Annotated in this window: 85 protein-coding genes, 3 pseudogenes, 2 riboswitches and 2 other annotated features (1 of these 92 running past the window's edge); of the genes and pseudogenes, 19 read left to right on the top strand and 69 right to left on the bottom strand. The window is 31.0% G+C overall.

The window, feature by feature from the left end; translation table 11 throughout:
- The 7 genes from ACI48Q_RS13710 to yabG all read right to left on the bottom strand — a co-directional run.
- Window positions 1-678 carry the 5' end (the start) of a peptidoglycan binding domain-containing protein gene (locus ACI48Q_RS13710; protein ID WP_474919681.1) on the bottom strand. The gene continues 708 nt to the left of window position 1, outside the view, so the window shows 678 of its 1386 coding nt (coding positions 1-678); its start codon is at window positions 676-678; its stop codon lies off the left edge, out of view.
- A 153-nt stretch (window positions 679-831) separates the two neighbouring features.
- The gene (locus ACI48Q_RS13705) at window positions 832-1683 is read right to left on the bottom strand and encodes a cysteine ABC transporter substrate-binding protein (RefSeq protein WP_474919680.1); all 852 of its coding nucleotides are present in this window, start codon (window positions 1681-1683) and stop codon (window positions 832-834) included.
- A 24-nt stretch (window positions 1684-1707) separates the two neighbouring features.
- Window positions 1708-2433, bottom strand: a complete 726-nt coding sequence (locus ACI48Q_RS13700; protein WP_474919679.1) for an amino acid ABC transporter ATP-binding protein — start codon at window positions 2431-2433, stop codon at window positions 1708-1710.
- Window positions 2434-2452: 19 nt separating this feature from the next.
- On the bottom strand, window positions 2453-3130 hold the full coding sequence (locus ACI48Q_RS13695) for an amino acid ABC transporter permease (protein WP_474919678.1): 678 nt from the start codon (window positions 3128-3130) through the stop codon (window positions 2453-2455).
- The gene (locus ACI48Q_RS13690) at window positions 3111-3776 is read right to left on the bottom strand and encodes an amino acid ABC transporter permease (RefSeq protein ID WP_474919677.1); all 666 of its coding nucleotides are present in this window, start codon (window positions 3774-3776) and stop codon (window positions 3111-3113) included. The genes ACI48Q_RS13695 and ACI48Q_RS13690 overlap by 20 nt, the downstream gene beginning before the upstream one ends.
- A gap of 114 nt (window positions 3777-3890) precedes the next feature.
- Window positions 3891-4135, bottom strand: a binding site (T-box leader).
- Window positions 4136-4335: 200 nt separating this feature from the next.
- Window positions 4336-5709, bottom strand: coding sequence for an APC family permease (locus tag ACI48Q_RS13685; RefSeq protein ID WP_474919676.1), 1374 nt, complete (start codon window positions 5707-5709; stop codon window positions 4336-4338).
- Between the two features lie 469 nt (window positions 5710-6178).
- On the bottom strand, window positions 6179-7084 hold the full coding sequence (yabG, locus tag ACI48Q_RS13680; RefSeq protein WP_474919675.1) for a sporulation peptidase YabG: 906 nt from the start codon (window positions 7082-7084) through the stop codon (window positions 6179-6181).
- A gap of 375 nt (window positions 7085-7459) precedes the next feature.
- Here yabG and adhE point away from each other — a divergent pair, with 375 nt between their 5' ends.
- Window positions 7460-10084 (top strand): bifunctional acetaldehyde-CoA/alcohol dehydrogenase, encoded by a 2625-nt coding sequence (gene adhE, locus ACI48Q_RS13675; protein WP_474919674.1) that lies wholly within the window; start codon window positions 7460-7462, stop codon window positions 10082-10084.
- Between the two features lie 124 nt (window positions 10085-10208).
- Here the strand turns inward: adhE and ACI48Q_RS13670 are convergent, their stop codons facing one another.
- A complete protein-coding gene (locus tag ACI48Q_RS13670; RefSeq protein WP_474919673.1) occupies window positions 10209-11219 on the bottom strand; it encodes a CotS family spore coat protein in 1011 nt (336 codons plus the stop codon).
- A 90-nt stretch (window positions 11220-11309) separates the two neighbouring features.
- Here ACI48Q_RS13670 and ACI48Q_RS13665 point away from each other — a divergent pair, with 90 nt between their 5' ends.
- Window positions 11310-12440: a glycosyltransferase family 4 protein gene (locus ACI48Q_RS13665; RefSeq protein ID WP_474919672.1), complete on the top strand. Its 1131-nt coding sequence runs from the start codon at window positions 11310-11312 to the stop codon at window positions 12438-12440.
- A gap of 149 nt (window positions 12441-12589) precedes the next feature.
- On the opposite strand, the gene ACI48Q_RS13660 is transcribed toward ACI48Q_RS13665, so the two are convergent.
- The 4 genes from ACI48Q_RS13660 to ACI48Q_RS13645 are packed head-to-tail and all read right to left on the bottom strand — an operon-like array spanning window position 12590 to window position 15629.
- The gene (locus tag ACI48Q_RS13660; protein ID WP_474919671.1) at window positions 12590-13600 is read right to left on the bottom strand and encodes a CotS family spore coat protein; all 1011 of its coding nucleotides are present in this window, start codon (window positions 13598-13600) and stop codon (window positions 12590-12592) included.
- Complete coding sequence (locus ACI48Q_RS13655) at window positions 13587-14375, bottom strand: hypothetical protein (protein ID WP_474919670.1); 789 nt, start codon at window positions 14373-14375, stop codon at window positions 13587-13589. The genes ACI48Q_RS13660 and ACI48Q_RS13655 overlap by 14 nt, the downstream gene beginning before the upstream one ends.
- 10 nt (window positions 14376-14385) lie before the next feature.
- Window positions 14386-14601 (bottom strand): hypothetical protein, encoded by a 216-nt coding sequence (locus ACI48Q_RS13650; protein ID WP_474919669.1) that lies wholly within the window; start codon window positions 14599-14601, stop codon window positions 14386-14388.
- Between the two features lie 23 nt (window positions 14602-14624).
- Entirely contained in the window at window positions 14625-15629 is a 1005-nt protein-coding gene (locus ACI48Q_RS13645; protein WP_474919668.1) for a CotS family spore coat protein, read from the bottom strand.
- Window positions 15630-15925: 296 nt separating this feature from the next.
- Between ACI48Q_RS13645 and ACI48Q_RS13640 the strand changes: the two genes are divergently transcribed.
- Window positions 15926-17047, top strand: coding sequence for a glycosyltransferase family 4 protein (locus tag ACI48Q_RS13640; protein ID WP_474919667.1), 1122 nt, complete (start codon window positions 15926-15928; stop codon window positions 17045-17047).
- A 670-nt stretch (window positions 17048-17717) separates the two neighbouring features.
- Here the strand turns inward: ACI48Q_RS13640 and ACI48Q_RS13635 are convergent.
- The 4 genes and pseudogenes from ACI48Q_RS13635 to ACI48Q_RS13620 all read right to left on the bottom strand — a co-directional run bounded on the left by ACI48Q_RS13635 (window position 17718) and on the right by ACI48Q_RS13620 (window position 22859).
- On the bottom strand, window positions 17718-17846 hold the full coding sequence (locus ACI48Q_RS13635) for a hypothetical protein (RefSeq protein ID WP_474919666.1): 129 nt from the start codon (window positions 17844-17846) through the stop codon (window positions 17718-17720).
- 48 nt (window positions 17847-17894) lie between these two features.
- On the bottom strand, window positions 17895-19187 hold the full coding sequence (locus ACI48Q_RS13630; RefSeq protein ID WP_474919665.1) for a helix-turn-helix domain-containing protein: 1293 nt from the start codon (window positions 19185-19187) through the stop codon (window positions 17895-17897).
- A 433-nt stretch (window positions 19188-19620) separates the two neighbouring features.
- Window positions 19621-20442 (bottom strand): annotated as a pseudogene (locus tag ACI48Q_RS13625) (mannose-1-phosphate guanylyltransferase); the annotation flags it as partial.
- Window positions 20443-20537: 95 nt separating this feature from the next.
- Complete coding sequence (locus tag ACI48Q_RS13620) at window positions 20538-22859, bottom strand: immune inhibitor A domain-containing protein (protein ID WP_474919664.1); 2322 nt, start codon at window positions 22857-22859, stop codon at window positions 20538-20540.
- 306 nt (window positions 22860-23165) lie between these two features.
- Between ACI48Q_RS13620 and ACI48Q_RS13615 the strand changes: the two genes are divergently transcribed.
- Window positions 23166-23825 carry a YczE/YyaS/YitT family protein gene (locus ACI48Q_RS13615; protein WP_474919663.1) on the top strand — a complete coding sequence of 220 codons (660 nt, stop codon included), beginning with the start codon at window positions 23166-23168 and terminating at the stop codon, window positions 23823-23825.
- Between the two features lie 44 nt (window positions 23826-23869).
- On the opposite strand, the gene ACI48Q_RS13610 is transcribed toward ACI48Q_RS13615, so the two are convergent.
- From ACI48Q_RS13610 to ACI48Q_RS13575, 8 genes are all read right to left on the bottom strand, one after another.
- Entirely contained in the window at window positions 23870-24700 is an 831-nt protein-coding gene (locus ACI48Q_RS13610) for an energy-coupling factor ABC transporter ATP-binding protein (protein ID WP_474919662.1), read from the bottom strand.
- The gene (cbiQ, locus tag ACI48Q_RS13605) at window positions 24700-25488 is read right to left on the bottom strand and encodes a cobalt ECF transporter T component CbiQ (protein WP_474919661.1); all 789 of its coding nucleotides are present in this window, start codon (window positions 25486-25488) and stop codon (window positions 24700-24702) included. The genes ACI48Q_RS13610 and cbiQ overlap by 1 nt, the downstream gene beginning before the upstream one ends.
- On the bottom strand, window positions 25485-25802 hold the full coding sequence (locus tag ACI48Q_RS13600; RefSeq protein ID WP_474919660.1) for an energy-coupling factor ABC transporter substrate-binding protein: 318 nt from the start codon (window positions 25800-25802) through the stop codon (window positions 25485-25487). Before ACI48Q_RS13600 ends, cbiQ begins: the two co-directional genes overlap by 4 nt.
- A 5-nt stretch (window positions 25803-25807) precedes the next feature.
- Window positions 25808-26548: an energy-coupling factor ABC transporter permease gene (locus tag ACI48Q_RS13595; RefSeq protein WP_474919659.1), complete on the bottom strand. Its 741-nt coding sequence runs from the start codon at window positions 26546-26548 to the stop codon at window positions 25808-25810.
- 151 nt (window positions 26549-26699) lie between these two features.
- Window positions 26700-26878, bottom strand: a riboswitch (cobalamin riboswitch).
- Window positions 26879-27092: 214 nt separating this feature from the next.
- Window positions 27093-28634 (bottom strand): recombinase family protein, encoded by a 1542-nt coding sequence (locus ACI48Q_RS13590; protein WP_474919658.1) that lies wholly within the window; start codon window positions 28632-28634, stop codon window positions 27093-27095.
- Window positions 28635-28820, bottom strand: a complete 186-nt coding sequence (locus ACI48Q_RS13585) for a hypothetical protein (protein WP_474919657.1) — start codon at window positions 28818-28820, stop codon at window positions 28635-28637.
- Between the two features lie 436 nt (window positions 28821-29256).
- Window positions 29257-30144, bottom strand: coding sequence for a DMT family transporter (locus tag ACI48Q_RS13580; protein WP_474919656.1), 888 nt, complete (start codon window positions 30142-30144; stop codon window positions 29257-29259).
- 211 nt (window positions 30145-30355) lie between these two features.
- Entirely contained in the window at window positions 30356-30628 is a 273-nt protein-coding gene (locus ACI48Q_RS13575; RefSeq protein ID WP_474919655.1) for a sugar phosphate nucleotidyltransferase, read from the bottom strand.
- A gap of 176 nt (window positions 30629-30804) precedes the next feature.
- On the opposite strand from ACI48Q_RS13575, the gene ACI48Q_RS13570 reads away from it, so the two are divergent.
- The 3 genes from ACI48Q_RS13570 (at window position 30805) to ACI48Q_RS13560 (ending at window position 34633) form a co-directional block, all read left to right on the top strand.
- On the top strand, window positions 30805-31851 hold the full coding sequence (locus ACI48Q_RS13570) for an LCP family protein (protein WP_474919654.1): 1047 nt from the start codon (window positions 30805-30807) through the stop codon (window positions 31849-31851).
- Between the two features lie 325 nt (window positions 31852-32176).
- Window positions 32177-33238, top strand: coding sequence for an LCP family protein (locus ACI48Q_RS13565; protein ID WP_474919653.1), 1062 nt, complete (start codon window positions 32177-32179; stop codon window positions 33236-33238).
- A gap of 297 nt (window positions 33239-33535) precedes the next feature.
- The gene (locus ACI48Q_RS13560; protein ID WP_474919652.1) at window positions 33536-34633 is read left to right on the top strand and encodes an LCP family protein; all 1098 of its coding nucleotides are present in this window, start codon (window positions 33536-33538) and stop codon (window positions 34631-34633) included.
- A 208-nt stretch (window positions 34634-34841) separates the two neighbouring features.
- Here the strand turns inward: ACI48Q_RS13560 and ACI48Q_RS13555 are convergent, their stop codons facing one another.
- The 6 genes from ACI48Q_RS13555 to rfbD all read right to left on the bottom strand — a co-directional run bounded on the left by ACI48Q_RS13555 (window position 34842) and on the right by rfbD (window position 42965).
- Window positions 34842-36569 carry a phospho-sugar mutase gene (locus ACI48Q_RS13555; RefSeq protein WP_474919651.1) on the bottom strand — a complete coding sequence of 576 codons (1728 nt, stop codon included), beginning with the start codon at window positions 36567-36569 and terminating at the stop codon, window positions 34842-34844.
- A 121-nt stretch (window positions 36570-36690) separates the two neighbouring features.
- Window positions 36691-38124, bottom strand: a complete 1434-nt coding sequence (locus tag ACI48Q_RS13550) for a lipopolysaccharide biosynthesis protein (RefSeq protein ID WP_474919650.1) — start codon at window positions 38122-38124, stop codon at window positions 36691-36693.
- Window positions 38125-38149: 25 nt separating this feature from the next.
- Window positions 38150-38890 carry a DapH/DapD/GlmU-related protein gene (locus ACI48Q_RS13545; RefSeq protein WP_474919649.1) on the bottom strand — a complete coding sequence of 247 codons (741 nt, stop codon included), beginning with the start codon at window positions 38888-38890 and terminating at the stop codon, window positions 38150-38152.
- Between the two features lie 175 nt (window positions 38891-39065).
- Window positions 39066-39713, bottom strand: a complete 648-nt coding sequence (locus tag ACI48Q_RS13540) for a hypothetical protein (protein WP_474919648.1) — start codon at window positions 39711-39713, stop codon at window positions 39066-39068.
- A gap of 136 nt (window positions 39714-39849) precedes the next feature.
- Entirely contained in the window at window positions 39850-41985 is a 2136-nt protein-coding gene (locus ACI48Q_RS13535; RefSeq protein WP_474919647.1) for a cell wall-binding repeat-containing protein, read from the bottom strand.
- 104 nt (window positions 41986-42089) lie between these two features.
- Window positions 42090-42965: a dTDP-4-dehydrorhamnose reductase gene (rfbD, locus tag ACI48Q_RS13530; protein WP_474919646.1), complete on the bottom strand. Its 876-nt coding sequence runs from the start codon at window positions 42963-42965 to the stop codon at window positions 42090-42092.
- Between the two features lie 259 nt (window positions 42966-43224).
- On the opposite strand from rfbD, the gene ACI48Q_RS13525 reads away from it, so the two are divergent.
- Both ACI48Q_RS13525 and ACI48Q_RS13520 read left to right on the top strand, forming a co-directional pair.
- Window positions 43225-45699 carry a WG repeat-containing protein gene (locus ACI48Q_RS13525; protein WP_474919645.1) on the top strand — a complete coding sequence of 825 codons (2475 nt, stop codon included), beginning with the start codon at window positions 43225-43227 and terminating at the stop codon, window positions 45697-45699.
- A 137-nt stretch (window positions 45700-45836) separates the two neighbouring features.
- Window positions 45837-46325 carry a type II secretion system protein gene (locus ACI48Q_RS13520; RefSeq protein ID WP_474919644.1) on the top strand — a complete coding sequence of 163 codons (489 nt, stop codon included), beginning with the start codon at window positions 45837-45839 and terminating at the stop codon, window positions 46323-46325.
- Window positions 46326-46876: 551 nt separating this feature from the next.
- On the opposite strand, the gene ACI48Q_RS13515 is transcribed toward ACI48Q_RS13520, so the two are convergent.
- The 26 genes and pseudogenes from ACI48Q_RS13515 to ACI48Q_RS13390 form a co-directional block, all read right to left on the bottom strand.
- A complete protein-coding gene (locus ACI48Q_RS13515) occupies window positions 46877-49177 on the bottom strand; it encodes a hypothetical protein (protein ID WP_474919643.1) in 2301 nt (766 codons plus the stop codon).
- Window positions 49178-50267: 1090 nt separating this feature from the next.
- Window positions 50268-52664, bottom strand: a pseudogene (gene secA, locus ACI48Q_RS13510) (preprotein translocase subunit SecA); the annotation flags it as partial.
- Between the two features lie 162 nt (window positions 52665-52826).
- Window positions 52827-53708: an SLAP domain-containing protein gene (locus tag ACI48Q_RS13505; RefSeq protein ID WP_474919642.1), complete on the bottom strand. Its 882-nt coding sequence runs from the start codon at window positions 53706-53708 to the stop codon at window positions 52827-52829.
- Window positions 53709-53719: 11 nt separating this feature from the next.
- Window positions 53720-54730: a hypothetical protein gene (locus ACI48Q_RS13500; RefSeq protein WP_474919641.1), complete on the bottom strand. Its 1011-nt coding sequence runs from the start codon at window positions 54728-54730 to the stop codon at window positions 53720-53722.
- 174 nt (window positions 54731-54904) lie between these two features.
- Window positions 54905-57913: an Ig-like domain-containing domain gene (locus tag ACI48Q_RS13495; protein WP_474919640.1), complete on the bottom strand. Its 3009-nt coding sequence runs from the start codon at window positions 57911-57913 to the stop codon at window positions 54905-54907.
- 676 nt (window positions 57914-58589) lie between these two features.
- Entirely contained in the window at window positions 58590-61385 is a 2796-nt protein-coding gene (locus tag ACI48Q_RS13490; protein WP_474919639.1) for a hypothetical protein, read from the bottom strand.
- Window positions 61386-61607: 222 nt separating this feature from the next.
- Window positions 61608-65051 (bottom strand): hypothetical protein, encoded by a 3444-nt coding sequence (locus ACI48Q_RS13485; RefSeq protein ID WP_474919638.1) that lies wholly within the window; start codon window positions 65049-65051, stop codon window positions 61608-61610.
- A 1013-nt stretch (window positions 65052-66064) separates the two neighbouring features.
- The gene (locus ACI48Q_RS13480) at window positions 66065-66976 is read right to left on the bottom strand and encodes a glycosyltransferase family 2 protein (protein ID WP_474919637.1); all 912 of its coding nucleotides are present in this window, start codon (window positions 66974-66976) and stop codon (window positions 66065-66067) included.
- A gap of 536 nt (window positions 66977-67512) precedes the next feature.
- Entirely contained in the window at window positions 67513-68817 is a 1305-nt protein-coding gene (locus ACI48Q_RS13475; protein ID WP_474919636.1) for a hypothetical protein, read from the bottom strand.
- Window positions 68818-69003: 186 nt separating this feature from the next.
- A complete protein-coding gene (locus ACI48Q_RS13470; protein WP_474919635.1) occupies window positions 69004-70095 on the bottom strand; it encodes a glycosyltransferase family 4 protein in 1092 nt (363 codons plus the stop codon).
- An 85-nt stretch (window positions 70096-70180) separates the two neighbouring features.
- Complete coding sequence (locus ACI48Q_RS13465; RefSeq protein WP_474919634.1) at window positions 70181-71614, bottom strand: lipopolysaccharide biosynthesis protein; 1434 nt, start codon at window positions 71612-71614, stop codon at window positions 70181-70183.
- Window positions 71615-71876: 262 nt separating this feature from the next.
- Window positions 71877-72554, bottom strand: a complete 678-nt coding sequence (locus ACI48Q_RS13460; RefSeq protein ID WP_474919633.1) for an acyltransferase — start codon at window positions 72552-72554, stop codon at window positions 71877-71879.
- Window positions 72555-72860: 306 nt separating this feature from the next.
- Entirely contained in the window at window positions 72861-73910 is a 1050-nt protein-coding gene (gene rfbB / locus ACI48Q_RS13455; RefSeq protein ID WP_474919632.1) for a dTDP-glucose 4,6-dehydratase, read from the bottom strand.
- Window positions 73911-73933: 23 nt separating this feature from the next.
- On the bottom strand, window positions 73934-74491 hold the full coding sequence (rfbC, locus tag ACI48Q_RS13450) for a dTDP-4-dehydrorhamnose 3,5-epimerase (RefSeq protein ID WP_474919631.1): 558 nt from the start codon (window positions 74489-74491) through the stop codon (window positions 73934-73936).
- Between the two features lie 34 nt (window positions 74492-74525).
- A complete protein-coding gene (gene rfbA, locus ACI48Q_RS13445) occupies window positions 74526-75395 on the bottom strand; it encodes a glucose-1-phosphate thymidylyltransferase RfbA (protein WP_474919630.1) in 870 nt (289 codons plus the stop codon).
- A 351-nt stretch (window positions 75396-75746) separates the two neighbouring features.
- Window positions 75747-76601, bottom strand: coding sequence for a glycosyltransferase family 2 protein (locus ACI48Q_RS13440; RefSeq protein WP_474919629.1), 855 nt, complete (start codon window positions 76599-76601; stop codon window positions 75747-75749).
- Window positions 76602-76620: 19 nt separating this feature from the next.
- A complete protein-coding gene (locus ACI48Q_RS13435) occupies window positions 76621-77754 on the bottom strand; it encodes a mannose-1-phosphate guanylyltransferase (RefSeq protein ID WP_474919628.1) in 1134 nt (377 codons plus the stop codon).
- Between the two features lie 13 nt (window positions 77755-77767).
- Window positions 77768-79024, bottom strand: coding sequence for an O-antigen ligase family protein (locus ACI48Q_RS13430; RefSeq protein WP_474919627.1), 1257 nt, complete (start codon window positions 79022-79024; stop codon window positions 77768-77770).
- A 76-nt stretch (window positions 79025-79100) separates the two neighbouring features.
- The gene (locus ACI48Q_RS13425; RefSeq protein WP_474919626.1) at window positions 79101-80600 is read right to left on the bottom strand and encodes a lipopolysaccharide biosynthesis protein; all 1500 of its coding nucleotides are present in this window, start codon (window positions 80598-80600) and stop codon (window positions 79101-79103) included.
- An 87-nt stretch (window positions 80601-80687) separates the two neighbouring features.
- Complete coding sequence (locus tag ACI48Q_RS13420) at window positions 80688-81668, bottom strand: glycosyltransferase family 2 protein (RefSeq protein WP_474919625.1); 981 nt, start codon at window positions 81666-81668, stop codon at window positions 80688-80690.
- Between the two features lie 80 nt (window positions 81669-81748).
- Window positions 81749-82792 carry an alcohol dehydrogenase catalytic domain-containing protein gene (locus ACI48Q_RS13415; protein WP_474919624.1) on the bottom strand — a complete coding sequence of 348 codons (1044 nt, stop codon included), beginning with the start codon at window positions 82790-82792 and terminating at the stop codon, window positions 81749-81751.
- Window positions 82793-83506 carry a 2-C-methyl-D-erythritol 4-phosphate cytidylyltransferase gene (gene ispD / locus ACI48Q_RS13410; RefSeq protein WP_474919623.1) on the bottom strand — a complete coding sequence of 238 codons (714 nt, stop codon included), beginning with the start codon at window positions 83504-83506 and terminating at the stop codon, window positions 82793-82795.
- A gap of 25 nt (window positions 83507-83531) precedes the next feature.
- On the bottom strand, window positions 83532-84665 hold the full coding sequence (locus ACI48Q_RS13405; RefSeq protein ID WP_474919622.1) for a CDP-glycerol glycerophosphotransferase family protein: 1134 nt from the start codon (window positions 84663-84665) through the stop codon (window positions 83532-83534).
- A gap of 75 nt (window positions 84666-84740) precedes the next feature.
- Window positions 84741-85508 carry a DUF4422 domain-containing protein gene (locus ACI48Q_RS13400; RefSeq protein ID WP_474919621.1) on the bottom strand — a complete coding sequence of 256 codons (768 nt, stop codon included), beginning with the start codon at window positions 85506-85508 and terminating at the stop codon, window positions 84741-84743.
- Window positions 85508-86614, bottom strand: coding sequence for a UDP-galactopyranose mutase (gene glf / locus ACI48Q_RS13395; protein WP_474919620.1), 1107 nt, complete (start codon window positions 86612-86614; stop codon window positions 85508-85510). The genes ACI48Q_RS13400 and glf overlap by 1 nt, the downstream gene beginning before the upstream one ends.
- A 155-nt stretch (window positions 86615-86769) precedes the next feature.
- On the bottom strand, window positions 86770-87435 hold the full coding sequence (locus tag ACI48Q_RS13390) for a sugar transferase (protein WP_474920180.1): 666 nt from the start codon (window positions 87433-87435) through the stop codon (window positions 86770-86772).
- Window positions 87436-87745: 310 nt separating this feature from the next.
- Here ACI48Q_RS13390 and galE point away from each other — a divergent pair, with 310 nt between their 5' ends.
- A complete protein-coding gene (galE, locus tag ACI48Q_RS13385) occupies window positions 87746-88744 on the top strand; it encodes a UDP-glucose 4-epimerase GalE (RefSeq protein ID WP_474919619.1) in 999 nt (332 codons plus the stop codon).
- A gap of 343 nt (window positions 88745-89087) precedes the next feature.
- On the opposite strand, the gene ACI48Q_RS13380 is transcribed toward galE, so the two are convergent.
- From ACI48Q_RS13380 to ACI48Q_RS13355, 6 genes are all read right to left on the bottom strand, one after another.
- Entirely contained in the window at window positions 89088-89453 is a 366-nt protein-coding gene (locus tag ACI48Q_RS13380) for a four helix bundle protein (protein ID WP_474919618.1), read from the bottom strand.
- 240 nt (window positions 89454-89693) lie between these two features.
- On the bottom strand, window positions 89694-91424 hold the full coding sequence (locus ACI48Q_RS13375) for an alginate O-acetyltransferase AlgX-related protein (protein WP_474919617.1): 1731 nt from the start codon (window positions 91422-91424) through the stop codon (window positions 89694-89696).
- 15 nt (window positions 91425-91439) lie between these two features.
- Window positions 91440-92867, bottom strand: a complete 1428-nt coding sequence (locus ACI48Q_RS13370; protein WP_474919616.1) for an MBOAT family O-acyltransferase — start codon at window positions 92865-92867, stop codon at window positions 91440-91442.
- Window positions 92868-93086: 219 nt separating this feature from the next.
- Window positions 93087-94544: a carbon starvation CstA family protein gene (locus ACI48Q_RS13365; RefSeq protein WP_474919615.1), complete on the bottom strand. Its 1458-nt coding sequence runs from the start codon at window positions 94542-94544 to the stop codon at window positions 93087-93089.
- Between the two features lie 143 nt (window positions 94545-94687).
- Entirely contained in the window at window positions 94688-95476 is a 789-nt protein-coding gene (locus ACI48Q_RS13360) for a LytR/AlgR family response regulator transcription factor (RefSeq protein ID WP_474919614.1), read from the bottom strand.
- Window positions 95477-95479: 3 nt separating this feature from the next.
- Complete coding sequence (locus ACI48Q_RS13355; RefSeq protein ID WP_474919613.1) at window positions 95480-97120, bottom strand: LytS/YhcK type 5TM receptor domain-containing protein; 1641 nt, start codon at window positions 97118-97120, stop codon at window positions 95480-95482.
- Between the two features lie 728 nt (window positions 97121-97848).
- Here ACI48Q_RS13355 and ACI48Q_RS13350 point away from each other — a divergent pair.
- The 4 genes from ACI48Q_RS13350 (at window position 97849) to ACI48Q_RS13335 (ending at window position 100116) form a co-directional block, all read left to right on the top strand.
- Complete coding sequence (locus ACI48Q_RS13350) at window positions 97849-99339, top strand: 4Fe-4S dicluster domain-containing protein (RefSeq protein WP_474919612.1); 1491 nt, start codon at window positions 97849-97851, stop codon at window positions 99337-99339.
- A 225-nt stretch (window positions 99340-99564) separates the two neighbouring features.
- A complete protein-coding gene (locus ACI48Q_RS13345) occupies window positions 99565-99747 on the top strand; it encodes a hypothetical protein (protein ID WP_474919611.1) in 183 nt (60 codons plus the stop codon).
- A 17-nt stretch (window positions 99748-99764) separates the two neighbouring features.
- Window positions 99765-99968 carry a four helix bundle protein gene (locus ACI48Q_RS13340; protein ID WP_474919610.1) on the top strand — a complete coding sequence of 68 codons (204 nt, stop codon included), beginning with the start codon at window positions 99765-99767 and terminating at the stop codon, window positions 99966-99968.
- On the top strand, window positions 99919-100116 hold the full coding sequence (locus ACI48Q_RS13335) for a four helix bundle protein (protein WP_474919609.1): 198 nt from the start codon (window positions 99919-99921) through the stop codon (window positions 100114-100116). Before ACI48Q_RS13340 ends, ACI48Q_RS13335 begins: the two co-directional genes overlap by 50 nt.
- A 263-nt stretch (window positions 100117-100379) precedes the next feature.
- On the opposite strand, the gene ACI48Q_RS13330 is transcribed toward ACI48Q_RS13335, so the two are convergent.
- Complete coding sequence (locus ACI48Q_RS13330) at window positions 100380-101372, bottom strand: LacI family DNA-binding transcriptional regulator (RefSeq protein ID WP_474919608.1); 993 nt, start codon at window positions 101370-101372, stop codon at window positions 100380-100382.
- 25 nt (window positions 101373-101397) lie between these two features.
- Window positions 101398-104499, bottom strand: a complete 3102-nt coding sequence (ileS, locus tag ACI48Q_RS13325) for an isoleucine--tRNA ligase (RefSeq protein ID WP_474919607.1) — start codon at window positions 104497-104499, stop codon at window positions 101398-101400.
- 119 nt (window positions 104500-104618) lie between these two features.
- Window positions 104619-104841 (bottom strand) — a binding site (T-box leader).
- 337 nt (window positions 104842-105178) lie between these two features.
- Between ileS and ACI48Q_RS13320 the strand changes: the two genes are divergently transcribed.
- The gene (locus ACI48Q_RS13320) at window positions 105179-105808 is read left to right on the top strand and encodes an MBL fold metallo-hydrolase (protein ID WP_474919606.1); all 630 of its coding nucleotides are present in this window, start codon (window positions 105179-105181) and stop codon (window positions 105806-105808) included.
- A gap of 259 nt (window positions 105809-106067) precedes the next feature.
- Here the strand turns inward: ACI48Q_RS13320 and nrdG are convergent, their stop codons facing one another.
- Entirely contained in the window at window positions 106068-106589 is a 522-nt protein-coding gene (nrdG, locus tag ACI48Q_RS13315) for an anaerobic ribonucleoside-triphosphate reductase activating protein (RefSeq protein WP_474919605.1), read from the bottom strand.
- Between the two features lie 281 nt (window positions 106590-106870).
- On the opposite strand from nrdG, the gene ACI48Q_RS13310 reads away from it, so the two are divergent.
- A complete protein-coding gene (locus ACI48Q_RS13310; protein WP_474919604.1) occupies window positions 106871-108325 on the top strand; it encodes an SH3 domain-containing protein in 1455 nt (484 codons plus the stop codon).
- A 72-nt stretch (window positions 108326-108397) separates the two neighbouring features.
- Here ACI48Q_RS13310 and nrdD read toward each other — a convergent pair whose 3' ends face one another.
- A complete protein-coding gene (gene nrdD / locus ACI48Q_RS13305) occupies window positions 108398-110512 on the bottom strand; it encodes an anaerobic ribonucleoside-triphosphate reductase (RefSeq protein WP_474919603.1) in 2115 nt (704 codons plus the stop codon).
- 432 nt (window positions 110513-110944) lie between these two features.
- On the opposite strand from nrdD, the gene ACI48Q_RS13300 reads away from it, so the two are divergent.
- The 3 genes from ACI48Q_RS13300 to thiT all read left to right on the top strand — a co-directional run bounded on the left by ACI48Q_RS13300 (window position 110945) and on the right by thiT (window position 112498).
- Window positions 110945-111145, top strand: a complete 201-nt coding sequence (locus ACI48Q_RS13300; RefSeq protein WP_474919602.1) for a cold-shock protein — start codon at window positions 110945-110947, stop codon at window positions 111143-111145.
- 255 nt (window positions 111146-111400) lie between these two features.
- The gene (locus tag ACI48Q_RS13295; RefSeq protein ID WP_474919601.1) at window positions 111401-111580 is read left to right on the top strand and encodes a hypothetical protein; all 180 of its coding nucleotides are present in this window, start codon (window positions 111401-111403) and stop codon (window positions 111578-111580) included.
- A 56-nt stretch (window positions 111581-111636) separates the two neighbouring features.
- Window positions 111637-111735, top strand: a riboswitch (TPP riboswitch).
- 133 nt (window positions 111736-111868) lie between these two features.
- Window positions 111869-112498, top strand: coding sequence for an energy-coupled thiamine transporter ThiT (gene thiT, locus ACI48Q_RS13290; RefSeq protein WP_474919600.1), 630 nt, complete (start codon window positions 111869-111871; stop codon window positions 112496-112498).
- 88 nt (window positions 112499-112586) lie between these two features.
- Here the strand turns inward: thiT and ACI48Q_RS13285 are convergent, their stop codons facing one another.
- From ACI48Q_RS13285 to ACI48Q_RS13275, 3 genes and pseudogenes are all read right to left on the bottom strand, one after another.
- On the bottom strand, window positions 112587-113393 hold the full coding sequence (locus ACI48Q_RS13285) for a YhfM domain-containing protein (protein WP_474919599.1): 807 nt from the start codon (window positions 113391-113393) through the stop codon (window positions 112587-112589).
- A gap of 63 nt (window positions 113394-113456) precedes the next feature.
- Window positions 113457-114035: a hypothetical protein gene (locus ACI48Q_RS13280; RefSeq protein ID WP_474919598.1), complete on the bottom strand. Its 579-nt coding sequence runs from the start codon at window positions 114033-114035 to the stop codon at window positions 113457-113459.
- A 215-nt stretch (window positions 114036-114250) separates the two neighbouring features.
- Window positions 114251-115343: pseudogene (locus ACI48Q_RS13275) on the bottom strand (hypothetical protein); the annotation flags it as partial.

Genomic DNA, 115343 nt, shown 5'->3' with positions numbered 1-115343 from the left:
TATTGAAGATGCATATTTGTTAAGTGTATTATTAACTTGAATAATTTCTTTTGACTCTGAAGTATATTGCGGTTTCTCATAACAATTAATTGCCTCTAGATCTATGGTGGTTTCCTTATTAAGAATTGCATTTATCACATGGTTATATAAAATATCTTTATTGATTTTATTTCCTTTAACTCTCTCTACAATTACATATCCACCATTCGTATATTCAAAGCTAGGATTTTCAGGTTCAATTATATTACTACTATGGAAATAAGATAGATTATCAATATTTTCTTTTAATAACTTTTCATCATAAGAAGCCATTTCGGACAGCTTATAATCTCTTTCATTAAAAAGTCCATAAATCCATAAAAATGGATTCTGACTATGTTTTAAGTCTTGGATTTTATCCTGTGAATTATATTTCAAACCAATATCAACTGCTCTAATTTTCTCTTTTCCACCATCTCTCGCTTTTAACTTTAGTGTATACGTGCCAAAATCATCTTCCATATACTCATTTACTTCCTCTACAGTTTTGCCTGAAACATCAATGCCATTAATTATAGATCCTGGATAAAAATGATTTGTAAAATATATAAATATCCCCAAATATATCATAAGTAAACATCCAAAAGAAATTATAATACCTATAATAATTTTGCTGCGTTTATTTTTGGGTTCTTCCATAATAATTAATCCCCCCATATTATTAAATAAAACTGAACTTTTATAAAGTTATCTCCATAAACTTTTTTGTTCAGCTATTCTATAATATGAGGGATGATTCATCTTTGATACCAAATTTTTATTTTACTTCAATTGCCGGCTCTTGTTAAAATATTATTCTTCAATAATTATATCTTCTGCCTTTACTGAATCTCCATAAGCTGGTAATAATGTCTTATTATAAGCTTCTCTTATTGACCCATCTTTTCCCATGGCTGCTATTTCATCGTTAATCCAATTTACCAATTCTGTATTGCCTTTTTTTACAGCGGGGGCTATTGTGTCTTGATTTCCAAGCGATGATATACTTACTGAGTATCCTTCATTTGCCCTTGCCCAAGCAAATAATAATGTATTGTCATGTGCTAAAGCTGCACCTCTATTGTCTTTTAATGCTTCAAACGCCTCTGTATTATGTTCATATTTTAATAGTTTTATATCTGGATGATTCTTTGTAAAATAAGCCTCTGCTGTTGTTCCCTTATTTACTATTAGTGTTTTACCTTTTAGTTCATCCACTGATGTTATGGGTGATCCATCCGGTGATACTATCCCTAATGCAATCTTCATATAAGGATTTGCAAAGTCTACTTTTTCTTTTCTCTCATCAGTTACTGTAAAGTTGGCTAATATAATATCAACCTTATTTGATTGTAGATATTCTACTCTATTTGCTGCTTCAACAAGTACAAATTCAACCTTAGATTCATCACCAAGTAAATCCTTAGCCAATCTCTTTGCTATTTCAACATCATAACCTTGACTTACACCATTTTCATCTACATATCCAAATGGTGGTTTATCACTAAATACTCCAATCTTTATTATTCCATTTTTTTTAATCTGTTCAATTGATCCTGTTCCGTTATTTGCTGTGTCTCCTTTGGAGTTACCATTAATATTGCAACCTACTAATACCCCTGATACTAATACTAAGCTCATTAATATTGATAATAATTTTTTCATTTTCTTCCTCCTCATTCTCTAATTTTAGTATTTAAATATATTAAGAAAATTTTTTGCCCTTTCAGTTTTAGGATTGGTAAAAAAGTCTTCTGGATTACCTTCTTCACAGATTTCACCCTTATCCATAAATATAATTCTATCTGCTACTGCCCTTGCAAAATCCATTTCATGGGTGACGATAACCATAGTCATACCTGATTTGGCAAGACTAAGTATCACATCTAAAACTTCTCTAACCATTTCTGGATCTAACGCTGCAGTTACTTCATCAAATAACATAATTTCTGGATTCATGCATAATGCTCTCACTATGGCAATTCTCTGTTTTTGTCCTCCTGATAACTGCCTTGGAAATGCATCTTTTTTTTCTAATAGTCCTACCTTTGTTAGTAGTTCCTCTGCTTGCTTCAGCACTTCAGTTTTCTCTCTTTTTTGAACTTTAGTTGGTGCAAGTAGTATATTATCTATTACACTCATATGTGGAAATAGTTCATAACTTTGAAAGACCATTCCTATGTGTTGTCTTACTTCCTCCCACTTTGCATCCTTTTCTACTTGTCCATATTTATCAAATCTAATTGTTCCTTTACTTATTTTTTCTAACCCATTTATACATCTTAATAATGTACTCTTTCCGCAACCAGAAGGTCCCAATATAACTAGAACTTCACCTTTATCAATTTCTAGGTTTATATTTTTAAGTACTTCTATATCATCATATTCCTTAACCAAATTACTAATTTTTAACATAATCATTTCCACCTCTTTGCTAGTAGCTCCATTTTTTCTCTAAACCCTTTGCAGCTAGTGATAATGGATAACAAATCATAAAATATAAAATAAATATGAACCCATAAATCCAAAATGAGGCCATAGGATCCTTCAACACTGATCTCTCAATTATTTGCTGACCTACTTTTACCACTTCAACTACTCCAACTAATATTACTAAGGGTGTGGTTTTTATAATCCTTGTACTTAAGTTTATAGCTCCTGGAATCATTCTTCTCACTGCTTGAGGAATCAATATATACATATACATTTGAAACTTTGTTAACCCAAGTGTTATACTGGCTTCTTCTTGATGCTTTGGTATAGATATCAAAGCTCCTCTAACTATATCTCCCATTTCAGCTACACCCCAAAGGGTAAATACAAGTATTGAAACGAATTCTCCATTCAAATTAATATTAAAAGCTGAGCTTACTCCAAAATAAACTATAAATAACCATACAAGTATTGGTATTATTCTAACTGCTTCTAGATATAAAGAGGTTATTGCTTTAATTATTTTGTTTTTAGAATTCATTATAATCCCCATAATAATTCCAATAAACACTGAAAGTATTACTGCTATAATTGATATTTTAGCAGTAACTAATAATCCATCAAAAAGTCTGCTTATATTATTACTATTCAGAACATCACTAAACCCCAAACTGAGCATATCTCATCCTCCTTTCTAGATATCTAAAGAATATTGACATAGGTAAAAGTATAATTAAATATGCTATTACTACCATAATTAATGCCTCTGTTGTTTTATAATACATACCTATTAAATCCTTGGCTAAAAACATTAAATCAGCTACTGCAATAGCTCCAACCACTGATGTTTCTTTCAATAGAAATATGCAATTAGCTCCAATTGACTGTATTGATATTGAAAATGCTTGAGGTAAAACTATATATCTTATAGTTTTTATCTTACTAAGACCTAAACTTTTAGCAGCTTCTAGCTGTGAATCTGGCACTGCTTCAAAGCCTGCTCTAAAGGCCTCCTCCATATAGCTTCCGCCTAAAAAAGCTAATCCTATGACTCCACACGTATATCCACTTATTGTGATTCCTAATTTAGTCAAGCCGTAATATATGAAAAATAATTGTATTAATAATGGTGTGTTTCTTGATAACTCAACATAACAGTACACAATTTGTTTTAACACATTAACTTTATAATATAGGATTATGCTGCAAATAAGTCCTATTACCAAAGATAATAGAATTCCCCAAATGGCTAAATTTAAAGTCACCAACATAGCCTCACCATATAGTGGTATATTTTCAAAAATAAATCCTAAATCTATATTCATTGGTTTATTTTCCTTTCCCTTTCTCTTGTTTAATAAATTTTATATATTAATTTTTAGCTAAAAATTTTAATAACTCTATATTTAAATATAAAAAAAAGCCCGTCTCTTATATTACTAAGAGACGAAGCTATTACTCCGCGGTTCCACTCTAAATTGGATATAAATATCCCACTCACATCTTAAGGTACATCTTGATACCTGATCGCTATAAACGGCGAACCGTTAAGATCCTACTTTGTAACATTTCGGCTCTTCTACTCCAAAGGGCACTTCATTATACCAGCAACGGAAGTTCTCACCTACTCTTCCTCTCTGTACTTACCTACAATATAATTACTTTCCTTTTTCACTGTATTGTTATTTTGTTATTCTGTTAATTTCTAATATATTAACAGAATAACATCTTTTTATGATTTGTCAATATAATATTTTTTCTGACAAATTTTTTTCATTACAGCAATTTATCTTTAATGACTCCTAAGGATTACAAAATTACAGTATTCACGCCTTCTCTGTATGTTTACTGTACTTTTCTATTTATAATTGTTATTAAAGATTATTATATACCTTCTATATTATTTTCATTGTTAGCAACTTTAACTTTTGAATCTTTAAGGTAAAGTCCTACAGCCATTATAATAAAGAATACTATAAGATAAATAACCACAGCAAATTTATGGGAATAGCAAGCAGCTACAATCATAAATATTGACCCAATTATAGAAATCGAAAGCATTACTTTTTTGAACCCACTAAGGTTCTTCATAGCTCTCATAGTCCAAATGAATATTGGAATATATAGTGCATACATAGTTACTGTTGGGAGCTCTGATATATCAAGGAAGGTTGTCCACCAACCTGCAAAATTTCCATACCAAATAGTTAACCACATTGAGGTTAAAAGTAATCCAATCACAGATGAATTTGTTGGCATATTTGTTACCCTATCAACTTGTTTAAACATCTCAGGTTTAGGTCCCATATCTCTCACAGCTAGTGCATAAATTCCTCGGGTACAACCAAGTATTAGACCATTTAAGGTACCAAGACAAGAAATCACAATGAATATAAATAATGTGCTCCCCCCCAAATTACCTAATAATTTACTAAAGGCTAACTTAACTGCACCTTCACCGCCACCCATGAATTCAGATGTTGGCATGGCACCTGCAAGACCTATAAAATATAGAACATAAACAATAACTATAGTAATCGTGCCAATTAAAAGAGCTAAAGGTAGATTTCTCTTTGCATTTTTAAGCTCTGCATTTATACTTGTGGCTATAATCCACCCTTCGTATGCAAATGCAGCTGCAACCACCGATGTAAATATTGGATTGTCAGTTACCTCTACTGTTACTGCAGTAAAATTCTCTATAGTTTGTCCCGAAGTAAGGCCCATTATAACTCCAACTATGACTACAAGACATAGTGGAATTAGTTTTATAACCGTTGTAGATACTTGAAGTTTTCCTGCTAAGACCGGAGATAAGACATTAATTGCATAAATTATAATCATATATAAAGCAGCAATAACATATACTTCAGTACCAGTTACAGGATCTTTAAAGTTAAGCAAAACACAAGTGTATCTTGCAGATAACCAAGCTAGTACAGCTGTCATGGTTGGATAATAAATTATAGCCATGAACCATCCAACAATATATCCATATGTTTTTCCAAAAGCAGCTTCGGCATAGTCTACTATACCATTTGATTTCTCATACTTAGCTGCAAGTAATGAGAAGGAATAAGCACAGGATACCATTATTAATCCCCCGATTATCCAGGCTAGTATACCGATAATGAGATTTCCCCCAGTAGAAATAAGAATTTTTTCAGCCTTAAAAAATACACCACTACCGATAACTATTCCCACTACCATTGCAATAGCAGTAGGAAGCCCATATCTCTTTTGTAAATTATTTTCCATAATTAAATTACTCCTTTTGTCATTGCGTTAAGGTCCTCATTAATGATAAATTATTAATGAACATAAGAAAACACCATAAATTTTAAATTTATGGTGATTATATTATAGTTCCTATAAGTTGTCAACACTTTAAAGTGTTAAAGTTTCAAAAGGTTATGAATCTCTAATATATGCTCATATCTTTACCCACTATCATAATATTGATGCTTTATTGCAAACATGAGTTATTGAATAGAACCTATTTGTATAATATATAAGCTTAATTGCAACTTATATATAATATGATTAGACCACAAAAGTATTTCTATACTAGAATTATGAAATTTCTCTGTAATGACTTGCATAAGAAGTAAAGAAACTATTAGAATTTCTTAATCTAATTTACTGTTTCAAACTCCTATACAAGTCATGAAGAAGAAATTTCATAATTCACATGCATTTTAGCTTTTGTGGAATAATCATAATATTATTATCTAATATACTGAGACTTAGGACATCCTTCTCTATACTTTCCTCTTGTCTGTAATCCTCCTACCCCTTTTATACCTGTAATTGTGTTTTCAATAGCATCTTCAATACCCACCATATTCGATACACTAGTATAGGCTATTCTCTCACATAGCAATACTGGATCTAGGCAATGAATTAAAACTCTATTGGGGGAGCTTGCAAAATTAGCGCCAGCATCCAATATAGCCTCATAATTTGACTGACACGCTCCTGCAAATATTACCAAGTCATCATAATTAGAATTATATTTTCTAAGTATAGATACACTTTCTACAAAGTATTTTGAATTTCTATAGCTCTCTAAGCTTATATAATCCCTAACATCTTTGCCCATCCCATCATGACCAGTTATAACTACTATATCTGGATTGATTTCTTTAACTAAATCAAGTATCACCTTAGGCTGTTCATGTTCAGCTACTACCTTTCCAACTGCTTCAATTAAAAGCTGTTTATATGTTTTTAAACATATTTCTAAATATTGAGGGTCTCCGTCTATATGAAGAATTTTCCCTGGTCTTCCAAAAAACATTTCCTTTTGCGCTACAGTGGGAATATTTTTTTCTTTTCTATTTACAGTTATATCTGATATTCTTGCATGTTCTCCTCTAAATTTATTTCCTGATCTCGACAAAAGAACTTTTTTTATGCATGTATTAACTTTTTTATTAAATACCTTATCCTTTTCTCCTACACCCTCTCCACCTACAATTTCTAGATCATCCTCATCACAATCAGCTTCAATTCTTATGTTTAATCCTTTTAAAATATATTTTTTAGTACCTTCTTCTTCAATAATATCTATGATTTTAAAAATAATGTCCTTTTCATGGGATCTTCTTACAACTCTATCCCCTATTCTCACAATATCCTCTCCTAAAATAGCTACTACTACATACTATGTCGATTTCATTAAATTGTTAAATCATATAATCATTAAATCAATTTTTCGGAGTAGCTTAAGTTAGGTTATAGATTCTATTACAATGCATAAATATCTAGCTTAACTTATACAAAGTAAGGATAATAATATTTATTTCTTAAGTTTTTTCTTCTAATAATTTCCATAGATAACTCAGAGTAAAGATAATAGTATATAGTTCTTACTAACTTTCAAATAAAATATTTTCAATAGTTGAAATATTTTCACTATTATCTATTGCTTTTTTATCTTTCCCTAAATATAATATAGATGTGATGTAGTTAAATTATTAACAATTAATTAAGGGGGCATATTTAAATGAAAACAAAAACTATCACAGTAGATAATACTATTGTTACAGAGCCATTATCATCAACCAAGGAAGACACTATGTTAAATAGAGATGAAATTGACATACTTGTTGCTAATGCTAGAGAAGCTTTTGATAATTTTAAGCCATTAACCCAATTAACTATAGACAATATTGTTAAAAAAATAACTATAGCAGCCTTAGCAAAGCATCGTGAACTAGCTAAAATGGCTGTTGAAGAAACTCAAATGGGAGTATACGAAGATAAAATTACCAAAAATATTTTTGCTTCCGAATATGTATATAACAGTATAAAACATTTAAAAACTGTAGGAATAATAAATGACAATGATGAAGAGGATTATTTAGAGGTAGCTGAACCTATTGGCGTAATAGCAGGCATAACCCCTACCACAAATCCAACATCTACCGCAATTTTTAAAACCATAATTGCCATGAAAACTAAAAATCCAATAATATTTAGCTTTCATCCAAGAGCTCAAAAATGCAGTATAGAGACTGCAAAAATTTTAAGAGATGCCGCTATAGAAGCTGGGGCTCCAAAATATTGTATTCAATGGATTGAGAATCCTTCTATAGATTCTTCTCAAAAACTCATGTTCCATAGTGGTGTAGATTTAATTTTAGCTACTGGTGGAGCTGGAATGGTAAAATCCGCTTACTCTACTGGGAAACCTGCATTGGGAGTTGGTGCTGGTAACGTTCCTTGTTACATTGAAAAAACTGCTAATTTGAAAAGAGCAATTAATGATTTAGTATTATCAAAATCCTTTGATAATGGAACTATATGCGCTTCAGAACAAGCAGTTATAATAGATAGTGAAATCAGTGACGAAGCTATTAACCTATTAAAAAATCATAGATGCTACTTCCTAAATCCAGAGGAAACTATCAAGCTACAAGCTATGGCTATAGATGAAAAACGCCAAGCTATGAATCCTGAAATAGTGGGCCAAAGTGCTGAAAAAATTGCTACTATGGCAGGAATTAATGTGCCCAAGGGTACTAGAATACTAATATGTGAACTTGAAGGAATTGGCGCAGATTATCCACTATCTAGAGAAAAACTCAGTCCTATACTTTCATTGTTCATTGCGGATAGCACTGAATCTGGAATTAAGCGTTGTGAAGAAATGGTTGCATTTGGTGGGCTTGGACATTCAGCTGTACTTCATACCACCGACAATAAGGTCATTGAAGAATTTTCTAAGAGGATTAAAGTTGGAAGAATTATAGTAAATTCTCCATCTTCCCAAGGTGCTATTGGAGATATATATAATGTAAATATTCCGTCTTTAACATTAGGTTGTGGAACTATGGGCAGAAATTCTACTACTCAAAACGTTAGTGCGCAAAATCTTATAAACATTAAAAGAGTAGCCAAGAGGAGAGTTAATATGCAATGGTTTAGAGTACCAGAAAGAATCTATTTTGAGCCAGGTAGCCTTCAATATTTAGAAAAACTTCAAGGTAAAAAAGCCTTTATTGTTACGGATAAATTTATGGACAAACTAGGTTATGTATCTAAGGTTATGCACCATTTAAAGAAAGCTAATTTTGATATTAATGTATTTTTAGATGTGGAGCCTGATCCATCCACTGAAACCATAATGAAAGGAACAGCTCAGATGGTTAGCTTTGAACCTGATGTTGTAATCGCCTTGGGTGGCGGTTCTGCTATGGATGCTGCTAAAGGAATGTGGCTTTTCTATGAAAACCCTGATGTAGAGTTTGACGGTCTAAAATTAAGATTTATGGATATTAGAAAAAGAGCTTTTAAATTTCCTAAACTTGGTAAAAAGGCTAAATTAGTAGCTATACCAACCACTTCTGGAACTGGTTCTGAGGTAACTGCCTTTGCTGTTATTACTGACAAAACTAATAATATAAAATATCCACTGGCTGATTATGAGCTAACTCCAGATATAGCTATTATAGATCCAGAACTAGTTATGACTGTTCCTCCATCTGTTACTGCAGATACTGGAATGGATGTACTAACTCATGCTATAGAGGCTTATGTATCAGTTATGGCTTCTGATTATACCGATGGACTAGCATTAAAAGCAATTGAATTAGTATTTAAATACTTGCCTTTAGCCTATAAAGATGGATCTAATGCACTAGCAAGAGAAAAAATGCATAATGCTTCTTGTATTGCTGGTATGGCATTTACAAATGCTTTCTTAGGCGTAAATCATAGTATCGCTCATAAGCTAGGATCAGAGTTTCACATTCCACATGGAAGAGCTAATGCCATAATGCTCCCTCATGTTATTAAATATAACGGCTCTAATCCAAGTAAACTTGTAGCTTTCCCAAAATATGACTACTATAAAGCTCCTGAAAAATTCTGTGAAATAGCTAAACACTTAGGTTTAACCTATTCCACTCCTGAAGAAGCAATAGATAAATTAGTTGAAGCAATAAGAAATCTCATGACTGAAATTAACGTGCCACTATCACTGAAAGAATGTGGAGTAAAAGAAGAACATTTAAACTCCATTATATATACTCTAGCTGACGAGGCCTTTGAGGATCAATGTACTACAGCCAATCCAAGACTACCCTTAGTAGAAGAAATAGTTGACTTAATTAAATTAGCTTATTAATATGTAAAAAAATGTAATGACTCCTGGGGCGATTCCACATAATGGAATTATCCCAGAGGTCATTACATTTTTTTACAAAAACATAGGTTATGAATATAGATTCATAACCTATGCTTTACTGAATTTATGTTGCCTGTAAATTATATAGCTCTTTAAACTTAGCCATAAAGCTTTCGAAGCTTTCTCTCTCCCCAATTAGCTCCTCCATTTTATTGTTAAAGGTCGTTTGTATCCAGTTAACTTCATTATAATAATACCTATTACATATCCTCCAATATCGTTGAGGAAACATTAAAAATCCATAGAGCACCATATATTCATCTTCTCTTAATGGATCTATATCATTATAGCTATCTATAATCAATTTTGCTATGTCAATATCCCATTGTCTACGCTTTAAAACTTTTATCATAAAATTAGATAAATCATAAATCCTAACTTCACGCTTACAATAGTCAAAGTCTATAACATTAACCTGCCCCTGTTCACTGATTATTATATTATGATAAGTAAAATCATGATGACAAAAACTTTTTTCTTCCTCAGCTATTATACATAAATCATAGTAATTTGATCTATTAAGAGTTTCTAATGCCTTTTTTCCAAGTTCTTTATAATAATCCATGGATTTTAAATAAATAATGTCAAATTCACTTTTATGATTTTTCTTCTTCCTCACCATTTCCTTCATTTTATCAAAGGATTTAATTCTCTTTTCCATTAAATGAGGCCATCTTCCTAAGTCTGATTTCAATTTACTATTCTCTGATGGTTCAAATCCCTTTGAAGCAATGTGTAAATTTGCAAGACATTGACTTGCCTTAACTAAATCTTCATCATTATAAAAATCACACTCTCTACCATCAATCCATTCAGATAAAGTATAGATATCTTCATTAACTAAGGCATAAGGTTTACCTTCCGTATTAAGATAATATCTATCAATATTGCAGAACCCTTTCTCATAAAGGTGCTCTTTAGCTCCATAAACAAAAAATAGTTTCTGAGTTCCATAACTTATTTTTTTCAAACATCTAGTTCCAGAGTTAGTTTTTAATTGATATACTCCCTTATTTGGTTTAATGCTCTCGATTTTAATATTAAACTGACGTTCAATCTCAAACTCTCTCATCATAGTTACCACCCCCTCTATAATTTATATGTATTTATATGTACTTTTAGAATATACATTAGTATATAATAAATTTTTAAAGGAGCAATTGAGATGCATGTGGGAATAGATATAAGAGCTGCTAAATGGTATAGAGGTACTGGTATTGGTACATATACTCATGAATTAATCAAAGGTTTAAATGCCATAGATACCAATAATAATTACACTCTTTTTACATCAGACGAGAACTTAGATATCCACTTTAATCCCAACTTTATCATGGAGGGCATTAAAGATAATGACTCCTTAAATTTTTGGGATAATGTTAAGACTCCCACCACACTAAATAATAAATTTTTTAATATATATCATGTTCCACAAAATGGTGTTGGATTGCCTAAAGAAAGCCATATTCCCCTTGTAATAACACTTCATGACACCATACCACTTCATTTACCAGAAACCGTAGGAGAAAGATATTTAGATATATTTAATAAAGAAATGAAATCTATTGTGGATAGATGTGCTGGTATTATTACTGTATCTAATTTTTCAAAAGAAGATATTTCAAGGGATTTTAATTTTCCTAAAGAAAAAATATACGTAACATATCTTGCCAGTGAAAAAATTTATAAACCTATAGATAAAAACATATGCAGATGTCTTCTTAAAAAATATTATTCTTTAACTGATAATTACATTTTATATGTTGGAGGTTTCAGTCCAAGAAAAAACATTAGTGGTTTAATAGAATGTTTTAGTACCATAAAACATAAACTTCCTAAAGATATGAAAGTAGTAATAGCAGGAACTAAAGGGTTATCTTATCCTATATATAAATCTCTCGCCGAAGATCTTAATATAGCTGATAAAATAATTTTTCCTGGCTTTATTCCTATGGAACACATGCCATACCTTTATAATGGTGCCTCACTTCTAGTATATCCCTCCTTTTATGAAGGGTTTGGCCTTCCTCCGATAGAAGCAATGGCATGCGGTACCCCTGTTATAGCTTCAAATGCTACATCTATACCAGAAATATTAGAAGATAGTGCCATTTTATTTTCTCCTCATGACTTAACCTCACTTGGAGAAAATATTCTACAATGTATACTGGATAAAAATTTGAGACAATCTTTGATTAAGAAAGGCTTCAAAAAGGCTAACTCACTTAGTTGGAATAAAACTGCTACAGAAACACTGAAAGCCTATGAAAAAATAATAAATCAAAGTTGTAAATAGCTAAAATAAGATCTCTGAAGAAAAATAACTAGTCAAACATGCGAAGTATAATTTTGTGTAAAACAAGAACACAGGTTTCATTGATACTTTGGTTATCAATGAAACCTGTAGACGCAGCATTACATAAAATAAGCAAATAGACTGACTAGCTATTTTTTTGAAGATACACTAGCTATTTCCATGCAGTCTGTTATTTTTTTCAATTCTAAAGCCACTGTTTCCTCTGAAAAATTTCTTCTCCTTTCAAAATAATCTTTAGAGATATTTATAAAGTTTTTAGGTATTAATAACATACCTTTTAAAAGTTGCAATTCTTCTTCATTAAGTCTATTTGTTTCACTATATATATCTATAACCTTTTTAGTTAAATCCTCCCCTTTTATTCCTTCTCTATTCATTCTTCTTATCAGATTGCATAAATCTTGTACTCTAAAATCTATTAATGCCTCATCTAAATCTGTAATATATCCTTTCTCATTTTTAATAACTATGTTTTGATATGCTAAATCCTCATAGCAAAAGGCTATATATTCTTCCTTGCGACATATGTTTTGATAATCAGCTTCCTCTATAAGCCTTATCCCTTGATTTAATGAATCTATTGCCTGATCTACATAGGATGTAAATAATTTATGAAACTCAGTTCTATTTCTATAAATATTTATACTATCTCTATACTCCTTTAATTTTTTAACATCGTCTTTTTCTCCTATTATAAATTTATTTAAACTAGAAAATTCTCCATTATGCTCATATGGTAAACCCTTTGATGCTCTATGCATCTCAGCTATAGTATTTATAGTAATAGATACATTTAACTCATTACTATAATCACATTCCTCTCCTTCTAAATAATCTCGAAGGATATAAACATTATTTTTCCACCAAGTAAATAAATGTCCATCTATATTCTTGTCATACTTAACTAATCTATCAAACCCTTGAGCAATTAAGTATTCTACAGAATTATTTATAAATTTAAGCCTATCTAAAGAATAATCTACTCTTTTCAATATTTTATTACCTCTATCAGTAGCTATAATATAAGATTTTCGGAGGGGGATAACATCTATTACATTTAAATTATAGATTTTAAATAAATCTATATCTAAATCATAGGAGCTTAAAAATCCCTTATCGCTAAATCTACCCTCTATCATAATTCACATCTCCAATCAAAGAATTACCATCTTCTCTTATAGCATTTTTCATTCTTCGTAAATATTCACTACTACTCCAATTTTTCTTATTCTTCTTATATTTTTCATATATGCTCATAAATTCACATGGATAGGAAATTAGTGCTAAAATTAAATTCATACTGTCCTCTCCTAGATTTTCACATCTACAAAACTCCTTAATACATTTTTTAAAATCAAGATTATATCCTCTTCTCTTAAGCTTAGATAATAAATAATATGCATCCATTTCAACCATGTTATATGCTATATCCTCAAAATTTACAATTTCTATTACTTCTTCTTTTTTCAAATTATCAAATTCCACATCTGTTAAACATATCTCTACATTCTTCATACTTCTCGCTATTAGGTCAATATAGTTATTATTATTTATATAATTAATAACCTCCTCAGCCCTCTTTAGAATAGTACTCCCTTCTTCAGCTATAAACTCCTCTACTTCATCTTGTGGACCATTACTCTTAATTCTCTCTATATTTTTGCATAGTTTTTTTATTTGAACCTTATAATCTTCTATTAGCTTACAAGTATCATTATTTATTCTACTTTTTAAATATCCATTAAACCCACAGGATATTCTATGAAATTCACTTATTAACTTTAATTGGCCTATAACTCTGTCTTCTAAAGACTTTCTACTTAGAGCCTCGTTATCTTTTAGAATAAAGTTAACTCTTCGTACTCCATTCTCCTTTAAGTACTGACTAAAATTATCATAAAAAAATTTCCTCATATAATCACCTCTACTTATGTTTATTTTTTGTCTTCTTGCTAATTTCTCTGAGTATTTCTTCTTTTTTAACCTGAAGTTCATTTAACTTTTTCTGCCTTTTCTTGAGCTTTTTTAATATTTTTATCTCTTCTTCAATATCTTCAAGCTTTTTATCAAATTCATCTACTGGACTTAAAAACTCGTCCCTAATCTCTTCTCTTAAACCTTCGTTTTCGTTTTTATTCATACTCACACCTCCCCTGTATATGTTTATAATTTAAAATTCTTAAATTCATCTAAAAAATCATTTCTATATTGAATATCCTCTATATAGCTATTAAGCTTCTTAAGAAAAAACTCTTCCGTCCAAGACTTCCTCTCCCAATAATATTGGACCCCTCTTTGCCAATAATCTTGTGGAAACTCCATAAATGCCGCCATAATAGGTATATCCTCTTGAGCTATATCATGTACTTCACTATAGCTATTTAGTATATAGCCAGCTTTATTAATATCCCATTTCCCATACTTCATTGCCCTTATCATAAGACTACTTAAATCATGTAAATAACTATCTAAAATACAATAGTCAAAATCTATGATGTTTATTTTTCTATCCTGAGACACTAATACATTGTGATGAGCATAATCATGGTGACAAAAGCCAAAGGTGGTAACGTGACTTAGCATAACTCTTTCATAATTAGATTTGATTAATCCCTGAATAGCAGCCTCACATCTTTTTACTTCTTGATCTGCAACTTTCAAATATAATTCATCAAAGTTGGAAGTCTTTTCTTTCTTTAGTATTCTATTTTGAAAATCTATAATTTCACTTTTTCTTGTCCTATAAACCTCTGTCCATTTAAACCAACCAATTTTCGGTTTCATAGTTCCATCAACTTGAAACCCTTCACTTTTTTTATGAAGTTCACCTAATTTCCTTGTAGCATTATATAAATCTATGGGATTGTCATAGTTACATTCCCTAGCATTGACCCAGGGTGTTAAATATGCAAAGTTTCCATCAATAGATATATAATCCTCGCCAGAACATGTTTGAATTATATCTGGTATATAACTGAATTCTTTATCCTTTAAATGTTTAATAGCTCCTAATATAAATAAAAAATGGTCAAGTTCATATTTAACCACTTTAAAACAATATATCTCATCCTGTGTTTCAACTCTGTATACGTTCTTTATTTTCTCAATACCTATAATATTTAAATCATAGGTATTCTTTAATAAAATATTGATATTTTCGTTATCCAAACAATCACCACCATTTCAAGAATCAATGATCAATGATCAATGATTGATTGCTAAAGAATTTTCTATAAAACTTTAACATTCATAGGGCATTGATCATCGAGTGTTGTTAATTGTGTATATAGTAATATATGAAAAAATCATATAATGTGTGTTTAGTTTAAGGTATTTTTAAAAAACAACTAGTCAAATATACACGTATACTGACTAGTTATTTTTTGAAGGTGTCTATAGGTATTTGTAACACTTATTTGATCAATGATTAATATGTAATATAAGTGTTTTAAGGAGTTGAATTTATGAGGATAGCAATGGATGGCCGTGGTATAAATTGGTACAATGGCAGTGGTATTGGCACATATACAGAAAATCTATTGAAAAACTTATTGAATATAGATATTGAAAATTTTTATCAAATTTATTGGTCTGGGAAAAATTATGAAACTTTTGAAAAGCCCAATTCTAATATAGTAATGTGCTCCAAGAAATATCAAAGATTTTTCCAAGATAACTTTTTTCCTTCTAATTTAGAAAGAGAAAATATAGACATATATCATATGCCCCAAAATGGAATTGGATTATCTTCAAACATAAAATGCAAAAAAGTATGTACTATACATGACTTGATTCCATATATTATGCCCGAAACCGTTGGCCGAGGATATCTTATAAAATTTCTTAAGGAAATGCCTTCAGTAATAGATTCATGTGACGGAATAATAACTGTATCTAACTACTCTAAGGAGGATATATTAAGGTTTTTTCCCATAAATGAAGATAAAATATATGTAACCCCTTTAGCCACTGATAAAAAATACATTCCTCTTGATAAAGAAAAATGTAGAGCTATGATAAAAGAAAAATATGGAGTAGATAAACCTTTCTTGCTTTACGTAGGGGGATTTAGCAAAAGAAAGAATGTGGCTTCCCTGATTACATCTTTTTCTAAGCTAGTGCCCCATATGAATAAGGAATACAATTTAGTAATTGTAGGATCCTATAGAGATGCCTCTCAAGAATTAGTAAAGCTAGTAGAAAATTTAAATATGACTAAATATATAAAGTTCACAGGATTTGCTCCTGATGAAGATCTACCTATTTACTATAATGCCTGTGAAATATTCGTATATCCTTCCTTATATGAAGGTTTTGGACTTCCTCCCCTAGAAGCAATGAGCTGTGGTGCACCTGTCATAGCCTCAAATATAACATCAATTCCTGAAGTTATTAGTGATGCAGGGCTATTATTTAATCCCCTTAACGAAAATGAATTATTAACCTCCATGGAATTTATGCTCAGTAGTGAATGCTTACGAAATCAGTTTTCTAAAATAGGATTAAAAAAATCAAAAGAGTTCTCTTGGGAAAACACCGCTAAGAAAACCCTAGAAATCTACAACACTATCATAAACAAACAGTAATCACCCATTATTTGGAATGACCCCAGGAGTCGTTCCATTATTTGTAATTTAAATTAATATGAAATGAGAAAAATCCACGATAATTAAATCGTGGATTTTTCTTGTTTCATTTTATCTCATGTAAAAACACTAGAAATATATTTTTATTGAGAGGAAGATTATTTGTTAATCATATTAATTATATTAACTATATTTGTTAATTATATTAATCATATTTGTTAATTATATTTATTATAATTCCTTATTTTTAAGTTCTATTTTCAATCAACTTACTTATATTATACTCTTAGTCTTATTAAGTTGATTTACTCTTTGTACGTCACCACCCTATCCTTACTTACTGAATACTTATGACTTTGATTATATATAATATTTATTAAATAATTATTATATTATGTATTAGTAAGTTTTCTATTTAAAACTAAACCATTTCTGTGTGTTTAATAATTTTCGTTAAATAATATTTATTTAATATTTGGGCATAAATATTAAACTTTCTATATCTCTATTATACATACATAAATAGATTTATGCAACATATTTCTCACATTTTATGTTTCTTTTTTAATATTTTAATAATTTCTTAAATTGTAATATAATAAATTAGAAATATTACTTTATATATAAAAAGCAATCCTAAATGGATTGCTTTCTACATGGAAAATATTAATTAAGCATTCTCTATTACTGAAGATTGTACTTGAATTGGTGGATTTTCACCAAGTACGAAAAGCCCAATACCTCCAGCAACTAATAATGTTAATGCTATTGCAACTATTGATTTTTTTAATCCCTTCATTTCATATCCCCCCTGAAATCAAATGTTAGTATACAATCTAATTATAATCTAATTGCCACATTTTTCAATGACTTTTTGTGATATTTGTAAAAATTTTATTACTTTTTCTATTTCATTATGATTAGCATAAAACTCACCAATTTTTAAATAAGCCTTAATTTGTTCTTTATAGTTTTCTTTTCTTTCAACTAAACTAATGATCTCTAAATAAGTTTTTTCAACATCCTCTAACATATCTCGTTTTTCATATATTTCTATAAGTAAATAGTAAGCTTTCAATAGATAATAGCTGTCATTAAACTTTTTCGTTAAATCAATACCAATATTCACTAAAATTATAGCTTCTGTATACAATTTCATTTTCATATATAAGAAAGCTTTATCTACTATTGTATGAGATAGATTTTTTTCATCATACTTTAATCTAATTAATTCTGACTCATTAAAAGCCTTGAGACTATTATCAAAATCATCTTTTTTAAAATATAAAACCCCAAGATTATTGTATATATTCCCCTTTAAAGTTTCACTAACATTATAATTTTCATCACTTAATTTTTTAAGTATGTCTATAGCGTCCTCTATTTTACCACTCATTTCCAAACAATTTGCTTTAAGTATATGAGCATGTATATATTGGTTTATGTACTCTTTTCTTGTATCTATCTTACATAAATACAAATCAATATAAGCCACAGTTTCATCAACTTTATGCAATCTGATATAAACTGATGCTATGTTAAATATGGCTTTTCTCTCAACTTCAGGATCTTCATAAATTTTTGCATATTGCTGAGCTCTAGTAAAATATAATATAGATTCTTCATAATCTAATTCATTATATTTGCACCCACCCAATCTGTTATATAGATAGCTTTGTATGTCAGTTTTTCCTATATTTTTACATAAGTCTAGGGCATCACTATATTTTATAAAAGAGTCTAGGAATCTGTTATCCACATAATACATATCCCCCAAAGTTCTAAGTGCTTCAATTTCAACCTCTGCTAAATCCCACTCTTTGCAAATATTTATTATTTCAAATATTTCATACTCCTTGGGATTATCATAAAGTTTGTTAATGCAATATTCTCTAGCTTCATCTTGGGGAGACATGGTCAAATGATATGCATCTATATCTAGTTCTATATTTAATTTTCTAGCCTTTTCATTTAATTTCTTCATAATTACTTCAGCTATATCTAGATTTAGGTTTCTCTTTCCAACCTCTATCATACCAAAATAACTTCTAGTCATATCATCACACTCAAAATCACTTTGAGTTAGTTTTAACATTTTTCTATATCTTTTAATTCTTTGCCCTGGTGTTAAAAACTGCATTTACATCATCCTTTAATTTATTTAAACTTTTATTAAGGCTATTTAAAATTATAATTACTATAACATATTTAATATAACTATTTTTTATATTACTTATAATATTTTACTATATACCTAATTTTATTAAAATATTTTCCTCTAAATATGTCTATATAATGCTTCAGTTTATTTATATTATCGAACCAATGTTGTCTAAACTTAACCATATAGTGTACTTATAGCACTTCATAATATTTACTATTTAACACTTATTATACTCGCTACATAATACTATAATTCTACTATGTTGTTAATAGCAATTTAAACCATATTTTTTATATAAGCTAATTTAAATTATATAAATTGAAAATATACTTAAATTATATCCATACAAACTATATATAAACAAATAAAAGAATTTAGGTAATTACCAATTACCTAAATTCTATGCTATCTATAAAAATTCTTCTAAACACTTTTCCTTCTTCATTTCATTTATCAAGTGCTTAATTTCTTGGTCTTTTGATTTATCCATTATAAGAATAACATCCCCTGCATCCACAATGACCAAATCTTTAACACCAAATCCTATAATTAAGTTCTTTTTCCCAAATACGGAGCAATTTTCACTACCTTCCAAATATGCTGTACCTATAACCTTATTACTCCTATTACTATCCAAGAATCTGGTAAGAGATGCAAAACTGCCTATATCATCCCATTCAAACTCACTTCTTATAACATATGCTTTTCTCGTTTTCTGCATAATCCCAAAATCCACAGATATACCATCAATGATGGAATATTCTCTTCTTATAATCTCCTCTTCATCCTCCTCATCAACATGTTTATATATTTCGCTTATAGAATTATGCATCTTAGGTAAATATTTTTGCATTTCTCTTAATAATACATCTGCTCTCCATATAAACATGCCTGAATTCCAAAGATAGGTGCCCTTTAGAAGAAAATCTTTAGCAACTTCAACGTTGGGTTTTTCTGTAAATCTGGCCACTTTATAGGTCTGTAAGTTTCCTTGTATTGAATCTCCCATTTCTATATAACCATAGCCTGTTTCTGGTCTAGTAGGTTGTACCCCTATGGTTATAAGGCCTCTTTTCCTCTCTGCTAGCTCTACACCATGCTTGATGGTGTCTAAAAATTGCTTTTCTCCTTCTATATAATGATCTGATGGTAACACTACCATAATAGCATCCTTATCTCTCTTAAGAAGTTTAGCTGCTGCAAGACCTATGCATGTAGCAGTTCCCTTATTAACCTCATTGGCTCAACTCTAAGGCTATACTAAAAACTTAAATTTAAAATAGGAAAACTCAAAATCAAGTTTGAGTTTTCCTAATTTTAAAGATATTACTTCTTAATAGATAAAGATACTCCACTATTATCTTTAAGCTGTTGTTGTATTTGTATTGACAATCCAATCTTAGGAATATTTCTTCCCAATTCAGGTATTTCAATATTAAAATACTCATCCGAATCGGAAAATCTATTTTCTTTAGTTAGATTATTATCTTCTAATATTCTTCCATAAGCATCAGAAAGATCAATTTTTAATGCACTACTCTTATTTTTACCAAAGGCTGCATCACGCATTTGATATTTATTACTAGCTGTAAGCTCTGTTCCATCTTTGAATTTCCACTTCAAACTATTAGTGTCTGCATCCACAACACCTAAATATCCATTTCCAGGATGTTCTCCTGTCCAGTTATCTGTGTAAAAATCATCAACATACCATACAACAAGACCTGGGTCATAAGCAAATGTTTGTCCTACAGCATTAATGCTTGCTAATCCCTTATCAACACCATGGTGATTTCTCCATTCTATAAGATAATAATGATTAGATAACGCGTACCCTTTATTTACTTCAAAACCACTTAAATTAAATAAAGCCTTCCCCTCTACGTTATCAGATGCTATAATTTTATTTCCATCATTAATACTTATATCATCCACATAAAAGCCTGTACCAAAAGTATATTTATCTGTAGCATATTCGAACTTTAATTCTATATTCTTACCTTTAAATCCGGATAAATCAAATGTCCCAGTAGTCCAACCAATTGAAGTTCCTGTTATTCCATGAGGTACTACTACTACTGCTTCAGGGTCATGCTCTGTGGTAGTTATATTTCCTTTTAAATATGTCCACTCACTACTTCCAACTTCTCTTGCTTGAACTGAAGCAAAATCCCACCCAAACTCTATATCATACCACGCTTTAAAGTTTAATATTGGATTAGTAGCATTAGTTAAATCTACTTTTGTAGCCATAGAATTTAAAATGCTTGTACCATCTTTGCCACTGCCTCCCCAATAAACATTTTCTCCGCTTACTGGAATTACCATAACATTTTTCTTGTCAGGTAGATTAATTCTAACTACTTGTCCTTCTTCACTAGCTTGTCTCAAATCAATCCTTGCACCTGCTTTACTTAATTTATCATAATTAATGACAACTTGTTTTTGCCAATTTCCACCATATACGCCTTGGAAAAACTGTCTCGCATATGGACTAAAACCTGTTGGTTCAGTTCCTGGTATCTTTCCTGCCCAGCTACCTGAAGACATTATAGACCAGTTAGAAATAGGTTCACTATATTCACTAGTATATTCCGTATCATATTCATCTGGTAATCCTAGGTCATGTCCAAATTCATGCGCAAACACCCCTGCTGCTCCATCTTCTGGTTCAATAGTGTAGTCATAAGCCTTCATATTAGTTCCTGGAATTTCAAATAATCCACCTAAATTCCATCTATGAGACCATATAGCATCAGTTCCTAGGTTTCCGCCTCCTGCTTCTTGTCCCATTCCTGCATGAATAACCATCACATGATCTATTATTCCATCAGGTTCATTATAGTTTCCATCTCCATCTAAGTCATATATATCCTCACTATCAAAATCTGCAAAATTTAAGTTAGGATCCTTTGCTGCCTCCATTAAAGTATGAGCTATCAAATTTCTTGGTCTTGAATCATGGTTAGAGCCTACCTCTTCACCATAATAAGCTGCATCCTTTGGTGCTGTATACCAGCCTGCTACTTTTCCTTCTATTAAAAGACTTCCACCTGACTGCTCTTTATAATATTGTTTCATGGATATTAAATTTTCTCCATTAGGGCCCTTATATCCATTATCCCCGAAAATCATATCCTCAAAATGCTTCTTATCATAATTCTTATAATGCATATTTGTTTCTTCAGGAGTTATACTATTATGCTTATAATCTTGGTATTCTACTAAAAGTACTAAAACATTTACTTTTTTAGGATTAGCATCCGGTTTACTCTGTTCAAATATATACTTTTGTACTTTTTGATTTTGTTTTGCCTTTAGATCTCTCTCCATTTTGCTTAGCTTTATATTTTTATTTGACTTAGCAGCTTTACTCATGTATTCTCTGTAAAGTTTATAAGCTTCTTTATAGCTAGCATCCTTTGATATTTTGCCTTCTTTCTTTAGCATTTCAATAATTTTTTCTTCATCCCCAATAGAAATATCTACAGGTCCTCCATAAGTGTAAATAGAATCAATAGCTGCTGTCTGATCTTGTAATTGAAAAACCTTTTCTTCACCAGATTCTGCTTTTACTAAAGAAGTACTTGTTGAACAAAGTGTAAAAGCTAAAGCCATTATCGCAGATAAGAGTTTACCTTTTTTCATAATATACCTCCTAACAATATTTTATTTAGTTATATATTACCATTTAATGAAACAATTTCAATAAATAATTTGTTTCATTTTTAGCTAACAATTTTATCTATTCTATAGACTTCTACACAATAATCCCATTTTGTATAAATCATTAATAGGTTTATATTGTAAATATGATACATTTTATAGTATATATTTGGATACATTAATATTTATAATTCAAAATCATTTGAATTATAAATTATATAAAACTATAATTAGCATAATTACACTAATTAGTTCTAATCTAATAATATGACATAGGAGAAAATTTAAATGAAGAATATTATAAATAAAATTAATGCCACATATAAAATAAAAATTATATTTTTTCTAATTGGATTATGGATATTAACACTTGGCGTTGCCTTAGTAGTTCACTCCTCCTTTGGTGTTGGCCCTTGGGATTTAGTTAATTTGGGATTAGTTTATCATGTAGGACTCACCTATGGTACTTGGGTTAATGTAATTTCAATTATCCAATTATCTATATGTGGTATCCTTATTAAAAAAATTCCTAGAATATCCACCCTTATAACTTCATTGATAATGGGTATTTTTATAGACCTTTGGCTATTATTACTAAATTACATACCTAATTCTAACTACCTACATAAAATACTAATATTTATGCCTGGATTAATACTTATCTCCATAGGCGCATCTCTTTATTTGGTTTCAGGTCTTCCGCCTAGTTCCTTTGATTATTTTATGGTAACTGTTCGTGATAGTTTTAAATTTTCTCTTCGTAAATCCAAAGTATTAGTTGAATCCCTAGGACTATGTTTAGGATTATTACTTGGTCAAACGTCCTCTATTGGATTGGGCACGGTATTCATGGTACTCGCAGCCGGTCCTATGATTCAATTCTTCCTAAAGTATAGTACTCCTTTCTTTGATAAACTTAGTTATAAATACAATAACTATAATCTTTAAATAAAAAAAGGTACTCAACCTTAATTGGAGTGAGTTCCTTTATTTTAATTAATCATTTCCAAGAGTTGTTTTCTATTTTTAGGTATAGACTCTTTTTCTTTTATAATCTCCTTATCCTTCAAATGTTCATATATATCGAGAATTAGAGGCTTTTCTAAATAACATTCTTCTATTAATTTTTCATCTGAAAATATATCATAAGGATTGCCCTCTTTAACTATAGCTCCACCTTTCATGACTATAATATGATCAGCCCAAGAATATGCTAAATCTACATCATGAGTAGATAGTATTACAGTTATACCCTTTTCGTTTATATCATTAAATATATTAACAACATCCTTTGTATGCTTTGGATCAAGGCTTGAGGTAGGTTCATCTAGTATTATAATTTCAGGCTGCATGACAAGTATATCTGATATAGATACTCTTTTCTTTTGTCCATAGCTTAAGAAATGTACTGCTTTATCCTTAAACTCATAAGTATTAGTATCTTTTAGAGCTTTATCCACCCTATTTATTACTTCCTTCTTTTCTAGATTAAGATTCATAGCTCCGAAGGAAACTTCCTGATATACACTAGCTGAAAAAAGTTGACTTTCAGGATCTTGAAATACAATTCCTACATTTTTTCTTAACTCCATTAGAGATTTTTGATTATATTTTATCTTTTCTCCTTTATATAATATGTGTCCTGTTGTAGGCTTTAAAACTCCATTTAAATTTAAAAATAGAGTTGACTTACCAGAGCCATTAACTCCTAGAAAACATATCTTTTTTCCTTTTTCTAATTTTAAATCTATATTATTCAAGGCCTTAGTGCCATCAGGATATTTAAAACACAAATCTACTGTTTCTATTAAATATTCCTTCATCAGATTATTCCTCCCATATTTTTTGTTAGAAGACTAATAGCAATTAAGACCACTTGTAGTCCTACTATTAAAAATATATTTAAACTTGATACCCTATACTCCTCTTCTATCAATCTTATATCACCATCATAACACCTTGATTCCATGGCTATGTATATTTGCTGTGATTTTTTATAAGAGGTTATAAATAAGGAAGCAATTAATTTTCCAAGTGAATGATATCCAAGCCTCATGGTAGCATATCCAAGCCTAGAATTTTGAGATATAAATATACTATTTGCTGTATCTAATAAAACAAATATAAATCTATATATAAGTCCCATTAATTCAATGAATAATTTAGGCACCTTAAATTTTCCAAGCACCATTAAGACTTCAAACATAGGCGTAGTTAGTGCAAGAAAATAAAGACAGGAAACTGATCCTAGAGCTTTAAAGAATACTTTAGCTGCAATAATTAAACTCTCTCTTGTACATCCTAGTTTTAGGTTAAATATAACAAAACTAAATAATGCATTTGAATCTGGTTCAACTACACTTATTGCTACAGTTAAAAGTCCTATAACTAAAAAGGCAAGGGGAATTAAAATTAATTCCCCATAAGATTTAATGGATACTTTCCCTTTTATAATAGTAATACTTCCCATTAGTAGTAATATTATTAGAGAAGTAACAATAGAATTCAAAGCTATACAAACTATCATTGTGATTATTGAAAATAAAAATTTTTCCATAGGATTAACTTCTCTTAATCCAGATACATAAGCTAATTTATCAATTGAAATCATTTTCTCTCACTTTCAATTTTTTTAGATTTACCATGTGCAAATCCGAAGAAGTAGCATACAACACCTGCTCCAAGAGCTGCTTGTAATGCAAATAAAAGACTCTCTATTTCTCCGCTTGCTGGTTCAAAAAGTGGTGAAAACCAAGGTTCATAGCCTTCTTTAATTTCTAGTATAGCCTCTTCAGCCTCACCATCAGCTCCCCCAAATTCAGCATCTTTAGCTATAAAAAGTGGAAAAACTGCTAATGCTATAACTAAAAGAGCTAATAGTATATTTGTTTTCAATATATTTTTACTTTTACCATTATTACTCATATCTATTATGCCTCCTTGCCTATAACATTTAATTCTATAAGTTCTTCTTGATTATATTTATATAAAAGGTTGAAAACTATCACTGTTAATAATCCTTCACTTATAGCTAGTGGCAGCTGAGTAACAGCAAAAATCCCCATAAATTTCCCTAAAGATGCCATAATTCCACCTGTAGGATCAGGATAAGCTAGGGCTAATTGGATTGAAGTTGTTACATAGGTCATTAAGTTTCCTAACATTGCAGCTGCAAACACAGATACAGATTGAGAAGCATTGGATTTTTTAAACAACTTATATATAAAATAAGATACAAAAGGTCCAACTACTCCCATAGAGAAAGTGTTCGCTCCAAGGGTAGTTAATCCACCATGAGCAAGAAGTAATGCTTGAAATATTAAAACTATAAATCCTAAAACACTCATAACTGTTGGTCCAAAAAGAATAGCTCCAAGGCCTACTCCAGTTGGGTGAGAACAACTACCTGTAACTGAAGGTATTTTTAATGCTGATAGAACAAAGGCAAAAGCACCTACCATAGCTATTAGCATTTTTAATCTTGGATTAATTTTTATTTTTTCTTTTATTGAGAAAAAGCCAACTATAATAAATGGTATAGTTATTGCTCCCCAAGCAATACACCATCCTGGTGATAAAAAGCCTTCCATAATATGCATTCCATAAGCAGTTGTAGGTATAACTAGCATTGCAAGAAATACCCCTAGCGCAATTTGATATTTTTTCTTCATAACTAAACCCTCCATCTTTTTTAATTTTAAACTTCAAAATTATTTAGATGATAAATAGTTAGTAGCCGTCTTTTATGCAAATAAAAAAATCCATCCTTAAGGATAGATTAATATACGTATAATTCACACATAAAACCTCCCTCCGAAGTTATTGATTAACTCTTTATAGGCAGGTCTCCTGACTTACACATCAAACCCTATGAAACTCCTTCCCAAGTCATAGACTCAGTGGAATAACTATTCATAAGTAGTGCTTACAGTAGCGGGGGCTGTGTTGGACTTTAACCAACTTCCCTATTAATTCACGGCATCTAAAATGATGTAATTAATGTAGAATATTATCATTTCATTGTTCATTTTAAAAACGCCTTATACAAAACCTATAAGATCTATTAAATTATTACATATTCAATTTTATCATAGTTTTTTATTAAGTCAATATTTTGTAATAATATAGACTTAATAATGTCCGCCTTAAAATATAGTTAAAATTCCTATGAAATTTTTTACAACTTTTAAATTTTATTATATATTACTAATAAATCTATATTGAAAATTTAAACTCTACCTCCACCATCTTTCTCTCTTCCTTCTCATAGACAATAATATTTTGAATTAAAGCTTCAACAATTTGTCTGTCTAAGTCATTAAACTCTAAAATTTTATCTATATAATTCTTATATATGATTAAAAGTTCCTCTTCATTCTTCTTATTTCTAATTCTTTTTTCTAATTCTTCTTTTCTATATATTAGTTTTTCCTGTTTCTCTTCAATACTCTTAATTAAATTTTCAAAATTTCTTTCACTTAAAATTCCCTTAAGCTTATCCTGATACATTATTTCAAGGTTACTATCCACTTTCTTTAATTCAATCTTTGTTTTTTCAAACTCCTTATATTCCTCATCTTTATTCAAAAGCTCCCTACTCTTTTCATAAAGTGCTTCCTTATTTATATTTTCCGCTAATGACTCTCTAAGTTTAGTTGTTATTATTTCTTTAAGAAACTCTTCCTTTATAGAGTGTGCTGTACATTTTTTCCCACCAGTTTGAGATTTCGTACATTTATATCCTCTATAACTCTTCCTATAACACATTCCTCCGTTGCACTCACCACATTTTAATACAGTAGAAAATAAATGTAGTTCTCCCCCCTTATATCTATTCTTCATACTCCTAACAGCTATTAAATCTTGTACATTATTAAAGGTAACCTTATCTATTATCCCCTCGAACTCCCCTCCCCATATCCAATCAGATTTCTCTACAGGTTTTACCTTCTTTATTTTATAACTAATTTTTTTATACCTTTGTTGTACCATATATCCTCCATATTTAGGATTCTTTAAAATGGATAATATGGTGTTACTATTCCATACACCCTCTCTACTTTCTAATCTATTACTAGCCTTTGCTGATGGTGGCAATATTGCTTTTTTGTTTAAACAATTAGCTATTTTACCTGCTCCAAAACCTTCTTCATACAACCTAAAAATCTCTTTAACCACCTCTGTGGTTTCATCTTCTGCCGGAATTAATCTTATAGTTTTTACATTACCCATATAGGTACTCTGAAATCTATATCCGTAGGGAGGTTTGCTTGCTATACTAGATCCCCTCAACATCCTTTGCTTTAATGCATCCTTAATTTTTCTTGAGCAATCCTTTATATACATTTCATTTAATATATTTTTGAAAGGTATTATATCATCAAATTCATTTTCGCTGTCCACATTATCTAACACTGATACAAACCTGATTCCATTTACTTTAAAATAGTCCTCTAAATAATATCCTGCCAACACATAGTTTCTAGAAAATCTAGACAAATCTCTGGTCAGAACCATATTTATTTTTCCAGCTTCTATATGTTCCTTCATTCTTATAAAGCTATCTCTTTCAAAATTAGATCCACTAAACCCATAATCCTCATAAACCTCTACTAAATTATATATAGCAGTATTATCTTCTCTACTTTTATCAATAATCCATCTTTTTAAGCCATCTACCTGGGCAGGTATGGATTCACTTTGCTCTTTTTTATCTGTTGAAACCCTTGCATATATACCTACATTCCAAATCTTCATTTATACATCACTCCTATTAATATCCTTCATAGGCGTCAATGCTGTAGTTTCTTCTTCATAATTTTTAATATTTTTCTTACACACTTCATTTTCATATGCTCTCAACTTACTGTGAACTAACCGCTGTATTATCTTCTCGAAGCTCTCCTCTCCATACCTAAATATGACGTCTATATCTCTGTTCACGAAATTCCCCCACAAAATGCTCCTTTTAATTTATATGATAAATCCTATTCTTTTATTTATTAAAAACTAAAAAAGACGACAAAGTCGTCTTTTTAGAGAAGTGCAACCGGAGGTTGCAGAGAATTGCTCTCTTTGTTCGCAGTGAAGTGCAACCAGAGGTTGCAGATAATTACTCACTAGTTAAAACAGTTCCCTTGGAGTTACAGGCTCACAATCTTCTTTGCACAAAAATTTCTTACAGAACCTAATTCCTCCTGTGAACAGAGTGAACACTTCCCTGCGAACTTCGTGAGCTCCTTCCCTGTGCCACAGCGCACCTTACCACGAGCAAAGCGAGTATTTCCCCGAAACTGAAGGTTTCTCCTTCCCTGTGAACGCAGCGAACACTTCCCTGCGAACAAAGTGAGCTCCTTCTCTGCAGCTCCGCTGCACTTCTCTACGCCTTCGCCGTACTTTTTATTTGAGATACAATTATAGCTATAAATATAAGTGTACATCCTAAATATCCTCTAGCAGTCATTCTTTCTCCAAGGAATAATACTCCTCCTAAAGCTCCAAATACAGATTCCATACTAAGAATTATAGCTGCTGCAAAGGGTTTTGCATCTCTTTGTCCAACAGCCTGAAGTGTGTATCCAATTCCTACTGATACAATTCCTCCAAATAGTATAGCTGTTCCAGCTTGTGATATAGCTGTCATTGATATGTCTTCAAATAATAGAGCTGAACATATGCTTAAAATAGCACATGTAGCAAACTGAATACTAGATAATTTAATAGCATCCACTATCTTTGTAAAATGATCTATAAATAAAATATGTATGGCCCAAAATATACACCCTATAAGTACAAGTAAATCTCCAAAGGCTATGGAGAAATCTTCATTTATACTTAGAAGATATAATCCTACTACCGCTATAGCTACACCAATCCATGCATTTCTACCAATCCTCTGTTTTAAGAATATTCCAAACAGTGGTACTATAACCATATAAAGCCCTGTTATAAATCCTGCATTTCCTGCAGTAGTATAGGCAACCCCAGTCTGCTGAAGGGTACTAGCTATAAATAATATAGTTCCTACTATAACACCTGCTGTTATAGTATACTTTCTAGATACTTTATTCTCCTCATTGTCCCCTTGCTTTTTATCTAAGTAAAAAATTAAAGGTACTAGAGAAATACTCCCAAGAGCAAATCTTATTCCATTGAAAGTAAATGCTCCTAAATACTCTGATCCAACTCTCTGTGCTACAAATGCAAACCCCCATATTATAGCTGCTGATAAGAGAAGCAAATTAGCTTTTAATTCTTTTTTCCCCATATTAATCCCCTTTTCCTTTCAAGTTTTCCCTATCCTTAAAATAGGTTATTTTAGACTTTTGAAAAAATAATTAATCAAAATGCCTTAATAGCATCGAAAAACAACGCTACTATTAAATCTAGTATTCTATACCATCCCACCATATTCCTTTAGTATTATTAAAATTAGGTGTTTAAGTAGTAATATGTAGTCCTAAGACCAATATACTCCACTAAGCAGTTTCCTTATTACTTGGCTCTACAAAGACATTATCTTTATTTATATATGGAACTTCTTCCTGTACTTTATCTACATACTCCTTATTTGTTATAATAAATATATTTTCTTTATCTATTATAGGATTTACTCTCTCTACAGTATTTGTTAAAAAACTTCCCTCATTAAAAATTTTAAGGAATTGCTTGGGGCTATTAGCTCTTGATAAAGGATATAATCTTGTTCCTTTTCCACCAGCTAAAATCAGTGCGTATAACAAAAGTATCACCTTTATTCATTGCTTAATTTTATAATATGTCCATATACTTACTTCTGTGAACGGAAAATATTTTCATGTATTGTAATATTTTTTAAATTGAGAAACTTTATAATAACCATGGTCTATTGTTTATTATTTATTGTATAATAATAAGATAGATTTATCCTTAAAAAGGAGTGTTGAAATTGGATAATGAACTAACTGAAAAAGAAAATAAGCCTGGACAAAAGAAAAAGTTTATAATATATATATCTATAATATTATGTCTTTTAATTTTTGCAGTAGCTTTTTATATGGATAACATGTTTAGTAAAATGAAACAGGTTAAATTGGATGACAAAAACTTAGAAATAAAGGAAGAAGTCTCTACCAAAATAGCAGAAAATAAAACAGGTTCCATTGTAAACATAGCACTTTTTGGCGTAGATGAAGCTGAGCATGATACTGGTCGTTCTGATGCTATTATGGTTGGAACTCTAGACCCTATAAATAATAAGTTAAAGGTAACTTCATTAATGAGAGACTCCTATGTAGATATACCAGATCATGGTAACGATAAACTAAATCATGCCTATGCTTATGGCGGACCTGAACTATCTATAAAAACTATAAATAAAAATTTTGACTTAAATATAACTGACTATGTAAAAATCAATTTTGAGGGTTTAGAGAGTGTTATTAATGTATTAGGTGGCATAGACATAGATTTGTCTCATGAAGAATACATTGAAATTAACAAATATATAAAAAAGGTATCTACCTCAAAAGGAATCCCTGCAGATTTAGTGCCTGATTCTGGAATGCAAAAATTAACTGGGTTCCAAACTCTAGGTTATTGCAGGATTAGAAGTACATCTAATGGTGACTTCGATAGAACTCAAAGACATAGAAATGTAATAAATAGCATTTTAAATAAAGTATCTGATAGTGGTGCTACTCAATTAACTTCTATAGTTTCTAAAGTTTTGCCATATGTAGAAACTAGCCTTTCTACAAAAGATATCTTATCTTTAGGTATTAATGTTCTAAATATTGGTAATACTAATATCGAGCAACAACGTTTCCCACTAGATGATGATAGTGAAAATATTTTAATAGATAATGTTTTTTATTTAAAATATAATGAAGAGAAAACTAGAGAAGAAATTTATGAGTATATATTTCACGATGTTAAAACTTGGTTGAATCACCCAGACGATACAGGAAATTCAAATTACTTTGATACACCTTAGAATTAGTCTAAATACTTACACCTCAAGTATATACTTACTTTGAGGTGTTTATTAATTATTATATTTACATTAAATATAGTAAAATGTATATTATTTTTAAAGCTTATATTATATAATTATTAATTATGTAGTTATTCAAGGATTTTAGGAAAAATATTCTACTAAAAGATGACAAGAATATTTTGTGTCAAACAATCATAGAAATTTTACTAATAAATTTCTATGGATAAGTTATAGGCAGACAGTAATGATATACTATGGTAATATATTGATAATTGTTTCATTAGAGATGTCTTATACTAATTAATAGAGGAAGTGATAAACTATGGGTGAAAATAAAAAAAATCGCAGTAGTAATCATAGTGAAGCGGGAGATAAGAAGAAAAAATCCCCAATTGTCAAATTTGTAATATTTCTAGTTTTATTATTTGTAGGTATTACACTAGTTACGGGACTATATGGCATAAATATTCTATCTAATTTAAATAGGGTTAAATTAAATCATGATAATTTAGGGATAGATGAAAAATTACACGAAAAGATAGAGGCTGATAAGATAAATAATATAGTTAACGTTGCTCTATTTGGTGTTGATGAAACTGATGAGGATGTGGGTCGTTCAGATTCCATAATGATAGCTACCCTTGATCCTGTGCATAAAAAATTGAAAATAACCTCTTTAATGAGAGATACATATGTAAATATACCAGGACATAAATATGATAAATTAAACCATGCTTATGCCTATGGTGGGGCAGAATTATCAATTAAGACTATAAATTCTGTGTTTGGTCTTAATATTAAAGATTATGTTAAAGTTAACTTTGGCGAATTAGAGTCTATTATTGACGCCGTAGGTGGAATAGATATGACCCTATCTGAAGAAGAAATAACAGAAGTTGATGACTATATCGTTAGAGTTTCAAATAGTCAGGGTAAGACTCCTAAAAAGTTAGACCCTGATAAAAATGGAAAAGTTCATATGGATGGTTTTCAGACTCTAGGCTACACCAGAATCAGAAGTACCTCTAATGGAGACTTTGATAGGACTGAGAGGCACAGAAAGGTTATTACAGAAATGTTTAACAGAGTTTCTTCTTTAGGAGTTACTCAACTAGCTTCTGTTACTTCAAAAGTACTTCCTTATGTAGAAACTAGCCTTTCAAATAAGGAAATTCTGGACCTTGGAATAAATGTACTAACCCTTGGTGTAGGTAACTTAGAACAGGAAAGATTCCCAAGGGATGGATATAGTGAAAATGCTAAGATTGATGGAATTTTCTATTTAACCTATGAAGAAAAGCCTACTTCTGAACAAATCCAGAAATATATTTTTGATGATGAAAAGATTTGGTTAAATGATAGTAGTGACTCTGAAAATAATTAAATAGCTAACAGCTCTTTAATTATAAATATAACAACATTAACTCAGTCTTAATCTTAATAAGGCTGAGTTTTCACAGTATATATGTTGTAATTTGAAATGTAAAATCATAGGTATATACTCAAAATTTTTTAAACCTCCTTGAAATGCCTTGAAAGTTTCAAGTTAATTTTAAATTCTAAATTTTAAATTCTAAATTATTGTGATTGATTGCTTATAACATTACGTATTATTTATAGGTATTCAATTATTATTAAGCTTTTTATTACAACGATAATAATAAGAAAGAAGGGTTTTTATATGGGCAAAAGACAAGATGCCGCTAGAAAAAGAGAAGAAATTGCCAATGGAAGGAAAAAATCTAATGGTAAGAAGAAGAAATCTAAGAAAAGAGGAAAAAAAATTCTCCTAGTTTGTCTTACTATTTTAGTCTTTGTTTTAGCTGGCACCTTTGGATATGCTGTTAATTTATTGGGGAAAATAAAAACTAAGGATTTCAATTTTTCTAAGGAAGAATTAGGTATAGAGTCTAATGATGGAAATCAACCTGATAATAAAGGTACTGGCGAAATAAAAAATATAGTTTTATATGGAATTGATTCTTTTGAAGATACTATTGGACGTTCTGATGCAATAATACTTGCTACTGTAGACACAAAACATAATAAGCTAAAGCTTACTTCATTGATAAGAGATACTTATGTAAATATACCTGGCCATGGTTATGATAAATTAAATCACGCCTTTGCTTACGGTCAAGAAACACTATCTATGAAGACTATAAATCAGACCTTTGGTCTAGATGTAGATGATTACGTTAAAGTTAATTTTACAGGTCTTGAAGACATAATCGATGCTGTAGGTGGCTTGGATATTGAAATCACAGAAGATGAAATTTCAGATTATGTATCACCAAATATGAATGAGCATATAAGACATTTATCTCAAAATAAAGGCGTTAAACCAAAATATATAACAGAACCAGGAGTTCATCATTTAAATGGACTTCAAGCTACAGCTTACGTTAGAATTAGATACACTGAAGGTGGGGACATAAAGAGAACAGAAAGACAAAGACATGTACTCAACCTATTGTTTGATAAGGTTATGAATGCAGGAGTATTAAAGCTTCCTTCAATAATAAGTGAAGTTCTTCCATATGTAGAGACAAGCCTTACTAAAAGTGAAATATTAAGTCTTGGTACTAAGGTATTGTCCTCTGGAATGAAAGATTTATACCAAGAAACCTTTCCTCATTTAGACTATAGTCAAGATGAGATGATAAATGATATCTACTATAGAACCTTTGATGAGGAAGAGACTAAAAAACAAATTCAAGATTATATATATGATGACATAAAACCTAAAGCAAAAACTGACGTTACTCCAACAGAGTAGAAAAGTGCGCCATGGTACAGATAAGTATACCAAAAGTTTATACCATAGAAATACGCCAGAAGTAAATATCTTACTTCTGGCGTATTTTTATGTGTTCAACTATTTTTCTATTATTTCTTTTTTAGCAAAGATCTTCTCTATGCCTCTGGCATAATCCACTGCAACTGCAAATTGACCTTCCCTATGAACAAAGGAGCTGTTCTCTACATTATCTATTCTCTACGCCTACTACATACTTCACTGCAGCTGCAAGTTGCTCCATCTTTATTTCTGCATCTTCTTCCGAACAACCTTTAACTCCTAAGTATATTTTTATCTTAGGCTCTGTTCCTGATGGTCTAACCACTATAAATCCATCATCCTCAAGAATAAACTTAATCACATTAGACTTTGGAAGATGTATCTCTTCTTTTTGTCCTGTAGATAAACTTTCTCTTTCACTGAGCTTATAATCATCTTTATATAGAACCTTAAATTCTCCAAATGAATAGATATTTTCTTTTCTTAAATTCTCGATGATCTGTCCAATCTTCTCTTGACCTTCTTTTCCTTTTAATTCTATAGATATAAGATTTTCTTTATAATATCCATATTTCTTATAGAGTTCCATTAAACCTTCATAAAGAGTTTTCCCTATGGATTTATAATAAAGTGTCATTTCACATATTAATGTAGCTGCCACTACTGCATCCTTATCTCTTACAAAATCCCCTGCTAAATATCCATAACTCTCTTCAAAACCTAAAAGGAAGGTATTTGAATTTGTTTTTTCAAATTCACCTATAATCTCACCAATATATTTAAAGCCTGTAAGCACTTGATTAACTTCTACACCATACTCTTCACCTATAGGTTTTATCATATCTGTAGAAACAATAGTACTAATAATAGCTCCATTAGCTGGCAATTTATTTTCTTCTTTCAATGACTCTACAATATAATGAGCAAGTAAAACACCTACTTGATTTCCAGTTAATACTTTAAAGCTTCCCTCATTATCCTTAACCACAACCCCTATCCTGTCACAGTCAGGATCTGTACCTAAAATTATGTCTGGTTCTAATTCCTTTGCCATTTCTAGTGCTAAAGTAAATACTTTACTATCCTCTGGGTTTGGATATGGAGCTGTTGGAAAGTTTCCGTCTGGAAGTTCCTGTTCCACAACTACCTTTACATTTTCATAGCCTAGCTCCTTTAAGACTCTTCTTACTGGCACATTCCCACTTCCATGTATTGGAGTATATATTATGTTTAAGTCTTTAGCAGATTTTTTCACTAACTCTTCCCTTATTGTAAGAGCTTTTACTTTCTCTACATAGGTAAAATAAACTTCTTCACCTATGTATTCTATAAGGTTTTTATCTAAAGCCTCTTCTTTACTCATAGTTTTAATATCTTCAAAACACTGAACTTCATTTACAAAGGTTATTATTTTCTTTGCAGGTACATCTGTTACCTGTCCTCCATCTTCACCGTAAACCTTATATCCGTTATATTCCTTTGGATTGTGTGAAGCTGTAATTACAATTCCCGCAACACACCCAAGATCCCTAACTGCATAAGAAAGTATTGGAGTAGGTGTTAATTCTTCAAATACATAAGCCTTTAGTCCATTAGCGGCAAGAACCCTAGCTGCATATTCTGAAAATTCCTTTGACATATGTCTAGAATCATAAGCTATAGCTACTTTAGGTTCTGTGAAATTTTCATTTAAATAATCACACAATCCTTGAGTAGCCTTCCCCACAGTGTATATATTAAGTCTATTACTGCCTGCTCCTATAACTCCTCTAAGGCCACCAGTACCAAACTCTAAATCCTTATAAAACCTATCCTCTATTTCCTTATCATCTATTAATCCTCTAAGCTCTCCTTTAGTATCCTCATCAATTAGTTCTGAACTTAGCCATAAATTAAGCTTATCTTTATAATTCATAACATAAAACCCTCCATTTCAATAGTTATCTCCACATTATGCTTGAAACTCTAACATGATTTCTCAATTAATTAATCATCAATTAATCATTAATCATTAATTAATTATTGAGAATTATAATTTATCTTACTTTTTTAACAATGCCTTTAATAGTCTCTTTATAAACAAAAATAAGTATGCCAATCTCTGTTATACCTATTATAGCTGTTAATGCATTAAATGGTGTAAAGCTTGAATATAGAGCAAATATGGTTACCATGATTAGCATCAATATAGTCTTTTTTAAATTATAATCAACCTTATATAATTTTGTTGAAATTATTGTTCTTGAGAAATAAAATACCATATAAGCAACCCCCGTAGAAATCGCTGCTCCCTTTGGTCCTATCTTAGGGACTAAAATCGTATTTCCTATTATATTAACTCCACAGGATAGTAGAGCTACTATAATATGATATTTAGGTCTCTTTTTGAAGTTTATACCCATTACAGAAACCTCTGACATAGTATATAAAACTGGCATGAACACTAAAAATGGCATAATATATCTAGCCTCTCTATATTCTGCACCCAGTAAAATTACAATTATGTCTTTACATAGGATTAATCCTATTCCTACTAAAAACATAGAAAAGCTTACAAGGTCATTCATATCCGTAAAAAACTTGGTGTTATTAGGTTCCTTTTCATACTTTTCAAAAGCAACTGGCACCCAAAAGCTAGTAAAGGAAGTTTGAATTATATTTAATATAGCAATTATATTAAAAGCAGCTCCATACACTCCTAAATCTGCATAAGTTCCATAGGTTTTAATTGCCATCCTATCTGCTGATTGGAATAACCAAGTTACTAAAAAAGTAAGTGCAAGTGGCGCTCCATACTTTATAATATCCTTTTGAGAATTTTTAATGGTTTTTCCTTTAACACTTTTAAATCGCCAAACATCTCTCTCTGTAAATATAGATACTACAACAACTACAAGCGTCGACATTAAGGTTGCATAAACTAGAGTCATATAGTTATCTTTGTATATGAAAAAGAATACTCCTATAGAAGCTAAGTAGGTTACCTTTTGTACAATCTGAAGGGCAGAATATAACTTTCCCTTTTGCTTCATTCTTACAGTTAGTAATGAAAATCTGTAAATAGCCATCAACGTAGTATTTATAACTAAAGCCAATATAAAGCTAAAGTCGTAGCTATTAATAATATTCATAGATATGGGCTTGTTAAAAACCAACATACCTACTGTTATAATTAGATTTAATATAAAAGGAATTTTCAAACAATCAAAAAGTAATCTTGTTCTATTTTTTTCTTCCTCTTCATAATAAAACCTAACAAAGGATTGATCTATACCACAGGTTATTACTATCATAAATATGTTTATATATAAATTAAACATACTGAATTTTCCATAATTGTCAGTTGATATTATCCTTGTAATTAATGGGGTTGCAATCAATCCAATAATTAGAACTACCCAGTTTCCTATAGAAAAGGATAAAAATTTCCTAATTAATGGATTTTTCTTTATTATGTTTATAATATTCATAAAATCCTCCAAATACAATGATCAATTATTGATTTTCTAGTAACTGATCAACAGGCACTTTTTTTAAAACTTTAGCTGGACTTCCAATAACTATGGTTCTAGCTGGAACATCCTTAGTAACTACAGAAGCCGCTGCTGCAAATCCTTCCTCTTCTACAGTTTTTCCTGGTAGAACTATAGCTCCAACTCCAATTCTTCCACCTTTTTTAATAGTTACTCCCTTAAACTTTCCAAACCTCTCTTTAGAACGAGCTGCATAGTTATCATTAGAAGTTGCTACACATGGAGCTATGAATACATAATCTTCTACCTCTGAATAAGCAGTCAAATACACATTAGTTTGAATTTTGCAGTTTGATCCTACCTTGCAGAAATTTTCTACTGTAGAACCTCTTCCTATAACAGTCCTCTCTCCTATAGTTACATTCTCTCTAATAGTAGCCATATCTGCAATTAGTGTTTTGTCCCCTATAGTAGCTCCTCTATATATAATAGTTGTAGCTCCTATTAAACAGGCTTCGCCTATAACACAAGGAGGAAGCTCTTCCTCATCTTTAAATATGCTATTAACTCCTCTCATAGGAGTTTTCCCTATAACTGAATTATCATCTATTCTAACACTATCCTTAATAATAGTTCCCTCATGTATAACCACATTGTGACCTATGATACAGTTATCACCAATGGCTACGCCATCCTCAATTACTGCAAATTTACCAACTTTAACGTTTGCGCCAACCTTTGCTTTTTCTGATATATAGTTCATTACTTTTCTTCCTCTCTTACAGTATTAGTTATTAATTTTAATACACCTATTTTACCACTTTTATAATGAAGTTAGTATAGTCCACGTGAATTTAATAAGTATTAACAAAATAATGTAAGCACCCCTAGGGTCATTCCATTTTATGGAACGACCCCAGGGGTGCTTACATTATTTCCTAAAATATATCTTCAACTCTAAATCCATCATCTATAGAACCATTATCTATAACTATAGCATCTAACTCAGTTTGTTTTGTATTAGCCCAAGCTACTACGCCGTCATTATATAATGCAGTTTTTAACTCATTTAATAATAATTGAGCTGCCTCTTTATCCTTTTGTAATTTTGATGTTTTAACTGTTTCCATAGCAATATTAGCTTTATTTATTAATGTCTGTTGTGGTGTGTCTAAATCACTTGAATATGCATTTCTCCATACTTCTGGCATATCTATAATTAAAACTCTTGCTGCATTTATATCAGATTGTATTGCTGTTAAAACAGCTTTATCTCTAAACTGAAAATATTCAACTAGCTTTTCTTGTTGAGGCTTGTCCAACATGGAACTTAAAGTCTCACCTAAGCTTTGCAATCCAGTTCCCTTAACTTGAAAATAAAAGCTATCTACAAGTACTCTAGCAGAAGTTAAATCCTTTTGTTGATTTGTATTTAAAGCTTGCAATGTGCTTTCATAAGCAGACTTATATAAAGCATCTATATCCACACTTGCCTCTGCCTTTATGTATGACAATGGTAAGCACATAGTTAATACCATAGTAAATACTATACTCTCAACTAATAATTTTTTTATTCTCTTCTTCATACTTAACTTCCCTTCTATTAATATTTATTCACCTTTTAGTTTGATGTTATCACACAAACCACATCTTGTAAATATATGTTATGACCCCAGAGGTCATTCCATTTTATGGAGCAACCCCTGGGGTCATAACAAAAATTTACATGAGGGTTTCTACTAATTCATTCGAAATTATTCCTTTACCACCTATGATGTTTATATTTTTGATTGTTTTTTTCATATCCTTTATAAGACTCTGAGCCACAGATTTTTCTTCATTTGTTATTAAAATTACTGGAGATTTAGTTTTTGCGGCTAAAACTGATGAAGATAATGCATCTGGAAAATCTTTAGCATTTGCTATAAATACATTATTAAAGTTGAACTCGTCCTTAAATCTTTCTATTACCGCTTTATTAGTTTTAAATCTATTTTCTCCCCAAATTCTTTCAATCTTATTTTTATCAATCTTTATATTCCCTATAGCTTCCTCAGACAATACACCTTGTCCACCTATTACAAAGGTCTTTGAAATATTAGAACTAGCTGAATTTAAATATTCTTCCATGTCTTTATCTACGCCCTCTTTAGAAATTAACATTATAGGAATTCCTTTCATAGTTGCATATGATGCTATAGACATAGCATCCGGAAAATCCTCTCCAGATACCAATATGACTTTTTCTAAACTTTCTAATTTCCTTGCAATTTCTAAGGATGTTTCATATCTATTTCTTCCCCATATACGACTACATTTATAGCCATTATCTATTAAATTACCTTCCAACTCCTTAGATATAGCTCCCTCGCCTCCAATAATAACTATATTTTTAGGAGTCAATCTTTCAATCTCTTCCGTCACCTCTGATGAAATATTATCACCATCACTTAACAAAATAGGTGCATTAAGCTTTGCTGCAAGAGGTGCCGCTGATAGTGCATCTGCAAAAACATTACCATTTGCAATTATCACTGTATCACAGCTATCATTCCATGCTGCTTGAGAAATTTTTGAGGAGGTTTCATATCTATCTTTTCCACCTATCCTAACAGAATTTTCTATAGAACTTGTCTCTATCTCCATCTCCATCTTTTCTGGATCTATAAATAATTCATTAGAGGCCACAATATTTCCATCCTTATCTTTAGCATATACTCTTACATATCCTTGCCTATTAAGTATCCCATCACTAAGGATATAGTCATTTTCTAAATAATCTCCAATAAATATATCCTTGGATTTCAAATTGTCTATAGTCCTTATGCCACGCATATAATTCTGTCCATAAGTACCTTTATTACTCTTTTCAAAATACACTGCAGTATACTCTATATTACCTTTGGTATTATATTTACTCTCTGATATATTTATTCTACAAAAGGTTTTTTCTCCTTCACCGCTATCATACTTAGCTACCTTTGTTAATGTTATACTTGGCGCCGCTGGGGGTATTGAATTTTTAGCTTGAACCCCTGATATATCACTAAAATATTTATATAATCCATTCACTTGCCAAGCTAAAGGTATGTTCAAATTTTCTTGTGGATAAAAATTAAACATCCTTGAATCATAATAAAGAACTTCTTGTTCCTCTCCATTTACCCTATCTCTCACATCATAAAACTCATAGCTTGTCTTAGCAGTTGCACTTCCATATAACTGCTTATAATCCTCTGCAGCTATCTCTGCTGGATGCCATTGATGTTCCCTTGATGCTATGTCTTTATAAGCTGCTAAGCCTCTTGTTTGATAGTATCCACTACTAATATCCTCTGGAATTTTTCCTTCCTTATTTAAAATGTGATAATAGGTAAAATGATGTCCATATTCATGGCTTAATACATTTGCCAAAAACTCAAAGGAGCTATCACCACAACCAAATAATTCTATTTTTCTTCCTCGTAAAAGTTTATTACCTGCAAAACTACCATACCAAACTCCTGTTGTCCCTCTTCCCAAGGGATAATCGTCTCTTAAATCAATATATGATAAATATCTTATTTCTTCACCTATAGAGTTCCTCATAAGCTCATCATAAACCAATTTTACCTTATCTACACTATTATAACTTTTAGAATAACTTCTTATAGTTACTCCACTTTCCCCTTTATACTCTGCTATAGGCCCTATTTCTTTCTTTAATATGAAAGACTTTTCATCAGATAAATTCTCAATTATAACATCTTCAGGTAACTTATTAATGCTACTATCTATTTCTACAGCTTGTACTCTATAAAAAATGCTTAAACACATTATTATTAAAAGGACACTAACTCTACTCATGTATTTTTTCATTATGACACCTCCTGTTCCATATTATACCATACATGAAAAATAAATTCACTCTTAGATTACTTAAAAAAAACGCCACTAACTGTGACGTCTTTATCTGTTAAGCTCTATTTACTCTCAAAAAAGCTATTTAAAGCTTCCTTCCAGTCTCTCATCTCATCTCCTACTGTACTTCTTAGCATCATGTTATCTAGTGAGGAGTAAGCCGGTCTTTTCGCTGGTCTTGGAAATTCTTCTGTGGTGCAGGGATTAACTTCACAATTTATGCCTGCAAGTCTAATAATTTCACAAGCGAAATCATACCATGAACATTCACCCTTACCTGTACAGTGATAAACTCCATATTCCTCAGTAAGAGCTAGCTTTAAAATATGATAAGCTAAATCTTCTGCATTAGTTGGATTTCCTCTTTGATCATCTACTACCTTTAACATTCCTTTGTCCTTGCCATACTTCATCATAGTATAAACAAAGTTATTTCCATTCTTACCATAAAGCCAAGCTGTCCTTAAAATAAAATATTTAGAGGAAAATTCTCTTATGTATTGCTCTCCTAGATATTTTGATTTTCCATATACACTTACTGGACTTGGTAAATCATACTCACAAAATGGTGTAGAACCTTCTCCATTAAAAACATAATCCGTAGATACATGAATAAGCTTTGCTCCTAATTCCTCTGAACATATTGCTAAGTTTCTAGCTCCTAGGGCATTTACACTAAATGCTAAATCACTATTTTCCTCGCATCCATCTACATTTGTGTAAGCTGCGCAGTTAATAATTATATCTGGAGCTATATCACTAAAGAACTTTCTAACTCCATTAAGGTTAGTGATATCTAAATTATCAATATCACATTGAACAATATTACTCTCTCTTAATTCTTTCGAAATTTCTCCTAAACTACATCTTCCCTTACTTAAAATACTTATAATTTCACTACCAAGCTGTCCCTTAGCACCAACAATTAATATATTCATATAAATCAACCTCTCATTTTATAAGTTTTTTACTTCATAAGCTCCTTAAACTTCTCAAGCTTCTCATAAAATTGTACCACTGATTTTACATTATTAAAAGGAGCTAATTAGTTGCGATATTCCAGAAAATGTAACGACCCCTGGGGTTCTCCCATATAAAAGGAGTACCCCAGGGGTCGTTACATTTTTTGTATGCACCTCTGGGGTGCTTATTGCATAAAATGATTTATATGAAAATATGTGTAGATGAGGTTTGATTATGGTTAATGATAAAACTTACTTAGCAGCAATAAATAAATTTCTGCCTCATAGGGCTGAAATAATAACTATCAAATGTAACTCTTCTGATGCTAAACCTTCTAATACTAAAGCTGCTATATGCTTTGGTAATTTAAGCGGAGATGCTGCCAAAGAGATTGTAGTATTATACAGGCTAAAATATGAGGGTTATATACTTATTATTAAAGCTTCTATGGGGTCTTTTCACAAACTATTGAATGAAAAAATAGAGGGAAATCATATAAACTATTTTAATATAATGCCCTTTACAAAAGAGGGTAGATCAGACATAATTCTAGGTTATCAGTTAGGAGCTTCTTGGAACAAGTTAGATATATTATACTTACACAAAAATAAATTATATAAAGCTCTAAAAAAGGAAACATATTATAGTAAGATAGAAACATTTAAATCTTGTGATGATAAAAAATCTAAAATTGCTCTATGGAGTCATGATACTGGAGAAGGTTATAATGTAGAAATATACAAATGGCATAAGGATAAACTTCATATTGATTTAGATGCTTATCCAAATTATTTTCCAAAGGTAGTTTCCTTTTATAAAAACCAACTTAAGGAAAACCCACACATCTTATTTTATTGGTATTACTTGGCCGATGCAGAATTAAAAGCTGGCTTTTATAATGATGCCCTCTGCTCAATATATATGGCTAAAAAATCACCCTATCCCTCAAAGGAAAAAATTAACGCTCTAAGGAAAGTAATTATATCTAAAATGTCCCGTGCTGGGGAACAACTCTACCCAGCTCCTGTAAGGAGTGTTCAAGGAACTAAATTTGGATATATAAATAATCTAGGTGAAATGGAAATTCCCCCTAGTTTTGACTATGCCCTTAGCTTTCAACCCAATGATTTAGCTATAGCAGGTATAGGTGATCTTCAAGGTGTAATAAATAAAAGTGGAAGATATGTAATACCTCCTAAATTCCAATTCATAGCACCATTTTCCGAAGGAAGAGCTGTTGTAATAGATAACAGCGGCTTTCAACTAATAGATAAGCAAGGTACAATATTAACTCCTAAGGCATATAGCTATATAAGCTCACTTAGTGACGGAAGAGCCTTAGCAAATAACACTTCTGAAAGGACCCCCACTCTCTATGGTTATTTAGATAGAAGTGGTTCAGAGATAATACCTTTAAAATATGAAGATGCCTCCGATTTCAAATTAGGGAAGGCAGTAGTAAAAAAAGCTACTAATACTTTCTATTTAATTAATATTGATGGTGATGTATTACACACCTATAATTATTATTATGTAGGAAATCATAGTGAAGGGTTATTGCCATTTCAACTAAATCCTAATTCAAGACATGGATTTATTGATGAAATGGGAAATATAGTAATCCCCCCTAACTATACTAGCGTAGAGCCTTTTAAAGATTCAAGATCAGTGGTTAATATCTCTAATAATTACACAAACCAATATGGTTTAATAAATAAAACAGGAAAATTTATATATAATCCAATATACAATAGCATATTGATGTTAGGAAATAATAGAGTAGCTCTTGGAAAAGCCATAAATCCAGCAGAATCTTATATTGGGTCCATTTATGCCCTTGGAGACACTGATGGTAATATATTAACCGACTTTAAATATTATGACATACAAAATTTTAAAAACTCCATAGCTTCCGTCTATGATGGAACAAATACTTACTTTTTAAATGAAAACGGTACTATGGATGAACAGTTACCTATAGTAAAAGGAAGAGGAATCCTCTCCTTAGAAGATGGTCTAATCCGTGCTGATATAGATTATAGAACTTCTTATTATGATAAAATAGGTAAGCTTGTGTGGAAAGAAAACTCAATTATTCCCCTAAATGGTAACACAGATATTGTAGAAATAAAATTTAATCCTAATAAGGACTACTTAGTGTATTATCCTGAATTAAAAGGAAGAAATAATGCAAGTACTCTAACAGAGATAAATAGTAAATTAAAAGACTTATCACAGATTAAAGATATAGATCCTAATGAACAGCTTGGATATAGTTATTATGGAGATTATTCTATAGAATTCTTTAAAAATAGATTATTAGTACCACTACTATTTGGGTATCAATATTACTTCGGCGCGGCTCATGGAAGTTCTACAAGAGTATATCCTCATATAGATTTAGTATCAGGTAGATTTTATACCCTAGAGGATTTATTTAAAAAAAATAGTGATTATACCACCAGATTAAGTGGAATCATAAATGAAAAAATCAAAACAGATAAACAATATGACTATGTATTTCCAGATCAGATCATTGCAATAAAGCCAGACCAGCCCTTCTATGTACACAGTGATGCCTTATTTATCTACTTTACACCTTATGAAATCGCTCCTTATTCAGCTGGATATCCAACCTTTAGAATACCTTATGAGGAGATTATGGATATCATAGATACCAACGGGGAGTTTTGGAAATCATTTAATTAGTAATTAGTAACTATTAATTAGTAATCACTAATTAATACAACTCTGTTGTACTTAGCAAACTTCCTACACAGTTTATTTGCACCATGTATAAAACAAACTTTTATGGATATAATTTACTCTAAAAGTGAGGTGTTATTATGCATCAAAAATTCAAAAATTTTATATCCATAAGAGTTTTAAGTAAAGCAAAATATAATCATCATATAAATACTACTAAGAAAATAAATACTCCCAAAAAAGGTTTTACTATGATAGAGGTTTTAATTGCAGTTACCATAATAGCTATTTTAACAGTTATAGTAACTCCTAACCTCATAAATAAAGTAAATGAAGCTAAATTTAATGCCGATGTTTCCAATGCTAGAGCTATTGCTATGGCCATTAAAACTGAATTAATGAGCGGAACAGCTCCTGATTCCATAACCTCTCAAAAGCTTGCTGATAATTATTTTGATGGGTCACTTCCTACTCCTCAATCATTGTCCAAAGGTGAATTCACATTCAAAATTACTAATGAAAATACGGTAACTATTAATTTAGGTAGTACTACATTATATCCTCAATCAAAGCAAATTAATGCCACTGCTACCTTAAAAGATAATGCTAAGGCTGATAATCTTGATTAACTATATAATTTGTAATAAAGATAATTCATATTATAAGTATGTTTAATGAATTATTGAAATTGAGCTTCATATTATCCCTGCTCAACCGTTTCGAAACCTTGATTTACTAAAGCTCTATTCAATAAAAAATCTAAAATACAACAACTCACTACGTTCGGGCAGGTTGTATTTCTTAACGATTTTTTCTTTCATAGAGCTTAAGTAAATCTAAGCCTTCTGCAAATGGTATTCGCAGCAATAATATGAAGCTCATATCAATTAATTTATAATGTAGAAACTTTATTACAACTTATATATTATTAGATTTCTTGCAAATTAAAAAACTGTAAGAAAAGAGAACTTCACCCTGTATAAATATCAACGTGTAGTTCTCTTTTCTTACACATTCTCGTATCATATAAGTTTCAATTAGGTTTCTACATTATACAAATAGATATTCTTATAAAAATTAGATTAATTAGAACTTTATATTATTACTATTCAACTTAAATAAATTATAAGAATGTCTATTTTTATTATATAGTTTTATTGTTGAAACTTATATATACTGTTTAAATTTCATCTAGCTCCGTTATTTCATACATATCCTGAGTTTTACATATCAAATCCCCTAAAACCTGTCTTAAATTATCTCTTTTCATAATTAAAGTTTCAATTTTAGCATTTGGATTCTTTAATATTAGATTTCCTTCTGTAATAGCCTTAGGCACTGGAAGCCAATTAATATAACTAAGTCTATCTAGACTTTCTGCATACTTTATTTCTAATTTTATTTCTGCCCTTATCAGTAAATTCAAGTTACTTACCCTTGATTTTTCAACTTCATCAAGAATGTTATATTTATCTGCTATACTATTTATATATGGCCTTAGATTTAATCCAATATTCTCAATTTTAGGTATAGTACCTATGAACAATTCAACCATATTAACTTCGGCCTTCTTTAATAACTCTATATTGATTACTAACTCCTTCAAGTCATCATCTAAAGAATTATACTGCTCCCTTGCCTTTATAACATCTTTCTCATGAGACAAGGTAAGATTATTAGGCAATTCATTAATAACTTTTATCACCGTATTCACTTTCTCTTTATTTTCTTCTTCTATTTCATTTTCTTTTTCTTCTTCATTCTCCAATTCCTTTATTTTACCCTCTGCATCAATTAGTATATTAAGCACATTATCTCCTACTAAATCTTTCATATTTCCGATTAGTGCATCATATTTTTCTCTTAAATCTATAACTATACTTTTATGTTGTTCCTTTATTTCCTTTGGAAGTCCCTTAATTTCATCTATTAATTTCTTAACTTCTCTAATCTCATCTCCAAACTCATCCACAATTCCTTGAATATCCTTTGCCGTAAGATATCCCTCTATTGCCTCTTCATCCTGAATTAGCGTCATGACTCTCTCTTCAATCCCTAAATTTTTAGCCTGAAGAATTAGACCATTTACTATAACGCTGTTATAGTTATCCACTCCCTCAATGCCACCTTTTATGTAATTCTCTTCAGTAACCACAACTTCTTTATTTCCCACCTTATTTATAGTGGCTATATTTTTATTGACTTGAATAACTATATTTTTTAACTCATTCACATTTAAATGATACTTGTCTTTATTCTTATCCAGTATATTTTTAATTGCCTGTAGATTTCCATGATCTACTCCAGGTATCCCCAATTTATTAAAATCCTCTACACCATTAAATCCTATGCCATCTAAATTATCTTCTGTAATCATGATAACACCACTAAAATTATTTAATCTATTGTCACTAAGGTCCCTTATTTCTAATAACTGAGTAACTAATATACCTGGTTTTAAATTTTTATTTTCTTTATTAGATACCTTTAAGGTAACTTGTCCATCTTCAACTATAACTTCGTAAACATCAAAACCTTCAACTGCGAAGGTGTTATTGCTTATAAGGCTCTTTTTCAAGGATTCAGTAAAATTTATTATGATTTTATCTTTTCCATTAATTCTTATATCATATACAAGTTCTCCATATACATCCTTTACTTTTCTTACCTGAGGAGGGGTATTGTCTAAAGGTTGTCCTGGATTTTCTATAGGTGGATTCTTATCATCCTCAGGGTCTGGCTTATTCCTTATTGGATCATCTTCTGCAGATGAGGATGGATTTTCTACAGGTGGTAACTTATGCTGTTTATTGGAATCTGGTTTAGCCACTAGTAAATCATCAGCTGAAGGTAAGGATAAATTTTCTAAAGGTAGATTTTCTTCTACACTTCTTATTAAGATATTTAAATCAATTTTTAATTTTTCTGCTATATTTAAAGCTAGCTGATTATTCTCTACGCTTAAAAGTTCCTCTAATAATTTTATTACTCTCTCTTTAGCTTCCTTATTATATTCTAACTTCAAAAGTTCTATAGCTTTTACGGTGTCATCTATGTTCTTTTGTTGATATCGATCTACAGCAGAGGACCAAGAAGAAATATATTGATTATTTCCATCATAAGTAGAAAAGCTTGAAACCAATATTCTTGCCCTATTAATCTCTTGTTGAGTCAATGTAGCCACAGAATTATTATTACTATCAAATAATATTCCCATAAACTCCTTAAAGAGCTTTTGTTGAACTTCATCTAACTGTTTAGAAAACTCCCCTATTGCCCACTTGGACTTTGTATTATTTAATTCTACTATAGCTTTTCTCGCAACATTTACTGATTCTTGTGTACCATTATTCTTTGCAAAAATTACAGACTCAAAAGCAGTCTTATACAGCATATCCTCCAAGCCTATTGCCTTAGTGGTCAATGGAGACATGCAAATTGTAGTTGTTATAGCAGCAGTATACAATAGATGCTTTCTCACTTTATATCCTCCTATATGAAATATTTTTAATATATAAGTTGTAATTAAGTTTCTACATTATACAAATAGACTATATTATGAAAATTAGATTAATTAGAACTTCATATTATTACTGTTCAACCGTTTCGAAACCTTGATTTACTAAGGCTCTATTCAAGTAAAAAGCTAAAAGACAACAACTCGCTTCACTCGAACAGGTTGTCTTTCTTACGCTTTTTACTTTCACATAGCCTAAGTAAATCTAAGCTTCCTGCAAATGGTATTCACAGCAATAATATGAAGTTCAATTTCAATATTTCATAAAATAAAAGTCTATTTGTATAATGTAGTTTTATTATTGAAATTTATATAGTATATAAAGCTTGTACGAAAATATTCCTTCTTTTTTACTATGTTTATTAATAAATTGTTAATTATTCCCAGATTCCTTCTGATCCATAGAGCAAACTCAAAAATTCTATTAAAAACAGTAGGCTTTGTTTTAAGATAGTGTTGATAATGAACTATATATTATTACTCACAGCTCTGCATAAGTTCACCCATCCGGGTACAGGCAACTAGAGATTCCTTTGCTCTGCAGGAATCTAAGTTTACACTTAAACCGTTTCGCAATAATATATAGTTCTAAAATCAACAACCATTTAAAACAAAGCCAAACAATAAAAGGTGATTCCTCAGAGGAATCACCTTTTATTCTGTATTACCTTGAAATCCAAAGTAATACAGAGATAAATGAATAACTCTACATCATTCATCTATCTCTGTATAATAGGAGTTTTATATATAACTTAAATAAGAACTAACATAATTTTGTAATAAAATAACTTAAATAGTAAAAACATATTCTTTAGTATATTATATCATAGTTGTAAATAAAATAGAAGTTATTTTTCTATTTTACTATATTGTATTTTATTTGAATTATAGACATGATTTCTACAATTTTGTACAAAGAATATTTAGAGAAATAATAATTAAATTCAATTTTAATATTAGGCTTTATTTTAAGTAGCTGTTGGTTTTTCACTACATATTATTGCGAATCAAACTATTTACATGAAGATTAGATTTCCTGTTCTAAAACCACATCTTCACTAAGCTCTTCTTCTTCTTCTTCTTTAGCAATTTTAGGAGCTAACTTCATTATATGACTTATAGTATCTTTTTTAATACTATTAACCATCTCATAAAAGGCTTCGCTACTCTCTACTTGGAACTCTCTAACAGGGTCAACTTGTTTATAAGCTCTTAGCTTAATTCCTTGTTTTAGATGTTCCATATTATCTATATGATCAATCCATTTTTCATCTACATTAGTTAATAAAATACCACTTTCTAAAGATAAGAAAATTTCTTCCTCATAACTACTTCTTACTTCCTCATATTTGTTTAAAAATACTTCTTCTAATAGCTCTATTATCTCTTTTATTGAAAGTCTTTCTAAAGTTTCAGTGTTAATTAATTCATGCTCTACTCCAAAATCCTTTATAAAAACGATTAAGCTTCTTATATTCTCCTGATTTTCCTTTTTAAAGTTGCTATTCTTAACAAAAGTATTAAGGTAATTCTTAACCATATCTTCAACTACAAATTTTATCATAGATTTAATATGAGAGCTTACATCACCTTCATCTAGAACTAAATTTCTTTCCTCATAAATAACAAGTCTTTGCCTATTTACCACATCATCAAAGCCTATTAAATTTTTTCTGACCTCAAAATTATCTCCCTCAATATTCTTTTGAGAATTCTCTACAGCTTTTGATACCATTTTGCTCTCTAAAGGCATATCCTCTGAAAGATCTAATTTACTAAACATGGTTTCATATCTTTCTCCCATAAATCTCTTTATCAATTCATCTTGAAGAGATATGAAAAATTTAGAACTACCTGGGTCACCTTGACGCCCTGCTCTTCCTCTTAGCTGATTATCTATTCTTCTGGATTCATGTCTATCTGTACCTATAATTTTAAGTCCACCGTTGTTCTTAACTTCATCACTTATCTTTATATCCGTACCTCGACCTGCCATATTTGTAGCAATAGTAATAGCACCTTTTTCTCCAGCTTTTTCTACAATCTTAGCTTCTTTTTCATGATGTTTAGCATTTAATACATAATGCTTTATTCCTCTTCTCTTTAATAGGTAAGATACGTCTTCAGATTTTTGAATGTTGGATGTTCCCACAAGTACAGGTTGACCATTCTCGTGAGCTTCTATAATCTCTTCTACTATTGCGTTATATTTACCTCTTAAAGTTTTATACACCACATCATTATAATCTATTCTTTGAACTGGCCTATTGGTTGGAATAGATATAACATCTAATTTATATATTTCTTGGAACTCTAATTCTTCCGTTACAGCAGTACCAGACATACCTGCAAGCTTATTATACATTCTAAAATAGTTTTGAAGTGTAATGGTTGCAAGAGTTTTAGATTGCTTTTGTATTTTTACACCTTCTTTTGCTTCTATAGCTTCATGAAGGCCTTCACTAAATCTTCTTCCTTCCATAACTCTTCCTGTAAACTCATCAACTATATATATTTCGCCTTTTTTAACTATATAGTCCTTATTAAGATGCATAGTATAATTAGCTCTTAAACTTTGAGTTATATGATGCTGAAGCTCTCTATTTTCTAAATCAGCATAATTTTCGATTCCAAAGGTCTTCTCTAAATATACTACGCCGTCCTCTGTTAAAACAACGGCTTTTCCCTTTTTATCTACTTCATAATGAAGTTCTTCCTCTAAAGTTTTAACAAACTTATCTACAGTCTTATAAAGTACTGAGGATTTTTCTCCCTCACCTGATATTATAAGCGGCGTTCTTGCCTCGTCAATTAGAATAGAGTCAACCTCGTCAACTATACAATAATTTAGTCCTCTTTGAACTCTTTCTTCTTTATTCTTAACCATGTTATCTCTTAAATAGTCAAAACCAAATTCACTATTAGTTCCATATACCACATCGCAATCATACTGCGCTTTTCTCTCCTGTGGCTTCATATCATGAATAATAACACCGGTAGTAAGTCCTAAAAACTCATGGACTTGTCCCATTTCATCTCTATCTCTTTTAGCTAAATAATCATTAGTAGTGATAACATGAACTCCTGCTCCTTTTAATGCATTTAAATATGCAGGCAAAGTAGCTACAAGAGTTTTTCCTTCTCCAGTTTTCATCTCTGCGATTCTTCCTTGATGAAGAACAACTCCACCAATGAGCTGAACCCTATAATGCCTCATACCTAAAACCCTAAAAGCAGCTTCTCTCACCGCTGCAAAAGCTTCTGGTAATATATTATCTAGAGTCTCCCCATTATCTAATCTTTTCTTAAATTCTAAGGTTTTATCCCTTAATCTAGAATCAGAAAGACTCTTATATTCACTTTCCAATAATTCAATCTTATCAACAATTGGATTTATCTTTTTAAGCTCTCTATCACTATAACTTCCCAATATATTTAATATTCCTGCCATAACAATCCCATCCTTATATGTATACTATATAATGCTCCTGTGATTTAAAGTCATCTAAAAGAAAATATCTATCAATTTTCTTTATCCCTTTTCTTAGAAACCTTATTACTATAAATAATTATACTCTACTTAAAATGTATATTCTATAAATTGAAAATATGTTTATTTTACTTCCACAGTATATACGTAATTAATGATAGGTTCTCCCATTATAACCTCTTTTGGTATTCTAAAACTAACCAATTTCCCTTTATTTTTTTCTACACTAAATCCATTATCCATCATATTAAAAGTTCCAATATAGATAGGTATGTTTTTAGTAAAATACACCTTTAATGGCATGGAATTTATAGTAATTTCTCTTTCACTAGCATTTCTCAGTAGCATCAATACATTTATTCCATTCTGTTCTCCTAAGGCACAAAGGGGATCTAATATAAACTCACCCTCTCTAATTGATGGAATTTCATAAAATTTTTCTCTTAAAAATTCTTTAATATCTTCTGGAAACTCTTGAGTTAAAAGATTTTCCATATCCATATCTTTTATATAAGAAGCTTTAATGTCTTTAAAAGATGAAAAATTTACTTGGAGTTCTTTAATCTCTTCATCTAAGAATATGTCTTCAAATAATATTTCATAGAAAAAGCTACTTTTAGGAGAAATTCTTACCTCTCCTTTAAAATTAATTACTTTCTCTGCTAACTTCTTTCCTTCAGGATCTATCAAAATTAAGTTTGTATTATATAATTCTACAATATTGTCTGAAGTATTTTTTATAAAAACCGCTACTTCTACCCCTTCAAATCCATGATAAACACTTAATGTATATATTTCTAAAGTATCTTCATATTCATCCTCATCTTTTACTAACTTTTCATATTCATCATATAAAAGTTCTTTCTTAAAATCTGAAGTACCATAATCAAAAATCAATGGAATTTTTGATTTACTATCCTTTAGAATATTATCCTCACTTTTAATAATTTCATCATTTTCACTTTTATCTTTATTTTTAAATAATCTATCAAATAAATTATCCATAATCTCCCCTCCTATATTGGAAGTATATTCTTAACTTCTTTAATTTTTAATTTTTCTATAAAATTATCTATAGTCTTTTTAAGTTCTTTTACAGTATAGAATTTTACTTTATCTTCATAAAGCTTTCTACAAATATACTCTTTATAATATTCTTCTAACTCACTAAAATTTTCAACATTTACAGCTATAATATTATTATAATAAGAGTAAAAATTCTCACTAGTATTTATAGTATAAAGTTGGTACATATACTTCATATCTACCTTTAACTTTTTATAATCAGTATAAGTTTGCTTTAACTGCCTAAAATACAATTTAACTCTATTGTCTTTAAATATTTTTCTGTATTCATAAGGAAATAAGAATTTTAAATTTCTAATTTTCCCTTCATTATTATTGAAACTTATTAATGCCTTATTTCTTAACTTATTCACCTGTTCTATTAATTCATTTAAAAAATTTCTTTGTGTTTCATTGTATAGATAGATTTCACTTAAACTATCTATCATTCCCATTACATAGGGTATATTACTATCTGATGCAAGCATATCTTTAAAACTATTTAAAGTAGCCATCATATCATATTCGTCAATATACACTTTAATTAGACTATGTATTTCATCATATATTCCTTGGAATTCCTCAATTTTTTTTGAACCTTTAATTGCTACCAAATAGTAATAGGTTCTCCTAAGCCATAGATAGCTTTCTAAAGAGTTGGGATTGCTCATCCATTTACTAGCATTTGATAATGTATATGACGTATCACCTAGATTGCTATACTCTTCCATCAAATCATGATTCTTATTTACTCTTAAATAAGGAGCAATTCTCTCTATAGCTTTTTCACTTTCTTGAAAGTTTTTATTCATTATGTATTCTTTAATTTTCTTTAACGCCTCAGCTACATCTAAATCAAGAACCATAGGTAAATTTTCTCTAGAATCTTCTATTTGTAAAATCATAGAATTCCCATGATTTCTTTGTTTTAAATCTATTGTTAAAATTCTCTTATTCTCCATAACTATACCTCCTATAACTTCAACAATTGCAAATATAATCCTACATAGTATAGTATAAATGTAAAATTCTCAATATGCTAGTAAAAATTGTTGGTTAAACTAAAAAAGATGAGGACTACTCCTCATCTCCTTCAAATTTATATTTTTATAATAAATTTTATCTATTAAACTATATTATTTAACTGCTTCGTTAACATAGTTTTGCATTTCTGCAGCTGTTAAATCTCTTCCTAGAGTTGTTCTTCCCTCTTTTAAAGTTCCTATAACAGTTGCTAGGTTTTCTGCTGTAACTTTTGAAGCATCTAATCCTGCTTCTGTAAGTAACTCTGCTGTTACTACTGGTGTTTCTTCAACAAGCTGAAGATTGATATCAGCTATTTTAGCTGCTTTTGCTTCGCTTACTTTGTCAACTGTAATTTTTCCTTTGAAGTCAACCATTCTATTTCTTGCTATATCTTCAACTGCTACATTTTGAGTTACAGTTAATCCAGTTGTTAATATTTCTCCATTTTCTGCTTCAAGAGTTAATATTACAGATTTGTTACCAATTCCAGCTTCAAAAGCAGTTACTTTAAATCCATCTACACTAAAACTTTGAGTTGATATAGATGCCATGCTCATAGCTTCTGTGAACATTATTTCTATTTTGTTTGAAGCTATTATTCTTATATCAGATACTTTTTCTCCATCTGCATTTGTAATTTTAAGAACCTCTGGAGCAATCTTATCTTTAGCTGCTTCTGTAACAATAGCTACAGTATTTGATGTTTCAAATCTATTAGTTAATGCTTTTTCTTTGATAGTTATAGTTGGAGTAGCATCTGTAGCTAATTCCTTACCTTCTTTTACTGTTAATGTTATTGTAGCTTTTCCATCTTTGTTTACATATCTGATTGAAGCTATTCCATCTGTTACACCTTCAACTTGGAAGTTATCAGGGCTTAAGTTTCCTTCTAACTCTTGATCTACAACAAATGAAATCTCAGTTTTAGACTCAGTATATACTTCTACAATAGAATCAGCATTTATAGCATCTTCTACTACATCTTTTTCAGTATATACTCCATTTATTTTGTTGCCAGCTAAGTCTTTTAAGTTTCCACTTACTCTTACTTTTAACTCATTTGTTGCAACATCTACTGCTTCTACTAAATCAATTTCTACTGTTTTTCCATCTACAACTTTAACTTCTGCATCATCATGGAATTTAATTAAGTTTCCTGTAGTTTTATTAACTAGTTCATAGTTAGATAATGTAGTTAATCCTTCTGTATTCATGTTTTCGCTGAATGCAACTCTTATCTTAGCACCATTTTTTACTACGCTAGCTATTTCAGGAGCTGTTGTATCAGTTACAGTAAAGTTAACATCTTGGCTAGTCATTTTATTTTCATTGTAAGAAACATCTTTAATTCCAGAAACTGTTAAGTTAAAGTTTCCGCCTTCTAAAGCTGATGGTAACTCTATAGTTACTGTTTGCTTGTCAGCACTATAAGTAAACTTAGCTAATCCATTGAATTCTCCATCTTTAGTTAAGAAAGAATATTCTTTATTAGTTAATTCTGTTCCATCGGCTTTCTTTAAAACATAGTTTGAATTGTTAATTGCATCTGCTGCATTAACTTTTTCATTGAATCTAACTGTTATTTTTTTATCTTCTACTGCTTTAATTTCAGCTACTTCTGGAGCTTTGTTATCAACTTTAACTTCTGTATTTAATTCTAATGAATTAACGTCATTTCCCCATCTATCTTCAAAAACATCTTTTTCAGTGTTGATAAATATTTTATTATCAGCTCTATCTGCCATAGGAGTAGTGAATTTTAATACATATGTATCGCTATATCCATCTACTGCATCTACAGATTCTATAGTTCCTTTATAAGATGCACTATTGTTATAAGTATGGAATACTTTTACCTTTGATGCAGTTTTTATTTTTACTGGTTTGCTAAATTTAACAGTAACCTCTGTTTGGTTAGCTTTAACTACCTCAGCACTAACTTCCTCTGTGTTATTTTTATAATTAAAGTCAGTGTTAGCTTTTACTACTTTATATCCAGCATAATCTACTCCGCCCTCAACTGTTACAGTGTGGTCTCCTTCACTAAGATTTAAACCAAACTTAACTGTTACTTTATTAGAACCAGCAGTATGATTAACTGTTGAAGACACTTGTCCGTTATCTAATAATACTGTTGGAGCTGTTTTTAATGGCTCAGAAAATTCTATTTCTATTTCTTTTGGTCCAACTACTGTTAAGTTTTCTACTGTTGGAGCCACTGAGTCGAAGAACATTATTTCTTTCTTCTCTTTAGTTACAGCTTTTCCATCTAAATCTTTAACATTTGAAACTTCTATTTCAGCAGTTTCTTGATTCTTAGCTTCTGTAGCTAGTGTTAGTACTACTGTTCTTCCATCTTCTGAAAGAGTAGCTTTTCCACCAGTTAATTTAGCTTGTCCTTTAGTTGTGAATTTGTAGTTAGCTAAATTTTCTGCTGTTTCTTTATCTACTTCTTTAGAGAATCTAACTGTTACTTCTTTATTATTAGTTGAAGAAATTTCTGCTACTGTTAGTTCTGCACTTAATTTTTCAGCTCTCTCTTTTAGTCCTTGAGCATATGTTTTAACTGTTTCGTTATTCTCAACTGTTAAAAGCTCATTAACTAAAGCTTTAGCTTTTTCTATATTTTCTGTTGTTGTAGTAGCTTCAGCTTTTTCTACTGCAGCTGTAGTTACATTTATGTTATCTTGTTGATATTTATCTACTGCTGATGACCATGAAGCTGTGTATGGTTTATTTCCTTCAAAAGTATCAAAGCTTAATACTAAAGCTCTTGCTTTATTTATTTGAGCTTGACCTATTTTTTCTACTGGGTTGTTATTGTTATCAAATAGTATGTCCATAAATTCTACAAATAATTTTTGTTGAAGACTATCTACTTGCTTTGAGAATTCTCCAATAGCAAATGCTGCATCTGTTCCTGTTAATAATTTTATAGCATTTCTTGCAACATTGATTGATTCTTGTGATCCTGATTTTTGTGCTGCTATTACAGCGTCATAAGCATCTTTATATAATTTGTTTGCATCAGCATTTGCAGCTAATGCTGGTGTTGCAACTGTAGTTAACATTGCTGTAGCTAAAGCTCCATTTATAACTTTTTTAGTATTTTTCTTCATATAAATTCATCCCCTTTTGGTTAATTGTTTTTATTTCTTCTAATTCTGCCATAATTTTAAAATCTTTTCAACGAATTTTATGTGAAAATTCTATGTTTTTTGTTCAAAATTTAACTGAATTATATTTTTTTTGATTTTATTAAGTAATTTTATTTTATACTTAAAATTTATGTAAATATATTATTCCCTATATAAATTATTCCAAATTTATAATTTTACTTAAATTACTTAAATAATATTATATGTAAAATTATCATAATTAAAATATATTTTTACATATTCTCTCTTTTTTCTTAATTTTATTCTAATTCTCTCTTTAATAAGATATGAATTATGAAATTTCTCTTCCATGGCTTACATAAGAGTTAGAAACATAAATTTGATTTAGAAATTCTAATCCTTTGCCCAGCTAAAATTCTCTAACGCTCACATTCGACGTCCTGTCTCAGGTTCGCTAGCTTGTCGTCCTGACAAGCTTACGAGAATTTTATCTGTTCAAAAGAAGAATTTCTAAAATCAAATTTAAATCGTTTCTTCACTTCTTATGTAAGTCATTACAGAGAATTTTCATAATTCTAGTATAGAAGTAATTTTTGTAGGATAATCATAATATGCGAAAAATATGCAAAAAAATAAAATGACGGGGACAAATATCCCTGTCATTTTATTTTTTTACTTATCCTATTAAAGAAATTTCACCTTCGAAATCAACTAAAACATTTCCTTTAGGAGCTTTATCTTCTATGGCATTTTTTTGTTTTATTCCTATTCCTAATTCTAACACTTCATTACTTATTGGCTGAACTGTTAGTTTTATGGATTTATCTCCTGAACCTGGAGCAACAGCTATTACCTTAAAGCCTTCAACTTCAAAGGTTTGAGTTGATACTGAACCCATATTTATAGCCTCTGTAAAAGTTATTTCTATTTTATTTGAAGCTATTTTTCTTATATCATCTAATTTTTGATCTTTTGAATTTACTATTTTCCCAACCTCTGGAGCTATTCTATCCTCTGCTGGAGCTGTTGTAAAATCATTGGTATTTGAAGTTTCAAACTCATTGGTTAAAGCCCCTGCTTTAACTCTTACTACTGGAGTAGCATCTGTAGCTAACTCATCATCTTCATCTAAGGTTATTGTTAATGTACATTTTCCATCTTTATTTATATGGTCAATTGAATTTATATCCTTACTTCTTCCACCTGCTATAACCTCAAACTTATTAGAGTTTAAATTTCCATCTAATTGTTGATTTATCACAAGGGAAACTTCATTTTTAGAAGAGGTATACACCTCTGAAATAGAAGATTTATTAATAGAGTCGTCAACTATATCATACTCAGTATAAATTCCATCTATTTTTATACCATTTGAATCCTTTAAATTTCCATTTACCCTTATCTTCATATCATAGGAAGATAAGTTTACATCATCATATAAATCAATTTCTACTGTTCTACCATCAATGATTCTAATATCTGCATTCTTATGGAAATCAATAGCTTTCTCAGTTTTTCTATTTACTAATTCATAGTTAGATAATACTTCTAATCCCTCGGTTTTCATTTCTTCACTAAATACAACTCTTATCTTAGATCCATTTTTTATTACATTTGAGATAGTTGGTGCTGTAGTATCAACAACACTAAATGATATATCTTGCTTTGTCATCTTATTTTTATTATAAGAAACATCTGTAATTCCACTAACTGTTAAAGTAAAATCTCCATCCTTTAAAGCCGATGGTAATTCTATAGTTACAGTCTGCTTGTCATTATTATAGCTAAATTTAGCTGAAGTAGTAAACTTACCATCTTTATTTAAGAAGGAATACTCTTTATTTGTTAACACTGTACCATTGGATTTTTTAAGAACATAATTTCCTCTATCAACAGCATCTTTAGAGCTAACCTTTTCATTAAACTTAACGGTTAATTTATTATCTTTTTCTGCCTTAACCTCTAAAACCTCAGGAGCTGTTTTATCGATGCTAATTTCTGTATTTAAGGTTAAGGACTTAACATCATTTCCCCACTTATCCTCAAAACTATCTTTTTCAGTGTTTATAAATATTTTATTATCAACTCCACCTACCATTGGAGCAGAGAATTTTAGTACATAGGTATCACTATATCCACTAACTGGATCTTTGGCATCTATAGTTCCTTTATAAGATGTTTTATTGTTGTAAGTGTGGAATACTGTTACCTTTGATTTAGTATTTATTTTAACTGGTTTATTAAACTTAATAGTAGCCTCTGTCTGGTCTGCACCTAGTATCTGTGCAGTAACTTCCTCAGTATTATTGCTATAGGTAAAGGTTTTATTAACCTTACTTACCTTATATCCAGCAAAATCATATCCGCCTTCAATAGTTACAGTATGTTCCTTCACAGACATATCTGATGTAAATCTAACTGTAGCCATCCTTGAACCTGGGGTGTGAGTCACTGTTGATGAGTATTGTCCATTATCTAAGGTCACCTTTGGTGCAGCCTTTAAAGGCTCAGAAAATTCCACTTCTAATTCCCTTGGTCCAATAGCTTTTATACCCTCTAATAATGGTGCCTGAGAATCAAAGAAGGTACCTTGTCTCTTAGTTTTTGAAAGAGTGTTTCCTTTTGAATCTTTAATGTTTAATACTTCTAACTCAAAGGTCTCTTGAGTTTTTGCTTCCCTATCCAAGGTCAATCTTACAGTTTTTTCATCCTCTAAAAGAGTAGCTTGTCCATTAATTAACTTACCTTGACCTTTAGTAGTAAATCTATAATTAGCCAAATCCTCTGCATGCCTCTTATCTACTTTTCTAGAAAAGCTAACTTCTATTTCTTTATTATTAGAAGCAGAGACCTCTAACAATTTAAATTCTAGGCTTATTTTATCCAGTCTAGTTTCCAAAACTTCAGCATACGCTTTAATCTTACTATCGTTTTTAACTGTCAAAAGCTGATTCACTAAATCTCTAGCAATCTGTACATTTTCCTCAGTACTAGTAAACTCCGCTTTTTCCACAGCTCCTGTAGCAGTATTTATATTATCCTGTTGATACTTATCCACCGCTGTAGACCAAGAAGCTATATATGGACCATTGCCATCATAGGTTGCAAAACTTAAAACCAACTCTCTAGCCCTATTTATCTTACTTTGATTTACTTCCTTAACGGGCTTATTATTACCATCAAACAATATACTCATAAACTCCACAAAAAGTTTTTGCTGAACTCCATCAACCTGCTTAGAAAATTCCCCAATAGCAAAACTAGCATCAGTTCCCTTTAAAGCCAAAATAGCCTTCCTTGCTATATTAATAGATTCCTGAGTCCCATAAATTTGAGTCTCCTTAACTGCATAGTAAGCAGCTTCATAAAGTTTATTAGAATCAACAGTATCCGCCAGTACTGGTACTGCAATACTTGTCAACATTGCTGTAGTCAAAGTGCCATTAATTACTTTTTTAGTTTTCTTATTCATACGATTTCATCTCCTTTAGACTAAACTGCCTTATTTATATAATTTTGACATAAATGTAGTATTTTTTCAAGGCCTAAGAATGATATGTGTTGAAATACATAATTTAAAAAATATCCTAAAGAATTACCATAAAAAATGAAAATGGAAGAGAACTTAGGTTCTCTTCCGCTTTTATTTTATTAACTTAGTTAGTTAATGTTTTGTTCATTACCCTTAAGGGTATTATTGTTTTTCAATTGTTACTTTTACGCTAACTGGTTTGCTGTTTCCTAAAGCATCAGTAACAATAATTTCAACTGTTACTTCATTATCAATAGCATCAGCTGCTGCTTGCTTAACTAAAGTTATTTTTCCATCAGTACCTTGAGTTAGATAATCGTTAGTAGGTACATTTACAGTAACTGTGAAACCTGTATTTGCTGCAGGTGCTATTGTGCTTGTAACATCTCCGTCTATAGCAACACCTTTATTTATCATAACATCTACATATCTAGCAGCTTCTGTAGCTAAAGCTTGTTTTGCTTGTTCTGCTTCTGCTTCATTTCTTTCTACAACATCATTAACTAGATTTTGAATTTCTTTAGCATTCAATGTATCCTTTTTTAAGCCCTTAGCTATTCTCACTGACACATTTATCTCTGTAACATTTTTACTGTCAACACCTTTAATCCCTGCGTTAGTATAATCTGTTGCTGTTGCTTTTTCACCATTAATAATAGCTACATTGTCATTTACTTGTGCTACTTTAACTTTAACTTTAGCTATGCTGTTATCACTCGCTACTAGCACATTTCGAAGCGCTTGTAAATTTTCTGTGTTAACACCAGTAATACCTACTTTAGCAAATTCATCAGCACTAATATTGTTGAAGTCTCCGCTTTCAATTTTTCCATTTATAATAGCTGACTCAAAGCCATCTTTTAGTATTGTACCTCTTAAATTTTCTGCTTTATTGAATGCTTTATCAAGTATAGAATATACTGTTACATCTAAATTACTTGTTAACTCCTTATCAACAGTTAGTATAACTGCATCGTCTCCAGAGTCTACTACGTTCATAACTTTAAGTCCATCCACTCCAAAGTTTGTAGTTCCAACTGATTGATTAATAATATCTTCTGTGAATGTTATTTTTAATTGGTTTTTAGATAGTACATCAATACTTTTAATTTTTGGAGCTACTCCGTCCTTAGTTGAAACGTTAATTTCATTATTTTTAATATCTAACTTATTAGTAAATGCATCTTTTAGTATTACTACTGATGGTTTTGCACCAGTACTTAATTTACCATCTAAAGTAATTGTTACTTTAGAACTATTGTCGTCATTACTATAAGTTATGTCTTTAATTAACTTGCTTTCAGCATCCACAAGTTTAACTTTCGCTTTGTCAAGGTCTTTTATTTCTGTATTAAGAACGAATGTTAATACTGAGTAATCTCCATCTACTCCTGTGATACCTTGTGAACCTACTATACTATAATCTGCGTCTATAGGTTTATTTGTAAATACACCACCAATTTTGTTGTCAGAACTATCTTTAAAGTTTCCTGAAATATCTATACTAGTAGCCATTTTAGCTTCATCATTTTTAGTTATATCAATTTCTACTGTGCTACTATCTATTATACTAGCATAATCATTTGAGTTAAAATCAATATCATTATTACCATTTTTTAATTGATAATTGTCTAAATCTTCTAATCCTTCTGGATTCATTTTTTCATTAAATACTACTATAATCTTGTTTTTGTTATTAGACCAAAATACTTTTTTAACCTCTGGAGCGGTTGTATCATTGATTGATAACTCTACATCTTGTGGTTCCATTTTATTTTCATTATAAGATGCATCTCTTATTCCACTAACTTCTAAGATATAGTCATCATCTTCAAATTTATAGTTTTTGTCTAATTCGAAAGTTACTGTTCTCTTATCTTTATTGTAACTAATCTTAACTAGTCCATTGAACTCACCATCTTTATTTATATATGGATGATTTTTAGTACTTAATTCTTTTCCAGCTTCATCTCTTAATACATAGTTTTCTTTATCAAGAGCATCCTTTTCATCGATTTTTTCGTCAAATTTAAGAGTTATTTTATTATCTTCTGCCTTAGCTTCTATAATTTTTGGACCAGTTTTATCAACATTTACTTCTGTTGATAATTCCATACTGTCTACATCATTTCCCCATCTATCTTCGAAAGCATTTTTTTCTGTATTTATAAATATTTTTTGCTCAGCTTTATCTGACATTGGCGATTTTTTAACTGCAAATTCAAATGTATCTGAATAATCACTTGTATATGTGTTATTCAATCCATCTTTACCATCAATACCTTTAAGAGTTCCTTCATATTTTCCACTCTTATTGTAAGAATGATATGCTGTTACTTTTGAAGATGTCTTTATTTTTACAGGTCTGTTAAACTTAACTATTGCATAATCTTGAGTAGCTTTTACAACTTCAGCTGTCACTGGCTCTTCATTCTTTTTATAGTCAAATTTCTTTTCTGTCTTATCTACTTTATAATTATTATAATCTGATCCACCTTCAACTGTTAAAGTATACTCTTGTTCTTTAAGATCTTTTGAAAAATCAACAACAATTTTTCTAGAACCTGCTGTATGCTTAACTGTTGTAGAATTACCATCTAATTTAACTGTTGGAGCTTTTAACATTGGCTCAGAGAAGTTTATTTCAACTGTTCTTGGTCCAACTACTTTTAACTCACTTACTTCTGGTGCTTGATTATCAAAGAATGTGAATTTTGTTTCTGTCTTTTCGATAGTCTTACCATCAACATCTTTTACTCCAGTAACAACTAAATCAACTGCTTCTTGATTTTTTCCTTTAGTTTCTAATGTAACAACTACAGTTCTTCCATCTTCTTTTAAATTAGCTGTTGCTTTTGTAAAGCTTGTTTTATTAGAAGATTTTTCAGGTGTGAACTTATAGTTAGCCATATCTTCTGCTGTTGTTTTATCTACTTCTTTGTTGAAAGTTATTACTACTTCTTTTAGGTTTGTAGCTTCAACGCTTTCAACTTTTAATTCAGCAGCTAATTTATCTACTATAGCTTTTAATTCTTGAGCGTATTTTTTAACTGTATCGTTGTTTGTAACTTTTACAAGTTCATCTACTAATTTTTGAGCTGCTTCTATATCAGCTTTCTTTCCTGATTTTTGTGCTGCTTCTACAGCTTTTTTAGCTGCATCTATATTAGCTTGTTGATATTTGTCAACAGCTGATGACCAAGAAGCAGTGTATGGTTTGTTTCCTTCATAAGTATCAAAAGCGATAACTAATTCTTTAGCTTCATTGATTTGAGCTTGAGTTATGCTATCAACTGGTTTTTGATTTTTGTCAAATAATATACCCATGAATCTTTCAAATAATTTTTGTTGAACTGCATCTACTTGTTTAGAGAATTCTCCTACTGCGAATGCAGCACTTGTTCCTTGAAGTGATGTTATAGCCTTTCTAGCTACGTTTATTGTTTCTTGAGTACCAGCACTTTGTGCTGCTACTACTGCGTCAAAAGCAGTTTTATATAATGCGTTTGCGTCCGCTGGTGCAGCTTGTACTGCTGGAGCTATTATTCCTGCCCCTAGGGTTGCAGCTAATCCAGCGACTAAAGTTTGTTTTGTTTTCTTATTCAAGTTGATTCCCTCCCATTTTTTCTGAATTTTAAATTTATATTTATGTGTATCATAGGTTTATATATATTGATACATCAATAATTAACTATACTCCATATATATTACTTATATATGTAAAATATAACATTATGTGTGCAAAAAGTATTGTACACCTATTATACGAAATATTTTCTAGTTTGTCCATAAAATTGGATAAACTTTTACTAAAAATGTATTCCTATATCTTATTTTACATTTATGTATTAATAATATTTTTTGTATAATATTTATGTATTTTACTTTTATTTTCAACTACTGTACATATTATACACCATACATTTCTATATATCAATATTTTTATTCCCATAATACCTAAAATTTATATAAAGATGTATATTCTATAAAAAATACCAAATTCCTTCTTTTTGAGGTAAAATAATATTTTATTATTATATTTTTCCAATTAGCATCTTTTTTTACATGTATGGTTATTTTTTATGACAACTATTTTATTTCATTAATCTATTAGTAATAATTTTTTAAAAAGTTTTAATTTTATTCATAAATATATTTAGTCTTGTTTAGAATAATTGTTGATTTTAGAACTACATTAAAATAAATCCGTATTTTTTTATGGTTTTATGGTTTTATTCCTATATTTATATATTTATATATTTATCTTTGTCTTAAAACATTGCTGATAAATAAAAAAAGATCCAGCTATGATTTAAAATCACAACTGAATCTCTACTTATAAATTACCTTCATCTATTCACTAACAAAATCCTTCTCTACAAACCCCATAAACTCTTTCTCTACAACATAAATTGCACTTCTCTACACCCCATCATACTTCTCTGAGAACAAAGTGAACAATTCACTGCGAACAAAGTAAGCACTTCCCTGTAAGCAAAGCGAACCTTTCTCTGCAGCTCGCTGCCCCTTCTCCACGCCCCGGCGTACTTCCCTGTAGCTTGCTACTCCTTCTCTGCAACGTAAGTTGCACTTCCCCGCGAACCTCGTGAGCTCCTTCTCTACATCCTACTGCTCCTTATCCCCCTAAAAGTAGCCTTAACTTTTTCCTTCTCCCCTTTTACTAAATACCTTCCTATTACTGCCACCCTTGAAAGATAAAAAAAACTATTCAACTTCATATATTCACTCTTTGACAATTTATGTTTAAATTTCTTCATTAATAATATTCTATTTCTAGTATTCAACTCTATAGCAAAAGGTGAAGCTTCTCCTCCTGTAGATGCACTTACCTTATGATATATTTTAGCCCTTGGAGCAAACCAAAGTTTATATCCAGCTTCTCTTAACTTTAAACAAAAATCCACATCCTCATAGTACATAAAGTATTCCTCTGGAAGTAATCCTACTTTTTTTAGTACCTCTGCCTTTATCATCATAAGGCAACCTGTGGAGAAGGTTATTTCTCTTTCACTATCATACTGACCTCTATCCTCTTCTCCTTCTCCAATATGAGCACCATAAAATCTATTCTCTAAAAACTGCCCCCCTGCGAACCAAAAGGTGTTTCTCTTCCCTTCATAATATATCTTTCCTGTAGTTACTCCTATTGCATCATCTCTCTCAAAGGGTTTTAAAAGCTCCTCTATAAAATCTGGTTCCACTAAAGTATCGTTATTTAAAATCATTATATAATCTGCACTATTTTCTAATGCATATTCTATTCCTATATTATTCCCCTTAGCAAATCCCCCATTTTCCTCAGACTTCAATAAAATTACTTTATTTGGTTCCACCCCTGGGGTACCCCCAAATTTTTCCTTCAACCTTCCGTAGGAATCGTCTGGAGATGCATTCTCTACTATTATTATATCAAAATTATCATAACTACATTTTTCCAGGGACCTTACACATTCTAAGGTGTCTTCCACCCCTTTATAATTTAAAAGTATTACAGATACTTTTTCATTCATGAATTAATCCTCCCTTAAATAAAGTACCAAGCACCTTACTTAGATAACTGCAACCATAGGTTGCAAAGAAGCACTCACTTCCTAACTAGTGAAAAAAGCTTTTGCATAGCAAAAGCAATTATATAAAAATCATCTCCTTGCAACTTAAAATTGCAATTCACTGTTCACGAAGTGAATCCCTCCTCTGTGAGCAAATCGAACACTTCCCTATTCACGAAGTGAACCCCTTCCCTGCGAACAAAGTGAGCACTTCCCTGTTCACGAAGTGAATCCCTTCCCTGTGAGCAAAGCGAACACTTCCCTGTTCACAAAGTGAATCTCTTCCCCGTGAGCAAAGCGAACTCCTTCTCTGTTCACAAAGTGAACCCCTTCTCCGTGAGCAAAGCGAACACTTCCCTGTTCACAAAGTGAACCCCTTCTCTGTGAGCAAAGCGAACTCCTTCCCTGTTCACAAAGTGAACCTCTTCCCCGTGAGCAAAGCGAACTCCTTCCCCGTTCACGAAGTGAACCCCTTCTCTGCGAACAAAGTGAGCAATTCACTGTAATCTCTGGTTGCGTTTCCCCAAATAAATTATTCCCTCTATAAACAACACTCCAAATATATTTAATATAAGTATTGGAATTTTGAAGGAGTTAACAAAGATACTCCAAAGTAATATACTGGTTATATTTGTGTATATTAAAATTTTACCTATTGAAGAGAAACCTATTCTACTTTTTATAAGTCTTATAGATAGGTATGCTAATAGTACATATAATAATACGTAGATTATGAAACCAGCTATTCCTAAATCATGAAAGGCTTCTGGTATAAAAGTCATAGCATTGAGCCCTATCTCTGACTCTAGATGTGGTACATATCCTCCTTGGCTCATAAGCCAGCCCTTGAAGGTATCTCCCTGACCAAGTACATTTGCCACAAGCTTTACAAAAGGATAGAACAGATTTCCCATAAATGTAAATCCTGAGGTCACCTGATATGCTAATGCATGAGCGGCATTTTGAAGGGTACTGGTCAAATAAATGTATATCCATAAAAATCCTTCTGGCATCCAAGTTGGTACCCCATAGTGTTCCCATAAGGTTCTCTTATACACTTCATTAAGTACAAATTCCATTCTCATACTTCCTATATACCCGAAGAACCATATGAAAGCTAATATAAGTGCTATAAAGATTCCATAGATAGTAATCTTTTGTTTCTTAGATAAAGTTTCCTTTATATTAATGAAGCTAAATACCTCATAAATCCCTATGGTTATAAATAAGAATGCTATTGGTCCCCTATTCATGGTTAAAACTAGTATTCCCACACTTCCTATAAATACTAGAAGATCTATCCACTTTTTATGATTTCTAAATAATATGTACTTTACCTCTCCACATAGCACTAACATATACACAATATATCCAGCATAGTGGTCCATCATCTGCTTATTGATTTTATTTTCTTCTAAAATCATTAACCCATACTTATTAACATTAATTGCAAAGGTTAAAGCTGCTATTATAAATATAGCGTTAGATGCCAAGGCATAAAGTTTATAATAATCTTTGTCATGAAACTCATTAAAGAGTATATGTACGTCCTCTTCCTCCAAGGATATGAATTTTGCCATAATTAAAAAGCTTACCCAAATAAATATGGTTATCAAATTTATCTGAAGGGTGGGCTTATAAAAACTACTCAGCGTAAAATCATAAAGTATCAGTGCTCCCATCCATAATATGAACATTATCTTAACCTGATCCACTAATATTACAAGACCTTTTTCTTTAACAAATTTTCTCATAATAAATATAAAAACTAACAACTGTAATAATGCTATTATTTGATACATAATTTGCTCCTTTCATCAGTAGTAACTTAAATATACTTATAATGAAGTACCCGCCTTACTTGTAATAAAAGTCGATAAAATTGAATTTCATTCTTACCACAAGCATGGTGAGTACTTCTCATGATTAAAGGGAATCCTTCTCACAGACACAGTGAATTCTTTACTGTATATTAAGGCATCTTATAATCAGCTCAGCTGATTATAGACTTCCTCTGCGGTTTTTCTCCAAGAGTAATTCTTTAACAACTCTCTTCCTGTGTCCTTCATTTTATTTACTTCTTCTATATTTTCACTATTTAAAGCACTTTCTATAGCTGCTTTTATTTCATGAATATTTTCTGGATTAAAGGTTATAGCTCCTTCTCCAGAGATTTCTTTTAATGAGGAATTATTGGAACATAGCACCAAGGTGTTACATGCCCAAGCTTCTAGAATTGGAAGTCCAAAACCTTCATATAATGTTGGATATAAAAAGGCTGTTGATTTATTGTATAGAGTACTTAAGTCCTCATCTCCCACATATCCAAGAAATATAACCTGCTCCTTTAAGCCTAAAGTATCAACCTGCTCCTTTAATTTTTCCATATAAGGAGAGGTTTTTCCTATGATAACAAGTTTGTTCCCCTTTTTGTCCTCTATTTTATTAAAGGCTTCTATGGCACTATGAAGATTCTTATGAAAATAACCTCCACCAACCATAACTATATAAGGATAATCTATATTATACTTTTTTAACACTTCTTCCTTTATATTATTAGTGTTAAATACCTGATCATCATAGCCATTATATATAACTTCTACCTTATTTTTATCTACATTATAGAATTTTAGTAAATCTTCTTTTGTATTCTCAGATATACATATTATCTTATAGGCCTTCTTTAATAAGAAGGGCATAAAATACTTATAATACTTATACTGATGCTTTGCTACCTCTTTATAATGTAGCGGTATAAAATCATGAATGGTAATTATTTGTTTTTTTCTACTAAATAAGCATAGATACTGAAAGGGATGATATATTATTCCATCCTTCTGTACCTTAAAGGGCATAACAAATTGAGTATATAAAAGTCTTACAAGTCCTCCTTTTTTTTTGTAGGAAGGCTTTACATATTCTGTAGTTTTAATTACATCTACGCCCTCTATATCTATAGGACAAAAAACCTTTAGGTTTTCCTTGCCTTTTAATTCCTTTATTACGTTTTTTGCATATACTCCAAGTCCCGTAGGTCTTTCATGAAGTATGGTTCCATTTACGTATATTTTTTCGCTCATATATATCTCCTTATAAGTGACCTGCGACATACTTACAGTGAACTATTCACTATCTTCACATTTATCCGATATCCATCATCTGTAGCTAGGAATCACTTGATTTATGAAAAATTTTAGCCTTTCCAGCCTTTATTTCATTTTTAAATAATAATGCTACTATTACTGTAAATCCAATTATGTATAATATAAATCCTATATACCATGTAGTTTTAAAGGCTAATGATAAAAATAATCCTATAGCTAATACTTCTCCAATAGTGTACTTTATAGTTTTAGCCCCTATATGCTTACTGAAGAAGATATCTCCATATATCTCCCAAATCATAAAGGATATTAAAGATGAAATTGCTATAGCTTCCATGGTCCTAAACCCGATAAATGCTATAACTATGGTTATTAACGCTGCAGCTACTCCCACTATACTATTTTTTGTATATTCTCTTTTAAGCTTTAAGGTTTTATAAAAGTTTTGCGTTACTATGTTAATCTCCCCACTTAATAAAATAGTCGGAAAAATAATGGCTGCTATAGTTAATGCTGGAACATACTTAGGTAAAATCCACCCTACTATTGGCTTAAATATAAAGAACCCTGATAAACAATATCCTAAAAGTATAAACACAACAGTTTTCATAAATTCATAGGTCTTATCTAGATTCTTGCCTTCATTTCTTGTTAGATATGGAAATACCACGCTTCTAATTCCATTTAAAATTAAATACACCATAGTTAACAGTTGAACCGCAAAAGAATATAGAGCAAATTGTTTATCAGTAAAAAATCTTTGTATAAATATTCTATCTATACCTATGATTAAAATACTTACAAAGTTTCCAAGCATTATGAAAAAGCCCATATTTATATTATTAAATATCTTAGTTTTCATAGTTTTAAAACTTTGACTCTTTCCAAAGGTGATTTCCTTATAGTTCATCATATATATTATTAAAATAACTCCATTTATAACCGTCTGAAGTAATATTAATACATTGGCAGTCTTATAACTTCCTAATATAAGTACTACTACACCTATGGTATACAAGATTTTATTTAATATCATTGTAAAGGAATATAGCTTAAACCTTCTTATTACTTGAGATATAAAATCAAAATATCCCGTTATATTAGTTAGTACAATATTTATTGCTAGAAAAATATATATTATTTTTCTCTGAGGGTCTATGGATAATAGTAAAAGGATCAATATTAAGCACGTAGCTACTATTATCTGAGATATTGAAAGAAATTTAAAATATGATCTAAACTCTCCTTTTGGTAAGGTGTCATAGTCATAGTCTCCATAATTAACATAAATACCATCATTAAACCCTAGATGGAAAAAACCTAAATATCCAAGATAAAGTGTAAATATCTTGAGATATGCAAATTCTGTTTCCATAGGTAATACTGCTGGTATTACAAAGGTAATAACTACCCCTGAAATTAGACTTATTAAATTTGCCCCTAGTGTATAGCCTAAATCTTTTACTCTTCTATCTTTTAATAATGATTTTTTCATAATACACCTTTTGTGTTTAGAATTTTAGTTTTTTAAAATTACTTTTTAAATATCTACATATTATTGCGAAGCAAACCATTTGCAGGAAGATTAAATTTACTTAGGTTATATGAAAGTAAAAATCGTTAAGAAATACAACCTGTTCGAGAGAAGCGAGTTGTTGTATTTTAGATTTTTCCTTGAATAGAACCTTAGTAAATCAATCTTTCGAAACGGCTTGTGAGTAATAATATGTAGATTAAGTAAAAGTAATTTAAAACTACTAAATTCTAAATTCCACATTCTCCCTTAATATTCCTATAGGATTTCCTCCTATTAAGGATTTCTCTTTATCTATGTAGTTAACTGATTTTGACACTGTAGTTCCTGCTGCTACTATGGTTCCTGGCTTTAGTTTGACTCCTTTGAGTACCAAGCATCTACAGCCAATCCAGGATTTTTCGCCTATTTCTACTGCTTCATCACTATTTACTATTTTTCCTTCTCCATCTACTATTGAATGAAGATCACTATCCATAATTTGAGTTTCCCAGGATATCATAACTCCATCCTTAAGAGTTATCTCATTTCTACAAATGATGGAGCTTTCAGCAGTAATTATCAGTTCTTTTCCCAAGTTTAAGGTTCCTTTAGGATCTACAGAAATTTTACTTCCATGTCCTATGAGAGCTGTTCCCTTAAAATTAACTTTACCCTTTACATTCCATACAGTTCTCTCTCTCATTTGGTCAAAGATTCCTACTTCATTAAATCCTAACTTTATCATAAAAGGAGTCAGGTTATCCTCTTTGATATCCACTTCTCCTTGAGTATCCATAAGCCAAACCCTATGAGACACCAAAATAGGCAGCCTCATAGCCTTCTTAAAAGGTAAATATTTAAAATTAAAATATAATGTTTTAGGAATAGCTCTTATCAATAAGTAAGCTTTTCTAAACACGGTTTCGCTCCTTTCAGTAGCAGGTAAGAGCAAACTAAGTTTATAGGTAAATACTCGCTTTTCTCGTGGTAAGAAGCTCACTTTGTTCGCCGGTAAGACGTCACTTCGTGACAGGTAAGGGTTGACTTCGTCAACAGATAACTGCAAGCACCGCTTGCACCTTCCCTGTCAGCTCTGCTGACCCTTACCTGTTAGCTCCGCTAACCTTTCCCTGCCAACAAAGTTGGCACCTTACCCACGAACACAGTTCGTCACTTACCTGAAAGTTTTGCTTGCTCCTCCCCTGTCAGCTCTGCTGACCTTTCTCTATTTATACATTTTTTCGTAGTATTTTTCATACTCTCCAGAGGTTATGTTCTCCATCCACTGTTTGTTTTCAAGATACCATTCTATAGTCTTTACTATTCCTACTTCAAAAGTAGTTTCTGGGTACCAGCCTAATTCATCTTTTATCTTAGTTGGATCTATTCCATATCTTCTGTCATGACCTTTTCTGTCTTCAACATACTTTATTAAGTTTTCAGATATTTCGCTATCTACCTTTTCATGCAGCTCAGCTATAACCTTCTTAACTATTTGGATGTTAGTTCTCTCATTATGGCCGCCTACATTATAAACCATTCCAAGAACTCCATGGTTTACTACCATGTCTATAGCCTTGCAGTGATCTTCTACATATAACCAATCTCTTACGTTTAATCCATCCCCATAAACTGGTAGATTTTTATGTTTTAAGCAGTTATTGATTAGAAGTGGTATTAACTTTTCAGGAAATTGATATGGACCATAGTTATTTGAACATCTTGTTATATTTACTGGCATTTTATATGTATCCGCATAAGCTTTAACCAATAAGTCAGCAGAAGCCTTGCTTGCTGAATATGGGCTATGTGGGTCTATAGGTGTTTCTTCAATGAAATAACCCTCTTCTCCTAAGGAACCATATACTTCATCTGTAGATACCTGTAGATATTTTACTCCTTCGCTCCAACCACTCTCACTGTTCCAAGCAGCTTTTGCACAGTTTAATAAGTTTAATGTACCAAGCACATTAGTTTTAACAAAGATTTCTGGATCAGTTATACTTCTGTCCACATGAGATTCTGCGGCAAAGTTTACTACATAATCTATATTATTCTCTTTAAACAGTTTAGTTATTAGCTCTCTATTTCCTATATCTCCTTGAACAAATACATGTCTCTCATCATTTTCTATAGTTTTTAGGTTTTCAAGATTTCCTGCATAAGTAAGCTTGTCTAAATTAATTATTTTTATATCCCTATACTTCTTCAGCATATAAATCACAAAATTTGAACCAATAAATCCTGCTCCACCAGTTACTAAATAAGTTTTCATCCAATTCAACTCCTTAAAATTCTTTATTTAGGAAGGATTGCTTCCTTTAATGGCTTTAAGTTTTTATCTTTATCTGATAATAAAATCTCTTCTATATTTTCTATTGGCCATTGTATGTTTATATCCTTATCATTCCAAATGATTCCACCATCATACTCTGGATAATAAAAATCACTACATTTGTATGTAAATATAGCTTCTTCAGACAGCACTAAAAAACCATGTGCAAAGCCTTCTGGTATGTAAAACTGTAGGTTATTTTCAGCAGAAAGTTTTACACCTTCCCATTGACCATAAGTTGGTGAACCTTCTCTTAAATCCACAGCTACATCAAAAACTTCTCCCTCTATAACTCTAACTAGCTTTCCTTGAGAATGTTGAGTTTGGAAGTGAAGTCCTCTTAACACACCTTTTTTTGACTTGGACTGGTTATCCTGTACGAGTTTCATATCTAATCCATTTTCAAAAAACTCTCTTTCACTATAGGATTCCATAAAATATCCTCTATGGTCCCCATAAAGCTTAGGCTCTATTATATACAATCCATCTATTTTAGTTTTATTAAACTTAAAATTTCCCATTATAAAATCTCCTTAATTATCATCATGTTTGCAATTATCTTTCTTCTGCAATATCCATAAGATATTTACCATAACCTGTTTTAAGTAGTGGTGCTGCTAATTTTTTAAGCTGTTCATCATTTATCCAACCTTTTTTATAAGCAATTTCCTCTAAACATGCTATGTATGTACCTTGAGTATTTTGTACTGCCTCTACGAAATTAGACGCTTTTAGCATAGAACTATGAGTTCCTGTATCAAGCCATGCCATGCCTCTTCCTAGAAGATCTACTCTTAGAGTTCCCTCTTCCATATACATTCTATTCAAATCTGTAATCTCAAGTTCTCCTCTTTTAGAAGGCTTCAAAGCTTTAGCTTTTTCTACCACTGTATTGTCATAGAAATAAAGACCCGGTATAGCATACTTTGACTTTGGATGCTCTGGTTTTTCCTCTAAAGATACAACTTTTTTATTCTCATCAAACTCTACCACTCCAAATTCTCTTGGGTTCTGAACGTAGTAGCCATATACCATTGCACCCTTTTCTAGGGTTGCACATTTCTCTAAGTGCGCACCAAAACTTTGTCCCCAGAATATATTATCCCCTAGAATTAAAGATACATTATCCTCGCCTATGAATTCCTCTCCAATTATAAAGGCCTCTGCAAGTCCATTTGGCGCCTTCTGAACAGCATAACTTATATTCAAGCCTAATTCCTCTCCAGTTCCAAATAACTCTTCAAAACCTACCACATCTCTCTCCGTAGATATAATTAATATATCTCTTATCCCTGCAAGCATAAGCACAGACATCGGATAATATATCATTGGTTTATCATAAATTGGTACTATTTGCTTTGATATAGCCTTAGTCACTGGATATAACCTAGTTCCAGAACCTCCCGCTAAAATTATTCCCTTCATAATCTTCCTCCCTTTATTTAACTATACTTACCTATATTTAACTATACTTGCCTAACTAACACAACTACTCACTCTAATCAAACTGCAAACAAAGTTTGTCTCTCTGTTCACGTAGTGAACCCTTCCCCATTGGCAAAGTCAACCCTTCCCTGCGAACAAAGTGAGCACCTCTCCGTTGACAAAGTCAACCCCTTCTCTGCAGCTTGCTGCACTTCCCTGTTCATGAAGTGAACTCCTTCTCTGTTGGCAACGCCAATCCCTTCTCTGCGAACCCCGTGAGCACTTCTCTGTTGACGAAGTCAACTCCTTCTCTGCACCTCCGGTGCACTTCCCTGCGAACAAAGTGAGCACTTACCTCTTAACACTTCTCTTCCCAAAAAAGTTTCCTAAATATCTAGCTGCAAAATTTGGTATCACATTTATTAATACCCCAATATTTCTCTCTTCAACTGCTCTTTTTAATACATAGCCAAGAAGTCCCATACCAGCTTTGTTTGCCTTATGTTCTAAAAGATAACTGTTTTGTTTAAGAAATATTCCAGTATCGTAATATCTTTTATAAAGCTGCTTTAAGGTAAATTCATGAGAATGAATAACCTCTGCTTCACTGGTATATCTTATTTTATAGCCTTTGTTTATCATTTTATAGGCTATATACATATCTTCATTAGTTACTAAGTGTTTATTATCATATCCTTCTAATTCCTCAAAGGTCTCTCTTTTTATTGCTGAGGCCGCATCAGAGAAGAAGAAGGTTCTTATGCCTAATTCTTTTATATTATCCTTACATACAATTCTACTTTCCTCTGGATAATTTTTTTCTCTTACGTATTTTTCTATGGTATTATTATCACAAATCTGCCTACTAAAGGTTGCTACACATTGCCCCTCTATTATAGGTTTTACCAGCTTTGAAAGCCATAAATCATCTATTATTATTATATCTTGAGTTATAAAAACTAGTACATCTCCCTTTGCTCTAAATGCTGCTTCTTCTCTCGTTCTACTATGTGAAAACTCTTGGGGCTTTATTTTTTTATAAGTGCAATTTAATCTCTTTAATACTTCCTCTGAGTTATCTTTGCCCTCAGTTAAAATATATTCTATAGAAGCAAATTCTACCCCTTTTTGCTTAAGCAGAGAATTATTTAGATTTTTTATATAGTCTTCTCCATTATATAAAGGGCATATCACTGAAATCTTCATATATTTTCTCCTTTTATTATTACTGAGTTTTTGCTTGAGGGCCTAGTTCGTCCCTTAATTTTGATAAATTTTCTATATTTTCTTTTTTCCCTAAGAATATCATGTCTTCACTTTCTACTAATACTATATCCTCTACCCCTGAAAGTATTATTGGCTTATTCTGTGATACTATGATATTGTTTTTACCTTGAAGATTTGTAACCTCTCCAAAAACTATATTGTTATTTTTATCTCTCTCTCTATATCTTTCAATAGCCTTCCAGCTACCTACATCATCCCAACCTAGATCTCCAGGCATAACATATATGTTGTCTGCCTTTTCCATTATTCCGAAGTCTATAGATATATTATCAACTTTTTCATAGTTATTTTCCAAAGCTTCATTATACTCCTGGCTTGGCACTGATATTATATCCTCTAATATTTTGTGAGTACTATTCAAATGTTTTTCTATAAGCTGCAGTATGTTTTCTACTCTCCATATAAACATCCCACTATTCCATAGGTATTCTCCACTTTCCAAGTACTCTTCAGCCTTTTGTTTGTTAGGTTTTTCTACAAATCTCTCAACTTGAAATACTTGTTCCTCATCATCAATTTTATCACAGGCCGCAGCTTGATAATCTTTCGGAATGCATAGTACTTTCTCTAAATTTTTATTATAACAAGTATTAGCTTTAGTTTTTATATAACCATAACCAGTTTCTGCTCTGGTAGGTGTAATTCCTATAGTTACTAATGCACTACTCTCTTTTTCAACGAAACTTTCTCCTAGCTTTAATAGCTTTAAAAATTCCTTTTCATTTTGAATCAAATGGTCTGATGGCAATACCACCATAGTCGCATCCTTAAATCTTTTATTTATATAAAAAGCTGAAAGTCCAACGCAGGGAGCAGTATTTCTTCCCACTGGCTCTACTATTATATTTTCTTCATTTAAATATGGAAGCTGCTCTTTTACCAATTCCACATATGCCTTAGCTGTCACTATAAAAATTCTTTCCATTGGAATAATGGGCAGTATTCTTTTTACAGACATTTGCAGCATTGTGTCTTCCCCTAATAAGCTTAAAAACTGTTTTGGTTTTTCTTCTGTAGATAAGGGCCAAAATCTTGTACCTTTACCTCCTGCCATTATTACCGCACATAGCATTTATATATTCCTCCTAGCTGTTTTTCACTTCTCTCCAAGTTCTATATATTATATTAAAGAACAGTATTATCAACACATAAGTCGTAGCATTATGTTTCACAAGTGGACTTTCCACTAAGTTGTGAAATAAGGTAAACCCAAAATATGCTAATATAAATCCAATGTATTTAAAATCTATCCTACTTAATTTATTATTCAGCCTTCTTATTTTATCCAAGGTATTAATCATAAATAGGAAAATTAAACTGCCTCCTGCTACACCAAAATCTAGCAGTATATCTAAAAACCCATTATGAGAGTTTACTGGTAATCCACCGTAATGTACTGCCACAAAGTTTACTGCATATATATTATTAGTTAAATAAGCCGAATAACCATAACCTAAAAGTGGTTTTGTCTTTATTCCAGCTATAGATCCTGCCCAAATTACTGTTCTGTCTGTTAGAGTAGGACTTCTTCCAATCGTCAATAAAAAGTTTTGAAAGAACTGTGGTTGAACCATTAATAGGTATATTGATACCACTAATGCAGGCACTATAGCATATATCATGAGTTTATTAAACAGTTTATATCTAGTTAAAATTACCAATGTCACCATAGCCCCTACTAATAAATAAGAGGTCATACTCTTGCTCATATATAATAGGAATAGACTTCCTACTAATGTTAATATACATTTAGTTCTCAACCCTTTATCTTTCCAGAAATGCATCAAATACCATATTGTTAAACTTATACTTAATGTCATCTGTAATCCTAAGGTATTTCTGTGTTTGTATATTCCTTTCAGAGCAACAGTATATCTGGTTTCCTTAAAGTCATAAGCCACAGGTAGTTTAATCATATAGCATAATAAATTTATTATAACCATCCACATAAACCACGTCAAAAGCACTTCAAAGATTTCTTCCTTTGTGGAATTTTTAGCTACATAAACTGCTATTATTGTGGTTCCTGCAAATAAAATACTATTTTTAATAGTCTCAACTCTATCAACAGACCATATAACTGATATTATACTAAATATCACCATTCCATAAAATATCCAGTTTGCATCTCTATTTAATTGCTTCTTACCTATCATTATTAGTGCTAGAATAAATGGTATTAAAACCATATAAACATTTTTTATATTATTCGTGATCTTATAATTATGAATAAGATCTATACCCGTGCTAAATACCAATAGTGTAAATAATATCGTATATTTAAACCATTTTTCATTAGATATATATCCTATCTTCTTCACGCATCTATTTATATTATCCATACCTTCCTCCATTTTATGTAATCACCCCAGGGGTGCTTCCAAATTTAGTAAGCACCCCTGGGGTGATTACCTAATTTTACTTTTTAAATACGAGTTTCTTATAATATTTGAATTCCTCTGTCCTATGAAATAATATCAAGTAAGTTCCATTGATTAATACCACATTAACCATAGTAGATACTAGAAACTGAAGTATAGAGCTGTTAAATTGTATTAATCTACCTGCTGCAGAAGTAAGTATAAGTGGAATTATTCCACAGCATACATATTTTATATAGTGAGTTAGATATTCAATAAAGCTTTTTTTAAATACTTTATTAAATACAATTTTAGGTTTAACCCAAAATATCACGGATAGATTACTTATTAGAGTACCTATAAACACCCCTGCTAAGCCCATTTTTTGAACTAATATAATTGAAAATACTAGATTTATTGTTACTTCAAATAGTGGAGCATACCTATCTTCGTAATACATTCCTCCACTTTCTTTAAATTTATCTATACTTAATCTCATAGTAGTTAGGAAGAAATTTAGTATTAATACTATGAGAACTCCCTTTGGTAATAAGGATTTTTTACCTAACCAGATCATCACAAAGCTATCCATTAGGTTATATAAACATATTGCCACAAAGGATGACATCCAAAAGTTAAAGAAAAACAGTTTTCTGTATATGTCGAAAGATTTTTTTTCATCACCCTCTGTCAACAAGTTTCCTATGCTAGCTGTCAATCCATCAAAAATCTTTCTCATGAATTGGTCACAAAAGGTTATTACCATATTGTAGTTACCATATAATCCTGTTGCCACAAGCCCTAAAAAATGTGTTATTATTAAACTATCTGTACTAAATACCACAAAACTTCCTATTTTATGGATAAATAATACTTTTACATTTTTTATTATATCTGCCTTTCCCTTAATTTCCTCTACTCCCACTATTTTAAGCCACGGGAACTTTTTATTTACCACTAAATTTATAGTTGTCAAATACATTATGTTAGTTACTACTTGGATAGCTATAAATAATATAAAAGATTTAAACTTTATTAATATTACTATTTGTATCGCTGCTCTTACAGTTTTAAAAATAAAATCCCAAAATGAAATTATATATCCATCTTGACTTGCATATAACATACAGGTCTTGTAAGAGAAATAGTAAGTAAGAGCTGTATCAACTAAATATATAAAGAAACATATTCTCGCATAATCTATGGGAATTTGTTCTTTTACAAAGAAACCTAAAAATCCTGATAATATTATTCCTACAAAGAATATTACTGTACCAAATATCCTATATAGCCTTGAATATAATGAGACTATGCTTTTTATCTGTACTTTATCATTTTCAGCAAAGGGTTTATATAAGGAAAACATTACTGCCATTCCAACCCCTGATTCTACTAGATTTAAAAGACTCATTGTGCTGTTAAGAACATTTTGCAGTCCAACCATCTCTTGACCTAATGTATCAACAAATATTCTTCTATTTATAAAGGATAACACCATCAAGAATACATAGGTGGTTATACTATATATTACATTCTTCTTTGCATGTTTTATTCTCATATCATATTCCTTCCAACTCTGGTACTTATCTCTATAATCCATACTTCAAATACAAGTATGAATAGTAATTCCAATGCTATAGCACATTTAATTTTTCCTTACTTGTAATAAGCTATATAACATTTTAGGACAAACTCTAATTATATATGAGCTAAGTTTAAATTTCATATTTTCCTTTTGTCCATTTATCTTAAAACCTTTTAAATAGGTCTTGATTTCATCCTTACTTATAAATTCAAATAGCTCTCTCTTATTGTTCCCACCTTTTGCAAGAGCGGAAAAAATTCTCATTATAGATTGAGGTATTTTGTATTCTAAAAGCGCCTTCTCCACATCGGAACTATTGAAATACTTTCTATTGTACTGTAATATATCTAAGTTTGATTGGTGCAGGTTAAAGTATTTATTATTTGAACTCTGTGTCACTGAAGAACTCCTTCGAAGATAATAAACTAATGGTTCCTTTACACAGCCTACTGCCGCTGCATTCATAAGTGTTTTCACTACAAATACTGTATCCTCTCCAAAAACTATATCCGTTGGAAATTCTAAATTTTTCTCTATTAAAAAACTGGTTAGATAAAAGCCAGATATAGCACTTATCCAAAAATCATTGTTTAGCATCTTCGCTGCAGCCTGTAGTCCACTCATAGGCTGATCTATATATTTATGTACCTTCATCATAACGCTGTTATCTTCTTCTTTTATATGGGTATAACCACAAAAACACACTTGAAGCCCATAATTCTCACAGTTGTTATACATTTTCTCCAGAAGGGTTGGGACAATGTAGTCATCTCCATCTAGAAAATATATATACTTTCCTTTTGCATTGGCTATCCCTAGATTCCTAGTCTTGCTGACTCCCTCATTTTCTTTATTTATAATTTTATAATCCAAATTAGAGTTAATCAACACGTCCTTCATAACTCTAAGGGTATCATCTGTTGAACCATCATTTATAAGTAGTACCTCAAAATCCTTTAGGCTTTGTTCCTGCAAGGATTCTATAGTTTTTGCTATATATTTTTCTACATTATATACCGGTATTATTACAGAAACTTTCACCTTTCTCTCCTTCTCTCCCATTATATGGAACGACCCCTGGGGTACATTCATATAATGGATGTACCCCAGGGGCCGTTCCATTATATGTTAAATTTTAATAACTTCTTACCTAGTTCTGGGTTTGCAGCTTCTTCGAAAACTTCATAATAGTCATGAATATTTCTTATAATGGCTACACCTCTTATTAATTTTGATATATATTCTCTATACTGTGCATTTTCCAACAATTTTATAGATCTTTTAAAATCCTCTACTGAACTTCTTGTTGAGCCTGTTATACTTAAGCCTTTTTCCAAGATTTTTCTTGTATTTATTTCTATGTTGTTCTCAGCTACTCCAGTTAGTACGATTTGGCCACCAATATCTATTGAACTCATGATTTCATCTACTGCATATTGAGACCCTTGTCCACCAACACACTCAAAGGCTAGGGTTATATCTTCCTCTTTTATATCATTATCACCCACTAGATAGACCTTATCTGCTGGAAACAACTCTAGCTTTTCAGGATTCTTTCCTATGATTATCAGCCTACTATCAGTTAATACTCTAAGTACAGAAGTCAATATATATCCTACTATGCCATCTCCCCATACTGCAATGACCTTATGATTATCTACCTTACATCTTCTTAGTGCTGCCACCGCTACGGAGGTTAATTCTGCAAAAACTCCATGTTCCATGGGCACTTCCTCAGGCAGTTTTACTATATTAGAAATTGGAAAACTCATATATTCGCAAGAAAAACCATCTAAATTACTAGATGCAAATTTAGCTCTAGGGCAATAATTTTCACCTATGGTAGATTGCAAGCTACATTTTTTACTACCCTTTTCACATTGTGAACAGTTAGCAATATTAGGTACTAAAACCACCCTATCCCCTACCTTCAATGTATCTGTAGGAGATTTCAATACAGTTCCTACCATTTCATGTAAAAGTCTCATGGGATATTTTAACCCTAAAATTTTCTCATCTCTTAGCCCTAAAAAATATCGTAAATCAGCCTTACAAATTGCTCCTAAATCCATTTTTATTAATGCTTCGTCCTGTGCTGCTTCCACATGACTATAGTATATCTCAAAGGTTTTAGGTGAAACCACTTTAAAGCCCTTGCTAAGCATCTACTTCACCTCTTCTAATTTTCCAAGTTTTATTATGGATTTTAACATCAATAAATCCTCAAAGGTTGTAACCTTAAAGTTTAATTTATCGCCTTCTACTAATCTAACCTTTTCTCCTAATCTTAAAATTAGTTGACAATCATCAGTAGCATTTAAAATTTCTGAGTTCATAGCCTCTTTATGGGCTCTTTCTATCAAGCCATAGCTAAAACTCTGTGGCGTTTGCCCTAAATAAAGTTCCTTTCTCAATGGAACCTGATCAATGAACTCATTATCCACACTTTTTATTATAGTATCTGTGCTAGGTATTACTGTATCTACAGCCTTATACTCTTTAGCCTTGCTAATATTCTCATCGATTATTCTTTGACTTATAAGTGGTCGTGCTGAATCATGAATTACTAATATATCATCCTCACTACAGAACTCCTTTAAATGAGTTATTCCATTATAAACAGAACCCTGTCTTGTATCTCCTCCATTAATAATCCACTTAACCTTAGTTAATCCATATTTTCTTACCCATATTTTTAAATCTTCTTTAAAATCCTCTTTACAGATTACTGCTATATAATCTATATTAGGATTTATATCAAAGGCCTCTATAGTATGGACAACTAATGGCTTTCCGTATATATCTATAAACTGCTTTGGAAGGTCACTTCCCATTCTGCTACCCGTGCCTCCCGCTAATAAAACTGCAATATTCATCATCATACGCCTCTTTTCAAATTAAGAATTAAACTCTAGTGCTTAAAAAAAAGTTTATAAATCGTTCTGTGGATTTTCCATCCTTATATTGACAGAATTTCTCCCCAAATTCCTTTATTCTATCCATTGAGAAATTTTCTTTTTTTATACTGTCTATTACTTCCTCTGTAGTATAGATTATAGGCCCTGGCACAAATTCTTCATAAGGAAAATAAAAATCCCTTAATTCCTCTTTATATTTTTTATAATCATAGGCAAAAAATATCATAGGCTTATTTAATAAGGCATATTCGAATACCACCGAAGAATAGTCAGTGATTAATATATTACTTATTATCATTAAATCATTTATGTTATATGATTTTACATCTACCACAAAATCTTTTAATTCCTCTGGTACAGAATATTTATTTCTTATTATAGGATGTAGCCTCAATAGTACCTTATAGCCATCACCTAATTCTTTCCTCATTTTATGCAGATCTAAATTCATATGAAAATGTTCTTTTTCATCATCTCTAAAAGTCGGTGCATATAGTATTAGTTTCTTTCCACTGAACTGACTATCACTATTTAATAATCTTCCTCTAATAGTTTTTATATATCCTTCATTGAATAGTTGATCTGTTCTAGGAATTCCTAATGATAGTATTTTACTTTTCGGTACATTTAATGCTTTTGAATATATATCCTTTAAATTTTCACTACTTACAAGCAGGTAGTCTATGTTATCTCCATCTTTTTTAAATCTATCTATATCCTCTTGATTCTTAGCAGAATCTAAAGCAAATTTCTTAAAGGCACCTAAAGCATGCCATGTGTTTATCATTATAGTATCTTTTCTCTTATTTAAAAAATGATAATAATGATTATTAGTTATCCAATATTTAGATGTTGCTAAATAATATAGCTGACTAAGGGATCTTGTATGTATAATCTTTGTATTTTCCCCTATTTCTATATTTAATTCTACTCCCTTATTTATAGGAATAATGATCTCTAAGGGTAGTTTCTTATCCAATATATAGCTATATATTGAAAGAAGATTATCATAAAATCCTTTCCCATAATCACACTCTATAACTACTCTATTTTGCTTAACCTTTAATATACATAAAAGGTTATATACTATGCCTGAAAAGAAAAATATAATCTTTCTCATCTATTCCCCTCCAAAATTTGGGTGTACTTTCAAGTGTATTTGCATAATTCGTAATTACTCCTGAAGCCATTGTAATTATTTCCATTTTCTTTTTAAGAATTCTATGCTTTTTTTTACCCAATCTACTTTTTCCATATTTATGATAGATATCTCTTTAGACTTCAATTGATTTTTATTAAGCCAAACATTAAACAATCTTTCACTGAGAAATCCATATACTCTACTTTGATAATTATTATATTTAGAGATATCTATTTCCTTTTCTAACCTAAATAATATATCAAATAACCATTCACTGTAATTATCAAAATCACTCTTACTCATTATAAACATATTGTAAAGGTGAAGCTTCGTTCCTGACATAACCTGATTGAAGCTATTTATGTAATCAGGATGATATTCTCTTATTATTTCCTCTACCTTATTCAAATCTTCTATATGATGAGCGTTCTCATAGTGAGATTTAATTGTTTCTATATAATAATTTCTCATTTTAGGAAGTATTACCTTGTATTCCTTAACTAAGTCTTTTATTTCATTCTCACTAAGTAACAAAGAAAATTTAGCCTCATTATTTCCTATTCTCTTTATAAGTGATTTATTTGAAAAATATCTTCTATAATGGCATAATCCTATATAATCACATTCCAAGTTTTTATATGCCCAATATAAACCAGTAAGCTCGCAATAATTGGGATTCTTCACTGAAATATTATCCCCTGTATTATCTCCTATATACCCTAAATCTTGCTTACCTTCCCTTCCCACATGAAGAGGTATATATATTTTTTCTTCTGGCATCTTATATTTCTTGTGGGTAGCTACAAGTATTTTTATATCCATTACTCTATAAACTCCTCTTTGACTTTATCTAGTGCTGCTCTTATTACATTGTGCATGTCATAATATTTATAATCTCCAAGTCTTCCTCCAAAAATAATCTTTTTCTCATTTTCAGTCATTGATTTATATTTTTCATAAATCTTTAAATTTCTCTCGTCTAGAACTGGGTAATATGGCTCATCACCACTCTCCCACTCCTTTGGATACTCCTTAGTTATTAAAGTGCCTTTTTGAGTGCCAAATTCAAAGTGCTTATGTTCTATTATCCTTGTATATGGGGTTTCCCTATCTGTATAGTTTACCACTGCATTTCCTTGATAATTCTCTAACTCTAAAAATTGATTTTCAAATTTAAGAGTCCTATATTCCAAAACTCCATGCTCATAATTATAAAACTCATCAATCATTCCAGTAAAAAGAACCTTTTCACACATATCTTCTAGCTCTTTTCTATGCTGAAAAAAATCCACATTAACTCTTACGTCACACTTCTCTAATAGCTTGTCTATTAACTTGTTATATCCACCTATTGGAATTCCCTGATATTTATCATTGAAATAGTTATTATCATAGGTAAATCTAACAGGAATCCTTTTTATTATAAAAGGGGGAAGATCTTTGCAGTCCCTTTCCCATTGTTTTTCTGTATATCCCTTTATAAGCTTTTCATATATATCTGTACCAACAAGTGATATAGCTTGTTCCTCTAAATTTTCTGGAACCTTACCTTGAAGAATACTCTTCTGTTCTTCTATCTTTTCTTTTGCCTCTTTAGGCGTTATTACTCCCCATAATTTATTAAAAGTGTTCATATTAAAGGGCAAATTATATAGCTCACCTTTGTAATTAGCTATAGGAGAGTTAGTAAATCTATTAAAATCAACAAGAGCATTCACATACTCCCATACCTCATCATCACTGGTATGAAAAATGTGTGCTCCATAGGTATGTATATTAATTCCCTCAAAATTTTCACAATATATATTTCCACCTAAATGGTTTCTTTTATCTATTACTAAACATTTTTTTCCCTTTTTAGTAGCTTCGTAGGCAAATACTGAACCATACAGTCCTGCACCAACTATTAGATAATCATAGTTTTTCATTTTAAGTTCTCCCCTTCTTCTTTGTATTGAACCACTAAACATCCCTGAAGCTATAGTACTGTCTTTTTTCTAGATAGCACTTAATCAACTTTTATACACTGTTGGGCTATATTAATTCGCTCAAATTCTTTTAATTCTTAACTATAGTCTATTGATTATCTAGCCCCTTCTCTCTTGAACACCGCTATAAATGTTTTGAATATAATTTTTATATCCATCCATATACTTCTATTATCTATATAATCCATATCTAATTGGACTCTTTCATCATATGTAGTATCACTCCTACCATTGGCTTGCCAATTTCCCGTTAACCCTGGTTTAACGGTTAGAAGCTTAGCTCCATATTTTCCATAGAGTTCTATTTCTTTTTCAACTATAGGTCTTGGTCCAACTATTGAAAGCTCTCCTTTTAGTATATTAACTAACTGTGGTAATTCATCTAAACTTGTTTTTCTTAAAATGTTCCCCATTTTAGTTATTCTAGGATCATCTTCAAGCTTGAAGTTTTTCTCAAACTCTTCCTTTTGCTCTGGAGTTAAATTTCTTAGCATTTCCTCTGCATTAATCACCATGCTTCTAAATTTATATATCTTTATAATGTTACCCTTGTACCCTAATCTAGCATGAGAAAAAAATACTGGTCCCCTTGAATCTATCTTAACTAATATAAATAAAATTAAGAATACTGGACTAAGTAATATTAACCCAACAATAGAGCCTACTATATCCATTATCCTTTTTGTAAAATTATATACTACTTTTTCTTTTACTTCCTCATTTACTTGCTCACTTATATCCTGTGCGTTTAATTGCGCCATCACAGAAAAACCTCCTTAATTTATATCGTATTTAATTGTATACGCCAGTTATGCTATAATTAATACATTCTTATTGATATATAACAAATTAATTATATCATAAGCCATAATTAGTGTAAATTTAATACCCTAAGTTGATTTTGGAATAATTTTGTAGCTATCTAAGGATATATACGTAAATATCTTATAATAAATCTACTAGAAAGGCTATTTAAATTTAAAATTATTTAAAATCTTATCAAATTGTTAACTAATTTTTGAAGAAAATTAATATTTTATTATAATGTTTTTGTAGAAAGGAATGAATTACATGAGTATTTTAGTTTGTGGAGGTGCTGGATATATTGGCAGCCACATGGTAGCAGAACTTTTAGAAACTGGAAAAGAAGTTATAATACTGGACAATTTGGAAAAAGGTCATTTAGAAAGTCTTCTTGGCGGGAAATTTTATAAAGGTGATTTGAGGGATTCCTCAATACTAGATAAAATTTTCGAAGAAAATTCTATAGAAGCAGTTATTGATTTTGCTGCTCACTCCTATGTAGGAGAAAGTATGACAGAACCTCTAAAATACTTTAATAATAATGTATATGGAACTATAAACTTACTTGAAGCCATGAAAAGACATGACGTCAAATATATTGTATTTTCTTCTACTGCAGCTACATATGGAGAGCCTGAAAATATTCCTATTTTAGAAGGAGACAAAACCCTGCCAATAAATCCTTACGGTGAATCTAAACTAATGATAGAAAAGGTTTTAAGATGGTGTGATGAGGCTTACGGTATAAAATATACAGCTCTTAGATATTTTAATGCTGCTGGAGCCCATATTAGTGGTAAAATCGGAGAAGACCACACTCCAGAAACCCACTTAATTCCTCTTATCTTGGAGGTAGCACTAGGAAAAAGAGCTAGTATTAAAATGTTTGGAGATGACTATGGAACAGAGGATGGAACCTGTGTAAGAGACTATGTTCACGTTTCTGACTTGGCTAAGGCTCATACCCTTGCTTTAGAAAGACTTATGAGAGGTGAACCTAGTGCAATTTATAACCTTGGAAATAATAAAGGTTTCTCTGTGAAGGAAGTAATTGAAGCAGCTAGAAATGTTACTAATCATCCAATCCCTGCGGAGGTAGCTCCACGAAGAGAAGGTGACCCCGCTGTTTTAGTAGCCTCTTCTGAAAAAGCTATTAAAGAGCTTGGATGGACCCCTAAATTTAACTCTCTAGAAACAATAATTGAAACTGCATGGAGATTTCATGAAAATCACCCGAAGGGTTATTCAAGCGAAGTTTTTAGGTAAGGAGCTCACGAAGTTCGCAGGGAAGGGCAACCGGAGGTTGCAGGGAAGTGTTCACTGCGTTCACAGGGAAGGAGAACCCTTCGGTTTCGGGGAAATGCTCGCTTTGCTCGTGGTAAGGTGTGCCAAGGCACAGAGAAGGGCAACCGGAGGTTGCAGAGAAGGAGCTCACTTTGTTCGCAGAGAAGGGCAACCAGAGGTTGCAGGTAAGTGTTCACTGCGTTCACAGGTAAGAAGAACCCTTCGGTTTCGGGGAAATGCTCGCTTTGTTCGTGGTAAGAGGTTCTATGCGTTCGTAGGTAATTTTTAAGATAAATAAAAAACTCCATTTTAAAGTGGAGTTTTTTTATTTATCTTCTTTACTATCATTTGCTTTTGTTGTCTTTATTGCCTTTGATAATATTTTACACATTGAATGACAATCACTATGTAAGTTTTCGATAGTTTTAATATTTACCTTGTTCATGTATTTAATTAATTCTAACCAGTAAAGAGTTTCATTACATTCTTTTATTGCAATATACAACTTATGAATGAAATCCTTTTTACTTTCTGCATATCTCGCTTCTCTTATATTTGCACCAATGCTTGTTGCTGACTTCAAAAATTGTTTAGATAACACATATTCATTATCCATAATTAAAATATTATAAACATCTATAGCTTTAATTGAAAAATCAATGCTCTTATCTAACATAATAGACTTACTCATACAACTCACTCCCTGTGATTATTATACGGTAAGTCTATCCATATTTTAACATCTGTAATCAAAGTAAATAAATAAAACACTGCCATTAACAAATGCCCTCTTACCTGTCACGCAGTGACTCCTTACCCACGAACGAAGTGAGTCCTTCCCTGCGACCAAAGGGAGCTCCTTCTCTGCAACCTCTGGTTGCCCTTCTCTACGAACAAAGTGAGCTCCTTACCTATTCGCAAAGCGAATCTACTATTTCAACTTTGGATTATCAGTAAGTAAAAACTCTAAATTTCTTTCTACTATTTGATGTATTACTATATCTGGATTTGATTGTTCTACTAGAGTAGTATTAAAGCCTGGATCCCATTGATATACTGAATGACTAAAATGCTCTCCTACAAATGGTATTAGTTTTACTCCGAAAGAGTCCCTAAACATTAGTAATCTTGGAAGAGATTTGTCTGGATTATCAAGAATAGCTCCTTGCAATAACTTATAATTATGATCAGTGTTAATCATATCTCTTGCTTTTCTTTCTTCCTTTGGTTGTACTAGTATATGCTCTTCTGGAAATTCATTTGGTAAACTTAGCATATTAGCTAAGTCTCCTCCACCAATCTCTTTATAATTCTTTACTATATCAAATTCATCTAAACTTTTAGGCTTAATCTCAGGCAGATATTTATTTACTTCATTCATTAACACTTCATAGCCAAAGTAAGCTCCATATTCATTCCAATGAGTATCTGTTTTATCATATAGTCTTTCTATAGATTTTTTACTTTTTAATTCCTCTCTTACATCCACTACATGTAAATCTGAGTTCTCATTTAAATAATCTAATAATTGATCTAATCTGGTTTCTTCACTTATTTTCTTGTATCTATCATCATAATACTCTGGGTAAATACTCTCTTTATCTGGAGTTATCATAAGTATGAAAGGAATCCCCTTAGCTTCAAGATAATCTCTTCTTTCTTCAAGATTCGTTTTTATCTTTAAAAGCTCTTCATCGGTGAATTTAATTATTCCTCTATATAAGTCAGGTACATTTTTATCTCCTTCAGTACCATAATATAACCATCCATCCTTACCCATCACTACCTTTTCAGTAGAAGTGGTTTTTAATAGTTTTACATCTATATAACTATTTAATCTTATTAAAAGATTTCTAAGTCCAAAGTTATTATCATAATAATTTTCTATTTTCTTTACTAAAAGGTTTACTCCTTGAAGACTTTCGTTATACTCTAGAGCGCCATTTCCACCTTTTTCTGTATTAGGACCATCACTCATACCTGATAGTTTAAACATATTAGGAGCATATAATATTAATAGAAAAATGGCAACAAACGCAAATTTACTTGGTGCAACCTTATTACTTATTAAATAATAATAAAATTTCATTGCACAGAAAGATGCAATTATAGTGAATATGACTATAGTCATAAGTGTATTTGTATTCAAAGGTGTATTATCTATTATTTCTCCCATTTTATCTGTAGATACATAAGCATCCACATCCTTAGGCTTTACATATAATACGCCATCCTTCACCTCTAGACTCTCTATATGAGATGAAACCTCAGTGGTAAAAGTATCTTTTATTTCTTGAGCTGAAAGCTCTAATGTTTTAAATGGAGTCTTTATTATTAAAGCCTTCACTTTTACTACTTGTTTATTATATCCAAAGTGAATTTTTAATCCTTCTATTGAAGGTGAGTTCAACTCAAATTTTACTCTCCTAAACCCAACTGCTCTAGGCAACTCAACTCTAGCTGCCATGACATCATTATATAATGGCTGTTCTTCATTAGTATAAAACATTGAAAACAGATTTTGCTCATCGTGTTGAGTAAGCATCTGAACCTTTACTACAGAGCCAAAAGCACTCTTATACAAAACCACTATCCCTACGAAAAATACTATATTTACTATTATATAAGACATAATTCTAAGTAATTTATTTTTAGTATTCATATTATCACCTCATTCCTAAAATCTAAAATAGATAAATGGATTATAAGTAGAACCTGCTAAGGCTATAAGACATACTACAAATAGAGCTAATGCTCCTATGTTAACTACTACATCATATCCATAGATTTTAGGTGATATTTTATCTGATAGCTCTTTGCACCATTTTAATATTGGTATACTGAATACTATAGCTAGTACTAATATAAGTATGGCTTTAGGATCTAAGAATAAGGATAAATTATATAAATCTGTAGATGGATTGAATATAAACATATTTTTTAGATATTCTAATGCCAAAGTTAAGTTTGCCGCTCTAAAGAATACCCATCCAACAAGAATTACTATCAATGCATATAAATGCTTTATAGGTGACCATAGTTTGTCTATAAATTTTCCAAAACTAGTTCTTTCTAAGGTTATAAACATTCCATGATAAGCTCCCCAAAATATAAAATTCCAGCTAGCTCCATGCCAAAGCCCTGACAATAAAAATACTAGCATTTGATTTATATAGGACCTTGCTTTTCCTTTACGATTTCCACCTAGTGGTATGTATAAATAGTCTCTAAACCAGCTGGTTAAAGAAATATGCCATCTTTTCCAGAATTCTTTTATAGATTTTGATATATATGGATAATTAAAGTTCTCTAAGAATGTAAATCCAAAAACTCTTCCAAGTCCTATTGCCATATCTGAATATCCTGAGAAATCAAAATATATTTGAAGGGTATAGCATATAATTCCAAGCCACGCCACAGTAGTTGGCATACCTTCTGTTTGAGTAGCAAATATCTTATCTGCCATAAGACCCATTTGATTCGCTATGATAATTTTCTTAGCAAATCCCACAACAAATCTTCTTAATCCATAGCATATTTTATCTATGGTGATTTCTCTTTGTTCTATTTCTTCTGCAACTTGACTATATCTTACAATAGGTCCCGCTATAAGTTGTGGAAATAATGCTTTATAAAGAGCTAAGTTGAAAATATTCTTCTGTACCTTAGCATCATCCCTATAAACGTCAATAACATAGGATAGCCCTTGAAAAGTGAAAAAAGAAATGCCTATAGGTAAATGTATATTTCCTATGGTTATAGTAAGTCCTGGTCCTATTATTGAAGTAAGTGCATTAACATTATCAACTATAAAATTTCCATATTTGAAAACTGCCAATAGCCCTAAGTTACACACTGTACCTATTATTAAGGCTGCCTTCTTTTTAGCTTTATCTTCTCTATATTTATCAACCATCAACCCTGCGCAATAGTTAATAACTATAGATACAATCATTATAATTATATATTTTGGTTCACCCCATGCGTAAAAGAAAAGACTAGCTAGAAGTAGTAATCCATTTCTTAATTCTTTCCTTATTAAAAAATATGAGGTTATCACCAAGGGTAGAAACAAAAATACAAAAATTGCGGATGTAAAAACCATGTAATCTCTCTCCCTTAAATAAACTAATCTATTGAGAATATACCCAATAAGAATAATATTATCAACTATTTTTAGGTAATGCAATAGTATTTAGGTTAAGTTTATTTTAAACTAGAGAGCAATAATATGTAGTTCTAAAATCAACAGTCATTTAAAACAGAGCTATATATAAAAAAAACTAACTGATTAGAATAACCAGCTAGTTTTTAGTCTTATAATTTAATTTTTAGTAATTGACTCCTTTACCTTGCTGACTTTTTCTGGAGTATTTAAGCTTTTTTTCTTATTTGATGCGTATAGGAAAATTACTAAAGCTGCAATAGCTGATATTATACCCATAGGATAAGCTATAGCTGTGGCAAGTTTAAAGCCTTCTGGTGCTACTAATATATATGTGACTGAAACTGCTGTCATAAAAGTTGCAGGTATAGTTACAAACCAATGAGACTTCTTAATATAAACCATATACATTGCTCCAGTCCATAGTACAATAGTGGCTAAAGTTTGATTTGACCATGCAAAGTATCTCCATATTATATTAAAATCTATAAATGTTAATGCATAAGCTATTATAAATAACGGTAGACTTAAGGCTATTCTACTCTTAATTTTTTCTTGCTTAATATTCATAAAATCTGCTATGGTTAATCTAGCACTTCTGAAAGCTGTGTCTCCTGAAGTTACAGGACACGCTATAACTCCTAATATAGCAAGTACTCCTCCTACCTTTCCTAATAATGAAGTAGATATTACATGTACGACTCCAGCTTGTCCCCCTTGCTCTGCTAAGGCCGTTGCTAAGCCACCTGTTCCATTAAAGAAAGTCATAGCAGCTGCTGCCCAAATTAGAGCAACAATACCTTCTGCTATCATTGCACCAAAGAAAGATGCTCTTCCTTGCTTTTCATTTTCTATACACCTAGCCATCATAGGTGATTGAGTAGCGTGGAATCCTGAAATTGCTCCACAAGCGATAGTTACAAACATCAATGGCCATATAGGTAAATTACTTGGGTGTAAATTTTGAAGAGTTATTTCTGGTATAGTAAAATCTCCAAGTAAAATTCCCCCTCCTACTCCTACTGCCATTATTAGTAAACATACTCCAAATATAGGATATATCTTACCAATGATTTTATCTATAGGAAGTATAGTTGCTAAAATATAGTAAACAAGTATTACGTATAACCAAAAAGTTTTGTCTAAGCTTGCTGGCGTTAAACTTGCCAAAAGTGATGCTGGTCCTGTCATAAATACTGTTCCAACTAACACTAATAAAATAACAGAAAAGCCTCTCATAAATTGTTTAAAGCCATTTCCAAGATATTTTCCTACAACTTCTGGTATACTAGTTCCATCATGACGAAGAGATAGCATCCCCGAGAAGTAATCATGTACTCCTCCTGCAAAAATACATCCAAACACTATCCATAAAAATGCAACAGGTCCCCATAGTGCTCCAGAAATGGCTCCAAAAATTGGACCTAATCCTGCAATATTGAGAAATTGTATTAGAAAAATTTTAAATGGTGGAAGTTTAACAAAATCCACTCCATCTTCAAGTCTTATGGCTGGTGTAACACGATTTTCGTCCATACCAAACATTTTCTCTGTAAATTTACCATAGACAAAATAACTAATGACTAATAATGCTATAGAAGCTAAAAAAGATATCATATAAATCCCCCTTACTCATATGAATATATCCCTTAAAATTTACTTTATTATACAACAAATATAAATATATACATATGTTTTAAGGGTGAACATACAAAAATACCTGCTGAAGTGTAAAAAACTAAGCTGAAAAGCATTTCATATTATGACTTAAGGCCTAGCTCTATTTTTAAATCCTTAACTTTATTTCTACTTACTGGTATTTCAGTATTTTCATCATCACTCATAACTATTTTAAAATTATAGTTAAAAAGAGCATAACACTCCTTTATATAATTTATATTTATAATAAAACTCCTATGAACCCTGAAAAAACCTGTTTTTTCATCTATTTCATTGAGGGTAAAAGATGTTAAATACTCTACGCTCTTTGTTTTTACATAAGTACAATCATTTAAGGAAAAACAAAAATATATCTCATCCATATCTAAAAATATGGTTCTTCCGTATAATTTACATGGGAATTTTTTCAATCTATTCTTATCTTTTTCTATATGCCGAATTAATTCCTGAACCTTGGCTTCAAGATGATCTTCTTCTATCCTATGTCTATTGCTTTTATTTTCATAATATCTATATACTTTGTTTATAGCTAAATCTATTCTTCTCTTATCAAAGGGCTTTAATATGTAATCTACAGCTTCTAATTCAAAGGCTTTTATAGCATAATTATCATAAGAAGTTATGAAGATGATTATCCCTTTAAAATCCATTTCTCTTAATCTCTCTGCAACCTGTATTCCATTAATACCAGGAATGTTTATATCTATAAGAAGCAAATCTACTTTATTATTTTTTAGATAATTAAGTGCATCCTCTCCATTAGATTGGTGAGACATAATCTGTATTCTTTCAAAATCTTTAAGCATATATAAAAGTTCATCTTTAACTGGTATCTCGTCTTCCACAATCAAACAATGTATTATATCCATATACTAAATCATCTCCTTTGGTATTTTAAATAATACTGTAGTTCCCTCATCACATTTACTTCTAATATCTAATCCACTCTCTTCCCCGTATAAAAGCTTTAACCTTTCATTTACATTTTTTATCCCTATTCCAGAATTTTCAGAGAACATAATGTTTTTTAATCTTTCTTCATCTATACCTACTCCATCATCCTCTACTATAAATACATAATAATTTTCTTCTTCTCTAATTGTTAATTCTACTTTTCCACCCTTTATTTTAGGTAAAATTCCATGCTTTATTGCATTTTCAATTAACGGCTGTAGTATAAATACTGGCACCAATATAGTTAATAGCTCATCTTCAACATTTATATTTATTGACAATCTCTCTCCAAATCTAGCCTTTTCAATATTTAAATAAGATGTTAAAAATTCTAGTTCTTTTTCTAGAGATGCAAAATCTTCTTTTCTCTTTAAGGTTGTCCTAAAATAATTTGATAGCTCTAATATTAAAAATCTTGCTTTCTCTGGATTAGTTCTACATAGTGACGCAATGGTCGTTAAGGAATTAAATAAAAAATGGGGATGTATTTGTTGTATTAATGCCCTATAGTTAGCTTCCACTCCTTGTTTTGCAAGTTTATTCAGTTCATATATCTCCAGTTCATTAGATAAGATACTACTTAACTCTTCACATAAATCAAAACAATTTTTTATGTCATATTGAGATTTTACCTTTATTCCAAAATATCCTCTGCATTTATTATTTACCTTAACAGTATTTATAAATATGGGATACTCCCTTAATTTATCTTTATACTCATAATGTAGTTGTATATGGTCATTACTGTAATTTCCTATAGCATTGCACCACTTTAAAATTTTTTCTTTCTCTACATTAATATTATTCATGGTAATAGTATTTTTTTCGTTTACAAAAAATACTCCTATCACATTAGCCACTCCTTGAATTTCATTTATAAACTTCTCTATATTTTCTTTTGTAAAACCAAGCTTCATATGATAGGTTGCCTTTTTTGCAATCCTTAAGGTTTTAAGAGTTTCCTCTGCTTTATAGTTTTGTAAATATATTTTTGATTCCTTAATAATAGCAACAAATATCGCCACTCCAACTGTATTTACAAACAACATAGGAATAAAGATTACTTTTACTACTTCCACTGCTATGTTAAAAGGTTTTGCTACAATCAATATAATTAAATATTGAGTTAATTCTGCAAACACACTAGCACAAATAGCTTGTCTAATTTTAAAATCGCCAGTTTTTAATTTCCTTGCAAAAAAACTCCCAATTAACCCCTCAGCTACTGATGCCAAAGCACAGGCAAGAGCTGTAACCCCTCCTAATGTATATCTGTGTACTCCTGCTATAAAACCAACCAAGGCACCAATTACTGGTCCCCCTATGTAACCAGCAGTTATTACTCCTATAGGACGAGTATTTACTAAAGCATTATCAATTATTGGTATCCCTAAATAATTTCCCATTATAGCTAAGAAAGAAAAAAATATTACAATACTTATTTTATCTCTATAGGATATACCATTTTGAAAAAAGCTATTGAAGGTTTTAATTCTAGTAAATACGTATGCAGCCATTGCCACCAAGGACATTCTCTGCATTAATTCAACAAATAGCATTTTAACACCCCAATTATTCTATATAATTTTCTAAAGATCTTCCCTATTGATGAATACTTATAATTAATCATCTTACATCCTTAAATATGTTAATTCGCTTGCTGCTATGAATTTCCTTCATAATTTCCTTGTATTAGTATATTTTTACATATATAGATATCTAATTTTATGATTAATTACTACGCAGTATTTTTCATATTTTTTAGTGATATTTTTAACAATATATATCGTTATTTTTTAATATATTTTCAGTAAAGTTTAATAATTCTAAATTTTCTTATTTTTATATAAATTACTAAGCTCTTTACAGTAAAGTCTATTTGCCTTTCCTCTTTCTGGCATCCTATCCCATATATGCTTTAAAATATCCATATTCATATCCTTATCTTCTTCAAAACGGCTTCTTCTATATTGATTAAATTTATAAATTTAGAAATTATAAATACTAATATTTTGTTTGCTGTAACCTTCCCTTTCTTAGTAAATACCCCATTTATAATTATACGTATAGGTTTGTTTAACTCATTAAATTTTATAGGAAGTTGTTATGATTTTGAAACTAAGTTATTATAAAGTTCTTTCTTATTACTACTTCTCACAATATATCCTTTTTTTATAATTTAATAATAACCAATATTTCATCTATTTTGGCTTTCTATGTCGATAATTTAATGTTATAATAAATATTGTTAAAGTCTTGTCATATTTTTGGGTTTAGGGGGGATAAAATGTTTATATTTGAGACTCATTTAAAGCAAATTAAACATGAAGTATTAAAACAAATTGCTATTCTTGCAATGGACGATAAATTAACTACTGATAATTTATTTAATATTCATTATCATATTGTAGATAAGGAAAAACCTAAATATAGATGTTGTGTTTATAAAGAAAGGGCTATTGTAAACCAACGTGCGAAACTTGCTGCTGGTTACTTACCAGTGGGAGAAAATGATGCTGATTTAATAGATATTAAATCAAGTTCGCAAATAATATATGTAATTGAAGCAGCCTGCGATACTTGTCCTATAGATAGGTACACTGTTACTGAAGCATGTAGAGGATGTATTGCTCATAAATGTAGAGAGGTATGTCCTGCAAAAGCTATGACTTCTGTGGGTGGTAGAGCATATATCAATCAGGAACTTTGTAAGGAGTGTGGATTGTGTAAAAAAGCCTGTCCTTATGATGCTATTTCCGATGTTGTTCGACCTTGTAAGGTTGTATGTCCTACTGGAGCACTTTCTGTAAATCCAGATAATAGACAAGCTATGATTAAGGACGAACTTTGTGTTCAATGTGGTTCATGCATGACCGCCTGTCCTTTTGGTGCTATTTCTGATAAGAGTCTTATAGCTCCTGTAGCTAAAAGATTAAAGAGAAATGATTTAAATATGGTTGCCATAGTTGCCCCTTCAATAGCTGGTCAGTTTGGTCCAAATGTAACCTTAGGACAAATTAAGAGAGCTATTGAAAACATTGGTTTTAATTCCATGTTAGAGGTATCTTGTGGCGCTGATTTGGTAACAATTAATGAAAGTAATGAGTTTGTGGAAAGAATGGAAAATGGAGATAAGCTTATGACTAGTTCATGTTGCCCAGGCTTCCTAAGTTATATGGAAAAGAAATTTCCTGAGGATATTAAATATGCCTCTAATACAGTATCTCCAATGGTAGCCCTTGGAAGACTTATAAAAAGTAAAAGCGATAATACTAGAGTAGTATTTATAGGACCTTGTACTGCTAAAAAGGCTGAAATTAGGCGTGAAGAGTTAAGTGGTTCTATTGATTATGTTTTAACCTTTGAGGAATTATCTGCACTTTTAGCAGCTTGCGATATGGATCCTGAACACTGTGAAGAAGATGCTGTGAATGATGGTTCTGTATTCGGAAGAGGATTTGGTATGGCTGGTGGTTTAACTGCTGCTATAGAAAACTATATTCAAACAGAAAAAATAACTACACCTTTTAAACCTGTGAAAGTCTCTGGTGCTGATGATGTAAAAAAAGTATTAACTTTAGCTAAAGTTAATAAACTTCCAGGCAACTTTATAGAAGGGATGATGTGCCAAGGTGGATGCATAAACGGAGCTGGAACTATACTTCCTCCTCTTAGCACAAAAAATACCTTCATGAAGGAAAATAAAACTTCAACTAAGAAAAATATAATTGATAATGATAACGTTGAGTTAATGGATACTATTGATATGCATAGATAGAGTGAGCAGAGCTCACAGAGAAGTACTCACTGCGTTCGTAGGGAAGGAGTGCCGTGGGCACAGGGAAGTACTCACTGCGTTCGTGGAGAAGGAGTGCCGAGGCACAGGGAAGTACTCACTGCGTTCGCGGAGAAGGGTGCCGGAGGCACAGGGAAGTACTCACTGCGTTCGTAGGGAAGGAGTGCCGAGGGCACAGAGAAGTACTCACTGCGTTCGTAGAGAAGAGTGCCGAGGCACAGGGACGTACTCACTGCGTTCGTAGAGAAGGGTGCCGGTGGCACAGAGAAGTACTCACTGCGTTTGTATGGAAGAGTTGCTTCTGCAACAGTGAATTATAGAAATAGATATCACGTAAGTAATAAAATGTATTTTAATTCAAATAATTGGATAGACTTATCATATGGATAAAACTAGGAGTTTTTTATATGGATAAGTCTATTTTAATGGAAAAAAGTATGTATTTCTCAATGGAGTCAATATCATTTTATAAAACATTAATATTGGATAATGAGTATGTATTATCTAGGCAATTTTTAAAATCCTCTACAAGCATAGGTGCTAATATAAGAGAAGCAAGATATGCCGAGAGCAAAAAAAGATTTTATCCACAAATTGTACATTGCCATTAAAGAATGTAACGAAACTCTTTATTGGTTAGAATTAATTAAGCATGTGGATAAATATGATAATCAGTGTATTAGTAAACTTTACAATCTATGCAGTGAGATGCTAAAAATGTTATCTGCATCAATAAAAACATCAAAATATAAGGAGTAAAAAATCAATAACACTCTATTAGAAAAACCTTAATTAACTATAAAAAAGCTCAGAATTTACTGCCCTATGGCAATTAATTCTGAGCTTAAAAATTAACTGTACATCAGTACTTCTCTGCGAACAAAGTGAGCCCTTACCTGCAACTTCAGTTGCAATTCTCTGTGATATTGCTCACTCTTCACTGCGCTTTAGCGCACTTCTCTACGAACGTAGTGAGTATTTCTCTGTGCCTTTGGCACCCTTCTCTACACCTACGTTGTACTTTACTTACAAGATTTTCTCTCCACTATATTATAAGGTAGTAAATAATAGGTTTCCTCTACGGCAAGTTTATTGATTATTTTTATTAAAATCCTCATACCTACTGAACCCATATCGTAAAGAGGTCTTGCTACCGTGGTTAGGGTTGGATGATATATAGATGCTATAGAGATATCATCAAAGCCCATTACATCTACATCTTCTGGTACCCTTATTCCATTTTCTCTAAGAGCATTTATAGCTCCCATAGCTATTTCATCGTTACTACAAAATATTCCTTGGATTTTTTCCTTGCTTAAAATTGCGTCTATTCCCTTATATCCATCTTCAGCTTTTAAGGCTCCAAAATATACTAGTTCCTCTTTAAAGGTTCCGTTATCTTCCATAGCATCTCTATATCCATTAAACATCTTTTGGTTTTCTACAGACCTATGCTCTTCATAACCAATATATGCAATGTTCCTATCGCCTTTTTTTTGAAGATAGCTTGTAGCATCATAGCTGGCAGCGTAGGTATCAATACCTACGCTGGGAATTTCATTCCCCTCATCCATTGTACCTATGGATATCACTGGTACATTTATATTTTTTATAGTTTCCTTTAAATCTTCATCTAAGGAGTTACCCATATATATTATACCATCTACCATTTTTTCCCTTAACATATTAAAGGCTTCTTTTTCTCTTTCTTTATCCAAATCTGTGTTACTAAGCATTATGTTGTAGTTATATATGCTTGCTACATCTTCTGCTCCTCTAACTATCTCTGGATACACTGGATTAGATATATCTGGTATTATTATTCCTATGGTGCTAGATTTCTGTGTCTTTAAGCTTCTTGCTAATATATTAGGCCTATAATCTAATTTTTCAATAGCATCTAAAACTTTTCTTTTTGTTTCTTCATTAACTACATCTATACCATTTAAAACTCTTGAAACCGTAGCTATAGATACCCCTGCCTCACGAGCTACATCTTTAATTGAAGCTGCCATCTAGTATCACCTCCAAAGCTCATAGTTAAATTTTTTTAACAGCTAAAAGTAATGTTTCTCCATTTATTTTAACTTCTGTTAGGTTGCTTTCATTTCCATAAACAACCTCCATTGCTAAAGTGTCCTTTTTAATTTGTTCTTCAAATTTCTTTATTACTTCCTCTAACATAGGATTACCTGTTACATATATTTTTATTTTATCTGCAACCTCAAAGCCAGATTCTTTTCTCATATTCTGAACTTTACTTAGAATTTCTCTTACATGACCTTCTTCTTTTAATTCTTCTGTTATAGTAGTATCTAGAACTACACCTATACTACCTTCACCAGCAAAAGCATATCCTTCTAATCCTTGCATTGTAACTAGTAACTTCTCTTTATTTAACTCTATCTCTGTTCCATCCACAGTTATTGTTACAATTCCACCATTATTGATATTTTGAGCAAGTTCCATTTGGTTCATAGCTCCTATAGCTTTTCTGATACCAGGTATCATCTTACCATAAGCTTTCCCTAACACTGGAAGATTTGGTTTTATTTCAAAGTTAACATACTTAGAAATATCTGCTCCAAGCTCTACAACCTTAATGTTAAGCTCATCTTTAACTATATCTCCATAGTAATCTGGAAGTGTATCTACAGATACTAACATCTTTCCAAGAGGCTGTCTGTTCTTAATATTAGCTCCATTTCTTGCACTTCTTCCAAGTTTAACTATTTTATAAGCCTTATCCATTTCTTCTTCTAATTTAGTATCAACTTCTGAAGTTACATATTCTGGCCACATGCATAGATGTATGCTTTCTGGTGCTTCTTTATCAAAGTCAACCACTAGGTTTTGATATAATTCTTCTGTTACAAATGGTATAAACGGAGATGCAACTCTTGCAAATGTTACAAGTACTCTGTATAGAGTCATGTATGCTCCTATTTTATCATCTGTAAGCTCTTCAACCCAATATCTTGATCTATTTCTTCTTACATACCAGTTAGATAACTCATCAACAAACTCTTCTAGCTCTTTAGCTCCTTGAGTTATTCTGTAGTTCTCTAAATGTTCATCTATATTTTTAACTAATGTATTAAGTTTAGACATCATCCATTTATCCATTGCGTTTTCTGATTTGAAGTCTTTATGATCCATTGGATTAAATTTATCTAAATCAGCATATAGTACGTAGAATGAATATACATTCCATAGTGTTCCTATGAACTTTCTTTGAGCTTCTATAACTGCATCCTCATAGAATCTTGATGGAAGCCATGGTGCTGAAGCTGTGTAGAAGTACCATCTCAATGCATCTGCTCCTTGATTATCAAGTACTGTAAATGGACTTAATACGTTACCTTTGTGTTTAGACATTTTTTGTCCATCTTTATCTAAAACGTGACCTAATACTATACAGTTTTCAAACGGATTCTTTTCAAATACTGTTGTAGATATTGCAAGTAATGTATAGAACCATCCTCTTGTTTGGTCAACTGCTTCAGATATAAATTGTGCTGGGAAGTTAGCTTCAAATAGCTCTTTGTTTTCAAATGGATAATGGTATTGAGCAAATGGCATTGATCCTGAGTCAAACCAACAGTCAATAACCTCATCAACTCTTGTCATGTTCTTAGCACAGTGTGGACATTTTAATTCTACTTTATCTATATATGGTTTGTGTAGCTCTATTCCCTCTGGAACATTAATTCCTTTTTTATGAAGTTCTTCTACACTTCCTATCATTTCCCTGTGACCACATTCACATTCCCATATTGGGAGTGGAGTTCCCCAATATCTATTTCTTGAAATACCCCAGTCTATAACTCCCTCTAGGAATTTACCCATTCTTCCTGTTCTTACGTTATCTGGCATCCAATTAATCTTATTGTTGTTCTCAAGAAGTTGATCTCTTACTGAACTCATTCTTACAAACCAGCTCTCTCTTGGGTAGTAAAGAAGTGGTGTATCACATCTCCAACAATGTGGATATGAGTGTAGGAATTTTTCGCTCTTATAAAGAATTTTGTGTTCCTTCATATATTCTATGATTTTTTCATCAGCCTTCTTAACAAATATTCCAGCCCATGGCTCTACTGCTTCAACGAACTTACCTTCTGCATCTACTAAGTTTATCATTGGAAGATTGTATCTCTTTGCTGTTTGGTTATCTTCATCTCCATATGCAGGAGCTGTATGAACTATACCTGTACCATCAGTTAATGTTACATAGTCTGCATGAACCACATAGAAGGCTTTTTCCTCTGGAGTTTCGAATTTGAACATTTGCTCATATTCTTTTCCTATTAATTCTTCACCCTTGAACTCAGCTATTACTTCATACTCTCCATTTAGTTTATTTAAAAGTGATCTAGAAAGTATTATATTTTCTCCCTCATGTAGAACTTCTACATAGTCATACTTTTTATTTACTGCTAAGGCTACATTGCTTGGTAATGTCCAAGGAGTTGTAGTCCATACTAATATATATTTATCTTCGTTTTTAAGTTTAAATTTAACGTATACTGAACTATCTTTTACATCTTTATATCCTTGAGCAACCTCATGAGAAGATAGGGTTGTTCCACATCTTGGACAGTATGGCATTACCTTGTGTCCTTTGTATATTAACTCCTTATCCCACATTTGCTTTAATGCCCACCAAACTGATTCAATATAATCATTATGGTAAGTTACATAAGGATTATCCATGTCTATCCAATATCCAAGTCTCTCAGACATCTCTCTCCACATTTCTACGTAAGAGAAAACGCTTTCCTTACACTCTGTAACAAATTTTTCTACTCCATACTTTTCAATCTCAGGCTTACCTGATATTCCAAGTTTCTTCTCTATTTCAAGTTCAACTGGAAGACCATGAGTATCCCATCCTGCTTTTCTTAAAACTTTATAGCCCTTCATAACCTTATATCTTGGAATTATATCCTTCATAACTCTTGTTATAACGTGTCCTACGTGTGGTTTACCATTAGCTGTCGGTGGACCATCGTAAAAAGTAAAATATTCTCCATCCTCATTTAAATCAAAGTTTTTTTGAATTATATTTTTTTCTTCCCACATCTTCAGTATATGGTTTTCTATATCCATAAAACTCTTAGTGTTATCTACTTTCTTATACATAATAATCTCCCTTCATTTTTAATTTATAATTTTAGAATGCAAAATTTAGGTTAGAATTTAGCTAAAGCTAAATTTCCTCATTCATTTTAATCTTAATCTTGAAATAAAAAACTCCGTCCTAATAGGACGAAGTTAAATTCGCTTATACCACCTATGGTGTAAAAGTATTATTTCAGATACTAACATATCCTGTTCTTTAACGCAGAATTACGGAATAGACTTACTCTAACTTCAGTCATCAGCTCCTAGGTGATTTTCCTTTAAACTTCACTATGAACTCACACCACCGTTCACTCTCTGTAAGCTACCCTTCAAAGTACTTTTCCTATTCTCAGCATTTAAATTTAAATTTTATATCATTATATTATATTAATATTTTATTGTCAAAGTATTTTATTATAATATTGCTAATTTAATTAAAATTAATTATTAGAGTTATAATAAGATTTGACTTTGTTTATATATATAGATTTCAATAATGAAACTACATTATACAAATAGGTTTTTATTTTATTAAATATTTAAATTGAACTTCATATTATTGCTGTGAATACCATTTGCAGAAATTTTAGATTTACTTAGGAGCTATGAAAGAAAAAATCATTAAGAAATACAACCTGTCCGAAGGTAGTGAGTTGTTGTAAAATAAAGTAATAGTATTATTTTAGGAGGTATTTATATGGATATTCGTTGGCTTGGCCATTCATCTTTTCTTATAATTGATTCAAAAGGAACTAAAATTCTTACTGACCCTTTCGATGAAAGTGTCGGATATGATATTTATAGGGGATGTGTTGACATTACAACTATTAGTCATCATCACTTTGATCATGATTATGTATCTAATATTATATGTGAAAATATTGTGGATACAGTTGGAGAGTTTAATATTAAGGACATAAAAATTCAAGGAATTCCAAGCTTTCATGATAAAATGCAGGGTGCAAAGCGTGGTGAAAATATAATATTTATTTTAGAAATAGATGACCTTAGAGTATGCCACCTTGGTGACTTAGGACACATGTTAAGTGATAGTGAGCTCGACCTTCTTGGTTCTATAGATGTGCTCTTTATACCTGTTGGCGGTAATTTTACCATTGATGGCGAAGAAGCTGCTAAACTCTGCGAAAAACTTCAAAGTAAGGTTGTAATTCCTATGCATTACGCTACTCCTAATCTAAAGTTTTCTTTAGAGGGCGTGGAAAAATTTCTAAAATTTATGAAGAACGCTACTAGAGTTGACAGCAATACTTTGTCTATTGAAGATAAATTAGAGGACATAAATAAAGTAATTATAATGAATTGTTAATATAAATAAAATGCAAAGCACTTTATTTTAGGTAAAGGTGCCGTAGGCATAGGTAAATACTCACTGCGTTCGTGGTAATGCGTCACTTTGTGACGGGTAAGGAGCAACCTACAGTTGCCCTTACCTAACCACGAGCAAAGCGAGTATTTCCCCGAAACCGAAGGTTTCTTCTTACCTGTGCCTAAGGCACACCTTACCTACAAGCCTCGCTTGAATACTAGTGAGCATAGCAAACGCTTCACTGCAACGTAAGTTGCACTTATCTACAACTTTCTAATGCTTCTATTATTTTATTTTCCCTTAAACTATTAGGAACATCAATTATTCTTTGATTGCTAGATCCTCTAAATTTTATATCTTCATTCTTAAATTTTTCTATAAATTTTCCATCTACTAATACATCTATATTATTAATTAATTCTTTCCACTGGCTATTGGTTTCTAATCCTCTTAATATTTCTTCAAAGGTATATCCAGTATAACACCACACATTAAATCTATCACTTCTAACCTGTTTAGCTATTTCACTAAATCCCTCACCTTGTTCAAAAGGATCTCCCCCTGAAAATGTAACACCCTTTAAAAGAGGATTTGTCTTTATATCTTTTATTATATCATCAACTTTAAATTCTACTCCACTATTAAAATCATGAGTATCTTTATTAAAGCAATTCTTACAGTTATGCTTACATCCCTGTGCAAATATAACTCGTCTCATTCCTGGTCCATTTGTTAAACTCTCATGTATTATTCCTGATAATCTTACTGTTTTATTTTTCACTTTTCTCACCTCTTAATAAAATACACTACATGCCGTTATCTATAATGTATCATTTTTCTGCTTAATATAATATAACATATCTTTCTATATATTTTTTAGATAAATATAACTGTAGATTTAAGTGAAGCCTACGGTTTCACTTCACTAAAAAATGACCTTGTAGTATTTTGAAAATATTCTGCATTTATTTATCCTATTATTGTTATTACCAAGAATTTATCTTATAATTAAGATAACTATTTTCTACATATTATGATTTAATTACCGAAAGGAGGGCATTAATGGAAAAGAGATATTTAGCGCCCGTATTTACTTTAGCTATGGCTACAGCTTTAGTTGCAAATCTTGATGATGTAGCCCTTGCGAGTTCTAATGAGAAATCTAGTTCCTCTTCCTATTCGTCTACTGGTGTGGTTACTGCAACTGTTCTTAACGTTAGAGCTAACCCTAACACCTCTAGTAATATAATAGGTAAACTTTCTTATAATACAAAAGTTAATATTTTAGAAATTAATAACGGTTGGTACAAAATTAATTATAATAATTCACTAGGCTGGATTTCATCTGATTATGTTAAATTAGATAATTCGAATTCCACAGCCCAAAATAATAAATTTGGTACAGTTATTGCAAATTCTTTAAATGTTAGAGATGGTAATAGTACATCGCATAATATTATAGGTTCCCTTCAAAAAGGAAAAGAGGTTGAGATATTAGAAACTTCTAAGGGCTGGCATAAAATTAAATTCAATAACTCTACTGCCTATGTAAGTGCTGATTATATATCAACACCTGAGAATAGGCCTAATAGAGGCGATGAGGATACATCTACCCCAGCGCCATCACCTAATGGAACTATTGGAATAGTTAATTCTTATGGCCTTAATTTTAGAAAAGGTCCTAACACTAGTTATGAGATAATATCAGTAATCCCATATAATGGTCAAGTCCAGATAGTTGGTGAAAATAATGGCTGGTATCAAGTAAAATACAATAACACTTTAGGTTTTGCAAGCAAAGAGCACATTACTATTAGTAGCGGAGTTATTACTCCTCCTGATAATGGAAATAACACAGACGAATCTGTTGATCCTAATGTAACAGGGAAAATTGCCATTGTTAATGTAGATACTTTAAATATCAGATCTGGTCCTGGTGACAATTATGAAGTTATAGGTAAATCCAGATATGGGAATAAACTTCCGATAATTTCATACTCTAACGGTTGGTATAAAGTTAATCTTGATACTTCATCAGGTTATATAAATGGGGATTGCGTTACCATAGTGAATGAAAATATCTCTACACCTCCTATTGTTAAAGAAACTCCTTTAATAGAAAGCACATACACTGAAGCTGATGTTATTGCGGAATCTGAAAAATATTTAGGAGTTCCTTATGTATGGGGAGGTTTTACCCCCCTTGGATTTGACTGCTCTGGGCTAGTACAATATGTGTACAAGCAATTAGGTATAACTCTTGAAAGGTCAACCTATTATCAAGTTCATCAAGGAAAAACTGTCAGTAGAAGTGAACTAATGCCTGGTGACTTAATATTCTTTACCGGCACGCCAAATGACCCTAATGACATATCTCATGTGGGTATTTATAAAGGAAATGATTTATTTATTCATTCACCAAACCCTGGAGATTATGTAAGAGTTTCAAACTTAAATTCTGCATATTATGATAGTAGATACTATGTATCTAAAAGAATAATTACACCTTCAAAATAAGGTGAAGAAAGATATGATTAAAAGAAGCCTGTATCCAATGTGGACAGGCTTCTTTTGATTATATATGAATGCTTATATATTATAAACTTTTTCATGATTTTCTTTATGTGTTATTCTATCTTCTCTCTCAGCATACTTACCTGGTCCAAATCTTTCATCAAGACTCAGATATCCTGTAACTCTTGATATTCCTTGAATATCTGTACTATTACATTTAGGGCATTTAAACTTATCTCTTTGTATATAAGTTCCACAGCTTCTGCAATATTTTATATGATAATTGATACCTATATAACTTATATTAGTATTATTATATGCATATTTTATTATATCCATAATGGTCTCTGGTGTTGGGTAATCATCTATTTCTATGTAGCTTATGTGACCAGCATTACATAGTTTATGATATGGAGCTTCTATATTTATCTTATCAACTATAGATATTGGAAATGAAACAGGTATATGATAACTATTTGTATAATAATCTTTATCTGTTACTCCTTTTATTTCTCCAAAAACCTTTTTATCTTGCAGTATAAATTTACCACTCAAACCCTCTGCTGGTGTGGCATAACAGCTCCAGTTCAAACTTGTTTCAACCATCATTCTATCTGTAAAACTTCTTATATATTCAACTATTTCTATCCCTAATTTCTTTGCTTCTTCCGTTTCACCATGATGATTTCCTATAAGGGCTGTTATGGTTTCAGCAAGTCCTATAAATCCTATTACATAAGTTCCTTGCTTTAGTATAGGTTCTATAGAATCATCTGGCAACAACCCTTCTGAACCTTTCATTAATCCTTGACCAGCCACAAATGGTAAGTCTTTAACCCTTAGTTTCTTTAACAGTCCATATCTATGCATTAAAGATTCACTAGCCAACTCTAACCTACTGTCTAATAAATTATAAAATTTATCTATATCACCATTAGCAAGTATCCCCACTCTTGGAAGGTTAATTGTAGTTGGAGCTATGTTTCCTCTTCCCTTTGTTCCAGGTTCTCCATTTACATTGCCCATTAAATATGTTCTGCATCCCATAGTTGCTGGAACTATGCCTTGATCATAATAAACTTTATTAAAGTCTGCATCAATATTCATAAAAGTTGGGTTCATTCTCTTGCTTGCTACTCTACATGCAAGTTCAAATAAATAATAATAAGGTTCCCCTTCATTCTTATTTACACCATCTTTTACCCTAAATATTATATTAGGGAAAATTGGTTGCTCACCATTACCTAATCCTTTTTCATATTGCTCTAAGAATATTTCACACACCATTGCGGCATCCTTAGATGTTGGTAATCCTATATTTACAGAACTAAATGGCACCTGTGATCCTGCTCTACTATGCATAGTATTTAAATTAAATACTACTCCTTGCATAGCTTGTGCTACTCTGCTTCTTAATTTTTTCTCTACTAGCTGTTCTATCTTCTCATTATCTATTCCTAACTCAACTAATTCATCTCTAATTTCTTGTCTAGTAGGATCTACAAATATGCCCATGTCGTTATCGAAATCTGGATGGGATTGGCCACCAAACATATCATTTTGGGTAGATTGAAGAAGTATACATGAAAGCTCTGCTGCTGATTCTATTCTTTTAGGAGGTTTTATCGTTCCATACCCAGTATTAAAGCCTCTTTCCAAAACTTCTCTAGTAGGTATATGAAGACAGTTTGTAGTTAAATTATAACTATCTAAATCATGATAATATAAATCTCCATTTTCATGAGCTCTAGCTAGGTGCTTAGGCATATTATATAAGTTATGCCACTTGTTTGACTCAGATGCTATTCTTAATAATTTAGAGCTGAAATTATTACCTACATTTGCATTATCTCTATCCGTCTCAACTCCAATTTGATTTATAGCCTTCATCAAGTCAGATTTTATTTCTCTTAATCTAGTTCTCTCTTTTCTATAGTTAGCATAGGCTATTCCTATAGGTTTATGTCCATTTTCTAAAAGTGTTCCCTGTACTATATTCTGTATTTCCTCTACTGTAAGCTCATTAACTTCAAGATTTTCTATTCTCTTTATAATTTTTTGTGTTAGCTCGATTTTCTCGCTCTCTTTTAAATTATAATTTATTTCATCAGCTGAACCTTTTATAGCTTTCGTTATCTTAACAGAATTGAATTCGACCTTTCTTCCATCACGTTTAACGACAAAAATCATTAATTCTACCCCCTTTATTTCCTTACAAACAATTTAAATTATATCCCACAAAATCTTTCTAATCAATTTGTGAGTAACTATGAAATTTCATCCTTTTTTGAATAAACACTATCGACTTCTAAGCCTATAGTGTTTTACAACAAAATTTTAAGTTGACAATTAATAATTAAATTTCTATATAGTTTAATTAGAGAAATGCATAAAATAATTTTCTCTGATAATACTATAGTTATTATTTAACATAATAATTAAGGTCAAATATTTTTAGAAGGGAGTTCCGTATTTTAGTCATGTTTTAATGACAATACCGTGGTTACACGGGATTTTAAGCCCTTGGAGTGTTATCGACCTAACAGGAGTAGCATAGCAAAACTGAACACTATGAAAAGGGAAAAAATTATATATTTTATAATTTTTATAACGGAGATTTATATGAAAACAGGAACAGTTAAATGGTTTAATTCAGAAAAAGGCTTTGGCTTCTTAGCCGTTGAGGGTGAGGAGGATGTATTTGTACATTTTTCTGCTATTGGTGGAGAGGGATATAAAGCATTAGAAGAAGGTCAAAAAGTTCAATTTGATGTAGTTACTGGAGACAGAGGTCCCCAAGCTGCAAATGTAGTAAAAATTTAATAGAGAAAGGCAACCAGAAGGTTGCAGGTAAGCACTCACTTTGTTCGTTAGAGAAGGGCAGCAAGCTGCAGGGAAGCATTCGCTTCGCTCACTAGTTAAGGAAGCTTTTGCATTGCAAAAGCAATTATATCAAGTGCTTGTTCAAGCCACTTCTCTGACGCTGTCAATTCTCTACGCCTTTGGCGTACTTCTCTGCAACCTACGGTTGCTATTATCTAAATAAATTGCTTTGCAATTTATTTAAGGAGTATAATAATGATTGGTAGACTAATTGATAAAAATAACCTAGAAGCTTTTGTAGAATTTATTGATGGTAGTACCTATTGCATTACACTAGATAAGATCCCCACTAACTCTAAAGTTGGAGATGTGGTAAATATAAATTCTTCTATTCCTACTAATGTACAAAATAGAAAAACTATAGATTTTTTCTAGTATATTGATGTTTAACTTTTTTTATGCTATGCTCTTATTGAGCAAATTAATAATAAAAATTGTGCTGGGGGTGCCTGTGGCTGAGAAATGAGTTTTCATTAACCCTTAAACCTGAACTAGGTAATGCTAGCGTAGGGAAGCGTTTAATAAACTTAACTACATTTGTTAATTAACGTATTCCTATTGGAATACGTTTTTTTAATTCTATCTATTTAAAATTATTAATGAAATCTCTAATAATTTTATTTGAAAATCTACTACCCCTTTAAGCACTAAAAGGAGGATTTTATGAGTATTTTAGAAAATCTAGAGAAAATTTCAACCAGTTGGACTACCATCTTAACCTTAATAGGTATTTTTCTTCTATTTTTAGCCTTTATTAAAATAAAGAAGGTTAAATTTAGCTCAAGACTTGTAACTCATATATCATTAGCTGTTGCCATGAGTGTAGTACTACAGTTTTTAAAGCTATTTCAATTGCCCTTTGGAGGGAGTGCTACCCTTGGTAGTATGCTACCTATAATTCTTATATCACTTTTATATGGACCTTATATAGGTATATTTACTGGTTTTGTATATGGAATATTAAATTTCATCATAGGACCAGCATACATACTTCATCCTATCCAAGTGTTATTTGATTATACTTTACCCTTTATGGCTATAGGGCTAGCAGGATTATTTAAGGATAATAAATTCTTAGCTACTTCTGTTGCTTTTGGTGGTAAATTCATATGTCACTTCATAGCCGGAGTAGTGTTTTGGGGAAGCTATGCAGCAGATTATAATTTAACTCCTGTAGTTTATTCCTTCCTATATAATGGTTCCTATGTTTTAGTTGATGCCCTAATATGTATAGCTATAATCTCTGTAATAGATGTGAAAACTATTATTAGGAGAATTTCAGTACAAGCTTAAATTATTTTTAAATATTTTATCCCATTTTAAAAAGCTCTGTTTTAATATATCGTTGGTCTTTGAACTACATATTAAAACAGAGCCTTTATTAAAATCCTTCTGGTTTTTCCTTAGTTATACTTATATTCCAGATACCTTGCTCATATTTATTAAAGCAATAGTATTGCACTGGCTTTTCATTTCCTTTAGTTTCGAAGGTTATTATAGACTTATATCTAGTACTTGTATATCCTTGAGTTTTTACATTAAGTACTATATCATAATCTTCTTTTTTAGAGTTATCCTCTATTAATTTCACATTAGGTATATTTTTTAAGCTATCCTTAAAATTTTCTATATCTAGGGATAATTGAAATTTTGCTACATCTATATCTGATCCTATATTAATCCCTATTTTTTTTGATTTCACATCTCCTTGATTATAGGTTTGAATAGCATTTATTATAGTATTATAGTAAACTTCATCAAAATCTATAGGTTTTCTAATATTAGAAAAGTTTTTTATTATATCGTTATCAAGTCTTTTAGATACAATAAAATTTTGGGTATCACTATAAAAATTAGCTACTTCATTTTTATCCCATCCCGCAATATAATTAAAAGTTCTTACATCCGTAGGTGATACATGAATTTCAAATATATAATCCGGCTTTATAGTTGTCTTTTGTTCTACTACTTTTGCCTTAGATAATATTTTATATATCTCCTTTACTGCATCTTTATCTGTAACCGTAAATTTATAACTCTTGTCTCTAGTACTTTGTATACTTATTTTCATTGATCTTCCTTCCGCCATATAGGAAAATTCTTCATTATTAAAGATACTACATGCCGTGAAAATAAATATACTAAATGCAACCAACATAATCCCTATAAGTTTTCTCACTTTTTTCACTTTCGTCCTCCACTACTGTTTTTCTTAAATTATAATATTTGTTTATGAGTAAATCAAACTTTACTATTCTTTAAAAGAAAAAGTTTTTACAATGTTTTCAAATACTACTTTAGTATTTTCCTTTAGATTTTTATCTTTTACAGAAAAACTTATCTTTACCACACAATTTTTATACGGTATATGATATTCATAATTTCTATTTATATTTTTGGCTTGAATACTTAAATCATACTGTATTAATTTGCTATTGATGTTATTTATATTAACATCTTCTACAATATACTCCTTTACGCCTAACCCTTTTAACTCCTTAAAGGTTTCTTCTAATGCCATGTTAATATCATCATTCATTACCTTTACCGATCCATTAATACCTGCATCATTAGAAATAAATTCACTAATATAAACACTTTTTCCTATTCCATTATTTCTAATATTAATTAACCAGTCGCTTGGTAGATTGTATTTTATATTTCCATTTGATATAGTATACTCTTTAAATTCTATCATATTATTTTGAGTTAATGTAGCAACTTTTAGCTTTTCTTCAAAATATCCTCCAAATACCATTATAGTTATCATAAGTATTGACAATACACCTGCTAAAAGTAGTTTTCTTTTATTTTCCTCTAAGGCTCCCATGTTCCTATACCTCCTTCTTATAGTACTATAATATGAAAACCTTTGAATTTGTAGAACATGAAATATATGCTTAAAAATATATTAAAATCTCCTAAAACAATTATAACCACAATTAAATCAAATATAAAAAACAGGCTATTATATAAACACTTTTAACTCTTTATTTGAAAAGTGTTTATGTAATAGCCTAAATTAAAATTAAAGTTTCTTTGTTACTAGTTCCTTTTCATTGGCACCACTACAGTGTTAGCTTTAATATCATAATACATTAACCAATGGCCTTCATCCTCATTTTTTTCACTAGGCATAAAAGTAACAAAGCCTGTTTTTCCACCATATGGTTGATCTTCTATACTCTTAGTTCCTGGTATTGCATAAATTATATGCTTAAGTCTCCCTGTATTATCCCATTTATATCCAATCATAAAATGCTTATGTCTTGAAATATATGGATAATAACAAACCATAGGATAATATACTACCGCATATTTATTATAATCATACATACAATACATGTCTTCTATCTTATTTATATGAGCTTTGTACCATAAACAGTTACTCATATTTTTATTTGCTCCGATTTTTTCTAGACCTTTTATTATACCTTTAAAAAATTCTCCCATGTTTCCTAATGGATATTCTAAATCATCAACTAATTCCTTAGCCATATCCTTATATTTTTTCTCATCTTCTTTTTTATCTTCTTTATATTTGTCTTTACAACCATATTTATCTTCCTTAATCTTCTCTATTTGTTTTTCATAATCATCAAAATATCCATGATCTTTCTTGTTCCCACATGAACATTTTTCTTTGTCCATCTCTTTATGATGCCCTTTCTCTTCCATGATTTTCTCTACTTTTTTCCCTATAATTTCCTCCACTACTTCTTTTATAGTTTTTTCCATTTCTTCATGATTCATATGATCCTTACATTTTTTCGCTTCCTTCATTTCCATCTTGTGGTCATCATCATGTTTCATATGATCTTTACATTTTTTATCTTTTTTCACTTCCATCTCGTAGTCATCATCATGTTTCATATGATCCTTACATTTTTTCTCTTCCTTCATTTCCATCTTATGGTCATCATCATGCCTCATATGATCCTTACATTTTTTCTCTTCCTTCATTTCCATCTCATAGTCATCATCATGTTTCATATGGTCCTTACATTTCTTCTCTTCTTTCATTTCCATCTCATAGTCATCATCATGTTTCATATGGTCCTTACATTTCTTCTCTTCCTTCATTTCCATCTCATAGTCATCATCATGTTTCATATGGTCCTTACATTTCTTCTCTTCC

The organism is Clostridium sp. LXY-7 (assembly GCF_056172015.1).
The sequence above is the reverse complement of the archived record's forward strand: the minus strand, read 5'-3'. Positions and strand labels throughout refer to the sequence as shown.

What these genes read in the sequence shown, in the direction of transcription:
- ACI48Q_RS13705 (WP_474919680.1), bottom strand. Translation starts at nt 1,683, where the DNA reads ATGAAAAAATTATTATCAATATTAATGAGCTTAGTATTAGTATCAGGG.
- ACI48Q_RS13700 (WP_474919679.1), bottom strand. Translation starts at nt 2,433, where the DNA reads ATGTTAAAAATTAGTAATTTGGTTAAGGAATATGATGATATAGAAGTA.
- ACI48Q_RS13695 (WP_474919678.1), bottom strand. Translation starts at nt 3,130, where the DNA reads ATGCTCAGTTTGGGGTTTAGTGATGTTCTGAATAGTAATAATATAAGC.
- ACI48Q_RS13690 (WP_474919677.1), bottom strand. Translation starts at nt 3,776, where the DNA reads ATGAATATAGATTTAGGATTTATTTTTGAAAATATACCACTATATGGT.
- ACI48Q_RS13685 (WP_474919676.1), bottom strand. Translation starts at nt 5,709, where the DNA reads ATGGAAAATAATTTACAAAAGAGATATGGGCTTCCTACTGCTATTGCA.
- adhE (WP_474919674.1), top strand. Translation starts at nt 7,460, where the DNA reads ATGAAAACAAAAACTATCACAGTAGATAATACTATTGTTACAGAGCCA.
- ACI48Q_RS13670 (WP_474919673.1), bottom strand. Translation starts at nt 11,219, where the DNA reads ATGATGAGAGAGTTTGAGATTGAACGTCAGTTTAATATTAAAATCGAG.
- ACI48Q_RS13665 (WP_474919672.1), top strand. Translation starts at nt 11,310, where the DNA reads ATGCATGTGGGAATAGATATAAGAGCTGCTAAATGGTATAGAGGTACT.
- ACI48Q_RS13660 (WP_474919671.1), bottom strand. Translation starts at nt 13,600, where the DNA reads ATGATAGAGGGTAGATTTAGCGATAAGGGATTTTTAAGCTCCTATGAT.
- ACI48Q_RS13655 (WP_474919670.1), bottom strand. Translation starts at nt 14,375, where the DNA reads ATGAGGAAATTTTTTTATGATAATTTTAGTCAGTACTTAAAGGAGAAT.
- ACI48Q_RS13650 (WP_474919669.1), bottom strand. Translation starts at nt 14,601, where the DNA reads ATGAATAAAAACGAAAACGAAGGTTTAAGAGAAGAGATTAGGGACGAG.
- ACI48Q_RS13640 (WP_474919667.1), top strand. Translation starts at nt 15,926, where the DNA reads ATGAGGATAGCAATGGATGGCCGTGGTATAAATTGGTACAATGGCAGT.
- ACI48Q_RS13635 (WP_474919666.1), bottom strand. Translation starts at nt 17,846, where the DNA reads ATGAAGGGATTAAAAAAATCAATAGTTGCAATAGCATTAACATTATTA.
- ACI48Q_RS13630 (WP_474919665.1), bottom strand. Translation starts at nt 19,187, where the DNA reads ATGCAGTTTTTAACACCAGGGCAAAGAATTAAAAGATATAGAAAAATG.
- ACI48Q_RS13620 (WP_474919664.1), bottom strand. Translation starts at nt 22,859, where the DNA reads ATGAAAAAAGGTAAACTCTTATCTGCGATAATGGCTTTAGCTTTTACA.
- ACI48Q_RS13615 (WP_474919663.1), top strand. Translation starts at nt 23,166, where the DNA reads ATGAAGAATATTATAAATAAAATTAATGCCACATATAAAATAAAAATT.
- ACI48Q_RS13610 (WP_474919662.1), bottom strand. Translation starts at nt 24,700, where the DNA reads ATGAAGGAATATTTAATAGAAACAGTAGATTTGTGTTTTAAATATCCT.
- cbiQ (WP_474919661.1), bottom strand. Translation starts at nt 25,488, where the DNA reads ATGATTTCAATTGATAAATTAGCTTATGTATCTGGATTAAGAGAAGTT.
- ACI48Q_RS13600 (WP_474919660.1), bottom strand. Translation starts at nt 25,802, where the DNA reads ATGAGTAATAATGGTAAAAGTAAAAATATATTGAAAACAAATATACTA.
- ACI48Q_RS13595 (WP_474919659.1), bottom strand. Translation starts at nt 26,548, where the DNA reads ATGAAGAAAAAATATCAAATTGCGCTAGGGGTATTTCTTGCAATGCTA.
- ACI48Q_RS13590 (WP_474919658.1), bottom strand. Translation starts at nt 28,634, where the DNA reads ATGAAGATTTGGAATGTAGGTATATATGCAAGGGTTTCAACAGATAAA.
- ACI48Q_RS13580 (WP_474919656.1), bottom strand. Translation starts at nt 30,144, where the DNA reads ATGGGGAAAAAAGAATTAAAAGCTAATTTGCTTCTCTTATCAGCAGCT.
- ACI48Q_RS13565 (WP_474919653.1), top strand. Translation starts at nt 32,177, where the DNA reads ATGGGTGAAAATAAAAAAAATCGCAGTAGTAATCATAGTGAAGCGGGA.
- ACI48Q_RS13560 (WP_474919652.1), top strand. Translation starts at nt 33,536, where the DNA reads ATGGGCAAAAGACAAGATGCCGCTAGAAAAAGAGAAGAAATTGCCAAT.
- ACI48Q_RS13555 (WP_474919651.1), bottom strand. Translation starts at nt 36,569, where the DNA reads ATGAATTATAAAGATAAGCTTAATTTATGGCTAAGTTCAGAACTAATT.
- ACI48Q_RS13550 (WP_474919650.1), bottom strand. Translation starts at nt 38,124, where the DNA reads ATGAATATTATAAACATAATAAAGAAAAATCCATTAATTAGGAAATTT.
- ACI48Q_RS13545 (WP_474919649.1), bottom strand. Translation starts at nt 38,890, where the DNA reads ATGAACTATATATCAGAAAAAGCAAAGGTTGGCGCAAACGTTAAAGTT.
- ACI48Q_RS13540 (WP_474919648.1), bottom strand. Translation starts at nt 39,713, where the DNA reads ATGAAGAAGAGAATAAAAAAATTATTAGTTGAGAGTATAGTATTTACT.
- ACI48Q_RS13535 (WP_474919647.1), bottom strand. Translation starts at nt 41,985, where the DNA reads ATGAAAAAATACATGAGTAGAGTTAGTGTCCTTTTAATAATAATGTGT.
- rfbD (WP_474919646.1), bottom strand. Translation starts at nt 42,965, where the DNA reads ATGAATATATTAATTGTTGGTGCTAAGGGACAGCTTGGTAGTGAAATT.
- ACI48Q_RS13525 (WP_474919645.1), top strand. Translation starts at nt 43,225, where the DNA reads ATGGTTAATGATAAAACTTACTTAGCAGCAATAAATAAATTTCTGCCT.
- ACI48Q_RS13520 (WP_474919644.1), top strand. Translation starts at nt 45,837, where the DNA reads ATGCATCAAAAATTCAAAAATTTTATATCCATAAGAGTTTTAAGTAAA.
- ACI48Q_RS13505 (WP_474919642.1), bottom strand. Translation starts at nt 53,708, where the DNA reads ATGGATAATTTATTTGATAGATTATTTAAAAATAAAGATAAAAGTGAA.
- ACI48Q_RS13500 (WP_474919641.1), bottom strand. Translation starts at nt 54,730, where the DNA reads ATGGAGAATAAGAGAATTTTAACAATAGATTTAAAACAAAGAAATCAT.
- ACI48Q_RS13495 (WP_474919640.1), bottom strand. Translation starts at nt 57,913, where the DNA reads ATGAAGAAAAATACTAAAAAAGTTATAAATGGAGCTTTAGCTACAGCA.
- ACI48Q_RS13490 (WP_474919639.1), bottom strand. Translation starts at nt 61,385, where the DNA reads ATGAATAAGAAAACTAAAAAAGTAATTAATGGCACTTTGACTACAGCA.
- ACI48Q_RS13480 (WP_474919637.1), bottom strand. Translation starts at nt 66,976, where the DNA reads ATGAATGAAAAAGTATCTGTAATACTTTTAAATTATAAAGGGGTGGAA.
- ACI48Q_RS13475 (WP_474919636.1), bottom strand. Translation starts at nt 68,817, where the DNA reads ATGTATCAAATAATAGCATTATTACAGTTGTTAGTTTTTATATTTATT.
- ACI48Q_RS13470 (WP_474919635.1), bottom strand. Translation starts at nt 70,095, where the DNA reads ATGAGCGAAAAAATATACGTAAATGGAACCATACTTCATGAAAGACCT.
- ACI48Q_RS13465 (WP_474919634.1), bottom strand. Translation starts at nt 71,614, where the DNA reads ATGAAAAAATCATTATTAAAAGATAGAAGAGTAAAAGATTTAGGCTAT.
- rfbB (WP_474919632.1), bottom strand. Translation starts at nt 73,910, where the DNA reads ATGAAAACTTATTTAGTAACTGGTGGAGCAGGATTTATTGGTTCAAAT.
- rfbC (WP_474919631.1), bottom strand. Translation starts at nt 74,491, where the DNA reads ATGGGAAATTTTAAGTTTAATAAAACTAAAATAGATGGATTGTATATA.
- rfbA (WP_474919630.1), bottom strand. Translation starts at nt 75,395, where the DNA reads ATGAAGGGAATAATTTTAGCGGGAGGTTCTGGAACTAGGTTATATCCA.
- ACI48Q_RS13440 (WP_474919629.1), bottom strand. Translation starts at nt 76,601, where the DNA reads ATGAAGATTTCAGTGATATGCCCTTTATATAATGGAGAAGACTATATA.
- ACI48Q_RS13435 (WP_474919628.1), bottom strand. Translation starts at nt 77,754, where the DNA reads ATGCTATGTGCGGTAATAATGGCAGGAGGTAAAGGTACAAGATTTTGG.
- ACI48Q_RS13430 (WP_474919627.1), bottom strand. Translation starts at nt 79,024, where the DNA reads ATGGATAATATAAATAGATGCGTGAAGAAGATAGGATATATATCTAAT.
- ACI48Q_RS13425 (WP_474919626.1), bottom strand. Translation starts at nt 80,600, where the DNA reads ATGAGAATAAAACATGCAAAGAAGAATGTAATATATAGTATAACCACC.
- ACI48Q_RS13415 (WP_474919624.1), bottom strand. Translation starts at nt 82,792, where the DNA reads ATGCTTAGCAAGGGCTTTAAAGTGGTTTCACCTAAAACCTTTGAGATA.
- ispD (WP_474919623.1), bottom strand. Translation starts at nt 83,506, where the DNA reads ATGATGAATATTGCAGTTTTATTAGCGGGAGGCACGGGTAGCAGAATG.
- ACI48Q_RS13405 (WP_474919622.1), bottom strand. Translation starts at nt 84,665, where the DNA reads ATGAGAAAGATTATATTTTTCTTTTCAGGCATAGTATATAACCTTTTA.
- ACI48Q_RS13400 (WP_474919621.1), bottom strand. Translation starts at nt 85,508, where the DNA reads ATGGATATAAAAATACTTGTAGCTACCCACAAGAAATATAAGATGCCA.
- glf (WP_474919620.1), bottom strand. Translation starts at nt 86,614, where the DNA reads ATGAAAAACTATGATTATCTAATAGTTGGTGCAGGACTGTATGGTTCA.
- ACI48Q_RS13390 (WP_474920180.1), bottom strand. Translation starts at nt 87,435, where the DNA reads ATGGCGCAATTAAACGCACAGGATATAAGTGAGCAAGTAAATGAGGAA.
- galE (WP_474919619.1), top strand. Translation starts at nt 87,746, where the DNA reads ATGAGTATTTTAGTTTGTGGAGGTGCTGGATATATTGGCAGCCACATG.
- ACI48Q_RS13380 (WP_474919618.1), bottom strand. Translation starts at nt 89,453, where the DNA reads ATGAGTAAGTCTATTATGTTAGATAAGAGCATTGATTTTTCAATTAAA.
- ACI48Q_RS13375 (WP_474919617.1), bottom strand. Translation starts at nt 91,424, where the DNA reads ATGAATACTAAAAATAAATTACTTAGAATTATGTCTTATATAATAGTA.
- ACI48Q_RS13370 (WP_474919616.1), bottom strand. Translation starts at nt 92,867, where the DNA reads ATGGTTTTTACATCCGCAATTTTTGTATTTTTGTTTCTACCCTTGGTG.
- ACI48Q_RS13365 (WP_474919615.1), bottom strand. Translation starts at nt 94,544, where the DNA reads ATGATATCTTTTTTAGCTTCTATAGCATTATTAGTCATTAGTTATTTT.
- ACI48Q_RS13360 (WP_474919614.1), bottom strand. Translation starts at nt 95,476, where the DNA reads ATGGATATAATACATTGTTTGATTGTGGAAGACGAGATACCAGTTAAA.
- ACI48Q_RS13355 (WP_474919613.1), bottom strand. Translation starts at nt 97,120, where the DNA reads ATGCTATTTGTTGAATTAATGCAGAGAATGTCCTTGGTGGCAATGGCT.
- ACI48Q_RS13350 (WP_474919612.1), top strand. Translation starts at nt 97,849, where the DNA reads ATGTTTATATTTGAGACTCATTTAAAGCAAATTAAACATGAAGTATTA.
- ACI48Q_RS13340 (WP_474919610.1), top strand. Translation starts at nt 99,765, where the DNA reads ATGGATAAGTCTATTTTAATGGAAAAAAGTATGTATTTCTCAATGGAG.
- ACI48Q_RS13335 (WP_474919609.1), top strand. Translation starts at nt 99,919, where the DNA reads ATGCCGAGAGCAAAAAAAGATTTTATCCACAAATTGTACATTGCCATT.
- ACI48Q_RS13330 (WP_474919608.1), bottom strand. Translation starts at nt 101,372, where the DNA reads ATGGCAGCTTCAATTAAAGATGTAGCTCGTGAGGCAGGGGTATCTATA.
- ileS (WP_474919607.1), bottom strand. Translation starts at nt 104,499, where the DNA reads ATGTATAAGAAAGTAGATAACACTAAGAGTTTTATGGATATAGAAAAC.
- ACI48Q_RS13320 (WP_474919606.1), top strand. Translation starts at nt 105,179, where the DNA reads ATGGATATTCGTTGGCTTGGCCATTCATCTTTTCTTATAATTGATTCA.
- ACI48Q_RS13310 (WP_474919604.1), top strand. Translation starts at nt 106,871, where the DNA reads ATGGAAAAGAGATATTTAGCGCCCGTATTTACTTTAGCTATGGCTACA.
- nrdD (WP_474919603.1), bottom strand. Translation starts at nt 110,512, where the DNA reads ATGATTTTTGTCGTTAAACGTGATGGAAGAAAGGTCGAATTCAATTCT.
- ACI48Q_RS13300 (WP_474919602.1), top strand. Translation starts at nt 110,945, where the DNA reads ATGAAAACAGGAACAGTTAAATGGTTTAATTCAGAAAAAGGCTTTGGC.
- ACI48Q_RS13295 (WP_474919601.1), top strand. Translation starts at nt 111,401, where the DNA reads ATGATTGGTAGACTAATTGATAAAAATAACCTAGAAGCTTTTGTAGAA.
- thiT (WP_474919600.1), top strand. Translation starts at nt 111,869, where the DNA reads ATGAGTATTTTAGAAAATCTAGAGAAAATTTCAACCAGTTGGACTACC.
- ACI48Q_RS13280 (WP_474919598.1), bottom strand. Translation starts at nt 114,035, where the DNA reads ATGGGAGCCTTAGAGGAAAATAAAAGAAAACTACTTTTAGCAGGTGTA.